This window comes from Mesorhizobium sp. WSM4313, assembly GCF_002294725.1.
Lineage (GTDB): Bacteria > Pseudomonadota > Alphaproteobacteria > Rhizobiales > Rhizobiaceae > Mesorhizobium.
This window is the reverse complement of the sequence record NZ_NSFT01000004.1, coordinates 55,231-170,573: the sequence shown is the minus strand read 5'-3', so window position 1 is coordinate 170,573 and position 115,343 is coordinate 55,231. Positions and strand designations below refer to the sequence as shown.

Genomic DNA, 115,343 nt, shown 5'->3' with positions numbered 1-115,343 from the left:
AAACGTGCCGTTCGGGGCCGGAGTCATCACATGACCGTCCTTGACCAGGAAGATGTTAGAGGTCCCGGTCTCGGCGACATTGCCCAGCATGTCGAGCACCAAAGCGTTGTCGAAGCCGCGGTTCTTGGCCTCCAGAATGGCACGGCCATTGTTGGGGTAGAGGCAGCCGGCCTTGGCGTTGGTGGGCATGGTCTCGATGGTCGGGCGCCGGAACGGCGAAACGCCGATCGAAAAGCCGGATGGCGGGATCATCGGCGATTCATAGAGGCAGAGGCAGAACCGCGTCGAGGCCGGATCGGCCGGCACGCCCATATAGCCGCCATGCTCGGCCCAATACATCGGCCTTATATAGACCGCCGTCTTGCCGTCGAATTTCTTCAAACCGTCCCAAGTCAGGCCGACGATCTCTTCCGTCGTCATCGAAGGCTTCAGGCCAAGCGCGATCGCGGAGGCGTTGACGCGAGCGGAGTGCAGCTCGAGATCGGGCGCGACGCCCTCGAACCAGCGGCCGCCGTCAAAGACGCTGGTGCCGAGCCACATGGCGTGGCTGCGCGGCCCGAGAATGGCGACGTTGCCCTCGTACCAGTCGCCGTCCACATAGGTCCAAGTCGCGGTTTGCGCCGCCGCCGCCAGTGTCATGGTCGCCGTCCAATTGAGTGATTTCAGTCCGCCATAGGACGATGCTTTGACGGTTGGCGTCAATTGACATCGGGAAAAATCGTTGGGGCCAGAGGCACTTGGCCGCAATCAATGCTTGCGCGGCAAGCCTGCGCGCCGCAAAACTTGGGACATGCATCATGCTGCCTATGTCTTCGACGCCTATGGCACGTTGTTCGACGTGCATGCCGCCGTGCGCCGTCATGCCGGCGAGATCGGCCCGGACGGCCAGCTTCTCTCCGAAATCTGGCGCGCCAAGCAGCTCGAATATTCCTGGGTGCGGACATTGATGGGGGGTGCGTACGCCGACTTCTGGCAACTGACCGAGCAGGCGCTGGATTTCGCTTTGTGCAAAGTGCCCTCGGCCGATCCGGCGCTGCGGACGAAATTGCTCGAAGCCTACTGGCGGCTCGACTGCTATCCGGAAGTGCCTGCCGTGCTGAAGGCGCTCAAAGCGTCGGGCGCGAAGCTTGCGATCCTCTCCAACGGCTCGCCGGAAATGCTCGACGCGGCGGTCAAATCCGCGGCGCTCGATCAGATCCTCGACGACGTGTTTTCGGTCGACCAGGTCAAACGCTTCAAGACCGACCCGTCGGTGTACGACATGGTGGTCACCGGCTGGCGGCTTTACCCCGGCGCGGTCTCGTTCCAGTCGTCGAACCGCTGGGACATCGCCGGCGCGACGAGATTCGGTTTTCGCACGGTCTGGATCAACCGGACCAACCAGCCGGACGAGTATCGCGACCTCCCGCCGGGGCTGATCTTGCCTTCGCTCGAAGGTCTCCTGGCGGAGGTCTGACGCCGCTGTTGCTCCAGGGCAACAGCTGTGGCGCGGTCACAGCTTCGCCTTTTTCTGTCCACCCTCAGGCCAGAATTGGAACCGCCTATCGCCGCCGACTGTTATGAATGCCGCCGCGACGTGCCCGCGGGTTCATGTTTTCTTGCGAATTAAGACCTAGAAAAGGCAACCATGTCAGACGCTTCCTTCCGCATCAGCCGCCGTGGCTTCCTCAATTTCACAGCCCTCGGCGCTGCCTCGGCCGCCGTGTCCGCCTGCACCACCACCGGTCCTGCACCAGCCCCCGTCCAGCCGCCGCCGCCCGCCTATGTCGAGCCGCCGCTCGGCGATTACGAGACGATGTATGGCGCGATGTCGGACAATGGCTTCGACCTGCCGGCCATCCCGGTCAACAAGATCGATCACAGATTCTTGCGCCAGATCGTCCCCGATCCGACCGGACAGCGTCCGGGCACCATCGTCGTCGATACCACCGGTCACTTCCTCTATCTGGTGCGCGAGGGCGGCCAGGCGATCCGCTACGGCGTCGGCCTCGGCCGCGCCGGCTTTGAATGGTCGGGCGACGCGGTCGTGCAGTGGAAGCAGAAATGGCCGAAATGGACGCCGCCGGACGAGATGGTGGCCCGCCAGCCGGAACTGACGCAATTCAGCGCCAAGAATGGCGGCATGCCCGGCGGCCTGAAGAACCCCCTCGGGGCGCGCGCGCTCTATCTCTTCCAGGGCAACCAGGACACGCTCTACCGCTTGCACGGCTCGCCCGAATGGTGGTCGATCGGCAAGTCGGTGTCGTCGGGCTGCGTGCGTCTGATCAACCAGGACATCATCGACCTCTACGACCGCGTGCCGACCAAGACCCCGGTCATCGTGACGGCCAATATCGGCGCGCCTGAAGAGGACATGCCGGAGCGCAAGGCGATCCCGATCGACAATGGCGTGCCGACGGGCTCGATCCTGCTCGGCCCGGTGAAGCGGCTCACCAACGAGATTTTCTAAGACCCCAATCGGTCAGCGGTGCTCGGCCAAAATGGCGGCCAGCACCGCGACGCCGCGTCGCAATGCCTCCGCCTCGAGCCCGGCGTAGCCCAGGATGAAGCCGGCCGTTTCCGGCCTAGGCCTGCTCGGATCATAAAGGGGCGACACAGGATAGAGGCCGATGCCGGCAGCGCGCGCCGCGGCGATGATCGCCGGTTCGCGTCCGGCATCGATGCCGTTCATCCAGGCGACGACATGCAGGCCGGTATCGGCTCCGGCGACAGTGACCCGCGGCCCGAGATGGTCAGTCAAAGCCTTCAGCAGGACCTGTCTGCGCTCGGCGTTCTTCCTGCGGATGCTGCGCACGTGGCGTTCGTAGGCGCCGCTCGCCAGCAGCTCGGCCAACACGTCCTGCTCCAGCATCGGAGCATGCCGGTCGGTCAGGCGCTTGGCCTCGCCGACTGCCCGGCGAAGGCTCGGGGGAACGACGAGATAGCCGAGCCTCAAGGTCGGCGAGAGCGTCTTGGACAGCGTGCCGACATAGATGACCGAGTCCGCGTCCAGCGCCTGCAGCGGCGGAATGGGGCTGATGTCGTGACGGTATTCGCCGTCATAATCGTCTTCCACAATATAGGCCCTCGTGCCGGCGGCCCAGGCCAGCAGCGAACGCCGCCGCGTCGCCGAAAGCACGCCGCCGAGCGGAAACTGATGCGAGGGCGTCACATAGGCGAGACGGGCCGGCGGCAGCTTTTCCGTCCGTAGCCCATCGGCATCGACAGGAACGGGCACGGCAATGCCTCCCGCCGCCACGAAGGCGTGGCGTGCCAGCAGATAGCCCGGGTTCTCGATCACAAAGGGGTCACCGGGGTCGAGCAGCAGTCGCGCGCAGAGGTCGAGCCCCTGCTGCGAGCCGTTGACGATGACGATCTGGTCCGGCGTGCGATTAATGCCGCGAGCCCGCCAGAGATAAGCCTGAAGCGCATTACGCAGACCGGAAGAGCCCTGCGGGTCGCCATAGCGCAGCCGCGCGGCGCGGTTGACGATTGCCTTATTCGACGCCCGCCGCCAAGCCAGCACGGGAAAGTCCGCTCCGGACAGGTCGCCATAGCGAAAATCCGCAATCTTGGCCGGCTGCGCCAACGCCGTCGGAGGCAGGGTCAGCAACCGTCGCGCGAATGCCGACAGGTGCCGTGGCGAAGCGGCCGCGACGGGCGCTTCTCCCGACGCCTTCTCCAGCCCCGGAGCAACGATCGCGCGCGCCCCTTGCCGGATGATCAGATAGCCCTCGGCATCGAGCTGGCTGTAGGCCGCGGTCACCGTGGTCCGCGACGCGCCCCATTCGGCGGCAAAGGCCCGCGTCGACGGCAAGCGATCGCCGGGCCTGTAGGCGCCGCTGTGGATCCGCGTCTTGATGGCCGCGATGATGCGGCGTGCGACGCCGTCCTGCTCCAACTGGACCACCAAAAACCTTCAAAACTGGATGTTCCAAGCAAGCCAGCTTTCCGGCATCTTCCTGTGCAACGCAAGGAGTTTCATCATGTACATCCCGCCTGCCTTCCGCGACGACGATCAAGAGAGCCTAATGGCTACGATCCGCGCGGCGCGTCTGGCGACGCTGATCACCGCCACGGCGGAAGGTCCGCTGGCTACGCATCTGCCGCTTTTGCTCGACGAGAACGAGGGTGAGCATGGGGTGATCTACGGGCACGTCGCAAAGGCAAACCCGCAGTGGCGCGTGCCGCTGGTGGGCGACGGCCTGGCGATGTTCATGGGGCCGGACGCCTATGTGACGCCCGCCTGGTATCAGACCAAGCACGAGACCGGAAAGGTCGTCCCGACCTGGAACTATGTCGCCGTCCATGCCCATGGTCCTGTCGAATTCTTCGAGGATGCCGACAGGCTGCTCGAGGTCGTGACCCGCCTGACCAACCTGCATGAAGGCGAGCGCGCCGCGCCCTGGGCGGTGTCGGACGCGCCGGCGGATTTCATTCAATCGCAACTGAAGGGCATTGTCGGCCTGCGCATGCCGGTTACAAAGCTCGAAGGCAAGCGCAAGATGAGCCAGAACCGCAACGCCGCCGATCGCGCCGGTGTCGTGTCCGGCCTCTCATCCAGCGACCGGCCGTCGGACCGCGAGGTCGCGCCACTCATCCCGGTTTGAAACGCAATCCCCTAGCGAGCCCGTCATGCCGGACCTGACCCCATTCGCCCTGTATCTCGCCGCGGCCTTCCTGCTTGCTATCACGCCAGGGCCGGGCATCTTCTATGTCGCGGCGCGCACGCTGGCCGGAGGACGCGCGGAAGGCTTCGCTTCGAGTTTCGGGACCGGGCTGGGCGGCATGGTCCATGTGCTTGCCGGCAGCCTTGGCGTTTCGGCAATCGTGCTTGCGAGCGCGGAACTGTTCACGGCGCTGAAGCTGATCGGCGCCGTCTACCTCGTCTGGCTCGGCTTCCGCACCTTTCAGTCCGCGCGCCGCGAGGCAAAGACGATGCTGGAAGGCGGGACGCCGACGCCTGCCGTCGGCGCCGGCCGAGCGTTTCGCGAAGGCGTGCTGGTCGAGGCCTTGAATCCGAAGACGGCGGCCTTCTTTCTAGCCTTCATTCCGCAATTCGTGAACCTCAGCGCCGGCCATGTCGCCCTGCAGTTCATGACCCTCGGCTTCGTGTCGGTAACGCTCAATACGCTTGCCGATGTCCTAGTCGCATTCGTGGCGAGCCGTATCCGACACGGTGCGGCCGGGCGCAACAATGTGATACGCCGCCTGCGCGAGGCGTCAGGCGGCGCAATGATCGCGCTCGGCATCGGCCTGGCCATCGCCAAGCGCCCTGCCCTCTGATTGCCAAGATCAGGCGCTGTGTCGCTCGCCGACATCCGGACGCGACGGAATATCCAACGGCTGCCTCCCGTCAGGTGCAGACCCACTCGCGGATCTTGCACTCCTTGCTCTCGCCTCCGCACTGGGCTGTCGCCTTCTCCTCGGCTTCGCGGCGGGTCGCGGCTGATGCTGCACTCCAGAACGGCGTCGCCTCGCCACGGCTCTTGCCTACCGAAAGCGCCGCGCAGTGCTCATAGGGAAAGCCGGTGCCGTCATCATCGTCCCAATGGCGATGGTTGCGGAACACCTCGACCACCCGGCAGCCCTTGCCATCTGCATTCTCGCAATGCTTGAGCGCAATGTCTTCCGCCTCTTGCCGCTTGTCGGCGCCCCAGAAAAAGCCGTGACGGCCGTCGCCCGGCGAGTAGGCGATCGCGCCCCAGATGCCCTTTTCCTCGCCGGTCTGCGCCGGCGGTGACGGGGCGATCAGGTCAGCCGCGTTGCTCGCAATCGTAAGCCCGGCGAGCGCCGCAAGCAGCGGGATCGAAAGGCGGGGATTGATCAGCATCTTCGTGCTCCAGTTGCAGCTATTCAGCAATCGACTGTCATGCCCGGCTCTAGCCGCCCATGCGCGCGACCGAGACGACGATGCAAGTGTTGCCGGTTGGGACCAGCAGCGCCTGGCCGGCATTGTCGGCCAGGTTGAAAAGCATCGTGTTCGAAAGATTGTCCGCCAGCAGGCTGCCCTTCGGGAGCGTTCCGGCGACTTCCTGGCAAGAGCGCGGGAATGGCGCCACGCGCATGAAGCCACCCTCGCAGCTCTGGCCGACAGGCGAGGCAAAAACGACGCCCGCGGCCTGCGTCTTGTAGTCCGGCAGGTTGTAGCTCATCCCGGCGACGGCCTGCACGGCATGGGTGTCGGGTGAGGTTTTGTCCCATTGCGTCTGGATCGCATAGGTCGACCCGGCAGTCAGAGCCTGTCCCATCGCGGCAAAGAGATTGGCGCAGGTGCGGACGCCTGCCTGCGCGACATGCGCCTGAAACGGATTCTTGTTTGCCGAGGCGTCGACCGGCGCGGGCACGGCTTCCGCCGGCTTGCCCTGCATGGGCGCCTGCGCCTGCGCGGAGGCCGTGCCAGCGACGAATGTCCCAAGCGCGGGATAGAGACGGAACGACAAGACCACCGCCGCCGCGACCAAGACCGCGAACGCGCCGAGCAACGCCGTGTTTCGCGCCAGGCGCCAGCCTGGCGAACGCTGTGGCGGTGGACTTGCCGGCGGCTCCGGCAGCGCGACCGGCTGCGTCAGGATTCTGTCCTCGATGGATTGGCGTGTCATCTCGAAGTCTTTCTAGTTGATGGCCGACAGCGCGGTCTTGAGTCCCTTGAACGGGGCATCAAGGTTGACGGTCGTCCCCGACGGCAGGGAATAGGAAACCTGGACCGTGGTCTCTTTGCTGATCTGCTCGCGAAGCACCGGGCCGACGGGCACATAGCCGACGCAAACCGACGCATCGCAGCCCTGCAGTTGAACGTCGACCGGCTGTTTGCGGCCGGCAAGTCTCAGTGAAAGCTTGCTGCCCTTACCTGCCGCGCTCGGAGTCCGCAATATCATGAAGGGTTTGCCTTTCTCGTCGGCCGCGAGCGACCAGCTGAAGACCAACGCCTGGCTTTGATCGATGAAAGATTGGCCGATGTTGCAGACCTTCTTCCTGGCCTGCAGGTTCTCGTCGCAGATCAGCGTCCAGTTCTCGAACGGACGAGTGGTGCGCTGATAGTCGCCAAGCTTCACGCCCGCGGGCACCGCGACGTCGGAAGGCTTTATCCGATAGGCGGGCTGGGCCGCCTCCTGCCCGGCCGCGCGCGGGCCGGGCAGGAGCAGGCAAACCATGCAAAGTGCCACGGCAGAGACGGCTCGCCCGACCGTGGACGGGCTCCTTGCCTGAGCATGATCATTCGCAGAACCGCTACGCACTTTTCGTGATCACGCTCTAGTTCAGGGTAAAGCTGACACCCGCGCCGACACCCCAGTGCCCGCCCGCCGTCGTGCCCGAAACGTTCGCTCTCGCCCGGCCGTCCTCGCTGGTGTAACCGGCGCCGAACGCCACGGCGCCTTCGCCGCGCCAGTAGCCGCCGCCGGCCGCCACGCTCAACTTGCCCGGACGGTCGTCGTAGCGCAGCGAGGCGGCCGCAAGGCCGATCGCGGCGGCCTGGCGCGCCTCGCCCCGAGCCTCGCCCATATCCATGTTGAGCTGGCTGAGCTTGGAGTCGGTGTAGGCATTGGCCTGCTGCAGCGTGGTTGCCGCCACCTGGTTGGTATAGGCCTTGGAGTTGTCGAACGTTGTCGCCAGCCCAAGATTGAGTTGCTGCACGTTGACCGCATCGGTGTTGGCGACGCCGGGGCCGACATTGTGGATGACGACAGGCGCATTCACGTCGCCGCCGACAAGCGTGAGCGAATTGGACTTGGTGCCGTCCGGGTTCTTGTCATACTGGACGGCGAATTCATTCAGATTGCCGACACTTCCCTGCACTGCTTCGACAGCCTGGTTGGTCGCATAGAGCTGGCTGCCATTGATGGCGTCGGTGGAGGAGGCACTGATCCGCCCCGCCGCCACATTGGTAACGGTGCGCTCGTTGCCGACGCTGCCGACGCTCACCGTGCTTGTCGGAGCGGTTCCGGCGAAGGTGTAGTTGACGCCGTTGATCGTCGTGCCGGTGGTGGCGACTGCGGCGGCGGTGGTCGAGCCGGCGCCGAGCGCGACGCTGCCCGGCTCATTGGCCGTGGCGCCGGCGCCGAGCGCCATGGACTGGGCGCCGTTGGCGGTCGAGTTGGTGCCGAAGGCGATGCTGTCGGCCTGGTTGGAGGTCGCGTTCTGGCCGATTGCGATGCCGCCCGGCGCCGTCTGCTGGACGATGGCGCCGTTGCCCATGCCGATGCCGTTGTCGCCGTTGACGGTGGTGCGCGGGCCGATCGCGACCGACTCGGCGCCGACCGCCAGCGAGTCCGGCGCGGTCGAATTGGCGTGGAAGTACATGGTCCCCGTTACCGCGAAGGAGCTCAGCGCGCCCTTCAACTGGCGAAGCGTGACCGCATCCTGGTCCTGCGTGCCGTCGGCCACGTTGATGATCTGGCGATAAGCGGTGGAGGTTCCCACCGAGACGGCGCCGAGCAGGCTCATATCCGCGGTGTTGTAGGGAATGAGGCCGGTGCCGGAGAGGATCGATCCCGACGCGGGCGCGACGGCGCGATCCGAAACCGAGCCGGAGCCCAGCGCCACGCCGTCGGCGATGGTGACCGCGGTGCCGCGGCCGAGAGCCAGCGAATTGGCGGCGGATGCGGTCGCCTGATAGCCGAGCGCCGAGGAGCCAACCCCTTGCGCGAAGGCGTCGGTAATCGGCAGCGTGGTGTCGTTGGTGCGCACGTAGCGGATGCCGTCGCCATTGGCGTCCGTGTATGCAGTCGAGGTGTCGCCGGCAAAATTGTTGATCGTGTTGCCGAGCGTGGTGATATCGGCGGTGTTGGCGGCGATATCGGTCGTATTCTGCGTCACCTGCTGGTTGGTCGCGAAGAGCTGCGAGCCGTTGACCGCATCGGTCGAGGAGTTGCTCAACTGCCCGGCCGCGACGTTCTGGATCTGGCGCTCCGCGCCCACCGAACCGACCGAGAACGCGCCGGCCGGCGTTCCGCCGGCGAAGGTGTAGTTGACGCCGCCGATCGTCGTGCCGCCGACATTGGTCGTGGTTCCGGACACCGAATTCAGGCCGATCGCCACGTCGCCGGCATTGTTGGCGACGGCATTCGGGCCAATCGCGACCGAATCCGTCCCCAGAGCCTGGGAGTCGGCAAGCGTCGAATTGGCATGGAAATACTTGATGCCGCCGCCGGTATTGATGTTGTTGATCGTGTTGCCGAGAGTGGTGATGTCGGCGGTGTTGGCCGCGATATCTGTGGTGTTCTGCGTTACCTGCTGGTTGGTCGCGAAGAGCTGCGAGCCGTTGACCGCGTCGGTCGAGGAGTTGCTCAACCGCCCGGCCGCGACGTTCTGGATCTGACGCTCCGCGCCCACCGAGCCGACCGAGAATGCGCCCGCCGGGGTTCCCCCGGCGAAGGCGTAGTTCACACCGCCGATCGTCGTGCCGCCGACAACCGTCGTGGTGCCGGATACGGAGTTCAGGCCGATTGCCACGTCGCCGGCGTTGTTGGCCACGGCATTGGGGCCAATCGCGACCGAATCCGTCCCCAGAGCCTGGGAGTCGGGCAGCGTCGAATTGGCGTGGAAATACTTGATGCCGGCACCGGTGTTGATGTTGGTGATCGTATTCCCGATGTTGGCGATATCGGTCGTGTTCTGCGTCACCTGCTGATTGGTGGCGAAAAGCTGCGAACCGTTGATGGCGTCGGTCGAGGCGTTGCTGAGCCGGCCCGCGGCGAGATTGGTGAGGGTCCGCTCCGCGCCCGGCGCGCCGATGCTGACGGTCGAGGTCGGCGTCGTGCCGGCGAAGGCGTAGGTCGTGGTGCCGATCGTCGTGCCGCTGGTGCCGACTGCTGCGGCGGTTACCGAGCCGGAGCCGAGCGCCACGTCGCCGGAGCTTGCCGCCGCAGTAGCGCCGTCGCCCAGGGCGACATTGCCGGCGAGACCGGCGGCGCCCGCGGTAGAGCCGTTGCCCAGCGCCACGGAGCCTTGCCCGATCGCCTTGTTGCTGTTGCCGATGGCAACGGCGCCGTTGGCCATATTGGCGGCGGTAGCGGTCGCCGTGCCGTCGCTGTTGGCGATGTTATTGGCGCCGCCGGTGAAGGCGCCGGTACCGCTGGCGTAGCTCGGATCGCCGATGGCCACCGCGCCGTCGCCATAGGCGGTGTTGCCGGCGCCGATGGCCACGGCCTTGCCGCCATCGGTAGTCGCGCCCGTTCCGATGGCGATGGAGTCGGCGGAGAGCGCAGCGGACTGCAGACCGACCGCGACGGCGTTGGCTGCAGTCGCCTGGCTCTCGCGTCCCATCGCAAGGGCGTCGCCCGCAGATGCCGTCACGTCCGTGCCGATGCCGATGGCGTTGTCTCCACTGGCGCTCGTTGCAAAAGTGCTCGAGCCGACATAGACGGCGCCTATCCCGGACGCCCTCGTCCCTGCGCCGAGAGAGATGGAGTTCACGGCGCTGCTTTGGGCGCCGCGGCCGAGCGCGGTACTGTTGAGTCCAGTGGCGCGGGTGTCACGTCCGACGGCGGTGGAATTGTCGGCGCTGGCTACGGTCCCGATGCCGAGTGCCACGGACTGTGCGCCAGCCGCGTTGGCGCTCACGCCGGCAGCAAGCGAATTGTCTCCCGTCGCATTCGCTCCGGACCCAAACGAGGACGCGTTTTGGCCGCTGGCAACGGCGGTGTTGCCAACCGCCGTGCTGGCGGAGCCGCTCGCAATTGAAGTAGCACCCATGGCCGTGGCGAAAGCGCCCGAAGAGAGCGAATTGGTGCCGATCGCGATGCTGTTGGGCAGGGCCGTATTGGCCTGAACGCCCGCCTGCGCTCCCAAGCCGAGCGCGATAGACTGGTTGCCCCAGGCGCTGGCTGTGTTGCCCATAGCCGTGGCGCTCGTTCCCGTTGCCTTGGTCAGGATGCCTATGGCAACGGTGTTTTGCTGAGACGCCGTCACATCGGTGCCAAGAGCGATGGCGCCCTGCGCAGTAGCGCCCGCTCCCGCAAGAGTGCGCCCGCCGATATTGATGGAGTTGATCTGTGTAGCGACCGACTGGAAGCCGATCGCGATGGCATTCTGGTTGCTTGCGGTGGCGGAAGTACCTTGAGCAAAGGCATCTATTCCCGACGCAACAGATGAATTGCCAATCGCGGTACTGCGCAGCCCGGTGGCTTGGGTCCCCCAGCCGCCGGCGAAGGAGGTGGCGCCGCTGGCCAAGGAACTGACGCCGACGGCTGTGGCGTTGCCACCCGAAGCAACGGAGAAGGTTCCCAGGGCGCTGGCACCCGCGGCGGTTGCACTGGAGCTGACGCCGATCGCTACCGTATTGACGTTGTTCGAAATTGTGCCGGAGCCCAGCGCCACCGCGCCGCCGGGGCCGGTGGCCGACGCGGTTCGGCCGATAGCGACAGAGTATTGCGCTGTCGATTGAGCCTGGAAGCCGAGCGCTATGGCCCAGTTGAGGCTGGCGGTTGAGCCATTTCCGATCGCTATGGTCTCGGGAGCGGTCGCGGACCCGCCGCCAGCGGCATATTGCGCTTGCGCCGGCGCCGCGAACAGGAACAAAGCGGCGGCCGATGCAATATACCCAAGGCTTGCGCCGACGCCGAGCTTGCCGAGCCCACGTCCCTTGCGTCGCATGCCGAGCACGCGATGCGCGTTGCGCAGCGTCGCCATCAGGCGGCGGCGCAGCGAACGGCTCTCGGGAGCGACGGAGACCCAGTTTCCAGCAAATCGGGCCGACCCGCGCTGAGCGATACGTTCTTGCCTGAAGTTCATTGCGAGAATGCCTCCTTTGGTGGGTCGCGCTCGATAACGGCAGGTTCCGCCGACCCTGCCGCCAAAGCGTGTCTGCTCGAAAATGGAACGATCACATCGGCGCCGCGCGCGAGCAGCGCATGGCCCTGTTTTTCACCGATCGCCTCGACGCGATCGAGCGTGTTTTCAAGCCAGGCGTCACCCGCCTCGGGCACAGCCTGGAGCGCCGCGGCAACCCGCTCGGTTGGGATCAGCCGCTCGAGATAGGAGCGCACCGCCGCCAGATGGACGGCAGGTGTGTCATGCGCGTGAACGACGGTCGTGAGGCCGTAAAGATAATGGGCCAGCAGCATGTCCTGCTTGGCCAGGGGCACGCCATCTCCATAGCGCTTCTCAAGCGTCCGCGATGCCGACTCCAGCCAGTAACCGATCTCCTCGGAAAGGCTCCGGCGAACCGCCGTGTCGTCGCTCATGTCCCCTCGGCCAGCTTAGAATCCGAATACCGGATTTGCTGCAGAAAGACAGGTTTTCCGGGGCTCGTATTCCAACAAATTGCTGTTTATCTGAAAATATACCGTAGATCTTCCATGGGTTAACGCAAAATTACTTTAGTAATACCTTTTATAAGCCGATCCATAGATAACTGCGCGGGAATTAGCCCTGCCTGCCGGCCCCCGATTGAACCAGCCTCTCTCGCACCTGCATTGGCGTTACGTCGCGGTATTTCTTCATCGTGGTGGTGAGATGGCTCTGGCTCGAGAAGCCGCTCAGATAGGCGATGTCCGTGATCGACATGCGCCTGTCGGCCAGCAGCTTCTCGGCAAAGTCAAGGCGAAGGGCAAGAACATATTGATGCGGCGTCACGCCGAACGTCTTGGAGAAAGCACGGGCGAAATGGTAAGGCGACAGCCCGCACACAGCGGCCATTTCGGCGAGCGAAAGCTTGCGCGAAAAGTTTTCGCTTAGGAATTGCGCCACGAGGCGAGCGTGGCCGAGCGACAGCCCACCTTTCGCGTTCAGCAGCGGCCGCCTTTCAGGAGGAATTTCCGAATACCAAGCTTGCAGATCGTCATCGCGCCGCAACTTGGACTCCTGATGCTCAGCCCTCCGCAGTCTTGGCCCAACCTTAGCGGGCGCTTTCGGTTCCCTGGCCACAATAATTCGTGATCGCACGTGCTGTCGGCGCTATCCAGTTTGCCCCCCGGCAACAGCACGTCAAAGGCCATGATTTGGCGCGTCCGGTATTTCATGAAATTGCGGTTCTGCTGGGAAAAGTTCCCTTGCGAAAAGTTTTAGCTGCCGCTGATGCGGCTTACCCGTCGGCAGGTAAGATTTGATCGTCGCGAGGTAACGAGGGCAGCTTTCCGGGGCGGCGCATTTCCGCGACGGATTCGCGCGACGGCAAGCGGGTTTCGCCCGACGTCGAAGCTTACAGGCGTGATTCGCGTCGCGCTCCGCGCGGTACCGTCTCTTTGCTTCAGCGGCCTCGCGCCAGGCTTCCCAAAATTCCGCGCACGATAGCGCGGCCGACGGACGAGCCGACCGAGCGCACCACCGACTTGATGGCGGCTTCGGCCACGGTCTGGCGGTTGGAAGACCGCCGGTTGCCTGTCCCCAGGACATCGTCGAAGCCCGGAATGGTCCAGCGCGAACCGCCGCTGTTCTGCTGTTGTGCCTGAGCCTCGGCGTCCTGCGCCTCCTTGGCCTTTTTCTGCAGCATTTCGAAGGCCGATTCGCGATCGATGGCCTCGTCGTACTGGCCGGCGACCGGGCTCTCGGCGATGATCTTGCGGCGCTCTTCGGGCGTGATCGGGCCGAGCCGCGATGACGGCGGCCGGATCAGCGTGCGCTGGACCATGGCCGGCACGCCCTTGTCCTCCAGCATCGAGACCAGCGCCTCGCCGGTGGCAAGCTGGGTGATGGCGGTGGCGCAGTCGAAATCGGGATTGGGCCGGAAGGTTTCGGCGGCCGAGCGCACCGCCTGCTGCTCGCGCGGCGTATAGGCGCGCAGCGCATGCTGGACGCGGTTGCCGAGCTGGGCCAGCACCTTTTCCGGAATGTCCAGCGGGTTCTGGGTGACGAAATAGACGCCGACGCCCTTGGAGCGGATCAGCCGCACTACCTGCTCGACGCGGTCGATCAGCACCTTCGGCGCGTCTTCGAACAGAAGATGCGCCTCGTCGAAGAAGAACACCAGCTTTGGCCGGTCGAGATCACCGACCTCGGGTAATTCCTCGAACAGCTCCGACATCAGCCAAAGCAGGAAGGTGGCGTAGAGCCTGGGGTTCATCATCAGCTTGTCGGCGGCCAGAACGCTGATCGCGCCGCGGCCGTCGCGCGTGGTGCGCATGATGTCGGCGATGCGCAGCGCCGGCTCGCCGAAGAAGTTCGCCGCGCCTTGGCTCTCCAGCACCAGCAGCGTGCGCTGGATGGCGCCGACCGAAGGCTTAGTGACATTGCCGTAGCGCGCGCTGAGTTCGTCGGCGCGCTCGGCGATGTTGGCGAGCAGCGCCTGCAGGTCCTTGAGATCGAGCAGCAGCAGGCCTTCCTCGTCGGCGATGCGGAAGGCGATGTTCATGACGCCTTCCTGAGCTTCCGTGAGGTTCATCAGCCGCGACAAAAGCAGCGGGCCCATCTCCGAAATGGTGGCGCGGATCGGATGGCCCTGCTCGCCGAACAGATCCCAGAAGATGACAGGGAATTCCTGGAATTGATAAGGATCGAGCTTCACCTGCTCGGCGCGCTTGACCAGGAAATCCTTGGCCTCGCCCATCATGGATATGCCGGAAAGGTCGCCCTTGATATCGGCGCAGAAGACAGGCACGCCGGCGTTGGAAAAGCCCTCGGCCAGGACCTGCAGGCTGACGGTCTTGCCGGTGCCCGTGGCCCCGGTAACGAGGCCGTGGCGGTTGCCGTAGCGCAGCAGCAGCTCTTCGGCGCGCTGATAGGAATCGTCGGGCTTGCGGCTGGCGCCGATGAAGATACTGGTCTCGTCAACCATGTCCGGTCTCCGCAATCTGTTCCGCTCAAAGGCCTCTCCCGAGGTATAGTAACGCCGGTCGCATGCGGCAATGCCCAGTCTCGATTTTGGGGAGCAGCGAATTTGGCCTTTGGCGCTTGCGGATTCGGTGCATGTTTGGCAATCGATTGGCTGGCCGAGAGAACCCGGCCGGATGATGCATTGTGATATCCGGTTCCTGACCTTAGATTGGCTTGACCGGCTGATGCGGCCGAGAAGCGAGGAGAGCGATGGGCGCCGGCGCCTTGACCAGGGATGTCGACCTTCCGAACCCGGACGCCAAGCGTTGGCGGGCGCTGGCGGAAAAGGCGCTTGCCGGCGGTTCTTTCGAGGAAAAGCTCGTCTCCCACACCGATGACGGCATCCGCATCGAGCCGCTCAGCCAACGCTCGACGACCGCCGAGCCGTTGCCGCGTACAAATCCGACCGCGCCCTGGATCGTCAGTCAGCGCGTCGACGACCCGGATGTCGCCCGGGCCAGCGCGCAAGCCCTGGAAGACATCGCCCAAGGTGCCACTGGCCTGTCGCTTGTCTTCGAAGGTGCGCCGAATGCCTTCGGCTACGGCTTGCCGCGCACCGCGGAGGCGCTGGAAAGGGTGCTCGACGGCGTGCCGCTCAACCGCGTTCAGGTGCGCATCGACGCGCACCCCTGGAGTCGCGCCGTGGCCGACTGGCTGCTGGCTTTCCTGAGCCGCCGCCGCTCCGATCCGGCCAAGCTCAACCTTTCCTTCGGCATCGACCCGGCAGCGATCTTCGCCGGAACCGGGCGGCTGCGCACCTCGATCGAGGCGCTGCAGGAATCGATGCCGCAGTCGCTGGCGCATTTCTTCTCGATGGGCGTGCCGGGCGTGCTGCTCGAGGCCGACGGCCGCGTCTTCCACAATGCCGGCGCCACCGAGGCGCAGGAGCTTGGCACGATGATGGCATCGGTCGTGTCCTATCTCAGAATGTTCGAGAAGGCGCGCCAGCCGCTGGTCTATGCGGCGCCCTATATCGGCTTCGCGCTCAGCGTGGACCAGGACCAGTTCCTGTCGATGGCCAAGGTGCGGGCGTTGCGCAAGCTCTGGGCGCGCGTCCAGGAAGCCTGCTCGATCCCGGCCTCGACCGCCAGCATCCATGCCGAGACCTCCTATCGCATGATGACGATGGCCGACCCGGAGACCAACATCTTGCGTACGGCGATCGCGGCCTTCGCGGCGGCAACCGGCGGCGCAGATTCGATCTCGATCCTGCCGCATACCATCACGCATGGGCTGCCGGCCGGCTTTGCCCGCCGCGTCGCCCGCAACGCGCAGCTGATCATGGCCGAGGAAAGCCACATCGGCCGTGTCGCCGATCCGGCCTGCGGCTCCGGTTCGGTCGAGGCGCTGACCAACGATCTCTGCGCCGCGGCCTGGGAAGAATTCCAGCGCATCGAGGCCGAGGGCGGCGTGCTCGCCAGCCTGCAGCAGGGCTATATCCAGAACCGAGTGCAGACGGCCGCCGCCAAGCGCAACGGCGCCTACCGATCGGGCGAGCGCGGCATTGTCGGCACGACGCTTTACCGCGCGCCGGTGGAGCGTCCGGTCGAGACGCTGCCGCGGGAACGGCGTCCGGCCCTGACCGAAGGCGTGGCGACCTGCGAGCCGCTGTTTCCGGTGCGCATCGATCAGTCGATCGGAGCCGGATCATGATCCCGGATTTCAGCCAGATCGGCTGGTCGGAGCCGCGTCGCGCGCCGGTCGAGCTCAGAGGTCAGCGGATGACGCCGGAAGGCATCGCCGTGAAGCATGTTTACGGCCAAGGCGATCTCAAGGGTCTTGCCAATCTCGACACCTTTCCCGGCCTGCCGCCCTTCATGCGCGGCCCCTACCCGACCATGTATGTTCAGCAGCCCTGGACGATCCGGCAATATGCCGGCTTCTCGACAGCCGAGGAATCCAACGCCTTCTACCGGCGCAACCTTGCGGCCGGCCAGAAAGGCTTGTCGGTCGCCTTCGATCTCGCCACGCATCGCGGCTATGACAGCGACCATCCGCGCGTCGCCGGCGATGTCGGCATGGCGGGCGTGGCGATCGATTCCATCCTCGACATGCGGCAGCTGTTCGACGGCATTCCGCTCAACGAGATGACGGTGTCGATGACGATGAACGGCGCCGTGCTGCCGATCATGGCGCTGTACATCGTGGCGGCGGAGGAACAGGGCGTCGCCCAGAACGATCTCGCCGGGACCATTCAGAACGATATTCTGAAGGAGTTCATGGTCCGCAACACCTACATCTATCCGCCGAAACCTTCGATGCGGATCGTGTCGGACATCTTCGCCTACACCTCCAGGCATATGCCGAAGTTCAACTCGATCTCGATCTCCGGCTACCATATGCAGGAAGCCGGCGCGACGGCCGATCTGGAGCTTGCCTACACCATCGCCGACGGCATCGAATATGCCCGCGCCGGCGTCGCCGCCGGCCTCGACATCGACCGTTTCGCGCCGCGCCTGTCCTTCTTCTGGGCGATCGGCATGAACTTCTTCATGGAGATCGCCAAGCTCAGGGCCGCAAGGCTGCTGTGGTCGAGCCTGATGAAGAAGAATTTTGCGCCGAAGGACGAGCGCTCGCTGTCGCTGCGCACCCATTGCCAAACCTCGGGCTGGTCGCTGACGGCGCAGGATCCCTACAACAACATCACCCGCACGATGATCGAGGCGATGGCGGCGACGCAGGGGCACACCCAGTCGCTGCACACCAATTCCTTCGACGAAGCAATGGCGCTGCCGACCGACCATTCGGCGCGGATCGCGCGCAACACGCAGCTCATCCTGCAGAAGGAATCCGGCACCACGCGCATGATCGATCCTTGGGGCGGCTCGGCCTATGTCGAGCGGCTGACGCATGATCTGGCGGAGCGCGCGCTCGCCCATATCGAGGAGGTGGAAAGCCTCGGCGGCATGGCGGCGGCGATCGAGAAAGGCATCCCGAAGCTGCGCATCGAGGAGGCGGCGGCGCGCACGCAGGCGCGCATCGATTCCGGCGAACAGGTGCTGGTCGGCGTCAACGCGCACCGGCCGCAGACGGATATCGAAGTGGATGTGCTGAAGATCGACAATGCCGAGGTGAAGGCCAGGCAATTGGCGAAGCTGCAGCGGCTGAAAGGCACACGCGACGTCGCGGCGCTGGAGGATGCGCTGGCGGCGCTGACCCGTGCCGCCGAGGGCGACGAGAACCTGCTCGAATTCGCGATCCGCGCGGCGCGCGCCAACGCTACCGTCGGCGAGATTTCGCTGGCGCTGGAAAAGGTATTCGGCCGCCACACGGCGGCGGTGCAGACGATCTTCGGCGTCTATCGCGAGGCGCTCGGCGACAACCCGGGGCTTGAGCGGCTGCAGGAGAAGATCGAAGCGTTCGAAAAGAAATCCGGCGGCAAACCGCGCATCCTGGTCGCCAAGATGGGCCAGGACGGCCATGACCGCGGCCAGAAGGTGATCGCCAGCGCATTCGCCGATCTGGGCTTCGACGTGACCGTCGGGCCGATGTTCCAGACGCCGGACGAGATCGCGAAGCTCGCGGTGCAGCACGATGTCGACATTATCGGCGCCTCCTCCTTAGCCGCCGGGCACCTGACGCTGATCCCAGAACTCAAGGATGCGCTGAAGAAACTCGGCCATGGCGACATGCTGATCGTCGCCGGCGGCGTCATCCCGCCGCAAGACTACGACGCGGTGCTGGCGGCGGGCGCGGCGGAGATCTTCCCGCCGGGAACCGTCATCCCGGAAGCGGCCAACCGGCTGATGGATCGGTTGCTGGCCGATCAGTGAGGGCTTGCTGATTTGGCCAAAAGGTTGTTCTATGGAAATAGATGCAACCATGGCGCGATGATGTTCTGACAGTCGTCCAGAGGCTTGAGGACGGATCGGGGGCCTTGCTACTGCCACGCGAAATGCTTGACAGCTTGAGCCTCCAAGGTCGGCGATGAGCTCCAGATCGCCGAAACCGACGACGGCGTCATTCTAAGGCCAATCCGCCACACAACTACAAACGGGAAATGAACGCTGCTCGCGATGTCACGGACAAATACGAAGCTGGATTGCAGCAGCTGGCAATTAGGCTTGGCTGCTAGTTCTCGACCTTGTCCGAGAGCTTGACGATTTCCCATTCCTTGCCGTTGACGGTCACGATCTCGCCGATCTTCTTGCCGAACAGAGCCACGGCCATCGGCGAGACATGGGAAATGCTGCCCTTCGACGGATTGGCCTCGTCCTCGCCGACGATGCGCCAATGCACCTTCTTGCCGTCGTCGCCTTCCAGCGTCACGCCCATGCCGAAGCGCACCACGTCGCTGCCCGGCTCCGGCACGGAAAGCTCCGCGCTTTCGCGCCGCGCGGTCCAGTAGCGCAGGTCGCGCGATACGACAGCGAGGCGCTCGCGGTCGCCGCGCCTTTCAGCCTTGGCCATCAGGTCGCGCAGCTCGGCGAGATTGTCCTCGATCATCGCCAGGCCGCGCTCCGTCACCAGGTTGCGGTGCGTGCTGACCGGCCGTTCGCCGACGCCGGCAATGGCGTTCTCGCTGTCTTCTTCGCGCGTGAAAGCTCTGCTCATGGGGTGAACTTAGGCTTGGCGAGGCGACTGCACAAGCGGTTTGCCGATGAGCCCGCCTTGGCACGATTCCTGCGACAGACAGGGCGAAACGCCAGGACCTGTGCCGATGTTGAACAGACGAACGCTGCTTGCCCGGACCGCCGGCTTCGCCATTGCCGGCGTCTTTGCCGGCAAGGCATCGGCCAAGTCGCTGCCGGGCATCGAGATGGCCGCGATGCGCGGCTCGATCAACGCCACGGAGATCGGCGTGCAGCCGGGCGCGGTCGACGACCAGAGCAAGGTTTTTGCCAGGATGCTGGCCGAGGCCAGCGACCGCGACCAGCCGGTATTCCTGCCGCCGGGCAGCTATCTCGTCTCAAACCTGAAGCTGCCCGCGCGCGTGCGCCTGTCGGGCGTGCCAGGCGCGACGCGCATCGTCTATGGCGGCAACGGCCATCTGATGATGGCCGAACAAGCCGAGCATATCGAGCTCAGCGGGCTGGTGCTCGACGGCGCCAACCGCTGGCTAGCCGACTACACTAAGGGGCTGCTCGACCTGCGCCGTGTCGCCCATCTCGTCATCGACAATTGCCAGGTGACCGGCAGCGGCAAGAACGGGCTGGCGCTCGAGCATGCCGTCGGTCGCGTCGGTCGCTCGGATATTTCGGGTGCTGCAGATGCCGGCATCTATTCAGTCGAGGCCGGCGGGCTGGAGATTTCGGGTAACACCGTTTCCGATTGCGCCAATGGCGGCATTCTGGTGCATCGCTGGCTGGCTGCGGAAGACAGCACCATCGTCAGCGGCAACCGCGTCCAGAGGATCGGCGCGCGCAGCGGCGGCACCGGGCAGAACGGCAACGGCATCAATGCCTTCCGCGCCGACAACGTCATCATCTCCGGCAACGTCGTCTCCGACTGTGCTTTCACCGCGGTCCGCGCCAACAGCTCAAGCAATTTGCAGATCACCGGCAACACCTGCTCGCGCTCGGGCGAAACCGGGATCTATTCGGAATTCTCCTTCGAAGGCGCAATCATCAGCAACAATCTGGTCGACGGCGCCGCCAACGGCATCTCGATCGTCAATTTCAACGAAGGCGGGCGGATGGCCGTCTGCTCGAACAATATCGTGCGCAACCTCTCGACCATCGGCCCCTACACCGCCGATCCGCCCGGCTTCGGCGTCGGCATCAGCGCCGAGGCCGACACAACGGTGTCCGGCAACGTCGTCGAGAACGCGCCGCTCTATGGCATGCAGCTCGGCTGGGGTCCTTATCTGCGCAATGTCGTGGCGACAGGCAACATCATCCGCAAGGCGGGCACCGGCATCGTCGTTTCGGTCGTCGAAGGTTCCGGCAGCGCCGTGATCTCGGACAATGTCATCGACGGCGCGAAAAACGGCGCCATTGTTGGCCAGCGCTGGGCCGATCCAGTGACCGGGGACCTCACGCAGTCAACCGATACCGGCTACGCGCATCTTACCGTGGAGCGCAACAAGGTGAGTTAGGCCACGGCCACGATGATATGCGCCTGGATCTTGGCGGCAATTTCGCCGCTACCATGTCTGTCGGCTATTGCGGCTTCGGCGTAGTCAGTTGCCGACTCCAATCTTCCGGCCTCCCTGGCCTCGATCTCATTGCGAAGCACGGTGCCCTGACAGTAGGCGATGGCGGGAACGCGTGGCGAGGATGCGCGGCTCTGCTCGGCCCTGGTGTCGATCGTCACATCGGAGAATCCCGCGGCTTCGAGGTCGCTGCGGATCAGGTCCTTGTCGTGGTAACCATGCGGCGTGCGCGCCAGGAAGCGCGGCGGATCATGCGGAAATATCCTGGCGAGAGCATTCGTCACGTCATCGGCGAATATATTCTCCTCGATGCGATCCCAGACGCTGAAGAGGAAATGTCCGCCGGGCTTCAGCATACGCTTTGCCTCGCGGTAGGCAGCGGAACGGTCGGGAAAGAACATCGCGCCGAACTGACAACAGATGAGGTCGAAGGCCGCATCCTCGAAAGGCAGCTTCAGGGCATCCGCCTGGCGCCAGGTAATGCGGCTGTCGGGCCCCTGGCGAAAAGCCGCATAATCGAGCATCGGCTGGTTGAGGTCGGTTACGATGTAGCTGGCACCAGGAGAGAGTTTCGGCGCCAAGGCACGGGTGACGGCTCCGGTGCCCGCGGCGGTCTCCAAAATGGCCAAGGGTGAGAAAGACGCCGCACGTTGCGCGGCCTCCGCGGCATAGGCCTCGAAAATCAGCGGCACCATATGGCGATCGTAATTTTCCGGGATTGACCCGGCAAACACCTTGTCCGCTTCCAGCATAGCCAGCGCCCAGCATCGATTGATGGTGAGGGAGACTAGCACATAATTTTCTGTCTTGGGTTCACGCGCGCGGCAGATGCGCGTCAGTAAGCCGATGCGCTAGTTGAGCGCCGCTGTCGGCCGCAGCAAGCCGACCTTGGCGCCGACGCGACTTTCGACCGGAGGATGGGCAAGCTCGGTGAGCTTTGCCGCAACCGCTTCATCACCGTTCAGCAGCTTCGCCAGCACGGCGGCGATCATCACCTCCGCCGCTCTGCCGGCCCCGTCATCGCATTTCAAGGCGATGCCGAGGCCAAGCTCTGGCAATGCCGCGCAATAGACGCCTTCGGCGCCGGTCTTGACGAAGATGCGACCGGGTGCCGCCTGCATCAGCGCGACGTCGGCCCTGCCGGTGCCCGCGACCAGGAACGGCTCGGCCATGCAGGCCGAAAGCAGCCGCTTCGCCGCCTTGGCGCGCTCGGGCACAAAGCCGCTGCCCGTCGCCATGCGGGCAAAGCCCTGAGCAAAATTGTTCAACGGCACGGCGTAGGTCGGGATCGAGCAGCCGTCGATGCCGCAATGGTCGACGTCATGCGCCGCTCCCGTCACGGACTGCATGGCGTCGCGGACCATCTCCTGCAAAGCGTGGCCGGCTTTGACATAGCCAGCGTGGGAAATGCCGGCATGCACGCAGGTGCACAGGAAGCCGGAATGCTTGCCGGAGCAGTTGTTGTGCAAAGCGTTGGGCATGTTGCCGGCGCGGGCGAGCGCAATGGTGGCGTCGTGGCTCGAGGGCCAGTGCGCACCGCATTCCAGCGCCGTCCTGTCGAGGCCTGCCCTGGCGAGCATCGCGTTGGCCAATTCGACATGGGCCGGCTCACCCGAATGCGAGGCGCAGGCCAGCGCCAGCTCGCGGTTGCCGAAGCCGTAGGCATCGGCGGCACCCGATTCGACCAGCGGCAATGCCTGGATTGCTTTCACCGCCGAGCGCGGGAACACCGGGCGGTCCGTATCGCCGATCTCCCAGACGGCCTTGCCGTCGGCGTCGAAGACGGAGACCGCGCCGCGGTGGGCGCTTTCGACCACCTCGCCGCGCGTGACTTCGACCAGAACCGGATTTGTCATGTTGCCTCCCGCACGCGCCGCCCAAGGAGGGCGCGCTTTGATGCGGGCCGCTTCTACCTGATCCGGTCGAGGATGGAAACGTAGTTGGCGACCGCCGCGCCACCCATGTTGAAGATGCCGCCGAGTTTTGCGCCCGGCACCTGGATGCCGCCGGCTTCGCCGGTGAGCTGCATGGCTGTCAGCACATGCATCGAGACACCGGTAGCGCCGATCGGGTGACCCTTGGCCTTCAGGCCGCCGGACGGGTTGACCGGCAGCCGACCGTCCTTTGCCGTCGTGCCATCCAGCGCCAGCCTGGCGCCCTCGCCTGGCTTGGCGAGCCCCATCGCTTCGTATTCGATCAGCTCGGCGATGGTGAAGCAGTCATGCGTCTCGACGAAGGAGAGGTCGTCGAGCGTCACGCCGGCCTTCTTCAGCGCCTGCTCCCAGGCGCGCTCGCAACCCTCGAAGGAGAGGATGTCGCGCTTCGACATCGGCAGGAAGTCCTGGACATGTTCGTTGGCGCGGAAAGTTACGGCGCGGCGCATCTTCAGCGCCGTCGCCGTGTCGGTGAGAACGAGCGCCGCGGCGCCGTCGGAGACCAGCGAGCAATCGGTGCGCTTCAGCGGACCGGCGACGAACGGGTTCTTCTCGCTTTCCTGGCGGCAGAACTCGTAGCCGAAATCCTTGCGCATCTGGGCGTAGGGATTGTCGACGCCATTCTTGTGGTTCTTGGCGGCGATCATGGCCAGCGCGTCCGATTGGTCGCCATAGCGCTGGAAATAGGCCTGCGCGATCTTGCCGAAGACGCCCGCGAAGCCTGCCGGCGTGTCGCCATCTTCCGGCAGGTAGGAGGCCTTGAGCAGGTTCTTGCCGATTTCGGGTCCGGGCGTGGTCGTCATCTGCTCGGCGCCGACCACCAGCACGATGCGAGCGGCGTTGGCGTCGATGGAGCGGATGCCTTGACGGACGGCGGCCGAGCCAGTGGCGCAGGCGTTCTCGACGCGCGTCGCCGGCTTGAAGCGCAGCCGGTCATCGGCTTGGAGCACGAGGCTCGCGGTGAAATCCTGCGGCGAGAAGCCGGCGTTGAAATGGCCAAGCACGATCTCGTCGACATCGTCCGGACCGATGCCGGCGTGGTCGAGCGCTTCGACGGCGACCTTGGTGATCAGGCCCTCCAGCGTCTCGCCTTCGAGCTTGCCAAAGCGCGAATGCGCCCAGCCGACGATGCATGCGGTCATGGCAGCCTCCATTTGCGCCGCAGCCTAGCACGATCGCGCGCGGCTCGTGATTCAATATTGTTCAATAGTGAACCGTTTTCCAGCCCCAGGCATGGGCCAGATCGAAATGAAAGGTTGATCTCACGTCGATTTTTTATTGATTGATCCGTCAATAAAAAATAATCTAACCGCAGAACCGGATTCCAAAATGCCGAAAATCGGAATGGAGCCAGTGCGCCGCAAGGCGCTGATCGACGCGACGATCTCGGCGATCGGCGAGCGCGGGTCGTTGGACGTGACGATGTCGGAGATCGCCGGCCGCGCCGGCGTGTCGTCGGCGCTGGCGCATCACTATTTCGGAGCGAAGGACGAACTGCTCTTCGCCACAATGCGGCACATCCTCGCCGAGCTCAACACCGACACAAGACGCGCGTTCGGCCTCGCCGCCACGCCGCGCCAGCGCGTCTCGGCCGTCGTCGCCGTCAGCTTTTCCGACGATCAGTTCCAGCCACAGATCATCGCCGCCTGGCTCGCCTTCTATGTAGAGGCGCAGAAATCGACTGAGCTGCGGCGGCTGCTGCGCATCTATGCGCGCCGGCTCAATTCGAACCTGATGAGCGGGCTGACCGGCATCCTGCCTCGGACCGAGGCCGACCGTGTGGCGGAAGCGACCGCGGCACTGATCGACGGGCTCTACATCCGCCGCGCGCTGAAAGACGGCGTGCCCGACGCGCAGACCGCGATCGCGCTCGTGGAAGACTATCTCGAAACCAAGCTCAACGGACGGAGCCTGCCTTGACCACCCGGCGACCCAATTTCCTGATCGTCATGGTCGATCAGCTCAACGGCACGTTCTTTCCGGACGGCCCGGCGGACTTCCTGCACGCGCCGCACCTGAAGGCGCTTGCCGCGCGCTCGGCGCGCTTCGCCAACAATTACACCGCCTCGCCGCTCTGCGCGCCTGGCCGCGCTTCGTTCATGAGCGGGCAATTGCCATCGCGCACCGGGGTCTATGACAACGCCGCCGAGTTCACGTCTTCCATTCCGACCTTCGCCCACCATCTGCGCGCCGCCGACTATTATACCTGCCTGTCCGGCAAGATGCACTTCGTCGGGCCCGACCAGTTGCACGGTTTCGAGGAGCGGCTGACCACCGACATCTATCCCGCCGATTTCGGTTGGACGCCGGACTACCGCAAGCCCGGCGAGCGGATCGACTGGTGGTATCACAATCTGGGTTCGGTCACCGGTGCCGGCGTCGCCGAGATCACCAACCAAATGGAGTATGACGACGAGGTCGTGTTCCTGGCCACGCAAAAACTCTACCAGCTGTCGCGCGAGCAGGACGATGCGGGTCACCGTCCCTGGTGCCTTACCGTTTCGCTGTCGCATCCGCACGACCCCTATGTGGCGCGCAAGCAATATTGGGATCTCTACGAGAACTGCCAGGCGCTCGATCCTGAAACCCCGTTCATCCCGCATGACGAGCAGGATACGCATTCGCAACGGCTCTACCGGGCCAGCGACTATCAAGCCTTCGAGATCACGCCGGAACAGGTGCGCCGTTCGCGGCGCGGCTATTTCGCCAACATCTCCTATGTCGACGACAAGCTGGGCGAGATTCTGGACGTCCTCAAGCGTACCCGCATGCTCGACGACACCACTGTCCTGTTCTGTTCGGACCACGGCGACATGCTGGGCGAACGCGGCCTGTGGTTCAAGATGAGCTTCTTCGAGGGATCTGCCCGCGTGCCGCTGATGATTGCCGGCAAGGGCGTTCCGGCCGGGCCGATCAAGACACCAGTTTCCAATCTCGACGTGACGCCGACGCTCTGCGACCTCGCCGGCATAGACATCGCCGCAATCGCGCCGTGGACCGACGGCCAGTCGCTGCTGCCGCTGCTCGACGGCAGGGCGCGAAGCGGGCCGGTGCTGATGGAGTATGCGGCCGAAGGCTCCTACGCGCCGCTGGTCGCGATGCGCGACGGGAAATACAAATTCGTCCATTGCGAGCTCGACGCGCCGCAACTGTTCGATCTCGATACCGATCCGCTCGAGCGTGACAACCTCGCCGAGGATCCGGCGAACGCAGGCCTGGTGGCGATGTTCATGGACAAGGTCAGGGCCCGCTGGGACATGGCTGCCTTCGACGCCGCCGTGCGCGAAAGCCAGGCGCGCCGCTGGGTCGTCTATCCGGCGCTGCGCAACGGCGCCTACTACCCGTGGGATTTCCAGCCGCTGCAGAAGGCGTCGGAACGCTACATGCGCAACCACATGAACCTCGACAATCTCGAAGAGAGCAAACGCTATCCGAGAGGCGAATAATGGCTGACGTTCTCGTTCCCACACTCGACCATCTGAAACAGGCCTATGCCGTCACCTCGACGGCCACGCAGGTGACGCCGCTGCTGGAGTCGGCGGCGCTCGCAAAAGAGACAGGTGCAGCGCGGATCTTCGTCAAGCCGGAGTCGCTGCAATGGGCCGGCTCCTTCAAGGTGCGCGGCGCCTATTGGCGGTTGAACCGGCTTTCGCCGGATGAAGCGAAAAAGGGGGTCGTCGCCTATTCCTCCGGCAATTTCGCGCAAGGGCTGGCGGCGGCCGGCCAGGCGCTGGGCATTCCCGTCACCATCGTCATGCCGATCGACGCGCCCGCCGCCAAGCGCGACGCGACCGCCGGTTATGGCGCGCGCGTGGTGCTGACCGACCATGGCGAGCGCGCCCGCGAGGAAGTTGCGGCTGCAAAGGCGCGCGAGATCGCCGAGAGCGAGCACCTCACCTTGCTGCATCCCTTCGACGATCCTGAGATCGTGGCCGGCCAGGCCGGCGCGGGGCTTGAAGCGCTCGACCAGCTGGCAATGAAGAAGGCGCAGGCCGACCTGGTGTTCTGCTCGGTCGGCGGCGGCGGACTGATCGGCGGTGTTTCGCTGGCCTTCCACTATCTGTCGCCCAAGACCGAGATCATCGCCGTCGAGCCGGAAGGTTTCAACGGCATGGGCTCGTCGCTGGCGCATGGCGCGATCGAGACCATGCCGATCGGGCCGAAATCGATCTGCGACGGGCTGATGGCGCGCAAGCCCGGCGACGCGCCCTTCGCGGCGGTGAGCGCTGCCGGGGTGCGCGGTGTCACCGTCGACGACGCCTCGGTGCGGCGGGCGATGAAGATCGCGTTCGAGCGGATGAAGCTGGTGCTCGAACCTTCGGGCGCGGCATCGCTCGCGGCGCTGCTCGGCGGCAAGGTGGATGTGAAGGACAAGACCGTCCTTGTGGTTGCAACCGGCGGCAATGTCTCGCTCGCCGACTTTATGGCGCACATGAACAATGCTTGAAGCGGATTTCGTCATCATCGGCTCCGGCTCCGCCGGCTCGGCCATGGCCTACCGGCTGTCGGAAGACGGCAAGCATTCAGTGATCGTCATCGAGTTCGGCGGCACCGATATGGGGCCGCTGATCCAGATGCCATCGGCGCTATCGATCCCGCTCAATATGAGCCTCTACGACTGGGGGTTCGCCAGCGAGCCCGAGCCGCATCTCGGCGGGCGCGTGCTTGCCACCCCGCGCGGCAAGGTGATCGGCGGCTCGTCCTCGATCAACGGCATGGTCTATGTGCGCGGACATGCGCATGACTTCGACCACTGGGCCGAACAGGGCGCCGCAGGCTGGGCGTTTGCCGACGTGCTTCCGTATTTCAAGCGCATGGAGGATTGCGACGGCGGCGAGGATGGCTGGCGCGGCAAAGGCGGGCCACTGCATGTGCAGCGCGGCACTCGGAAAAATCCGCTCTACGGCGCCTTCGTTGAGGCGGGCCGCCAGGCCGGGTTCGAGCTGACCGACGACTATAACGGCTCCAAGCAGGAAGGTTTCGGGCCGATGGAACAGACCATTCTGGGCGGCCGCCGCTGGTCGGCGGCGAACGCCTATCTCAAGCCGGCTCTCAGACGCGGAAATGTCAGGCTGCTCAAGGGTTTCGCCCGGCGCGTGGTAATCGAGAATCAACGCGCGATCGGCGTCGAGATCGAAGCTGACAAAAAGATTCAGGTCGTTAAGGCGCGCCGTGAGGTGATCGTCGCGGCGTCGTCGATCAATTCGCCGAAGATCCTGATGCTGTCAGGCATCGGCCCGGGTGCGCATCTCCAGGAAAACGGCATCCAGGTGGTTGCCGACCGGCCGGGCGTCGGCGCCAATCTGCAGGACCACCTGGAGCTTTATATCCAGCAGGAATCGACCAAGCCGATCACGCTGAACTCGGTGCTCAATCCCTTCTCCAAGGCGCTGATCGGCGCGCAATGGCTGTTCTTCAAGACCGGCCTTGGCGCCACCAATCATTTCGAGGCGGCAGCCTTCGTGCGTTCGCAGGCCGGCATCGACTATCCCGATATCCAGTACCACTTCATCCCGGCGGCCGTGCGCTATGACGGCAAGTCGGCGGCGAAGTCGCACGGCTTCCAGGCGCATGTCGGCCCGATGCGCTCGAAGTCCCGCGGCTCGGTGAGCTTGCGCTCGCCCGATCCGAAGGCCAAGCCGGTGATCCGCTTCAACTATATGTCGCATCCGGACGACTGGAGCGAGTTCCGCCACTGCATCCGGCTTACGCGCGAGATTTTCGGCCAGAAAGCCTTCGACGGCTTTCGCGGCAAGGAGATTTCACCGGGCAGCCATGTGCAGTCGGACGACGAGCTCGACGCCTTCATCCGCGACCATGCCGAGAGCGCCTACCATCCTTGCGGCACCTGCAGGATGGGCCGCGCCGACGACCTGACCAGTGTCGTCGATCCGGAATGCCGGGTGATCGGCGTCGAGGGGCTGCGCGTCGCCGACTCCTCGATCTTCCCGCGGGTGACCAACGGCAACCTCAACGCGCCCTCGATCATGACCGGCGAGAAGGCGTCCGACCACATCCTTGGCCGAACGCCGCTGGCGCCATCCAACCAGGAACCGTGGATCAATCCGCGCTGGCAGGTGGCGGACCGATAGGGCATTGTCGGGCAGACCGCCCGATCGGCCAACAGTTCTGGAGAAAGCCATGCGCGCCCAACCGACGGCATCGCACTACGTCAACGGCCGCTACATCGAGGACGAAGGCGGTGCGCCGCTGCCGGTGATCTATCCGGCGACGGGCGAGACCATCGCAACGCTGCATTCAGCGACGCCGAACGTTCTGGAGCTCGCCATCGAAGCCGCCCGGGCCGCGCAGCCGGCCTGGGCACGGTTGAAGCCTGTCGAACGCGGCCGCATCCTGCGCCGCGCAGCTGACATCCTGCGCGCACGCAATGCCGATCTGGCCCGCATCGAGACGCTGGACACCGGCAAGGCTATCCAGGAGACGCTGGTGGCCGACGCCCCTTCGGCAGCCGACTGCCTGGAATATTTCGCCGGAGCGGTCGCCGCCTTCAATGGCGAGATGATCGATCTCGGCGGACCCTTCGCCTACACGCGACGCGAGCCGCTCGGCGTTTGCGTCGGCATCGGCGCCTGGAACTATCCGATCCAGATCGCCGGCTGGAAGTCGGCGCCGGCCTTGGCCATGGGCAATGCCATGGTGTTCAAGCCGTCGGAGAACACACCGCTTTCGGCGCTGGCGCTGGCCGAGATCTATTCAGAGGCCGGCCTGCCCGACGGGCTGTTCAATGTCGTGCAAGGCTATGGCGATGTCGGCGCCGGTCTTGTCGGCCACGACGTCGTGGCAAAAGTTTCGGTGACCGGCTCGGTGCCGACCGGCCGCAAGGTGCTGTCGCTTGCCGGCTCGAAGATGAAGCACGCGACGATGGAGCTCGGCGGCAAGTCGCCGCTGATCGTCTTCGACGACGCCGATCTCGAGAACGCCATCGGCGGCGCCATGCTCGGCAACTTCTACTCTACCGGCCAGATCTGCTCGAACGGCACGCGCGTCTTCGTGCAGAAGGGCCTGCACGACCGCTTCGTCGAGCGGCTTGTCGAGCGCACCAAGAAAATCCGCATCGGCGACCCGCTCGATCCGGAAACGCAGATGGGTCCGCTGGTTAGCAAGGCGCAGCAGGACAAGGTCGTGTCCTATATCGAAGCCGGCAAGCAGGATGGCGCCAGCCTAGCCTGCGGCGGCAATTTGCCGTCACTGCAGGGTTTCGAAGGCGGTTTTTTCATCGAGCCTACGGTGTTCACCAATGTCGCCGACACCATGCGGATCGCGCGCGAGGAGATTTTCGGACCGGTGATGAGCGTGCTCAAATTCGGCAGCGAGGACGAGGTGATCGAGCGCGCCAACGATACCGAATTCGGTCTGGCGGCGGGCGTGTTCACGCGCGACCTGCCGCGCGCGCATCGCGTCATCGCCGAGCTGCAGGCCGGCACCTGCTGGATCAACGCCTACAATCTCACGCCGGTGGAAATGCCTTTCGGCGGCGTCAAGCAGTCCGGGATCGGCCGCGAGAATTCGCTGGCCGCGCTGGCGCATTATTCGCAGCTGAAGGCGGTTTATGTCGAGACGGGGGACGTGGCAGCGCCCTACTGAGACTTCTCCGTCGTTCCGTCCAGATACTGCGTCAGCGCACAGACTAGGTGGTAGAAGATGCTGGCCGGCACGTCGGTCGCCAGCGAACGGCCACGCTCGTCGATGCGGTCGATCCACAGGCCGAGCGGCGCCGGATCTATGTGCCAGCGGAACAGGCGGCCGACGCGCGCCTCGATCTCGGGCTTGAGGTCCGGTCCGCCCGAGCCGTCCAGCGCGATCGCCGCTTTGATCGCCTCGGCCTGCGGCCAGCTTCGCGAGACCGTGTCGAGCGGCAGTCCCTGGCGCGAGACGGCGCCATAGGCGAGGCCGGTGGCGCGGTTGAGGCCGTTGGCAACGGCCGAGGCATAGAGCTTGCGCGCGAAAGCGGTGAGTTCGCCCTGGCCGCTGCGAGCGGCGAAATCGACCAGCAGCGAGGCCCATTCGAAGTGATGGCCAGGCTCGGTCCAGCTCCGCTTCTCGCCCGCCGCCGGCTTCCAGCCGTCGTCGAAATATTCACCCAGTGTCCAGCTTTCGGCATCGAAGAAATGGCTGCGGAAAAGATCGATGATGCGTGCCGCGCGGCGCAGATAGGCGCGCTCGCCCGTCGCCTTGTGCCAGGCGAGGAAGGCCTCGAGCAGATGCATGTGCGGATTGGAGCGCCGTTCCTCCGCGCCGTCGGAGGTTTCCAGAAAGCCGGTCAGGCGGGCATCCTCCAGATGCGCGTCGAGGAAGGCGAATGTCTCCTCTGCGAGCCGCAACGCGTCGGGATGGCCCGACATATGGGCGTGAGCGAGCGCCAGAAGCACGCAGGAATGGTCGTAGGCATCCTCGACCGGATCGGCGACCGAGCCGTCGATGTTGAGCGTGCGCACCCAGCCGCCGCGATCGGTGCGGCCCTGCCCCGCCATGAAGTCGATGCCGTGCGCGATCAGCCGGTCGGCCGGGCCGTCCCAGCCGCGCTCCTTGGCGACCGCGAAAGCATAGACCTGACGCGCCTGGGTGCGCATGCGCTTGGGTTTCATCAGCGGCGCGGCGTCGAAGCCCAGCGCCTCGTGGAAGCCGCCATGGCGTTCGTCGACGCCGAGCGTCGACCATAGCGGCAGCGTCTCCTCGAACAGCCAGTGGCGCACGCGGCGCCGCCAGGCGCCGCTCTCGATGACGCGGTCATGCGCCGGCGTGAACCTTGTTTCGAGCCGGCCGGATTTCTCCAGTTGCTCGACGATCTTCTTGACGTGCTGGCTGTGGCTGACCGGCGCGACGAACGTCGCATCGGCCGTGGAGACGATCGCCACGTCCTTCATGCCGATGGCCGACAGCAGCCGACTCTCGCTGCGGATATAGGAATTCTCGCAATCGATGGCGACGACGTCTCCAACGATGACGTTGCCGCCCTTGTCGGACGGGCCGACATCGAGCAGCGACTGCCAGGAGCCGAGATCGTTCCAGCGGAAGCCGGCGGGCACCATGGCGATATCTTTCGCCTGCTCCATGATGGCGTAGTCGATCGAGGTCGACGGGATCGCGGAATAAAGGTCCAGCGGCATATAGAGGCCGGACAGATCGCTGGTCGCAGCCTTGTAGGCGGCTTCCGTCGTCCGCCAGATTTTCGGTTCATGGGCCGCGAAGGCGTCGCGCATGGCGCCGGCGCGGAACAGGAAGATGCCGGTGTTCCAGTAGAAGCTGCCGGCGTCGACATAGGCCTGCGCGGTGGCAAGATCGGGCTTCTCGACGAAGCGCGAGACGTCGAAGACACCGTCCTGGCCTGCCCCGACCTCGATATAGCCATAGCCGGTCTCGGGCTGTGTCGGTTTCAGGCCGAACACCACGAGCCGGCCGGCATTTGCCGCGGCAGCGCCCGCCTCGATGCTTTGCCAGAACTGGCCAGGCGTCGAGATCTCATGATCGGACGGCACCACCAGAACCAATTCGTCGCCATAGTCGGAGAGCGTGCGCAGGCTGGCCAGCGCCACGGCGGCGGCCGTGTTGCGGCCCGTCGGCTCGAACAGCGGTCCGCCGCCGGCCAGATCGATGCCGGCAAGGTCGGCATGGACGCGGTCGGCGTGACGCTCCGAGGCGATCAGGAAAATCGGCGTCTCGCCTTGCGTGCGCGCCGCCAGCCGGCGCACGGTCTTGGCCAGCATCGAGCCATCGCCGGAGAAGTCGTGGAACTGCTTGGGGTTATCCTCGCGCGATAGCGGCCACAGCCGCGACCCGACGCCGCCGCTCATGACGAAACTGACGATGCGCTGGCTCATGAACGACCCTGTCAAAAGTCCGGCTCCATGGGTCGGACTTACGACAAAAGCCTTTAAGCCCACCTTTACCCGACAGCCAAATCCTATGCCACTCGGGCAAGCTCCGCGAAAGAAAGGAAATGCGACAGAAGGACTGCCATTGCCGCTTGCAGGATCGGAAAGCGGCAGCTATAAGCCCGCGGTCTGGTCACGGAGTGTAGCGCAGTCTGGTAGCGCACCTCGTTCGGGACGAGGGGGTCGCAGGTTCAAATCCTGCCACTCCGACCAGAAAAAACAAGCACTTGGCCTTTCCCGAAATCGCCATCCGTCTGAAATCCGGACTGCCGTCAATCGTCGCCGTAGCTCTCCGGCAGATGGCGCCGGAGTTCCATCGCGTCGTGGAGAACGCGGCCAATTCCGATGACCTCAAGCGTCATCCGGTAGAGCAGGAAATGGCGTGGTCGCAGAACAATGCCGTGTTCGGTCCGTGCTCGATCCCGACTATAGCGCAAGTGATAGCTGCGGATATTGTTTCCCAGGTCCGCGCGGGCGATGCTGCCCACCCGTTCGGGATCGGCAGCAATGTCGCGCAGCGCCGCAATCAGCAACCCTTCGTAACGGACACGCGCGATCTCGCCGAAATTGACTTCCGTGTAGGCGAGTATTTGAACGATGTCTTCCTTCGCGGCTGCTGAAAGCCGGTACAGGACCATGGCGTTACAAGCCTGATTTTTTCGCGCGTAAGCTTGCCTGCCGCCCCAGGCCATTCATAAATTTTTCGAGACTGTCTCCAGCAATATCCTCGAAACGGCCTTGCTCGATGTCGTGGAAACCGATGCTGGCTGCCTCCCGGAGCGCAGCCAGCTTTGCCGACTCCCTCGCCTCGCGCTGCTCGATCAGCCGCAAGCCGTCACGCAATACCTCGCTGGCGTTCTGATAACGCCCGGTTTTCACCAGCCGATCGATCACCTCTTCGAGGTGTTCCGTCAGGACAACATTGCGGGTCGGCATCGCGGTATCAGCTCCAATTCAACAGGCATGATATAGGGGGATAGCATATTATGCCAATCCCGTCGCTCGAACGATGTCTGATCTTCGAAAACAGAATCGTGCGACAACGCTCGACAACGGTTTCTCACTTTGGCCTAATGGCAACCCGCCATGCTCCTGGATGCGCGGGACCGCAGGACGGCGAACCAGGGTTGAGAGTATGAAGTTCACGCCGACGGCCATTCTACCGACAATTGCGGTCCTCTTGTTCGCGGCGGACTGCTCATCGACCACCGCGTCGATCAGCCCGGCGAACTACGACAAAATGAACTGCCCCGAGCTCAACAATGCGGTCGGCGACACCGCGACCGATATTTCACGCACCGCAATCGCTCGCGGCAAGGTCGCCAACACCAGCGTGCCGACATGGCTGCTCGGCGGCGAGCGCGTGAAGACGGCGATCGCCAATCGCGAAACCGCGCGGATCGAACGGCTGCAGCAACAGCAGCAGGTGATCGTCGCGACGCGGAACCGGAGGTGCCCGTCCTCGCCGTGAGGCGAGCGAGGTCAAGCTTGCCCCGGCTTCAAGCGCTCATGCGGAACCGTGCCGTATCGATCGCGGCGTTCATCAGCGTCTGGGTGTAGGCTTCGCGCGGATTGTCGAAGATTTCTTGCGTCGGCCCTTCCTCGACAATCTTTCCCTGCTTCATGACGATGATGTAGTCGGCCATGGCGCGGACCACCGCGAGGTCGTGGCTGATGAAGAGGTAGGACAGCTCATGGTCGGCCTGCAGCTTGCGCAAAAGCTCGACGATCTGCTTCTGCACGGAACGGTCGAGCGCCGAGGTCGGCTCGTCGAGCACCACCACTTTCGGCTTCAGGATCATGGCGCGGGCAATGGCGATGCGCTGGCGCTGGCCGCCGGAGAATTCGTGCGGGTAGCGGTTGCGTGCGTTGGGGTCGAGGCCGACCTCGCGCAATGCCTCGACGGCGCGCTGGTCGCGCTGCTTGCCGGTCAGCGAGGGCTCATGCACCAAAAGGCCCTCGGTGATCACCTGGCCGACGGTCATGCGCGGCGACAACGAGCCGAACGGATCCTGGAACACGAGCTGCAATTCGCGCCTGAGCGGCCGCATCGCCTGGCGGTCCGCGTCCGAAATGTCGCGGTCGCCAAAGCGGATCACGCCGTCGCTGGGCAAGAGCCTGAGCAGCGCGCGGCCCAGCGTCGACTTGCCTGAACCGGACTCGCCGACGATGCCGATCGTCTGGTTGCGCTTCAGCCGGATCGAGATCCTGTCCACCGCGCGCAGCATCAGCGGCTCGCCGCCAAGGAAGCCGCCGCCGATCTTGAAGACGACTTCGACATTGCGGCCTTCGAGCAGCACCGGCGCACTGGCGGGCGGCGCCACCTTGGTGCCCGTCGGCTCGGCCGCGAGCAGCATCTTGGTGTAGGCATGCTGCGGATTGGCGAAGAGCGCTTCCGCATCGCCCTCCTCCACCACCTCGCCCAGGCGCATGACATAGACGCGGTCGGCGAAGCGGCGCACGATGCCGAGGTCGTGGGTGATGAAGACGATGGCCATGCCGAGCTTGCGCTGCAGTTCGGCAAGCAGCATCAGAATCTGCGCCTGGATGGTGACGTCGAGAGCCGTCGTCGGTTCGTCGGCGATGAGGATGTCCGGATCGTTGGCCAAGGCCATGGCGATCATGACGCGCTGGCGCTGGCCGCCCGACATCTCGTGCGGATAGGATTTCATCCGCCGTTCGGGATCGGGAATATGCACCAGCCTGAGCAATTTCAGCGCCTCTTCCCGCGCGGCCGCCGCGGAAAGCCCGCGATGCCGGCGGATCGGCTCGATCAGCTGGTTGCCGATTGTGTAGAGCGGGTCGAGCGAGGTCATCGGCTCCTGGAAGATCATGCTGATCTTGCGGCCGCGCACCTGGTTCAGCTCGCTCTTTGACATCGTCAGGAGATTGCGGCCGCGGTAGTCGACCTGACCGGTCGCCTCGCCATTGGAGGAAAGCAGGCTCATCGCCGCCATCATCGTCTGGCTTTTGCCGGAGCCGGATTCGCCGACGACGGCGACCGTCTCGCCGGCGTTGACCTTGATGTTGATGCCCTTCACGGCCTCGACCGCGCCGTCGAGGGTCTGGAAGCGGACGCGCAGGTCCTTGACGCTGAGGATCGTTTCGGAACCAGTCATCTCAGCGGTCCTTGGGATCGAGCGCGTCGCGCAGGCCGTCGCCGACGAAATTCAGGGCAAACAGCGTCGAGACGAGGAAGAAGGCCGGGAACAAAAGCAGCCAGTTGGCGTAGCCGATGTTCTTGGCGCCGACCGAAATCAGCACGCCCCAGCTGGTCATCGGCTCCTGCACGCCTAGACCGAGGAAGGACAGGAAGCTCTCCAGGATGATGACCTGCGGCACCAAGAGCGTCATGTAGATGACCACCGGGCCAAGCAGGTTGGGGATGACATGGCGCAACAGGATGCCGCGCTGGCCGACGCCCATGGCCTCCGCCGCCTGGACATATTCCTGCCTGCGGATCGACAGCGCCTGGCCGCGCACGATGCGCGCCATGTCGAGCCACAACACAGCGCCGACGGCCAGGAACATCAGCACGAAGTTGCGGCCGAAAAACACCACCAGCATGATGACGAAGAAGATGAAGGGCAGCGAATAGAGCACGTCGACGATGCGCATCATCACCTCGTCGACCTTGCCGCCCGAAAAGCCCGCGGTCGCGCCGTAGATGACGCCGATGACGCCGGCGACGACGCCGGCGAGCAGGCCGATGGCCAAAGAGATGCGTCCGGCCATCAGCGTGCGCGAAAGCAGGTCGCGGCCGGTGTTGTCGGTGCCGAAGAAGAAATATTGCTGCTTCACGGCCGAGCTCATCGTCACCTCGAGGCCGTCGGGCGACTTGTTCTCGATCCTGGTGTTGTCGAAGGCGTCGGAGCGGTCGAGATAGCGGATGTTGCGGTCGTCGATCGGCTTGGTCGAGGTGACGGTGACGATGACGCGATTGCCGTCCTGGTGCCATTCCTTGATGTCGGCGCGCATGCGCTTGATGGCGTCGCCCAGCGCACCCTGGATCATGTCGGGTTTCGGATAGGCCGAAAAGCTCGGCGGCATGCGCACATAGTCGCCATAGATGGTGGTGTAAGCATGCGGCACGACCCACGGACCGCAAATGCTGATGACGGCGATGAAGGCCAGGTAATAGAGGCTGAGCATCGCGGCCCGGTTGCGTTTGAGCCGCGCCCAGGCGTTGCCCCAGAGCGAGCGGCCGACAATCGGCTCGGGCACGACGACGGCGAGGTCAGTCATAGCGCACCCTCGGATCGACGACCGCATAGAGCAAGTCGACGATCAGGTTGAAGACGATGGTGAAGAGCGCGATCACCACCACGGTTCCCATGACAAGCGTGTAGTCCCGGTTGAGGGCGGCATCGACGAAGTAGCGGCCGACCCCGGGGATGGAGAAGATGGTTTCGACGATGATCGAGCCAGTCAACAGCGCCGCCGCCGCCGGACCAGTGAAGGAGACGATCGGCAGCACGGCGCCGCGCAGCGCGTGCTTGACCACCACCGACCAGTCGGACAGGCCGAGCGCGCGGGCGGTGCGGATATGGTGCGAACGCAGGCTCTCGATCATGGAGCCGCGCATCAGGCGGGCAACGATGGCGATCTGCGGAAGAGCCAGCGTCAGCACCGGACCGACCTTGTTGATCAAGGCGCCGTCGCCCCAGCCGCCGATCGGCAGCAGCTTCCAGGACAACCCGAAGACGAGCTGGATCACCGGCGCGGTGACGAAGGTGGGGATGGTGCTGCCGGCAGTGGCCAAAGCGATTACCGAATAATCGCCTATTTTGTTCTGGTTGAGCGCGGCGATGGTGCCGAGGATCGAGCCCAACAGCAGCGCCAGCACCAGTGCCGAGCTGCCGATCTGTACCGAGATCGGCAGGCCCTTGGCGAAGAGTTCGGTGACGGTGAAATCCGGCAAATTGTAGCTTGGGCCGAAACTGCCGCGCAAAAGATTGCCGAGATAGTGGACATATTGCAGCCAGAGCGGATCGTTGAGGCCGAACTGGGCTTCGAGATTGGCCCTGATCTCGGGGCTCAAGCCCCGCTCCTGGTTGAACGGGCCGCCTGGCGCGACGCGGATCAGGAAAAACGCCACCGTCACGATGACGAACAGCGTCGGGATGGCGGTCAACAGCCGCCGGAAGACATAACGCAGCATCGGCGCCCCGCTTCAGCCAGGGCGACAGGCTCTCCAGTCGAAGATCCGTGGCGCGCCGGCATCTCTGATCTTCGCACCGGGCAGCCCGAAAATCCAATCCGACTTTCGGCCCGGCACGACGACAGACCGCGACCGCCGCTCCCAAAAAGAGAGCGGCGGCACGGCCAAGGTTTCTTGTCAGTCCTTGGAGATGAAGCGGGACGGATGAATGTCCATCACATTGTCGTCGAAGCCATGCAGCTTCGAGGAAACGATGTCGTGGTAGCTGTAGTAGAGAAGCGGGATCTCGCCGACGTCGTCGACCAGGATGCGCTCGGCTGCGGCGAGGTCCTTCATGCGCTCCTCGGGCTTGCCGCCTGCGGCGGCCGCCTTGTCCATGGCGGCTTCATAGGCAGGGCTGTTGTAGTTCGAGTAGTTGTTGCCGCTCGCCTTGCGCGAGATGCCGAGGAAGGTCTCGGGATCCTTGTAGTCGGCGATCCAAGCGGCACGGGCGACGTCGTAGTTGCCCTTCTGCTCGAGGAAGCTGTAATGGGTCTTGGTGTCGGTGTTGAGCAGCGTCACCTCGACGCCGAGCGGCTTCAGCTGTTCCTGGATGGCCACCGCCGTGTTCTTATGGTTCTCCGAGGTGTTGTAGCGGATCTCCATCTTCAACGGATGCTCGGGTGTATAGCCTAGCTTTTCCAGGATCTTCTTGGCCGCATCCTCGCGGTCGATCTGCGGCATGTCGGCGTATTTGGCCAGTGCCGGCGTGTAGCCCTCGATACCCGGAGGCACCATCGAATATCCAGGCAGCATCGAGTTCTGCCAGACCTTCTCGGCGAGGAAGTCGCGGTCGATCGCCATCGAGATGGCGTTGCGCAACTCGACATTGTCCCAAGGCGCCTTGTCGGTCTTGACCGCGTAATAATAAGTGCCGAGATACGGCCCGACACGGACCTGGTCGCCGAATTTGGTTTTGAGATCGGCGAGCTGCTCGGTCGGCAGGTCGCCATAGCTGTCGAGCTCGCCTGCCTCGAAACGTTTCATCGCCGACGAGCGATCCTCGGTCGGGATATAGTTGACCACGTCGAGCTTGACGCTCGCGGCGTCCCAGAACTTCGGGTTCTTGACCAATTTCATATGGTCGTTGGGAACCCACTCCGCCAGCGTATAGGCGCCATTGGAGACCAGCTTGCCCGGCTTGATCCAGTCGGCGCCGAGCTTGTCCATGGAAGCCTTGTTGACCGGATAGGTCGCCTGGTGGGTCAGCATCTCCAGGAAGTAGGGGGTCGGAGCCTTCAGCGTGACTTCAAGCGTGTTGGCGTCGATCGCCTTCACGCCCATATCCTCGGCCTTGCCTTTCTTGGTATTGAAGTCCTCGGCGCCCTTCACCGGATAGAGCATCGAGGCGTATTCTGCAGCGGTCGCCGGATCTTCCAGTCGATGGAACGAATAGACGAAGTCGTCCGCCGTCACCGGGGTGCCGTCCGACCAGAGGCCGTCCTTGCGCAGCTTGAAGGTGTAGACGGTGCCGTCATCCGACACCGTCCAGCTTTCGGCGGCGCCCGGAATGAGATTGGTCTTCTGATCATGCATGACGAGGCCCTGGAACAGGTCGCGTATGATATCGGCTTCGTAGACAGTCGACGTCTTGTGCGGATCGACCGTCTCCGCCTCGGCGGCGGCGCCGCGGTTGTAGACGGTTTCGGCGAAGGCAGGCGTGTAGAATGTGCCTGTGGCCAAGGACAATGTGGTGGCGAACACCGTCGCCTTCAGCATATCTTTCAGCATGAAGTTTCTCCCTGTCGGCGCAGCCCCTCAGCCGCGCCTTCTTAAGTTTTGACACCTCAGAACCGTTGAAACGGCCCCGTTTCAGGCGTGCCGCCGGTTCCTTCCGGCGGCTGGTGGCAGGAGACTAGACAGAGCGAAATCTTATTTCAACCATTGCCTGCTTGACGCAAAGTGAGCGCCATAACGCTAAAACAGCGAAACCTAAAGCTTAGAGCTTGCTTTCAACTTGCCACACCTGCCGGTTGTTCCAGCTGTTTTCTGTTTTTGCAGGCGGCCTTTGGCATTCTCCGCGCCATGCTGAAGAACCGAAAATTGCTTGTTCCGTGGTGTCGTTTCCGGGCTGACGCCACGGGCACGTCGGCAATCGAATTTGCCATGCTGGCGCCGGTCTTCATCCTGCTTCTGCTCGGCATGGTTGCATATGGGATTTATTTCGGCGCCAGCCATTCGGTGCAGCAGATCGCCGCCGACGCGGCGCGCACCGCGATTGCCGGCCTCAACCAGACCGAGCGGCAGGCGCTGGTTACCGATTTCATCACTCACGATGTCTCGGGCTATCCGTTCGTCGACGCCAACAAGCTGACCGTCAATGCGCAGGACAGCGCCGTCGACGGCAGCCAGTTCGTCGTCTCGGTCACCTACGATGCGCGCAACCTGCCGATCTGGAACCTGTTCCGGACCCTGCCGCTGCCGGGCACGACGATCCAACGTCAATCGACGATCCGCGTCGGAGGTATATGATGCCCATCAAGGGGGGGCTAGAGCGGTTCATCGTTTCCCGAAAAGGCCAAACCGCTCCATCTGTTTACAGTGACGCAATTCCGGACGGAAGGCTACGGCGAGCTCGCCGAACTCAACCGCCTCGCACTTTTCCTGGAATTGCTTTCATGGCGGCGACGCGACGCCTGCTCGCCGACCGGAGCGCGAATTTCGCCGTCATGACCGCGCTGTGCACGCCGGTAGCGCTGGCGCTGACCGCCTTCGCGATCGACGAAGGTTCCCTTTACAACGAGCGCCGCGCCGCGCAGTCGATCGTCGACCTTGCCGCCATCACCGCGGCCTCGAACATCACCAACGCTCAGCAGGCGGTGCTGACCGCGCTCAGCGACAACGGCATCACCTCGGTCGCCGTCCAGCAACAGGGCGCGACCGTGGCGCCGACCGCCAGCAAGGCCGTCGTCCAGGTCGTGCCGGGGCGCTACACGGGCGTCAGCACCATTGCCGCCGGCAGCCGGTTCGAGGCGGGCAAGCTGCCCTACAATGCGGTCCAGGTTACGCTCAAGAAGCAGGGTACGCTTTATTTCGCCGGCTCGATCATGGCGCCGCCCACTCTCGGCACGACCGCTATCGCCAGCGCGCAGCCGCAAGCGGCTTTTTCGGTCGGCTCGCGGCTCGCCAGTCTCAATGGCGGCATTCTCAACGCGCTTCTCGGCGGCCTTCTCGGCGGCAACATCTCGCTCAGCGTGATGGATTACAATTCACTGGTGTCGGCCGATGTCGACGTACTCTCCTTCACAGATGCGCTGGCGACGCAACTGCATCTGACCGGCGTTTCCTACAACGACGTGCTCGCCTCCAAAGCAACGATCGGCCAGATCGCCACGGCAATGGCCAATGTGCCGGGGCTCGACCGCACAGCCAAACTCGCTCTGCAGACCATGGCCTCCAGCGCCACCAATACGGTCAGGATTCCGCTCAGCACCCTCATCGATCTCGGCTCCGTCGGCGATCTCGGCATCGGGCAAAAGCCGGCCGGCCTTAACGTGACAGCCAGCGCGCTCAGCATGCTCACCGCGGCTGCCGCTCTGGCCAATGGCACGAATCAGGTCGCGGTCAATCTCGGCGCCACCATACCGGGGCTGGCATCGACGACGCTTGCGATCGCCATCGGCGAGCCGATGCAGAACTCGGCCTGGCTGGCGGTGGGCGAGGCAGGCACCGTGGTGCGCACGGCGCAGACCCGCATCAAGCTCAATGCCAGCGTGACACTCGGCAATTCCAATCTCGGCGGCGGCACCAGTCTTGTCGCCGTCCACCTGCCGCTCAACGTCGAAGTCGCCTATGCCGAAGCGAAGCTGACCGACATCACTTGCCCGACGGGTCCCTCCAGCATCAAGGTTTCGATCGCCGCGCAGCCGGGCGTGGTCTCAGCCCATCTCGCCAACAGCAATGGCAGCGGCTTCGCGGATTTCACCAAGCCGCAGTCCTTCTCCGACGCCGATATCGCGGACCTGAAGCTGTTGCTCGTCCCGCTGCTGCAGGTGACAGGCTCGTCGGCCTTCTCGGTCACCAACATGGCGCCGACCACTTTGACCTACAACGCCACCGACATCGCCAACAAGGCGATCAAGACGGTGTCGACGAAGAACCTGACGCAGTCGCTGACGACATCGCTGATCAATAACCTGTCGCTCTCGGTCAACGCGCTGGGGCTCGGCCTCGACGTGACCGCCCTGCTCGGCACGGTGAAGCCGGCGGTGACGACACTGCTCAACGGCGTGACCGCGCCGGTGGACGACCTCGTCTACAACGTGCTTGGAGCCCTGGGCGTCCATGCCGGCGAGGCCGATGTGCGCGTGACCGGCGCGACCTGCGGGCGTTCTGTGCTGGTGCAGTAGCCCAGTCAGCCAATCCTGCCGACGAAACTGCCCAGAGGCGGCAGCGCCAGCACGCTGTCCTCGACAACACCGGTAAGAACGCCGGCGGCGTCAACGTCAAATGCCGCTATCTCGGCCTCGCCGATCTCGGTGGGCAGCGCCCAGCCTGTTGCCTCGGTCGAGAAATTGAAAACGCAAAGCAGCCTTTCGCCATCACACTCACGGAGGAAAGCAAGCACATCGCCCTCGGCCTCGACAAAGCGGATCGAGCCGGCAATCAATGTCGGATGGCTCTTGCGCAAGGCAAGGATCGAGCGATAGGCGGCAAGCACCGACCGCTCCTCGCCATTCTGGACGTCGACCGCCCGGGCGTGATGCGCCTGCGGCACCGGCAGCCAGGGCTTGGCCGTGGAGAAGCCGGCATTGTCCGCCTCCGCCTGCCAGACCATCGGGGTGCGGCAGCCGTCCCTGCCCTTCACGCCCGGCCAGAAGCGGATGCCGACGGGATCGCGCAGATCCTCATAGGCTAGCTCCGCCTCCTCGAGGCCGAGTTCCTCGCCCTGATAGAGGCAGATCGAGCCGCGCAGGCAGGCAAGCAGCGCGATCGAGAACTTCGCCACCGCGTCCGGGTTCTCGCCTTGCCGCGTCCAGCGGCTGACATGGCGCACGACGTCATGGTTGGAAAAGGCCCAGCAGACCCAGCCGTCCGGGGCAGTCGTCTCGAACGCCTCCACGCAGCCGCGCACATGGGCGGCGGAAAATTGGGGGCTGAGCAAGTCGAAGGTGTAGCACATCTGCAATTTGTCGCCGCCGGACACATAGGCGGCGAGCGTCTGCAGGGAACGCTCCTCGTCGCCCACCTCGCCGACCGCGGCGCGGTCTGGATATTCGTCGAGCAGCGCGCGGAAACGTTTCAAGAAGTCGAGGTTTTCGGGCCGCGTCTTGTCGAAAAGATGCTCCTGGAAGGCGTAGGTGCTTGTGGCGCCATTGGTGCCGGCGACACTTGCGGCCAAGGGCGGGTTGTCGCGCAGCCAGCGGTCGTGGACATAGTAGTTGACCGTGTCCAGCCGGAAACCGTCGACGCCGCGTTCCAGCCAGAAGCGCACGGTGTCCAAAAGCGCGTCCTGAACGTCCGGATTGTGGAAGTTCAGATCCGGCTGAGCGGCGAGGAAATTGTGCATGTAGTATTGCCGGCGGGTGGCGTCCCATTCCCAGGCCGGCCCGCCGAACAGCGATTGCCAGTTGTTGGGCGCGCTGCCATCCGGCCTGGCGTCAGCCCAGACGTACCAGTCCGCCTTGGCATTGTCGCGGCTGGCGCGGCTCTCGACGAACCATTCATGCTTGTCGGAAGAATGCGAGATCACCTGGTCGATGATGAGTTTCAGGCCGAGCCGGTGAGCCTCGGCGACCAGCGCGTCGAAATCTTCCAATGTGCCGAACATCGGATCGACGTCGCGATAGTCGGATACATCGTAGCCCATGTCGGCCATCGGCGACTTGAAGAAGGGCGAGAGCCAGACGGCATCGACGCCGAGCGACGCGACATGGGCGAGCCGCGCGGTGATGCCCTTGAGGTCGCCGCTGCCGTCGCCGGTCGTGTCCTGAAAGGAGCGCGGATAGACCTGATAGATGACGCAGCCGCGCCACCATTCGCTCCCTTGCCCGGAATTTTCGGCAGCCATCACAAGCCCTTCCCGTTGCGCGATTGAGCGGCACGCCGCTCGATCATGAAATTGACGCTGCGGCCGGGCAGCGGCCGCGCAAGATCGACCGGCTGCGCCTCGATCGCCGGGCCCCACTCGTAGCCGTCCCGGACCGGCAAGGTGAAGACGCATTGGCGGCGGTCGCCATTGACCATGACGGCAAGGCGACTGCCTCCGCTATCGCCGAGCATCATGACAAGGCGATGTCGATCGCGATCGTTCCACTCCGTCTCGCCGAGCGGCGCGCCCGTCTCCGTCAGCCACTCGGCATCCGGAATGGCCGAAGCATCAGCCGGCTTTCCGGTCAGGAAATGCGTGTCCGACAGCGCGGGAAAGGCACGACGCATCGCAGAGAGCGATGAGGCATATCGCTCCAACGCCTGATCGCGGCCGGCCCAGTCGAGCCAGGTAATGGCATTGTCCTGCGCATAGGCGTTGTTGTTGCCTTTTTGCGTGCGGCCGAACTCGTCGCCGGCGGTCAGCATGATGGTGCCGCGCGAGGCGAAAAGTGTCGCCAGCAGCGCGCGCTGGTCGTCGAAGCGCGCCTTGGCAATCGCCGCGTCGTCCGTCTCGCCCTCGGCGCCGTTGTTCCATGACAAATTGTCGTTGTGGCCGTCGTGATTGTGCTCGCCGTTGGCGTCGTTGTGCTTGCGCTCATAGGCGACGATGTCGGCCAGCGTCATGCCGTCATGTGCAGCGATGAAATTGACCGCACGGCTCGCCGGTTGGCCTTCCCTGCCGAAGACATCGGAGGAACCTGCAAGCCTTGTGGCCAAGACGCCTACCGCGTCGGCATCGCCGCGCCAGAAGCGCCTGACATCATCGCGATAACGATCGTTCCATTCCAGATATGGCGGCCGGAAATTTCCGAGCTGGTAGCCGCTCGGACCGATATCCCAAGGCTCGGCGATCAGCACGCGGTCGCAGAGCACGGGATCGCCGGCAATGGCCCGAAGCAGCGGCGCTTCCGGATCGAAGGCGCCGTCGACGCGGCCGAGCACCGGCGCCAGATCGAAGCGGAAGCCGTCGACACCGGCGAAGCGGACGAAGTGGCGCAGCGTGTCGAGCACCATCTCGCGCACAACCGGATGGTCGCAGGCGACGGTGTTGCCGGTGCCGGTGTCGTTGACCAGCCTGCCGTCCGCCTGGTGCCGGTAGTAGCCTATCGCATCCAGTCCGCGCAGCGACAAAGTCGGCCCGAGCCGGTCGCTTTCGCCGGTGTGGTTGAAGACGAGATCGAGGATGGTGCCGATGCCGGCCTGGCGCAGAGCGGCGACGGTGTCGCGCAGTTCCTTGAGACCGCCGGGCGCGAGGCGCGGATCGGGCACCATGAAAGTGACGGGATTGTAGCCCCAGGCGTTGCTCAGCCCCAATGGCGGCAGATGCCGCTCGTCGATCGACGCGGTGACCGGCATCAATTCGACGGCCGACACACCGAGACGCTTCAGGTGCTCGACGATGGCCGGATGGGCGAGCGCCGCGATGGTGCCGCGCTGGGTTTCCGGCACGTCCAGATGCAGCTTGGTGAAGGAGCGGACATTGAGCTCGTAGATCAGCCCGCCAGGCCGGAACAGCGGCGGCTGGGGCGGCACCGGTTTGGGCAGCGAACGCGCGATCGCCTTCGGCATCAGCGGAGCGGTGTCGGCGCCTTCGTTGCGTTTGGCGGCAAGCCGCCAATGATATTGGTATGGACGATCGACCTCGACGGCATAGGGGTCGGCGAGAAGCTTGTTCGGATCGAACCACAGGCCGCGCTCCGGAGCATAGTCGCCGTCGGCGCGGAAGCCGTAACGCGCGCCGTCGCCAAGGCCGGAGACAAGGAGCGCGTGCACGCCGTCGCCTTCCGGGTTGAGCTCCAGCCGGTCGATCTCGCGCGCACCGCTGTCGTCGAAAAGCGAGACCCACAGGCGTCTCGCGGATGAGGACCAGGCGGCGAAGCGGATGCCTTCGGGGGTGATGGTGGCGCCGAAGGTCATGCGAGCGCCTCCCCTTCTCCCCTTGTGGGAGAAGGTGGATCGGCGCGCAGCGCCGAGACGGATGAGGGGTGTTGGAAGAAATGAGGCGCCGGCGATGCGAGCGCCGGTTTGCGCCAAGCTGGAGCACCCCTCATCCGTCGCCTTCGGCGACACCTTCTCCCACAAGGGGAGAAGGGGGAGTCGCGCCACGCCACCCTCAAGTAATCACGCTCGGCTTGTTGCGGCCAGTGTGGCTCTTGATGCCGGCGATGTCGTCGGCGGCGGCGATCAAATCGGCGAGCGCTTCTTGCGTGTCGAGGTCGTGCCTTGCCTTGTCCGGCTCGTAGCGCTCGATATAGAGGCGCAGCGTCGCCCCTGACGTGCCGGTGCCGGAGAGGCGAAGCACGACGCGCGAGCCGCCCTCGAACAGGATCCGGATGCCCTGATGCTCGCTCACCGAGCCGTCGACCGGATCGCGATAGGCAAAATCGTCGGCCTTGGCGATCTTCAGGCCGCGCACGGTCGTGCCGGGCAGCGAGCCGAGCTTGGCGCGTAGCTCGTCGACCAGCGCGTTGGCGCGATCGCTCTCGACCTCCTCGTAGTCGTGGCGCGAATAGTAGTTGCGGCCGTAAGTCTCCCAATGCTTGGTGACGATGTCCTTGCAGCTCTCGCCGCGCGCAGCGAGGATGTTGAGCCACAGAAGCACGGCCCACAGCCCATCCTTCTCGCGCACATGGTTGGAGCCGGTGCCGGCGCTTTCCTCGCCGCAGATGGTCGCCATGCCGGCATCGAGCAGATTGCCGAAGAACTTCCAACCGGTCGGCGTCTCATAGATGCCGATGCCGAGCTTTTCGGCGACGCGGTCGGCGGCGCCGCTGGTCGGCATCGAGCGGGCAATGCCTTTCAGACCGTCCTTGTAGCCCGGCGCCAGTTTGGCATTGGCGGCAAGCATCGCCACCGAATCCGACGGCGTGACGAAGATGCCTCTGCCGATGATCAGGTTGCGGTCGCCGTCGCCGTCGGAAGCCGCGCCGAAATCCGGCGCGTCGGGCCCCATCATCTCGTCATAGAGGTGCTTTGCGTGCACCAGGTTCGGGTCCGGGTGGTGGCCTCCGAAATCGGGCAGCGGCTTGAAGTTGCGGCAGGTGCCGTCCGGCGCGCCGAGCCGGCGTTCGAGGATCTCCTTGGCATAGGGGCCGGTTACCGCATGCATGGCGTCGAAGCGCATGCGGAAGCCCGACTTGAAGAGCTTCCTCAGCGCGTCGAAGTCGAACAGGCTTTCCATCAGTTCGGCATAGTCCTTGACCGGATCGCAGATCTCGACCGTCATGTCGCCGGCCTTGACGGTGCCGATGGTGTCGATGTCGATGGCGCCGATATCGGCGATCTTGAAGCTCTTGATCTCCTTCGACTTGGCAAAGATCGCGTCGGTGATCTTTTCCGGCGCCGGGCCGCCATTGCCGGCATTGTACTTGATGCCGAAATCCTCGTGCGGGCCGCCCGGATTGTGGCTGGCCGACAGGATGATGCCGCCGAAGGTCTTGTATTTGCGGATGATGTTGGAGGCAGCCGGCGTCGACAGAATCCCGCCCTGCCCGACCATCACCTTGCCGAAGCCGTTGCCGGCGGCGATCGCGATCGCCTTCTGGATGACCTCGCGATTGTAGAAGCGACCGTCGCCGCCGATCACCAGCGTCTTGCCCCGAAAACCGTCCAGCGCATCGAAGATCGACTGGATGAAGTTCTCGGCGTAGTGCTCTTGCTGGAACACCGGCACCTTTTTCCGCAGGCCGGAGGTGCCTGGCTTCTGGTCGGTATAGGGTTTGGTGGGGACGGTTTTGATCATGCCTCAGGCAGCCCTTTTTGAAAGCAGCAAGCGATAGAGTTCGACGTATTTTTCGGCGCTCTTGTCCCAGGAGACATCGGCCTTCATGCCCTGGCGCTGGATCGAGGCCCAGGTCGCGGGCCGCGCATGCTGCTCGACCAGCCGCTGGATGGCATGGAGCATCGCGGCACCATTGTTGGGCGCGAACTGGAAGCCGGTGGCGACGCCGGCCGACAAGGCGGCCTCGTTGGCATCGATGATGGTGTCGGCCAGACCGCCTGTCCTGGCGACGACCGGCACGCAGCCATAGCGCAGGCCATAGAGCTGGGTGAGGCCGCAGGGCTCGAAGCGGGACGGAATGATGATGGCGTCGCAGCCGCCTTGCATGACGTGCGAAAGCTCTTCGTCGTAACCGACGATGACGCCGACGCGGCCGCGATGGCGGGCGGCGGCGGCAAGCAGCGTGCCTTCGAGGCCGGCGTCGCCGGAGCCGAGGATCGCCAGCCGCGCGCCGGCGGCGACGATGCCGTCGACGACCGCGGCCAGGATGTCCATGCCCTTCTGCCAGGTCAGCCGGCTGATGACGCAGACGATCGGGCTGCCATCCGCTTCCAGGCCGAAGCGCTCTTCGACCGCCTTGCGGTTCTTGCCTCGCGCCGCAAGCGTCTCGGCCGAATAATTGGCGACCAGATGCTTGTCGGTCTGCGGGTTCCAGATGTCGACGTCGATGCCGTTGACGATGCCGTAGAGATCGGTCGAGCGCATGTTGATCAGCCCGTCGAGACCCATGCCGAATTCGGGCAAGCGGATTTCCTGCGCATAGGTCGGGCTGACCGTAGTGATGGCCCAGGCGGCTTGCAGGCCGGCCTTGAGAAAGCCGACGCCGCCATAATATTCGATGCCGTCGAGCTGCATCGCCACGCTCGGCAGGCCGAGCTCGCCGAAGATGCCGGCGCCGAACTGACCCTGGAAGGCAAGGTTGTGCACGGTGATCAGCGACGGCACGCCGACCGCCTTGCCGTAGCGCATATAGGCAAGCGTCATCGCCGACTGCCAGTCATGGGCATGCACGATGTCGGGCTGGTAACCGGAGATTGCGCCGCCGGCAATGTCGCCGCCGGCCTGGCTGAGCGCGGCGAAGCGGCGCCAGTTGTCCGGCCAGTCGGCGCCGGAGGCGGTGCCGTAAGGGCCGCCCTGGCGATCGAAGAGATGCGGCGCGTCCAAAACGAAGAGATCGAGATCGCCGATCTTGACGGCATGGATCGAAGCCTTACCGCCCTGCAGCAGCGGATATTGGTAGACCGCCTTCTTCTTGGCGAAGGCCGCCATCACCACGGGATAGCCCGGAACCAGCGTGCGCATCGCCACGCCCTTGCCGGCAAGCGCGATCGGCAAGGCGCCGGCGACGTCGGCAAGCCCGCCGGTCTTGATCAGCGGGAAGATTTCGGGCGTGACCGACAGAACCTGCATGCGCTCCACATTCCGATCTCAAGATGACAGGTCAAAGTGACAACCTGTTGATCCAGTCGTCAGCTTGTTGATCGACCCGTCAGCTTGCTGATCGACCTTGCCAGGTTGACAGCCGATCAACCTCATCAGGCTGACAGCTTGCTGATCGACCCTAAGTGGTCGACAACTTGTTGATCATGTCCTGCGTGATCAGGCAGATGCCCTTCTCCGATACGCGAAAACGCTTGGCGTCGAGCGCCGGGTCCTCGCCGACAACCAGTCCTTCCGGGATGTGGACGCCGTGATCGATGACGACGCGCTTGAGGCTCGCGTTGCGGCCGACCTGGACGTCGGGCAGCATCACCACTTCCTCGAGCTTGGAATAGGAATTGATGCGCGCGCCGGTGAAGATCAGGCTGCGGCGCAGCGAGGCGCCGGAAACGATGCAGTCGCCGGAGACCAGCGAGGAGATCGCCTCGCCGCGGCGGCCGTCCTCGTCATGCACGAACTTTGCCGGCGGCTTCAACTCGGCATAGGTCCAGATCGGCCAATCGCGGTCGTAGAGGTCGAGCTCGGGCGTGATATCGGTGAGGTCGATATTGGCTTCCCAATAGGCGTCCACCGTTCCGACGTCGCGCCAATAGGGTTCGGCCTCGTGCGAGGAACGCACGCAGGATTTTGCGAAGCGGTGGGCGATCGCCTTGCCGTGCTGGACGATGTAAGGGATGATGTCCTTGCCGAAGTCCCGGCTGGAGCCGGGCTCGGCGGCGTCGCGGCGCAGCTGCTCCATCAGGAACTTGGTCTTGAAGACATAGATGCCCATCGACGCCAAAGCGAATTCCGGCTTGTCCGGAATGCCGGGCGGATCGGCCGGCTTTTCGACGAAAGCGATGATGTTGTCCTTCTTGTCGACATGCATGACGCCGAAGCCGGTCGCCTCCATGCGCGGCACTTCCAGACAGCCCACTGTGACGTCGGCGCCGGCGTCGACATGCTGGCGCAGCATCAGCTCGTAATCCATCTTGTAGATGTGGTCGCCGGCGAGGATGACCATGTATTCGGGGCCATAGGCCTCGATGATGTCGATGTTCTGGTAGACGGCGTCGGCCGTGCCTTCATACCACTGCGTTTCCGAGACGCGCTGCGATGCAGGCAGGATGTCGAAGCTTTCGTTTCGCTCGGGCCGCAGGAAGTTCCAGCCGCGCTGCAGGTGGCGGATCAGCGAGTGCGCCTTGTACTGGGTGGCGACGCCGAGGCGGCGGATGCCGGAGTTGAGCGCATTGGAGAGGGCGAAATCGATGATGCGCGTCTTGCCGCCGAAATAGACCGCCGGCTTGGCGCGCCGGTCGGTCAGCTCCCTGAGGCGGCTGCCGCGGCCGCCGGCCAGCACATAGGCCATGGCATCGCGTGCCAGCGGCTGGGTTCTTCTGATCTCTGCCATTCTGTTACCCTCCCAAACAAGCTGCCCGGACTGTTGCAAGAGCAGGATGAGACATCATCTGCTTCAATCCGTGACGAATTCCAGCATGATCGTCGACAGCGGCGGCAAAAGCATCGTCGCCGATACGCCGCCTCCTTCCCCGCTTGCCTCGACCATGCCGCTATTGCCCATGCCGGAGCCGCCATAGACCTCGGCGTCGGTATTCATGATCTCGCGCCATTTTCCCGCCTTCGGCAGAGGCACGCGATAGTTCTCGCGCGGCACCGGCGTGAAATTGGAGATGACAGCTATCGAATTGCCGTCCGGCGCGCTGCGCAGCCAGGCGAAGACCGAATTGTCGCGGTCGTCGACGATCAGCCAGGAGAAGCCCTCCGGCTCGCAGTCGCGCGCATGCAGCGCCGGACGCGAACGATAGAGGTAGTTCAAATCCCGGACCGTCTGCCAGACGCCGCGGTGCGGCGCGAATTCCAGCAGGTCCCAGTCGAGCGCGCGTTCCTCGCTCCACTCGCGCCGCTGGGCGAATTCCTGGCCCATGAACAAGAGCTTCTTGCCGGGATAGCCCCACATGAAGGCGTAATAGGCGCGCAGCGTGGCGAACTTCTGCCAGTCGTCGCCTGCCATCTTGTGGAGCAGCGTGCCTTTGCCGTGCACGACCTCGTCATGCGAAAGCGGCAGCACGAAATTTTCCGAGAAGGCGTAGACCAGGCCGAAGGTGATGTCGTTGTGATGGTGCTTGCGGAAGATCGGCTCCTTGGAGAGATACTCCAGCGTGTCGTGCATGAAGCCCATGTTCCATTTGAAGCCGAAGCCGAGGCCGCCTTCATGCACGGGACGCGACACTTTCGGCCATGAGGTCGATTCCTCGGCGATCGTCATCACGCCGGGGTGGTGGCCGTAGACCTCCTTGTTCATCTTCTGCAGGAAGCTGACGGCCTGCAGGTTCTCGCGCCCGCCCTTCTCGTTGGGGATCCACTCGCCGGCCTTGCGCGAATAATCGAGGTAGAGCATCGAGGCGACCGCGTCGACGCGCAAGCCGTCGACATGGTATTTCTCGGTCCAGAACAGCGCGTTGTTGACCAGGAATGACACTACCTCGCGGCGGCCGAAATTGTAGATGGCCGTGTTCCAGTCGGGATGGAAGCCCTGGCGCGGGTCGGCATGCTCGTAGAGCGCCGTGCCGTCGAATTTCACCAGCCCGTGCTCGTCGACCGGGAAATGCGCCGGCACCCAGTCGAGGATGACGCCAACGCCGGCGCGATGCGCGCCATCGACGAAACGGGCGAAGCCGTCGGGGTCGCCGAAGCGGGCTGTCGGCGCATAAAGCCCGGTGGTCTGGTAGCCCCAGGATGGGTCATAGGGGTGCTCCGAGATCGGCAGGAACTCGATATGGGTGAAGCCAGTGTCGACCACGTAGGGGATCAGCCGCGCGGCGAGTTCGTCCCAGGAGAGGAACGTGCCGTCGTCGCGGCGCTGCCAGGAGCCGGCATGGACCTCGTAGATCGAGATCGCCTCGCGCCGGGGATCGGCTTTCTGCCAATAATTGCGATGCGCCTCGTCGCCCCATTGATGCGCTATGGGCGGCGCCGTCACCGAGGCGGTCGCCGGGCGCAATTCCGATTCGAAGGCGAACGGGTCGGCCTTCAGCGGCAGGCGCACGCCGTCGGGCCCGATGATCTCGAACTTGTAGGGCTTGCCCGCGCCGATATCGGGAATGAACAATTCCCAGATGCCCGTGTCCTTACGGTCGCGCATCGTGTGCCGGCGACCATCCCAGTCGTTGAAGGCACCGACCACGGAGACGCGCCGCGCATTGGGCGCCCAGACGGCGAAATGCACGCCGGTGGCGCCCTCATGTTCGACGATGTGGGCGCCGAGCTTGTCGAACAGCCGTAAGTGCGAACCCTCGGCCATGTAATAGTCGTCCATCGGACCGAGCACCGGGCCGAAGGAATAGGGATCGGTCAGCCACCAATCGCCGCCGGCATTCCTGGCGTGATAGCGCAGCGGCTGGCGCTTGCGGATCGAGACCTTGCCCTCGAAGAAGCCGGCATCGTCGCTGCGGGAAAGCTCGCCGACCTCCTTGCCGGTCAGCGTGTAGGCGGTGACGAATTCGGCATTGGGCACGAAGCAGCGGGCAATGAAGCCCTTGCCGGCTTCATGCACGCCCAGGACCGCGAAGGGATCGCCGTGCGTTCCGGCGACAATCGCCGCGACATCGCCGGCTGGCGCCAGTCCGTCCGGCCCGCTTGTCGCAGCGGTCGCGCGCGGCTTCCTCATCAAACGGTCGCCCTCCCCGGGCACCTTGTTCTGGCGCATGCCTCGCTCCGGCATGCGCCGTTCTTTGTCTTGGTGCATGTCGTGGTCCCAAAACCGCTACGCACTTTTGGGCGACATGCATCTGGCCACATTCTTTGTGGCTCATGCAATCATATCAGACGGGCACGTTCCAGATGTCTTTCGCATATTGGCGGATTGTGCGATCGGACGAGAACCAGCCGACGCGGGCGACGTTGCGGATGGCGCGCGCGTACCAGTCGGGGCTGTTGCGCCACACGGCGTCGACCTCGCGCTGGCAGGCGGCGTAGGAATCGAAGTCGGCCGCCACCATGAACCAGTCGCTTTGGTAGAGCCCGTTCATCAGGTCGCGATAGCGGTCGGGATCGTCGGGTGAGAAGACGCCGGAGGAAATGGCCGATACCGCCTGCGACAGCTCGGACGAGGTCTCGATCACGCCGCGCGGATTGTAGCCATTGTTGCGCCGCTCGGCGACCTCCGCGGTGGTGAGGCCGAAGATGAATATGTTGTCGTCGCCGACATGTTCCTTGATCTCGACATTGGCGCCGTCGAGCGTGCCGATGGTCAAGGCGCCGTTCAGCGCGAACTTCATGTTGCCGGTGCCCGAAGCTTCCATGCCGGCGGTCGAAATCTGCTCGGAGAGATCGGCGGCCGGCATCAGCACCTCGGCCAGGCTGACATTGTAGTTCGGCACGAACACCACCTTCAGCAGGCCGCGCACCGACGGATCGCCATTGATGACTTTCGCGACGTCGTTGGCCAGCTTGATGATCAGCTTGGCGTTGTGATAGCTGGGCGCCGCCTTGCCGCCGAAGATCTTGACGCGCGGCATCCAGTCCCGTTCCGGATGCGAGCGGATCTGATCGTACAGCGCGATCGCTTCCAGTATGTTGAGCAGCTGGCGCTTGTATTCGTGGATGCGCTTGACCTGGATGTCGAACAGCGCCGACGGATCGATCCTGATGCCGAGCCGGTCGGCGACGAGATTGGCGAGCCGCGCCTTGTTCTGCCGCTTCACACCGGCGAATTTCTCACGGAAAGCCGCGTCATCGGCCAGCGGATCGAGATCCTTGATTGCCTCGATGTCGTCCATGAAGCGGTCGCCGATCGCCTCGCGGGCAAGCGAGGTCAGGCCGGGATTGCACTGGATCAGCCAGCGCCTGGGCGTGATGCCGTTGGTCTTGTTGTTGATGCGATCGGGATAGAGCTTGTGGAGATCGGCGAACACCGTCTCCTTCATCAGCTCGGTGTGCAGCGCCGAGACGCCGTTGATCGAATGCGAGCCGACAAAGGCCAGATTGCCCATGCGCACGCGGCGGTCGCCATTTTCCTGGATCAGCGAGATGCGGGCGATCTGATCGCCCGAGAACTGGTTGGTGGCGCGGGCCTCGAGCAGCACCTGCGCATTGATGGCGTAGACGATCTGCATGTGGCGCGGCAGCAGACGCTCGAACAGCGGCACCGGCCAGCTTTCAAGCGCCTCGGGCAACAGCGTGTGGTTGGTGTAGCCGAAGGTGCGCTTGGTGATGTCCCAGGCCTGGTCGAAGTCCATGCCGTGGACGTCCATCAGGAGCCGCATCAGCTCCGGCACGGCGACCGCGGGATGAGTGTCGTTCAAGTGGATCGCCGCCTTGTCGGGCAGCGATTTCAGGTCGCCATACTGGCTCAAATGCCGCTGCACGATGTCCTGCAGCGAGGCGGTGGAGAAGAAATATTCCTGCCGCAGCCTCAGCTCCTGGCCGGCCATGTGGGAATCGGCAGGATAAAGCACGCGCGACAGCGCGTCGGCCTTGTTGCTCTCGGCCAGCGCGCCGATGTGGTCGCCCGCATTGAACTTGTCGAGCAGGATCGGGTCGATCGGCATGCCGGACCAGAGTCTCAGCGTGTTGACGCGCCTGGCGCGCCAGCCGGCCACCGGCGTGTCATAGGCGACGGCCAACACATGCTCGGTCGGCTTCCAGACGTGGCGTTCGAGCCGGCCATCCTTCGAGGTGATCGCTTCCACCGAGCCGCCGAAGCCGACCTCGAAGGAACGCTCGCGCCGTTCGAACTCCCAGGGATTGCCGTGATCGAGCCAGGTCTCCGGCAGCTCGACCTGCCAGCCGCCGTGGATTTCCTGGCGGAACATGCCGTTGGCGTAGCGGATGCCGTAGCCATGGGCGGGGATGTCGACGGTCGCCATGCTTTCCATGAAGCAGGCGGCGAGACGGCCGAGGCCGCCATTGCCGAGTGCCGCGTCCGGCTCGAGCCCCGCGATCAGGTCGAGGTCGACGCCGAGCGAGGACAGCGCCTCGCGCATGTTCTCCATCAGGCCGAGATTGGAGAAGGCGTCGCGCATCAGGCGCCCGATCAGGAATTCGAGCGAAAGGTAATAGACGCGCTTTTCCTGCTGGTCGTAAGCCTCCTTGGTCGCCTGCATCCATTGATCGACGATGCGGTCGCGCACCACCTTGATCGAAGCGGTCAGCCAGTCATAGGGCGTGGCGACGGTTGTGTCCTTGCCGACCCGGTATTTGAGCGACATCAAGACTTCTTCGGCGAGCGTCTTGGGGTCGGGATTGTCGAGAACAGGGACTTCGATCGTCATGGCGGATGTCATGCTGCCTCTCGTTCAACTGGCCTGATCATAGCGGCTTTCACCGTTCCTCCCAGCCCATCTTAGTGCGTTGCAGCATAGGTTCAATCGATTTACTCAACCGACCCATCAGCCCGCCTGCGGCAACAGGGACATGTCGTGGGGATCAAGCCGCCAGCGCGTCCTCCGGCGGCTTCTTGGCGCCGGTCATCAGCGCCACCGCATCCGACATGGAAATCTGCTTAGGATCGACGACGCAGAGACGCCTTCCAAGCCGGTGGATGTGGATGCGGTCCGCCACCTCGAAGACATGCGGCATGTTGTGCGAGATCAAAACGATCGGCAGGCCGCGCTTCTTGACGTCCAGGATCAGCTCAAGCACGCGGCGGCTTTCCTTCACGCCAAGGGCGGCCGTCGGCTCGTCCATGATCACCACTTTCGAGCCGAAGGCGGCAGCACGCGCCACCGCCACGCCCTGGCGCTGGCCGCCCGAAAGCGTCTCCACCGCCTGGCTGATGTTCTGGATGGTCATCAGGCCGAGCTCCGTGAGCTTGTCGCGAGCACGCTTCTCCATCGCCGGACGGTCGAGCATGCGCAGCCAACTGCCAAGCGGACCTGGCTTGCGGATCTCGCGGCCGAGAAACATGTTGTCGGCGATCGACAGCGCCGGCGACAGGGCGAGGTTCTGGTAGACGGTTTCGATGCCGGCTTCCCGGGCCTCCATCGGCGACTTGAAGGCAACTGGCTTGCCCTCAAGCCGGATTTCGCCTTCGTCGGGCACCGCCGCGCCGGAGATCGCCTTGATCAGCGATGATTTGCCCGCGCCGTTGTCGCCGATGACTGCGAGGATTTCGCCCGGATAGAGGTCGAAATCGGCATTGTCGAGGGCGGTAACGCGGCCATAGCGCTTGATCAGGCCGCGCGCTGTGAGAATGGGCTCCTGGGTCATGACTATGCCGAAACCTTTCTGATCCATTGATCGATCGCCACGGCGCCGATGATCAGCACGCCGGTGAGCAGCACCTTCCATTGCGGATCGGCGCCCAGCATGTTGAGGCCCATCGAGACGACGCCGACGATCATGGCGCCGAACAGCGTGCCGAGGATCGAGCCGCGCCCGCCGAACAGCGAGATGCCGCCGATCACCGTCGCGGTGATGGCCTGCAGATTGTAGTCGGTGACAGCGGCCGACGGCGAGACCGAGCCGTTGCGGCCGATCGAGACCCAAGCCGCGAAAGCGGCGATCAGCCCGGCAAGGGCATAGACCATCATCAGCACCTTCTTGGTCTGAATGCCCGACAGTTTCGCAGCTTCCTGATCGTCGCCGACGGCGTAGACATGGCGGCCCCATGCGGTGTGGTTGAGGACATACCACAGCAGGATCACCAGCAGGACCATGGCAATGACGCCAAGCGTCAGCACGGCAGAGCCGACCCTGAAGCTCACCGCGAACAGATGCAGCAGCGGCGCCTGGACGTCGACGTCGGTGTCGCGGATCGTCTCATTGGCCGAATAGATGAAATTCGTGGCCATGACGATGTTCCAGGTGCCGAGCGTGACGATGAAGGGCGGCAGCTTCATGTAGGCGACCAGGAGGCCATTGAGCAGTCCGCAGGCGCCGCCGGCGGCAAGCCCAATCGCCACGGCGAGTATGGCCGGCATGCCATAGGTCACGGCGCAATTGCCCATGATCACCGCCGAAATCACCATGATGACGCCGATCGAGAGATCGATGCCAGCGGTCAGGATGACCAATGTCTGCGCGGCACCGAGAATGCCGACGATGGCGATCTGCTGCAGGATCAGCGTCAGCGTGTAGGACGAAAAGAAACGTCCGCCGATGGCGATGCCGAAGATGATGACCGACAGAACCAGCACGATCAGCGGCACCGCCGCCGGCGTGGAGTGCAGGAAGTGCTGGGCGCGCTTGACGGCCGATTTGTGCTCGTCGAAGGCGGCGACGCTGGTGTCGCTTCCCGTAAGTACTTTCTCGAATTCCTGTATCTGAGACATATGTCCTCCCGTCTGCATACGGCCTCTCATTGCCGCACACGCCGTCGACGCCTATTCCGGTCTTGTCGCCAGGATTGTCGCGCTTTGACGAAAGCGCATCGTCCACCCGATGCGGCCGGGGATCAAGCCCCCAGCCGCACGGTTCGTGGACCTCTCAGAGCATCAGCCCCAGCACTTGGCCAGGCCTTCCTTGGTGTCGATCGACTTGACGCCATTGGCCGGCTTGTCGGTGACAAGGTTGACGCCGGTGTCGAAGAAGTTCTTGCCTTCGGTCGGCTTGGGCTTGGTGCCGTCCTTGGCGAAGGCGGCGATCGCCTCGATGCCGAGCGCCGCCATCTGCAGCGGATATTGCTGCGAGGTGGCGCCGATGACGCCTTCGGTGACCGACTTCACGCCCGGGCAGCCACCGTCGACCGAGACGATCAGCACCTGCTTCTCGAGGCCGACGGCCTTGAGCGCCTGATAGGCGCCGACAGCGGCCGGCTCGTTGATGGTGTGGATGACGTTGATGGTGTTGTCCTTCTGCAGAAGGTTCTCCATCGCCTTGCGGCCGCCCTCTTCGTTGCCGTTCGTCACGTCATGGCCGACGATGCGCGGATCGGTTTCGTCTCCGATCTTGTTGGGGTCCTTCACGTCGATGCCGTAGCCCATCATGAAGCCCTGGTCGCGCAGGACGTCGACGGTCGGCTGCGAGGGGGTCAGGTCGAGGAAGCCGATCTTGGCGTCCTTGGCCTTGTCGCCGAGCGTAGCGGCGGCCCAGGCGCCGATCAGCTTGCCGGCTTCGAGATTGTCCGTTGCGAAAGTGGCGTCGGCGGCGTCGATCGGATCGAGCGGCGTGTCGAGAGCGATCACCAGCAGGCCGGCGTCACGCGCCTTCTTCACCGTCGGCACGATGCCCTTGGTATCGGAAGCCGTGATCAGGATACCCTTGGCGCCGTCGGCGATGCAGCTTTCGATCGCCGCGACCTGGCTCTCGCTGTCGCCGTCGATCTTGCCGGCATAGGTCTTGAGGTCAACGCCGAGTTCCTTGGCCTTGGCGGTCGCACCCTCCTTCATCTTGACGAAGAAGGGATTGGTGTCGGTCTTGGTGATGAGGCAGGCGCCGACGCCCGCGGCCGACGCGGACGAGGCGAACGCGAGCAGGCCCAGCCCGGCCGCCGCGAATACGGTGGATTTCAGCAGCGATTTCTTGGTCACGATTTCCTCCCAGTGGAACCATTCCGGACGCCAGCCAACCCGGCGCCTCAAACGCATCCAACCATTTCTCCCAGCGTGGACGCCAGATCAAAAGACACCAGTCCGCAACGGCTGTCAATAATTAAATCACTCTTATTTATTATTGACAGCCTTGCGCTGTTCACCCATTCTGAACGAAAAGCATCGAGGGGAACCAGACGGGAGGAAACAGGGTGGAGACCGGCATTGCGAGGCACGGTTCGCCCGAGGCTTTGGAGAGCCGGCTGCACCGCGGCACCAACCAGAGCGGCATGCGCGACCACAATGAGCGGCTCGTGCTGTCCCTGGTGCGCCAGCATGGCAGCCTGGCCAAATCCGACATTGCGCGCATGACCGGGCTGTCGGCCCAGACGGTGTCGGTGATCATGCGCGAGCTCGAGGAAGACAAGCTGCTTGTGCGCCAGGCGCCGCTGCGCGGCAAGATCGGCCAGCCTTCGATTCCGATGGCGCTCAATCCGGAAGGCGCTTTTTTCATCGGCCTCAAGATCGGCAGGCGCTCGGCCGAGCTCGTGCTGATCGACTTCCTCGGCAATGTGCGCGCCATGCTGCAGCATTCCTACCGCTATCCCGCACCGCGCGAGACCGTCGAATTCGTCACCGCCGGCATCAAGACGATGCGCGGCGAACTGACGCCGGCGCAGGACAAGCGCATTGCCGGGCTCGGCATCGCCATGCCGTTCGAGCTATGGAACTGGGCAGATACCGCCGGCGCGCCGCGCGAGATCATGGACGAATGGCGCCATCGCGACATCCGCGCCGACATCCAGGGGCAGTGCGAGTTCCCGGTTTACCTGCAGAACGATGCGACTTCGGCTTGCGGCGCGGAGCTCGTCTTCGGACGAGCGGGCGCAGCGCGCGATTTCGTCTATTTCTACATCGGCGCCTTCGCCGGCGGCGGCATCGTGCTCAATGGCCGCCTCTACAGCGGGCCGAACGGCAACGCCGGCGCGCTGGGCTCGATGCCGGTGCCCGGGCCGGACGGCAAGCCGACGCAGCTCATCGACGTCGCCTCGATCGCAATGCTAGAAAAGGCGCTCTCGGCCAAGGGCATCGACGGCTCCTATCTGTGGACCTCGCCGCAGGAATGGGGCGAGATCGGCGCCGATCTCGACGAGTGGATCGCCAGCGCATCGCGGGCGCTGGCCTATGCCATTGTCGCTGCCTCGTCGGTCATCGATTTCGAAGCGGCGGTTATCGACGGCTGGATGCCGCTCGATGTGCGGCGCCGGCTGGTCGATGCCGTTACGGAAGCGATCGCCCGTGTCGATGCCGAAGGACTGAAACTGCCTGTCGTGCGCGAGGGAACGGTCGGCATTCACGCACGCGCCATGGGCGGCGCCAGCCTGCCGCTCTCCGAGCGCTTCCTGATCGGGCCTCACACGCCCGGAGGCGCCTGACATGCTGATCGGCATCCCGTCGCTGCTCGGGCCCCAGTTCCTGGCGACGCTCAGGGCAATGGGCCATGGCGACGAGATCGCGATCGTCGACGGCAATTATCCGGCCGAGGAACAGGCGCGGCGGCTGATTCGCGCCGACGGCCACCACGTTATAGCCGTCCTCGACGCCGTGCTCAGTGTGCTGCCGGTGGACGAGGCTGTGCCGGAGGCATTGTTTCGTGCCTCGGTGAAGGGCGACCCGGCGCTGGCCGACGCCGTGCATCATGAGATGGAATCGGTTTGCGCCAGGCGTGCGCCGGGCCACAAGGTGGTTGCTCTGGCCGGGCCCGACTTCTATGCACGCGTCAAGGCGGCGCACGCCATCGTTGCGACCAGCGAACCCAGGCTCTTTGCCAACATCATCATTCGCAAGGGCGTGATCCATCCGCCGGAGACCAAGACGACATGATCCTTTGCTGTGGCGAAGCCCTGATCGACATGCTGCCGCGCACCACGACGCAAGGCGAAGCGGCCTTCGCGCCCTATGTCGGCGGCGCGGTGTTCAACTCGGCGATCGCGCTCGGCCGGCTCGGCGCTCCGGCCGGCTTCTTCTCCGGCCTCTCCTCCGACCTGTTCGGCGGCCAGTTCCGCGAGGCGCTCGGCGCAAGCAAGGTGAGCTCCACCTATGCGCACACCTCGCCGCGTCCGACGACACTCGCCTTCGTGCGGCTCACCAACGGCCAGGCGACCTACACCTTTTATGACGAGAACACCGCCGGGCGCATGCTGACCATCGAGGACCTGCCGAAGCTCGGGCCCGAGATCGAGGCGATGCTGTTCGGCGCCATCAGCCTGATCTCCGAGCCGGCGGGATCGGCCTATGAGGAATTCATGCGGCGCGAGCACCGGAGTCGGGTGATGATGCTCGACCCCAACATCCGGCCGAATTTCATCCCCGACAAGGCGAAGCATCTGAGGCGTATCCGCGAGATGATGGCGATGGCCGACATCGTTAAACTGTCCGACGAGGATCTCAAATGGTTCGACGAGGCCGGCTCGCATGAGGATGTGGTGCGCAACTGGCTGGAGCGCGGGCCGAAGCTGATCGTCGTCACCCATGGCAGCGAAGGCGCCGTCGGCTACAGCAAGGCGCACAAGGTCACCGTCATGCCGCAGAAAGTGAAGGTCATCGACACGGTCGGCGCAGGCGACACCTTCAACGCCGGCATTCTGGCCTCCCTGCACGAGCAGGGCCTGCTCACCAAAGCGGCGATCGGCGACCTGCCGGAAGATGCGATCCGGCAGGCGCTGGAGCTCGGCGCCAAGGCGGCGGCGGTGACGGTTTCGCGGGCCGGCGCCAACCCGCCCTGGCGGCACGAAATCGCCTGATCCAGCGTGGGAGCGGACGCGAAACCGCCCTTCGCGGCCGATCACTTTATGTTTCCCACCGGTGGAACGACGCGATGGGAGGGGCCGGAAAACGCCTCTCGCGGCTCGGATTTCGGGGTTTTTAGGCATTGCGCCGGCAAAATCGGCAACAGGCTGCGACACCTGAGCAATTTGCGCCGGCCGCCACCGGCTTTCTCAGCCGGTTCAAGTCTGTTACCAGCGGGCCGGTTTTACAGGCAGTTTCGAGGGCGACATGCAGTTCATCGATCTTGGCGCGCAGCGCGAACGTATCCGCGACCGGCTGAAGGCCGCGATCGACCACGTCGTCGAAGACGGCCGTTATATCCTCGGGCCGCAGGTCACGGAATTCGAGAACAAGCTTGCCGCCTATATCGGCGTCAAGCATGTGGTCGCCTGCGCCAACGGCACCGACGCGCTGCTCCTGCCGCTGTTTGCCGCCGGCATCGGCCCGGGCGATGCCGTGTTCGTGCCGAGCTTCACCTTCGCAGCCACCGCCGAGGTGGTGGCGCTCGCCAAGGCCGAGCCGGTCTTCGTCGACGTCGACCGCGACACCTATAACATCGACATCGCCAGCCTCGAGGCGGCGATCGAGATGATCAAAAAGGAAGGTAGGCTGAAGCCGAAGGCGATCATCCCGGTCGACCTGTTCGGGCTCTCCGCGAACTACGAGGCGATCATGGCGATCGCCAAGCGCGAGAACCTGTTGGTGATCGAGGACGCTGCGCAGTCGATGGGCGGTTCCGCCGACGGCACCATGTGCGGCGCCTTCGGCCATGTCGGCTCGACCAGCTTTTATCCGGCGAAGCCGCTTGGCTGCTACGGCGATGGCGGCGCGATGTTCACCAATGATGCTGCGCTGGCCGACAAGCTGCGTTCCTTCGCCTTCCACGGCAAGGGCGAGACGCAATATGACAATGTCCGCGTCGGCATCAATTCGCGCCTCGACACGCTGCAGGCGGCGATCCTGATTGAAAAGCTCGCCATCCTCGAGGACGAGATGGTGGCCAGGCAAGTGGTCGCGGACCGCTATGCCAAGGGCCTTGGCGACATCGTCAAGGCCTCACGCAATCTCGGCCACGGCCGCTCCGCCTGGGCGCAGTACGCCATCGAGACGCCGAAGCGCGACGGGCTCAAGGCCCATCTCGGCGAAAAGGGCATCCCGTCGGTGATCTATTACGTGAAGCCGCTGCACGAGCAGGTCGCCTACAAGCACTTTCCGCGGACACCGACCGGCCTTGCCGTCTCGGAGGAATTGCCGAAGCAGATTCTCTGCCTGCCGATGCATGCCTATTTGAGCGAAGCCGACCAGGATCGGATTATCGAGACGATCAGGAATTACATCGGCTCGAACTCGGCGCATGTCGCGGCGGCGTAGGCCTGAAAGGCCGGCGCGAGACAGCCTTTAAGCCGATTATGCGCCCTTCCCCGTCGCGATGAAATGCGGGTTGGCGAAATCGCTGTCGCTGGCCTGGTTACGCTTGCCGTAGATCAGCGGCTCGCCGTCTAGTGTCCGCGTCATGCCACCAGCGGCGCGCAGCACTGCGTCGCCGGCGGCCGTGTCCCATTCCATGGTGCGGCCGAAGCGCGGATAGACGTCGGCTTCCGCCGCGGCGAGCAGGCAGAATTTCAATGACGAGCCGATCGAAACGATCTCCGCGGCGCCGAGATCGCGGATGAATTCCTCGGTTTCCGGCGTGTTGTGCGAGCGGCTTGCCACGACCGCGAGCGGCGTGCCCCCTGCCCGCACCGTGATCGGCCGGCGGCCGGCGATGCGATAGTCGGCATCGACCTCCAGCGCCTCGGCCTTGCCGGGTCGCCCGGAGAAAAAGCGTCCCGTGCACGGCGCGAAAACGACGCCGACTTCCGGAACGCCATGGCGGATCAGCGCGATGTTGACGGTGAAATCGGTGCGGCGGTTGACGAATTCCTTGGTGCCGTCGAGCGGATCGATCAGGAAGAAGGCGCCGTCGAGATCGGGCGTTGCAATTCCCGCTGCGACCTCCTCCTCGGCCACGCAGGGGATGTCCGGACAGGCGGCGCGCAGGCCGGCCAGGATGATCTTCTCGCTTTCGCGGTCGGCTTCCGTTACCGGCGAAGAATCGGCCTTGCTGTCGACGGCGCAGCCTTCGTGGAAGACGCGCATCACCACGCGCCCGGCCTCGAGCGCCAGGCGCTCGAAGACGCCGAGCATCGCCTCGTCAGATACCGCCGCCATTGTCATACTGCTCCTCGGCAATGTCGCGCTCGGTCAGCCAGTGTTCCAAGGCTTCCGCCATCTCCTGCGGGCTCCTGCCCAGAGTCTTCAGGTGTATTTCCGGGTTCTCCGGCGCCTCATAGGGGGAATCGACGCCGGTGAAATTCTTGATCTCGCCGCTCAAGGCGCGCGCGTAGAGACCCTTTGGATCGCGGCGGGCGCATTCCTCGAACGGGGTGTCGACGAACACCTCGACGAACTCGCCCTCGGCCATCAGCTCGCGCGCCATGCGCCGTTCGGCGCTGAAGGGCGAGATGAAGGAGACGATGACGATCAAGCCGGCATCGGCCATCAGCTTGGCCACCTCGGCGACGCGGCGGATGTTTTCCACACGATCGGCGTCGGTGAAGCCTAGATCGCGGTTGAGGCCATGGCGGACATTGTCGCCGTCGAGGATGTAGGTGTGGCGGCCGGACGCGAACAGCTTCTTCTCGAACAAATTGGCGATGGTCGACTTGCCTGAGCCGGAGAGCCCGGTGAACCAGAACACGGCCGGGCGCTGGTTCTTCAGGTCGGAGCGGCCGCGCTTGCCGACGTCGAGCGACTGCCAGTGGATGTTTTCGGCACGGCGCAGCGAATGCAGGATCATACCGGCGCCGACGGTGGCGTTGGTGATGCGGTCGATCAGGATGAAAGCGCCGGTGGTGCGATTTTCGGCGAAGGGATCGAAAGCGATCGGCGCGCGCGTCGACAGGTTGCAGACGCCGACCTCGTTGATGTCGAGCGACTTCGCCGCCTCGTGCGCGAAATCGTTGACGTTGACCCGGTATTTCAGGTCAGTGACAGTCGCGCTCACCTGGTCGGTTTCGGTGCGCAGGATGTAGGAGCGGCCAGGCAGCAGCGCCTGCTCGTCGAACCAGACGATGTTGGCGGCGAACTGGTCGGCGACCTGCGGACGCGCGGCCGGCGACACCAGCAAGTTGCCGCGCGATACCTCCACTTCGTCCTCGAGGACGAGCGTGATTGCCTGGCCAGCGACCGCCTGCTCGAGGTCGCCGCCTTGCGCGACGATGCGCTTGACCCGGGACGCCTTGCCGGATTTCGCGACGACGACCTCGTCTCCTTCAGAGACGGTGCCCGAGGCGATGGTGCCGGCAAAGCCGCGGAAATCGAGGTTCGGACGGTTCACATACTGGACGGGGAAGCGAAACGGCAGCTCGACGGCGGCCTCGTCGACAGACACGGTTTCCAGATGCTCGATCAGCGACGGCCCGGAATACCAGGGCGTGCGCTCCGAGCGGCTGGTGACGTTGTCGCCAAAGCGCGCCGACATCGGGATCGGCGCGACGCTCATGAAGCCCAGTTCCTTGGCGAATTCGCCGTAGTCGGCGACGATCCGGTCGAACACCGTCTTGTCGAAGCCGACGAGGTCGATCTTGTTGACCGCAAGCACGATATGCCGGATGCCGAGCAGCGAGGCGATGATGGAGTGACGCCGGGTCTGGCGAAGCACGCCCTGGCGCGCGTCGATCAGCACGATCGCGAGATCGGCGGTAGAGGCGCCCGTCGCCATGTTGCGCGTGTACTGCTCGTGGCCGGGCGTGTCGGCGACGATGAACTTGCGCTTCGGCGTGGCGAAGAAGCGATAGGCGACATCGATGGTGATGCCTTGCTCGCGCTCAGCCTCCAGCCCGTCGACCAGCAGCGCGAAGTCGATGTCGTCGCCGGTGGTGCCGTGCTTGCGCGAATCCTTTTCGAGCGCGGCGAGCTGGTCCTCGAATATCTGCTTGGTGTCGGAGAGCAGCCGGCCGATCAGCGTCGACTTGCCGTCGTCGACCGAGCCGCAGGTGAGGAAGCGCAGCAGCGACTTCTTCTCCTGCGCGGCCATGTAGTCGCGGATCGAATCGGTCGGGGCGAGGCTCTTGGCCATCATGTGGCGCATTATCAGAAATACCCTTCGCGCTTCTTCTTTTCCATGGAGCCGGCCTCGTCGCGGTCGATAAGGCGGCCCTGGCGCTCGGAGGTGCGTGCGGTCAGCATCTCGCCGACGATGGCTTCCAGCGTGTCGGCATCCGACTCGATCGCGCCGGTCAGCGGATAGCAGCCCAGCGTGCGGAAGCGCACCAGGCGGTTCTCGACCGCCTCGCCGGGATGCAGTTGCATGCGGTCGTCATCCTTCATGATGAGCATGCCGTCGCGCTCGACCACCGGCCGCTCTTTGGCGAAATAGAGCGGCACGATCGGGATGTTCTCCTGCAGGATGTACTGCCAGATATCGAGCTCAGTCCAGTTGGACAGCGGAAAGACCCGGATCGATTCGCCCGGCGCGATGCGGGTGTTGAAGATCTTCCACATTTCCGGCCGCTGGTTCTTCGGGTCCCACGCATGCTGGGCGTTGCGGAAGGAAAAGATGCGCTCCTTGGCGCGCGACTTCTCCTCGTCGCGACGGGCGCCGCCGAACGCCGCGTCGAAGCCATATTTGTCGAGCGCCTGGCGCAGCGCCACCGTCTTCATGACATGGGTGTGGGTGTTGGAACCATGGTCGAAGGGATTGATGCCGTCGCGCACGCCGTCCTCGTTGACGTGGACCAAAAGGTCGAAGCCTAGCTTCTGCGCCATCTGATCGCGAAAGGCGATCATCTCGCGGAACTTCCAGGTGGTGTCGACATGCAGGAACGGGAAAGGCGGCTTGGCCGGATAAAAGGCCTTCATCGCCAGATGCATCAGCACGGAAGAATCCTTGCCGACCGAATAGAGCATCACCGGCTTGGAGAAAGACGCCGCGACCTCGCGGAAGATGTGGATGGATTCGGCCTCGAGCCGCTGCAGATGCGTGAGCGCGATATTCATGGAGCGTCGAGCGTTCTCTCGTGCCGTGGAGCGGAAATCTTGCATCGCAGGGGCAATCCGATGCCGCCCAGGCGCAGATTTCACTTCGGACAAACTGTTTCGTGCGGGCGTTCTAACAGATCGGCGCCGCCCATAACAATGCAAGACGCGCACGGCGCGCGGTGATTGGAGAACGAATTTTCCAAGCAAGGCCGGCAAAGCGGAAAATCCTGCCGGAGCCATCGAAAACGCCGAGCGGGGAAAAGCCGTGGTGCCCAGACAGCTCCCCGATCCTCGCCAGACCAGGGGATTTCTGTCGCCACATTGTCGACCGCACTATCGCGGATCGGCGCCAGCCGCTATATGGGCTCGGGGTACGGGCAAGGCGCGGCAAACGGAGACCGGCGAGGCGGCCTTTGGCTGGCTCCATGGATCCGGGCGCAACCTGGAAATTGCGAAGCAAGCATTTGAACCCGTCTACAACGCTCCGGCGCCATCTCACGCCCGCACAGATCAACATCTATTTCTCGATCGTCTGCTTTTTTTCGCCGCCGGTGCTTGGATCGCTGGTCAGCATCGCCTTCAATGCCGGTGGCGTGTGGTCGGCGATGCTGGTGGCCGCGAAGCGGCGACGCTTGAATATCGACCGGCCGATGCTCGCCGTCACGGCGGCGATCTATGCCTATTGCGCGGCGATGGTTCTCGCTTCGATCGTCAACGGCACGCTGGCTGCCGATTTGCGGTTCTTCCTGCCGTTGATCACCTTCCTGCTTTTCCCCCTCTCCTATTCGACGTGGAGCATCACCGAGAAGACCGCGCTGGCACGCATCGCCATTCTGGCCAGCACCGCGGCCTGCTTCGGCGCGCTGGCGATGGCCGTGTTCCAGTCTCACCGGCTCGGTGTGAGGGCGGAGGGCGGTGCCGGCAATCCAATCGTTTTCGCTACCGTCACATGCCTTGCCGCCATGACATGCCTTGCCGGCGCGCTGTCAGGCATCGAGAAACGATGGAAGCTGCTGGTCCTGGCAGCGATAGCCGGAGCGATGGCGATCGTCTATTCGGGATCGCGCATGATCTGGGTGGCGGTGCCGATTGCCGGCATCGTCGTGCTTCTCATCAACCGCCGCCGGTTCACCGGCGCCAGCGTGGCGCGCTTCGTGGCGATCGGCGTCGTGGTCGCCCTTGTGATTGCCGCCATCGGCTCTCGCGTCATCCTGGACCGGGCCGATTTCCTGGTCAGCGACTGGGATGCGCTGAATGCCAATGGCGACCATTCGACCGCGCTCGGCTTGCGCGTAGCGATGTGGGAAATCGGTTTTGCCGCGTTTCGCGAGATGCCGATTTTCGGCCACGGCATCTCGGCAAGCCGGGCGCTGATGAAGCACGGCTTGCAGGACCAGTTCGGCCTACAGCAGGGTTTCAGCCATTTCCACAACGGCTTCCTGACGGCGCTGGTCGAGGCCGGCCTGCTGGGGGCATTGGCCCTGGCGTCGATCTTCGTCGTTGCCGCACGGAACGCGGCACGGATGCTGCGCCGCAGCGCCGATCCGGTGGAGAGGTTCGGCGCGACGATGATCCTGGTCGCCGTCATCACCTATCTCACCGGCGGAATGGCCGGAATCCTGGTCGGCCACGATATCCTCGACGCGACGCTAATGGTGTTCCTGATCTCGGGGACCTACCTCGCTTCCGGACGGACGATAGAACCGACCGGAAAAAGCGCGCCCACCATGGCGCCGGGCCCCAGCCCGCAACCATGAAGGTCCTGGTCACCGGCGCGACGGGCTTCATTGGACGCCGGATCGTCAGCCGGTTGGGCGAGGCCGGATTCGACATACGGATCGCATCGCGCCTGCCGCAGCGGGTTGCAGGCGAGGACGATGCCGTCGCGCTGCCCGGTACCGATGCACCGCAGGAAGCCTTTCTGACCCTTATGCGTGACGTGACGCATGTCGTCCACTGCGCGGCGCTCAATAATGACCGCAGCGCCGGCGCGGCCGACTTGCGAGCCGTCAACGCGACGCTGACCGGACGGCTAGCCCAGGCCGCCGCCACGCGCATCGACGGGCGCTTCGTCTATCTCTCCTCGATTCGCGCCGCGGTGGGCGCAGGTTTCAGCGGCATCATCGACGAGGCCACGCCCCCTGCTCCGCAATGCGCCTACGGGCGCTCCAAGCGCGAAGGCGAGATCGCAATGCTGGAGGCTTTTGCAACGGCCGGACGCGCCGGCGCGACGGCGCTGCGGTTGGCGCCGGTCTATGGCGAAGGCATGAAGGGAAATCTGCGCGGGCTGATGCGGTTGGCCGCCACCGGCCTGCCGCTGCCGACAGCCGCTCTGACGGCGGTTCGTTCGCTCGTCTCGCATGACGCCGTGGCCGGCGCCGTGATGCATCTTTTGAGCCGTCCCACGGCGCCGCTCCCAATTTATGTGCTGGGCGATGCTTCGCCGGTTGCGGTGTCCGAAATCGTTACCGCGTTCCGGCGCGGATATGGCCGGCCAGCCCGGCTTCTTCCCGTGCCGCCCTGGCCGTTCCGAATGCTGGCCACGCTCAGCGGCAGACGGGCCGCTTGGCAAGCTCTGGTGGCGACGCAGGTCTGCGATTCGTCGTTGCTTGCGTCGGAAGGCTGGGAACGGGAGGCCGACACACTCGGCCGGCTTGAAGAACTGGCGCGACAGAGGAGCCGTTCGCCGCTTCCGTGAGCGGTGAACCGCTCTATGTGCGGAAGAACGTGCCCAGCAATATCTTGAGGTCCAGGCCGGTCGAGGCGGCCTTGACGTAGGCCGCATCGGTTTCCGCGCAAAGTCTTGGATCGGACATGTCGATGCCCTTGACCTGCGCCAGCCCTGTGATGCCTGGAAGTGCTGCCAGCACGCCCAGTTCCTTGCGCCGTTCGATCAGTTCCGCCTGCGTCGGCAGGCATGGACGAGGGCCGACAAGGCTCATCTCACCCTTCAGCACGTTCCAGAGCTGCGGCAGCTCGTCGATCTTGGTTGCGCGCAGAACCTTGCCGACCGCGGTGACCGAACCGGACGGCGCCTCGTGGGTGGGCAAGGAAGGGGTTTCCCGATACATGGTGCGCAGCTTGTGGCAGGCGAAGAGGGCTCCTCCCCGGCCGACGCGGATCTGCGAGAAGATGGCGGGGCCGGTCGACGTCGCCCGGATCGCCAGCATCGCGACAAGCAGGACCGGCGACGCCAGCGCCAGCATCGGAACGGCGACCGCCAGGTCGAGCGCGCGCTTTGCCGTCATGGCTCAGATCCGGCGCCAGAGGAAAGCGACATAGAGCCCGACCGTGCCCATGAATGTCTGCCGGTAGACACCGCTTTTGCCGAGCAGGCCGAAGCGCCTGAAGATATTGCCCTTGCGTGCCCTGATGAACAGGCGAAGGCAAAGCGCTGCATCGCGCGCGATGAGGTCGCGGTTGACGGCTAGGCCGCGCAGATTGGTGTCCGTCCAGGTGGCGAACTGGCCCTTGAACAGACGGCCCAGCCTTGAAAACCTCGCTTTCCATGAAACGTTGGCGCCGACGAGGTTTGCCGCGTGCTGGCGGTATCTGACCAGCGGCCGCGGCTCGTAGCGGACTTTGCCGCCGGCGGCGGTGACGATGAGATAGGCCCACCAGTCATGGCTGACGAATTCGGTTCTGGCCGACGCTTTCGCCAGAAGGTCGCGCGCCTTGCGGTTGAAGAGCATGGTGTTGCCGCCGGCGATGCTTTGCACCAGCGCGTTGCGGAAGGACGGCGGGCGGCGAAAGAGCGGCGAGTAGCCGGCCGGAGCGCCGGCCTCAGAGATAGTCGCCGTGCGCGAGCAGAACAGGAGCGGCGTTTCCATGTCCTCTCCCTCCATCCAGCGGATGGCGGCCTCCAGCCGATCCGGCTCCCAGACATCGTCCTGGTCGCAAAAGGCGTAGCAGTCGGCATCGATGCGCGGCTCGAGGATCATGGAGCGGAAATTGGCGGCGAAGCCCCTTCGCGGACCCTGCAAAAGTGTCAGCGACCCCTTGGTCCAGCGGGATCGCCACGCCTCGACGATCGCGGCCGTGGCGTCCGACGAGCCGTCGTCGGAGACCCAGAGATCGACGAGCGGCCAGGATTGCGTAGCCAAGGATTCCAACTGTTCGCCGATATAGGCCGCGCCATCCTTCGTGCCCATGAGAACGGCCACGCGCTGATCTTTTCTGGTCACGGCTTTGGAATCACTTGCCCGCGAGGTGCTTGAAAGGTTTTCAATAGCTAATTGCGGGCCCGCGGCAAAGTTTTAACCGACCTGCCCGGCCGCTTTCGGCACCGCCTCTTCGCGCACGCCGCCCATGTCTTCTTCCGCCCGATAGAGCCCGGCCAGGATGGCAAGTGCCGCGGCCTTGTCGCGAGCTTGCATCGCGGCCGCCAGCGCCGGCAGGGCCGCCTCGATCCTCGGCCATTCGACGACGCCGGTCCTGAGGCCGAAGATCTTGGCGGTGTCGAGCTTGACCACCTCCTCGTTCTCGGCGTGCAGCGTCTCGTGCAGCTTCTCGCCGGGCCTGATGCCGGTGAAGCGGATCGGAATATCGGTATAGGGACTTTTGCCCGCCATGCGGATCATGGTTTCGGCGACTTCGAGGATCGGCACCGGCTCGCCCATGTCGAGCATGTAGATGGCGTAGTCGTCCTTGCCCTGGCGCTGCTCGGCATCGGCGGCCGACATAATGACGAGGTCGACGGCCTCGGCCATGGTCATGAAATAGCGGGTCATGCGCCGGTCGGTGATGGTGACCGGCCCGCCGGCCTCGATCTGCGCCTGGAAGACGGTCGCCACCGAGCCGTTGGAGCCGAAGACGTTGCCGAAGCGCACGGCGATGAATTTCGTGCCCGAATGACGCAGATCAACGGGGCCGGCATGGCCGTTCGCCGCGCCGGCACGCGGTGGCGGCGAGGCCGCCTGGGCCTCATGCAGCGAGGACACGATCTGTTCGGCCGCACGCTTGGTGACGCCCAGCACCGAGGTCGGGTCGACGGCCTTGTCGCTGGAAATCAGCAGGAACTGCGGCACCCCGCATTCGGCGGCGATTTCGGCGCAGGCGAGCGTGCCGAAGACATTGGTCTCGATCGCCGCTTCCCAATTCTCCTCGAGCAGCGGCACATGCTTCAGCGCCGCGGCATGAAAGATAATCGCGGGTTTGAACTCGCTGACGAGGCGCGTCATGTGAGGCCGGTCGGCGACGTCGACGATGCGGCTGGTCAGCCGGTCGCGGTCGGCGTCGTCGGTCTGCTGATCGAGCTGGAAAATGCCGAATTCGGAATTGTCGGCCACCAGCACCGCCTCGGCGCCCAGCTCCAGCGCGCGCTTGACGAGCACCCGGCCGATGGAGCCGGCGCCGCCGGTGACCATCACGCGCTTGCCGCCGACGAAGGCGCCGATGCGCGTGGTATCGGTGGCGACCGCCGAACGGCGCATGATGGTTTCCATCTCGACGGCATCCAGAACCAGCTTGCCGCCCTGCCCCAGTTCCGACAGGCCGGCAAACTGGACGACGGCGATGCCGCTGTGGCGGGCGACGCGCACCAGCTCGGCATAGTCTTCGATCTCGCGCTCGACCCCCTGGCCGAAGATCAGGAGGTCGAGGCTTTGCGTGCCTTTGACATAGTCTTCCAGCACCTCGACCAGGCGCGGTCGCAGCGCCACGACCGGAACGCCCTGGATCCGCGTGCCGAGCGGCGCGGCGCTCTCGGTGGCCATGATGCCGGCGATGGCGTATTCGGCGGGCTGAGCCGTGCGGGTGAAGCGCACGATCAGATCCGCCTCGCCCAGCCGGCCGATGAACAGCGCCTGCTTGGTCGAGGCATCGCCGGCGGCGCGGCGCAGGATGCGCCAGCTCGCGCCGTCGCGCAGGAAGCGATAATAGAGCCTGGGCGCGGAGATAATAGTGAAGGAGACCAGGAAGAAGACGATGAACTGGCGCTCGTTGAGGCCGGCGACCGGCTGGAAAAAGAAGCGGAAGGCAAGCGAGGCCAGATAGAGCACCACCGTCAGGCTGCCGCAGCCCTTGAGGATGTTGAAGAAGTCGGGCGTGGAGGCAAAGCGCCAGACGGTGTTGTAGAGGCCGCTGGATCGGAACAGCAGATGGGCGATGAGCACGATGAGCGCCCAGCAGGCCAGCCCGCCGACGGAGAACGCGTCGAAGGAAAGCCGCGACTGCGACAGGATGAGACTAAGCGCCACTGCGACCAGGACCATGACGAGATCCTGGACCATGATAATGGCGCGCCGCATCCTCGGTCGGAGTTCCGATACGGCTTCTACGTATGCGGTCATTGGGCAGTACTGACTCCAGGCGCGGTGATACTATCAGAACGGCCGCGGACAAAACACCGCCCACCGCCACTCCAGATTGCAATTCCCCGACCCGTCACCCGGTTACCGCCTTAGCGCGGAGAGGGCGGGAGGGCTAGAGGTTTTTTGGGCAATATTCGATTGTGCGAATGATTTGACTTGAAGCCGGAATAACTCAGGCTGGATTGCCAGTCGTTCAGAGAAACTGTCAGATACCCAACAGGGAAAGCTAATAAATGTCACGATGTGACGATCGGGCTTCCATCATTGGCTTCAGCGAGCTCGGCGAGCGGCCGAGTGGAGCCGCTGACGGCGGTGCCGATCAGGTCTGCGGAAGCGGTTTCGCCAATCCCTAGGCTCACAGCGTCCCACAAAATGACGCCAGCCTGTCGCGACCGAGCCGGAATCTCAACAGTCGTGCCTGGTGGTTCCGGCTTTCCGCTGTTTCCGCGATGCAAGTATTCTTAACTGAGTCATGTCAGAATCATCTGAATTTCCGGATGTTTGCCGGCGAACACGCCGGAACGAACAAGACACGCCGTCGAGTTGTTGATGACGAAGCCGAATGCCGTTCCGATGAATGACCTCAAGCGTCTGTACCAGCGCTATGAGGTTGAAATCGCGCGCGAAGTAGCAAGCACGCTGCGGTCCGGATGGTGGCTCAATGGCGCGGCAGGAAAGCGATTCGCAGCGAACTTTGCGACGTTTGCAGGAGCCTCGGATTGCATCCTCGTCGCAAACGGAACGGACGCCCTTGAACTCGCCTTACGCTCTATCGTCGGGCTTGGCGATGCGCATGGACGCGAGGTGATCGTGGCGGCGAATGCCGGGGGATATGCCAGTTGCGCGTGCTGGCACAACGACCTCATTCCACACTACGTCGACATCGAGCCAGCCAGCCAACTTGCAAGCGTCCAATCGGTGTTGGAAGCGGTGAGTACCGACACGGCTGCGATTGTCGCTACCCATCTTTACGGCGGCGTGGTCGATGTTCCCGCTATCCGGGCAGGACTTGCCGATGCCGGCATGTCGCACATACCGATCATCGAGGATTGTGCCCAGGCACATGGTGCTCGCATCAGGGGTCAAACGGCTGGATCACTTGGGGATATCGCCACTTTCAGCTTCTATCCGACCAAAAACCTCGGCGCGATGGGTGACGGTGGCGCAGTCCTCACCTCCAACCCAAGACTGGCGGACCGCGTTCGTCAGCTTCATCAGTATGGCTGGCGCTCCAAATACCATGTGGCCCTGCCGGGAGGGCGCAACTCTCGCATGGATGAGGTCCAGGCCGCGATTTTGGATGTGCTGCTTCCGGACTTGAACAGCCGCAACGAACAACGCCGGGCCATCCTTGGCCGATTTAAGGCTGTTACAGGACGCCGGCTCAAATTCCTAGACGGCGGCAACGGCGCCGTCGCACACCTGGCGGTTCTGCTGTGTGACGACCGGGACGCATTCCGCACCTTCATGAAGGAGCGCGGCGTCGATACCGATGTCCACTATCCTGTGCTCGATTGCGACCAGGTTGGTTGGGCTGCCCTGCCCATGAAAGGGACCGAAAATCTTGCGATCTCCAGGGCAAGCATCAGTCGTCTCTGTTCCGTTCCGTGCTACCCGGACATGACGAATGATGAGGTCGAGCAAGTGTGCGGGGCCCTGGGCGAATGGGAGGCAATGTGACTGCGCGCTCTCTTGTTTTTCCCATTTACCGCAATGAGCCGAACATCCCTTCCCTGTTGCAGGCCGTCGCCAAATTCGACGCCATGTATGAGGGCGACATCGAGTTTGTCTTCGTCATCGATGGATCGCCCGACCAGTCGGGCGGCCTGCTGGTCATGGCTTTGAAGGACGCCAGCTACAGGTACAAGATCATCTTCCACAGCCGGAATTTTGGCTCCTTCACGGCCATTCGGACGGGGCTTGAGCACGCATCCGGCAAACATGTGGCCGCGATGGCGGCCGACCTGCAGGAGCCGCCCGAGCTCATTGTCGAATTCTTTTCGATGCTGGAAAAGGACGCGGCCGACGTTGTGTTTGGCCGCAGAACCGGCCGCGACGATCCCCTTCTGACACGTTTCCTGTCCCGAGCCTTCTGGAGCGTTTACCGCAGGCTGATCTTGCCCAGCATGCCGAGCGGCGGGGTCGATATATTTGCCTGCAACCGCCAGGCGCTCGATGCGATCCTGTCAATCGAGGAGCCAAACAGCTCGCTTGTGGTTCAGCTGTTCTGGGTCGGGTTCAGGCGGGAGTTCGTGCCTTACCGGCGGCGCGAGCGGGAGCATGGGAAGAGCGCCTGGGGTATTGGGCGCCGCCTCAGATATATGATGGATTCGATCTTCTCGTTTTCCGATTTTCCGATCGTTTTCATACTCTGGGTAGGCATTGCGGGCTGCGTGCTCAGTCTTGTGTTTGCCGTGATCACCGTCGTCGCCCGCTTGCTGGGCAAGATCGATCCGGCCGGATACACGACCCTAGTGCTGCTGATCGTGGGCTTTGGATCAGCGATCCTCGCGGTGCAAGGCATCCTTGGCTGTTATCTTTGGCGGGCGGTTGAAAATACCAAATCGCGCCCATTGCGGATAATAAGCCGCATTGTTGACGGGACGTCCGCATGAACGACAAACCATTTTTTGTTCATGACCGCGGGATCTGCGAAAGCACGCGCGTCGGCAATGGCACGCGCATATGGGCGTTTGCCCATGTCCTCCCAGGCGCCGTGATCGGCGCGAACTGCAACATCTGCGATCATGTCTTCATCGAAAATGACGTGAGCGTCGGCGATGACGTCACGATAAAAAGCGGCGTTCAGCTATGGGACGGCGTCCGGCTGGGCAATCGCGTGTTCGTCGGCCCGAATGCGACCTTCACCAACGACCGCTTCCCGCGTTCGAAGCACTATCCGGAGCAGTTTCTCCAGACGATCGTCGAGGACGGCGCGTCGATCGGTGCCAACGCAACGATCCTGCCGGGCATAACGATTGGCCGCCAGGCGATGATCGGCGCCGGCGCCGTGGTGACCAAGAACGTGCCGGCCAACGCCGTGGTCGTTGGAAACCCGGCCATCATCGTCGGCTATCAGACCGGCCCGCAGGTCGAGCCTGTGATGACGCAAGTGGCCCCCGGCGTTGCAGGCGACAGGATGGCGCTGGGCGTCGGCGGATGCGAGCTCTGGCGGCTGCCGCATTTCAGCGACCTTCGCGGCGAACTGGCCCCGCTCGAGTTCGGACACAACCTGCCTTTCAAGCCCTTGCGCTCGTTTCTGGTTTACGGCGTCCGTTCCGACAAGGTCAGGGGCGAGCATGCGCACCGCCAGTGCCAGCAATTCCTGATTGCCACCCATGGCCGCCTGTCGGTGGTCGTCGATGACGGTCACGACAGAAAGGAAGTGTCGCTGGCAGACCCTTCGGTCGGGCTCTATCTGCCGCCCGGGGTGTGGGGCATCCAGTACAAGTTCCAGCCGGACACGGTCTTGCTCGTCATGGCCTCGCATCCATATGACGCAAGCGATTATATCAGGGACTATTCGGATTTCCTCGCGACGGTCGGGCCGGATGGCCGCTGACCGGATAGGCTCGGACGCGCTTCGTTTTCTTGCGGCGGGAGGACTGAACACCGCGCTGACGAGCGCCGTCTACTTTGCCGGCCTGACGATCCTGTCGTCGGGCATTTCCTACACGATTGCCTGGCTGGCAGGCCTCGCATTCGTGATGGTGTTCTATCCGGATCGTGTCTTTCCCGGCGGGCGCACCGGCTTGACGGACCGGCTGGCGGTCGGCGGCTCGGTCGCCGCGGTGTTTGTGGCAGGCTTGGTAAGCCTTCATCTTCTCGAGCGAGCGCTGCAAAGCCGAGCGGCGGCGTTCTTTGCAACGCTTGTCGTCACGACGATGCTCAATTTCCTGGTTTCTCGATGGATACTGCGCAGACGATACTGACACGCCCCTCCTCGATCCGGGCGGCGGTCTCGGTGGCGTAATCAACTATCTGGGCGATCGATTCGCAAGAAGCGCCGCCAACTTCCTCGGTTCATATTTTATGCCAACGAATGGAAGCTCGAAGATCTCCCTCTGCTCTCCCATCCGACCGATCTTCTCTTCTGCAAGCTTTACGGATCGTTCGATAGCCAGCGCAAGGGAATCGGGTGTCACCTGGTCAAGAGCTACAAAATTGTCACTCCGGTTGAAAATTTTTTTCGCATCGTAATTATTCGAGATCGTGGTCAGGCCGGAATAGGCCATCTCCAAAGGCGGATAGCTAGGGTGTGGCGAAATCATTAGGGAAATGCCGACACTCGACCGGCTCAGATATCCGGCATACTCCTCAAGGCTGACTTTTCCGGGAACGGATCCATTTTGAATTGGCCAAATCCTGCTCGCATCAAAATTCTCCCCCAAGAAGACGACTTGCCACTTACTCGCTTCAATCGGGTTCCTTTGCTGCCACAGCGATAGCCCATCTACAACTATCTCAAAGCAATTTCTGGCTGCGGTCGGTCTGCCGTAACAAAGGATGATCCTCTCTTTTGGCAATGGCCTTACACCGCGCTTGATCGTCTCATTCATGCGAAACGGGACAACCATTTGGTCGGTACGTCCAAATCTCTGGCTCATGTAAGTGGAGAGCTCTTCCGAATTAACCAGCCAAGCCACCTTATCGTCAAAGCCATATGTCGATTCCGCAATCGCCCAACGCGAAGACCATTGGATGAAGTTCGATTCATAGTCTTGGATGAAATACACAGCTTTGGAGCGCGACCCAAACGCCTTCTCCTGGAATTGCCCGATCGACGCGCGCAGATATTCGGACCACCACGCGGTTGAGATGTACACATCGTCTCTGCGCACATCCATGCGGCGGGTGCGGTTGAATGCCTCGAAAATGACTGGCTGACCGTCGCTTGAATTCAGTGCATATCCTTGAAAATTACGAAGGTGATGTGGCTCGACAGGAGAGTCGAGGACAACAATTCTCTTGTCGAAGTCGGATAGCTGGGCAGACAGTTCGTCGAACGTCTTCAGGGCTGTCGAGATACCACCAAAAACCCATAGAGGGTCTATCGTCGGCAGGAGTAAGTTGATTCTCGGCCTGGGATTGTTTGATTTTGCCAACCTCAAGGGACGGAGTTCGGCGTATTCTCTGCCCATTGAAAGATCTGACCGCCCAGGTTCTTCGAAAAGAGGCAGGTAAACCTTTTCCAGGATTCGTGAATCCTCAGGCTTTTCAACGGTGAGTATCCCTCGTGACCGAAGGTCCGCGCTGTTTTGGACTTTGAGCCAGTGAAACCCGGCGCATTCGGCGAAATGGAGGTAACTTCGCTCGATCGCATGCGCCAATGTGCCATCGACCTGACCGGCCTCGATCGGGAAATCGTCGAACGTCAAGCCCAGATCGAGGAGCGGCTTTAAGGCTGCGGACCTGCCCCAGAACATCGATCCGGATGGAAATTCCAAAAGGCTATCCTTACTGAGACTCCAATGAACTTTCGCCAGAAGAGCTTGCGCGGCTTGGAAATCGAACCCCCAGTTGAGCATTCCGCGTATCGGGTAGAAGTGCTGAGGATACACAGCGCCCAGATTCTGATCGGCGGAAAACAAGGCCAAAATCGATCTCACCACCTCCTTTGAGCCAATCAGATTCTGAAGCAGGTATTCTCGCCAGCCTCCGAGCGACGACAAGTGCGGAGACTTCTTCGTATGCAAATGGAGGAATATCTCATGCCTGTCGTATACGTCGCGGAATCCAACAATTTTTGGCGCAATGTCTCGACCTTTATTCGCGAAAACGCGTACTTCTACATCACTTATTCCGTTATCCGAGCAGATACCCAATATTATTTTCTTTTTAGTTTCATCCGACGTTGAAACATAAAGGTAAAATCTCTGCTCGATATTTTTCAAATACGAAATTATTTCTTGAAAAACATCCGTATAGAACGCATGGACAATCACCGCTATGTTGTCCTGCAAGGCAACGTCTGCCGTGTTCGGAAAGGGTATCCGAAGCGCTACGTCGTCTTCAGGGAGGGGGCGCCGCGCATTCGTCGCGCCCTCCTTGTTAAAAAATGCAAAAGCTGAGCTGAGAGTGGGATTTTTGATCCGAAAAAAGAGACGTCTCTTCGCAAGGAAACGAAACGTCCTCACCCCGGCAGACTGCAGCCCTTCGGTCTTGAGGATGTGGATGCCGCGGGTGACCATTGGGAGCGCCCTGCGCATTTTGCCCCTTCTTACTGGATGACGGTTTTGGGGAATCGCTCGTGGGTTACGTCCTCCACCACGGCATGAGAGCCGTCAAGTCCTGCTGGCATACAGCAGATGCCGAGCGCGCCCAAACCGGTCCCGCGCTGGAGGCTGGGCAGGTCGGGTGATCTATACCGCGAAGCGTCAGGATAAGGCAGCTCTTTGTCAGCCTATCAAGATGTGGCGCTGGAAGTTCCCTATTGATCGGCCAAAAATATGACGGCCATCAGCTGCGCACCGATCCGAAGCTGACGCTGAGACAGCGCTCCGCCGTTTCACGTTCATTTCGACAGGTGCCGTCATTCCGGTTTGCCTGTTGCTGCGCACATTGGTCGCGGGCGCTTCGCCGGCAGCCTGGCTTCCTATTCCGACACAAATGATCTATTCGCTGCCGGCTGAACGTCGATGAGGAATCCATTGGTTCGACCTGCCGAAACCAGAACAAGAACCCAGGATGCGCTGCATGACATTGTTGAAGCGCTCGAAAAGTATCACCTTGCGACGACGTTCGGGTGGCAGGACGTAGCCCAGCGCTACCGCAGATCGCGTGTCGGGGCTTTTTGGCTCACGATCAACATGGGCGTGCTTATCGGCGCCTTGGGGCTGATATTCGGAAACCTGTTCAGGTCTCCAATGCAGGACTATCTCCCGTTCATCTGCAGCGGCGTAATTATTTGGGGCTTCATCTCATCCTGTCTCAATGAAGGCTGCACAAGCTTCATCAGCTCAGAGGGAATTATTCTTCAAGTTCGCATGCCGTTGTTCACACATTTATTGAGAACGATGTGGCGTAATATGATCATATTCGGCCACAATGTTGTAATCTTTCCGATTTTGATTTTAATTTTAGGGCGCGGCTTCCCCCCTTACGCCATGCTTTCGATCCTTGGATTCCTTCTGGTCTCTCTAAACTTGCTCTGGATGATGCTTGTTCTAGGAATAATCTGCGCTAGATACCGTGATATCACTCAGGTTCTGCAAAATTTTCTGCAGGTACTTTTTTATATCACGCCCATCATGTGGCAGATCAAAACCCTTCCGCAGGGCGCGTCTCGTTATCTATTTGATCTCAACCCATTTTATCATTTGGTGACGATCGTGCGCGAGCCATTGCTCGGTGAGGCGCCGGCACCGCTGAGTTGGGGCGTGGTTGTTGCCATGATGGCATTTGGTTGGGTATTTGCGATCTGGTTTTTTGGTCGCTATCGTCGACGCATTGCCTACTGGCTTTAAAAAATGTCCCACGTCCATCTCGACAACGTCTCTGTAGCGTTTCCCGTTTACAACGCAGCGAGCCGCTCGTTCAAAAATCGCGTCCTGAGCGTTGCAACGGGCGGAGCCATCGAGCGCCTTCACGACGGGAATATCGTCGTGAAGGGGCTTGAGAATATCAATCTCGAGATCAGAGAAGGAGAGCGGGTCGGCCTGATAGGACACAATGGTTCGGGCAAGACAACGCTGCTACGTGTTCTATCCGGAATTTACGCACCTACTTCCGGTATTGCCGTTATCGACGGTGAGTGCGTGTCCCTGATCAACATCAGTCTTGGCATAGATCCCGAGGCGACCGGCCGAGAGAACATTCGCTTGCGAGCCGCGATGATGGGATTCACGCCGGCTGAACTGCGCGAAAGGCTCGACGAAATTACCGAGTTCTCGGGACTTGGGGATTTTTTGGACATGCCTTTCCGCACATACTCATCCGGTATGCAACTGAGATTGGCGTTCGCGACATCAACGTCGATCCGACCGGAAATCCTCATTATGGATGAGTGGCTTTCAACCGGTGACGAAGATTTCAAGGAACGCGCTAATAGACGCCTGCACGAGATTGTGAGTTCGACAAAGATTCTGGTTCTGGCGAGTCACTCTAGAGAACTGTTGCTGCAAAATTGCAACCGCATCGTTTGGCTGGAGCACGGGCACGTGCGGGCGGATGGGCCAGCACGGGATGTAGCAGCTCAATATTTCGGTGGTTAGTTAGTGATTTAGCGAAAAGATATGGACCAAACCATGAGCGCCTCCACAAATGCGAGTTTAGATTTCGGGCACAGAGTGACTGGACTGATTTACCATGAATTTCTGAGAAATATGCAGGAGCACGTGAAGCCAAAGAGCTATTTCGAGATCGGAACTCTACATGGCATCACCCTTGCGAATGCGAAATGCGCATCGATCGCTGTTGATCCTGTTTTTCGAATTCAAACAGACATTGTGGGTGAAAAACCGGTATGCCACCTGTACCAGCAGACGAGCGACGAGTTCTTTGCCAAACACAGCCTATCCGAGATTTTTGGCGAGCCTGTCGACTTTGCTTTCTTGGATGGAATGCATCTCTTTGAGTTCCTGTTAAGAGACTTTATAAATACTGAAAAATACTGCAAAAAAAATTCAATCATCGCGCTTCATGACTGCCTTCCTTTGGACAATTACATGACGCTGAGGTCGCAAGACGATCCTCTCTGGTTAAATACAAAGTACACAGGTTATTGGACGGGCGACGTCTGGAAAATCGTCCCGGTGCTGAAGAAATTTCGGCCAGACCTGGCAATTACGATCTTGGATTGCGTTGGTACAGGCTTGGTGCTCGTAACCAATCTCGATCCAAACAGCACTATCCTTGCCGATAATTGCCAAGCGCTCATCGAGGAGCACGCATACGATTTTGATGCTGATCGGCTTGATGCGTACTGGAACAGCGTGACCATAACGCCCGCGGAAAGCCTTTTGGACAGCACGTCGTTAGCCGCGAAGTTTCGACTCTAGATCGATGCCAAGCCGGCCCCGGAATTCGGCGGACTCTTGATGGCACAGGATCGTTCGCCGAATGCTGAGATTGGGAAAACGTTGGTTTCGTTTAGCCCTGGGCACGATGAACCGACGGGGAGTAATCCAGATTTACCAAATCCCGTACGCGGACATTGGAGGCGTGCCGTACCCGTTTCAACGCGTTGCTTGTCACCGGAGATCTCCGACCACGGTGAGAACCACCCTTTTTATCCACGCAGACGCTGGAAATCCTCGCCACTCAGCGCCCGCAATCTTTCAACCAGTTGGTTAGCTGCGCACAATCAGGTTTATATCGATTCGTGAGGGGCTCAATGTTCTCGATTGGCAACTTATTGGCGCGGCTTATGATGGCACAACCAGAAGCAGCCACAATGCAATCCAACAGCCTGCAATCGGATGCAAAACGAATTTTCATCAGCGGCACCGGTCGGGCTGGCACAACCTACCTCGTCCAACTTTTGACAAAACTCGGACTTGATACAGGAACATGGACCGATGACGAATACTGCCCAAATGCACGCGCTGGCTTAGAAAGACACATATTCGACCTAGATGCACCTAGAATAGTCAAAAGTCCTTTTCTCTGCGAGCAGGTCGATGCGGTTCTCGCCGCCGGCGTGGCCATCGATCACGTCATTATACCAATCAGGCGACTAGAGGACGCTGCAGCGAGCCGGATTCTTGTCGAGCAAGCTAACCCTGGGGAGAATGTCAAAGGTGGCTTGTGGGAGACCGAGACCGCCGAAGGCCAGGTCGATGTTCTACGAAGAAAACTGACTAGTCTAATAGAGGCTTTGGTTCGGCACGATATACCGATGACGCTCATCTCTTTTCCGAGAAGCGCCACAGATGCCTCTTATCTGTATAGAAAGCTCTCGCCGCTGATTCCAAATGTGGAAGAGGCTTTCTTCCATCGCGTTTTTGTTGAAGTGGCGAAGCCAGAGTTAATACACGATTTTTCCGCAGCCAACGCAATAGGCAGCCGCGAATTGAGAGATGGCAAGGGTACGGAACCATCTATCCTTCCTGGAGAATTTCAATGATCTGGCCGTTTAGTCGAACGAGAACGGACCCGAAGTCGAAATTGATGTTTCAAGATCTTACTTATCGCGACCCCCTGGAACTCACCCGAGTTGACCTTGGTGATCTCGAAACGTCGGCGAACAGCGTGTGGGTTGAGCGGGAAGCAGGTCCGTATCCGGCTCCGCACACCGTTCCCGCCTTCTATGACCGCACGCCTGGTGGCATCACCAACATGACGTTCGGCATGCCAGCGGTCAGGCCAGCAGTTTTCATCGCAACCTTAGATGACGTTCTTCTGACAGGCACCCGCGGGCTTGTAACAAGCGACGGTCGATACTGCTTCGACGAGAATTTTCCGACGCTGGACATTCAAGAGATGGAGACGTCAAGGCTCGGGCAGCCGGAATTCCATCTCAACCAATGGATGGGCTTCTCCTCCACGGATCGAGCCGGTGTCTATCAACTCGTCGAAGAAAAGCCCATCATTGAAATAGACGAACCTGTTGCCCTGCTATCTTCAGCCGAAGGACCGAATTTCGGGGCCTTCATCTATCGGATGTTGCCGAAGGTAGCCGCTTTGGCCCGCATGGACAAAAGCATAAAGATTTTGGCACCGCTATATCATGAAACGTTCCGGCAGTTTCTTATCGCGGCCGGGATAGACGATTCTCGTATTATTCCGCATTGGTTAGTCGACCACTGGTATCGCCTAAAGCGCGTCTATGTGCCAAGCATACGGAATCGCGATGTATGGTTCGATGATGAGACGATCGGTCTTTTTGATGGTATGCGGATGCGACATGGCTGTCGGCGCAGCGACCGCAAAGTTTATCTTTCTCGGAAAGCGATCGAAGGCCATCCGCGCAAAATGGTGAATGAGCCCGAGTTGATCGATGCGCTTATCGCGCGAGGGTTCGAAGTCATCCTGCCGGAACAGATGACTGCAATAGACCAAATAGGAATATTCTCGTCTGCTGAGACGATTGTTTCCGCTGCTGGTTCAGCAATCTACAACGCTGCTTTTTGTTATCCAGGAACCCGTTTTATCGATATAGAAAGCGAGCCTCATTGGATTAATGGTCACGTTCGGATATTCGCCTCGCGAGGGCTAAACTATGGCGTATACGAAGGCTTAGCCCTCGATACCAGCGGTAAACCGCATGTGCCTTTTAACGTAGACGTGCCCGGGCTGATAAGTAGGTTGGATACTTTCTAACCAACGGCCGACGACAAAGAGCTACATAACCGACCACAAATTTAACAGATCAGAGGCGGACAAGCTCTTCAATAATTTCAGAGAGATTTCTTCTCGGGCGCCAGCCAAGGGTATCGGCGATCAATTTGCAGGATAGCACATTCGATCGAACATCCACATAACGAGATGGCCGGTATGAGGTATCTATCTTCCTCGAAGACACACGCTCAACAAGAGATATAACTTCATTTATACTTGTTCCAACGCCAGTACCAACGTTAAAAATCTTGTTGTGCGCAAGAGTATTATTCACACTCATGGTGATTGATTCAGCAAGGTCTTCGACGTGAAAATAATCTCTGACGACGGAGCCATCCCCCCAGATTTCCAGTTTGGATCCTGTCATTGCCGCATGCACCGCATTCTTAACAAATCCCACCCGTCCGACATCCTGATCTACGCCGACGGGATTACCGGGACGTAGGATCGTCCATGGGATATCCAATTCGTTCAGCGCCGTTTGCAACATGATCTCGACCATAAGCTTACCAGCACCATAGAAGCTTATCGGTTTGGTCGGATGATGCTCATCGATCATCGTTCCGGCTTGTTGCCCATAGACGGTTCCGCCAGACGACACGAAGACAACGTGCCTGATCGATGACGAGGGTACGACCTCAAGAAAGCGCGCATAAGGCAGCAGATTGTGCACGACCTCGGATTCAGCCCGATTGGCAAATGATCCTGGACTCGACTGGCTAACCAGCAATATGACTGTCGACACGCCCGCCAGATGGTCGCGGTAGGACACGGGATTTTCAAACTCGACAGGTATTGCGGATGCGTCTTCCAAATTTACCTTATGGCAGAATTTCTTATAAGTAACTTCGCTAGAATCGAGTAGTTTTACAAGGTGCCTGCCGATAAAGCCAGTACTCCCGAATATTGCAATAGTCATGAGTTCGGAGACCCCGCCAGAGTAATACTCCTCCCTAAAACATCGAGCTTAGTTACATACGCCTTCATATCAAAACGCTGATTGGCGACCCGTTCCATCGCCGCTTTTTTCCTGTCCATCCACAATTGGTCAGATGCCATTCTGATGAAAACATCCGCGGCGGCCGATGCGTCCAGGTAGGGCACCACGAGTTGCTTTGCGTCCGCATCGTTCGACATGATCTCAGCCATGCCGCTACCGTTCTCAAAGCAAACTAGAGGTAAACCGCGAGAAACGGCTTCAATGCTGACGTTAGGTAGCGGATCGAGTCGCGAACTTAAAAAAAACGCGTCGGCACTTGCATATGCCCAGTCGAGATCAGGAACCGCCTCAAGAAATTCGACAATTTCGGTCACGCCGGAGCGAGCTACCTGCTCGTTTAAAAATTCCTTCAACTCGTACCCACTGCCATGCACACTGCCGATCCAAACGAATCTCAGTTTGATCTTGGGGGCCTTTCTCTTCGCGGTCGCGGCCGCAGATACAAACAAATCCACTCCTTTTCGCCATTCGAGTGTGCCTACACCGATTACGACAAAATCGGCACCACTACGAAATTCTGCTAGGGCACTCACGCCCCTTTTAGGGGCGTGCTTGGTGTGCGGCACTTCCGATCTCCCTTGTGCTATGATGTGCGACGGCCGCATCTTGAGTGACGGGAATTTTTCAAAAGAGGACCGGCGTACGACCTCTGCTGGGAAAACAAGCTCGGACAAATTTTGCATCGTTTTGGCGATCTCCCGCATGTGGATGGCGAAGGTCGCGAACTCGTGCACCAACCCTATTACAGGAACTCCAAGCTTAAAAAACTCGTTTGCAAGAGGAAAAGTTATTATACTATTGGCCAAAATGTAATCTGGCCTAAACCGCGAAAGAGCTGATTTCGCAATAGATTGAAACTGCGCCTCGTCGTTGTGACTTATGCCATCAAAAGAGATAACAATATCGAATTCATCGGTGAATTTATCAGCTAGATCCCCGGACGAAAGTGATACAACGACTATATTGTAATCAAAATTCCTCTTGAGGTAACGACCGATGTTCCAGCCGAGTATCGGAGCACCGGTTCTGGACAATTCGTGCACCAGAAGCAGAATCGTACGCTTTGTCTGATCAAGAGCGACTTCAGCGGTCTCAAATTCCTCCGTTTGTGGCCGGCCTAGTCGTCCTTCCTGGACGCCATGAGTAACAAAATGTGACAACAGGTTGCGCCCACTCGACGCGACATCTGGATAGCGGCTGCCGTAAAAGCTCGGGTCGAACTTTTTGGAGGGCCTGAGCCCCAATTTTTCGCCAACTGATACATAGTGAGTAATAAGGTCTCCTGGTGGCCCTCTTTCACCAAGTTGAGCAAGATAGTACCCGTCGTCGAAAATCCCGCTTTGGCGAACGATCCTTGTGTGTTTCCACAAAGAAATTCGCTTTCGGAGAAGGTTCACGATTTCATTCACTGGTGCCCCCAATATCGGATGTTCGCTTCGCGAAGCACTACTCGACATTACACTTCGTCAACCTGGTAGAAGCCGCCGGACCACAGCTTCCGCCGACCTTTGCCATTCCGGTATCTCCCTGAATGTGGATGCGAACTTTTCGGTCAAAAGCCGCGAATTTTGCGGGCGCCGTGTCTTGGTCGGATAGTCGCTCGTCGCGATATCGCGCACTTTCGCGTGCGGGCCACCAAACGCCCGGCTTGTGTCGAGGATGTGACGGGCAAAGCCGCTCCAGTTGGTGTCGCCCTCGCCCGCCAGGTGATAGATGCCGAAGGCGGCGAAATTGCTGTCGTCGACCAGCTTCGGCGCCGCATGCAGGATCGCTTCGGCGATGTCGAGCGCCGATGTCGGATTGCCCCATTGGTCGGCGACGACCGATATCTCGTCGCGGTCTGCGGCCAGCCGCAGCATGGTCTTGACGAAGTTCCTGCCGAAGGGGCTGTAAACCCAAGCGGTGCGCAGGATAAGGTGGCGCGGGTTGGCCGCGGCGACCGCCTCTTCGCCGGCGAGCTTGGAGGCGCCGTAGACGCCGAGCGGGGCGGTCGGGTCGGTCTCGACATAGGCGCTGTCCTTGGCGCCGTCGAAGACATAGTCGGTCGACAGATGGATGACGGGGACGCCGAGCCTTGCCGCGGCTTGCGCCACTTTGCCGGCGCCGGTTGCGTTCACCGCGAAGGCCAGGTCCTTCTCGTCCTCGGCCTGGTCGACAGCGGTGTAGGCAGCGGCGGACACGATGAGGTCGGGCCTTGCCGCTTCAAGGGCCGCGAGCACCGTGTCGGGTCGCGCAAGGTCGAGCGCCGGGCGGCCGACGGCGACGACTTCGACATCGTCGCGGCCCCGCGCCGCCTCGACCAGGCTTGCGGCGACCTGGCCTTCGCGTCCGGTGACGGCAAGCCTCACGTCGTTACCTTCCTGCTCTCGGCCGCGTCCCCCGCCGGGCCGCTTTCGGTCTTTGCAGTGCCGATCGGGGCGTTGCCGATCAACGCATTCTCGGCTGGGGCGTTCTCGACCGGGCGCGCCGCAGCCCGGCCCAGCCGCGCGCCGTCGTAGCGCTGCTCGCGGATCGGCCCCCACCACCATTTGTTGTCGAGATACCAGTCGACGGTCCTCGCCAGGCCGCTGTCGAAATTCTCCTTGGGCGTCCAGCCTAGCTCGCGCGCGATCTTGGAGGCGTCGATCGCATAGCGGCGGTCGTGGCCGGGGCGGTCGGTGACGAAGGCGATCAGCTCGCGATGGCGCTTGCCGCCGGCGCGCGGGCGCCTGAGGTCGAGAAGATCGCAGATCGCCTCGACGACGCCGAGATTGGTGCGCTCGGAATTGCCGCCGACATTGTAGCTCTCGCCCGGCCGCCCCCTGGTCGCCACCAGCTCCAGGGCGCGCGCGTGGTCCTCGACGAACAGCCAGTCGCGCACATTGGCACCGGCGCCGTAGACGGGCAGCGGCTTCTCGTCGAGCGCGTTGAGGATGACCAGAGGGATCAGCTTTTCCGGGAAATGGTAGGGGCCGTAATTGTTCGAGCAGTTGGAAAGCACCACCGGCAGGCCGTAGGTCTCGTGCCAGGCCCGCACCAGATGGTCGGAGGCTGCCTTGGAGGCCGAATAGGGCGAGGACGGCGCATAGGGCGTTTCCTCCACGAACATGCCGCCGTCGAAAGGCAGGTCGCCGAACACCTCGTCGGTCGAGACATGGTGGAAGCGGAAGCCCGCCTTGCGCTCGTCGGACAGGCCGCGCCAGTATTCCAGCGCCGCATTCAGGATGCGGTAGGTGCCGACGATGTTGGTCTCGATAAAGGCGCCTGGACCGTCGATCGAGCGGTCGACATGGCTCTCGGCGGCGAGGTTCATGACGATGTCGATGTCGTCGCGGCGCAGGATCTCCAGCACCGCGCGCTCGTCGCAGATGTCGGCGTGCTCGAAGCGGTAATTACGCGCGTTCTCGATCGGCCTTAGCGAGGCGAGGTTGCCGGCATAGGTGAGCTTGTCGAGATTGGTGACGCGGTAGGCCGGATTGGCGCATAGATGCCGGCACACAGCCGAGCCGATGAAGCCGGCGCCGCCGGTGACCAGGAAATTCATGCCGCCGTCCCTCCTCACGCGAACACCTCCGCCGCGCCCAGCAGCGGCGCGTTGCGGTCCTTGTCCGAAAGCTGGAAGCCGCCCGCGATGTCCGGCCATGCGATGCCGATCGCCGGGTCGTCGAAGCGGATCGAGCGGTCATGTTCGGGCGAGTAGGTGTCGGTCACCTTATAGAGCACCTCGGTATGCGGCACGAGCGTGACGAAGCCATGCGCGAAGCCTTTCGGCACCAGGACCTGGTTGCCCTTGTCGGCCGATATCTCCAGCGCTTCCCATTTGCCGAAAGTGGGCGAAGAACGGCGGATGTCGACCGCGACATCGAGCACGCTGCCGCGGATGACGCGCAGCAGCTTGGCTTGCGCGCGCGGCGGCAGCTGGTAATGCAGGCCGCGCAGCACGCCGGCCGCGGCGGAATAGGAGTGATTGTCCTGCACGAAAACGAGATCGATGCCGGCTTCGGCGAAGCGCTCGGCATTCCAGGTCTCGCTGAAAAAGCCGCGCGCATCGCCATGCCGCTTCGGCACGATCTCCAGCACGCCGTCGAGGCCGAGCCGCCTGACCTCAAGCACCGCGCTCCTCCATCAGATCGGCCACCCGCCGGCGCAGATAGGCGGCATATTCGTTCTTGCCGAGCCGCGCGGCGCGATCCAGCACCTTGTCGGCGCTGATCCAACGCTGCTCCAGCGCAATCTCCTCCGGACACGCGATCTTGATGCCCTGGCGATGCTCGATCGTGCGCACGAAAGACGATGCCTCGAGCAGGCTGTCATGCGTGCCGGTGTCCAGCCAGGCATAGCCGCGGCCGAGGCGGTGGACATGCAACTCGCCACGCTCGAGATAGACATTGTTGACCGCGGTGATCTCGAGCTCGCCGCGCGCCGAAGGGCGGATCGTCGAGGCGATATCGACTACCTTGTTGTCGTAGAAATAAAGACCGGTGACGGCCCAGTTGGACTTCGGCTTTTGCGGCTTCTCCTCGATCGTCAGAGCCTTGCCGGTGGCCTTGTCGAAGGAGACCACGCCATAGCGCTCGGGATCGTCGACATAATAGGCGAAGACCGATGCGCCGCCATCGCGCGTCGCCGCCTCGCGGCAGAGCTGCGACAGGCCGCCGCCGAAATAGATGTTGTCGCCGAGAATCATCGACACGCTGTCCTTGCCGATGAAGTCGCGGCCGATGATGAAGGCCTCGGCGAGGCCGTTGGGCTGCGCCTGCACGGCATAGGACAATTCCAGCCCGAATTCGGAACCGTCGCCCAGCAACGCCTGGAAGACCGGCAAGTCGCGCGGAGTTGAAATGACCAGAATCTGGCGAATTCCCGCGAGCATCAGCACGCTCAGCGGGTAATAGATCATCGGCTTGTCGTAGATCGGCAGTATTTGCTTAGAAACCGCTAATGTTAGCGGATAAAGACGTGTTCCGCTGCCACCCGCAAGGATAATTCCTTTCAACAAGCTCTCCTTGAACTACCGCGGCCCCCGCCTCGACGCCAAGTTGCCCGTGCTTAGTTTTCGGGCGCTGGCTTGTCAATGTCGGCTTTGACTGCTTCCCGACGTTACTTCATCGCTTTCTATCATCTGACAGGAGGCGGTTTCGAGCGAAATCCGACAGCGCCATGAAAAAGGGCCGGCGGGCGCTTGTCGCCCGCCGGCCCTTTTCTCGTCGATTGTTCTCAGCCGCGCTTGAGCAATGTCCACACGGCCGGCACCAGGCTGGCGGCCAAAGCCACCTTGATCAGGTCGCCGACGATGAAAGGCAGGACGCCGAACTGCCAGGACTTTTCCGGCCCGATCAGCGTGGCCAGCCAGGCAAAGCCCATGGCCATCATGACGACCTCCGCCGTCAGCATGGCGCCGAACAGCTTGAACGGGTCGCGGTCCCAGCCGCGGTCGGCGGCCCAGCCGGCGATCGTCGCCATGACCACGAAGCCGGCGAGATAGCCGCCCGTCGAGCCCAGCATATAGACAATGCCGATGCCTTTTTCCGGCGTGCCCTGGAAGACCGGCAGACCAAAAGCGCCCTCGGCGAGGTAGAGAAGGAGCGTCGCGACGGCAAGGCGCAGGCCGAATGCCGAGGCGATCAACAGCACGGCCAGCGTCTGCAGCGAGATGTCGACCGGGCCGAGCACCACTTTGGTCTTGGCCGAAAGCGTCAGCAGCAGGGTTCCGGCGAGCGCCAGGAAGAGCTGGGTCGCCAGCCGGGCAACACCCCGATCCGGCAGGGTGAGAGAAACAAGCGGGCGCATCGTGGTTGCAGTTGCCATGGTCTTCCCCATTCTGGCTGATTTGCCGGGTGGCTGATTAGCTGGCTCTTAAAGCGCATCGCGCAGAAACGCATTCAGGCGACGCGCTTTAAAAATTGTCTTGATGCATGTCGTTCTCCCAAAAACCGCTGCGCAGTTTTGGGCGACATCCATTGATTTTCCTATATTGGCTTCCGTATCGGACGGCAATCACTTTGCCGCATCGCAACGGAGCCCGCAGGCATGGCCCTTGAATTCGACACCAGCTTCGATCCCGCCTACGGCCGGGCGGTTCCGGTTGCGCCGGATGTGCTGCGCATCACCGCAAGAAATCCGGGTCCTTTCACCTTCCACGGCACCAACAGCTATCTCGTCGGCAGCGACACGCTGGCGGTGATCGATCCGGGGCCGGAAGACGACGCCCATCTCGAAACACTGCTCAAGGCGATCGGCGGCCGACCGGTCAGCCACATCTTCGTCAGCCACACCCATCGCGACCATTCGCCTTTGGCGGCGCGACTGAAGGAGCGCACCGGCGCGGCAACGCTTGCCGAAGGCCCGCATCGGCCGGCGCGCCCCTTGCGCATCGGCGAGGTCAATCCGCTCGACGCCAGCGCCGATCTCGCCTTCGTTCCCGATGTCGTGCTGGCCGACAATGCGCTGACTGAGGGCAACGGCTGGGCCATCCGAACCGTGCTGACGCCCGGCCACACCGCCAACCACGCCGTGTTTGCCCTCGAGGGAACCGGAACGCTGTTTTCAGCCGACCATGTCATGGCCTGGTCGACCTCGATCGTCGCGCCGCCGGACGGCGCCATGGTCGACTATATGAGCTCCCTCGACAAGCTTTTGACGCGCGACGATCGCTTGCTTTTGCCTGGCCACGGCGGACCTGTGGCCGCGCCCCAAAGCTTCATGCGCGGCCTGAAGACGCATCGCAAGATGCGCGAAAGGGCGATCCTGGAGCGCATCCGCGCCGGAGACCGGACGATCGCGGAAATGGTCGCGGCGATCTATTGCGACACCGACCCGCGGCTATACGGCGCCGCCGGTCTTTCGGTGCTTGCCCATCTCGAGGATCTGGTTGCACGCGGCCTCGTGGCCACAGAAGGCGATCCGGCGATCGACGGCATTTTCAGCCCCGCCGCGTGATCACTCAGCCGGCGCCGCGCCGACCTGCCCGGCGACTTGCTGGTCCAGCTCGCCAAGGAAATCGGTGATGCGGGCGGCGTTGTCGCCAAGGTCGTAGCGGCCGTAGCGCGAGGCCGAGCGCATGTCGACGATGAGCTGCTCGCCGTCGTCGGTGATGCGGATGGCGACGTCGGCCGGCAGTCCGAGCACGAAGCCCTTTGCCAGCGCGTTGATCGTCGCCTGGCTTTGCCCGTTGATGTCGGGATAAGGCGCCGTCAACTGCCAGTCGCGGCGGTCGAGCACGGTTTCGACAGCGTCGACGACGGTTTCGAAAGGCAGATTGTAGCTGCGCCCGCTGACCAGCGGATAGGCCTCGGCCTGCAGGGCCTGCTCGCCCGGGGTCGGCGGCGACAGCTCGTTCATGTCGGCGGTGCGGTCGCTGGTGTCCAACGCGGGCGGATCGTCGAGATCGGTCGAGATGTCGCGCAGCGGCGGATAGATCGTCGCCCAGTAGACGGCGACGCCGTAGGGTGCCAGCACCAGCAGCGCCAGCAGCGCGCCGATGGAGAGATCGCGGCCGCCGCGATCGCCGAAGCTCCAGACCCTGGCCAAGCCGAGACCGGCCAGCAACAGGGCAAGCGCAGCCAGCAGCGCCACGAGCGCCAGGACCCACAGGAAAGGCGGCGTCTCGACGAGACCCAGCCTGTAAGCGGCAACGGCGGTGAGCAAAAGGACCAGAGAGAATGCCCCGATCCGCCGCGACCAGCCGGCCGCCCTTGACGTCTGCCGTTCAGGAATAGATGCCATTCTCTGCCGTATCGCCCCAACCCGGCCGAGAGTTAGCGGTTTTTGGCGCCGGCTTGAAGCCGAAAGATCGAACATTTTTCGTCAATCCGTCGGCAGGCGGTAATCCTTGAACTGGGCACGCAAACTGGTCTTCTGGATCTTGCCGGTGGCGGTGTGCGGAATTTCGCCGACGAAGGCGACGTCGTCGGGCATCCACCACTTCGCCACCTTGCCGCTCATGAAGGCGAGGATGTCGGTCTTGGTCGGCTCCTTGCCGGGCTTGCGCACGACGACGAGCAAAGGCCGCTCGCCCCATTTGGAATGCGGGATGCCGATGGCCGCCGCCTCCGCCACGTCCGGATGGCCGACGGCAAGGTTCTCGAGATCGATGGTCGATATCCACTCGCCGCCGGACTTGATGACGTCCTTGGCGCGATCGGTGATCTGCATATAGCCGCTGGCGTCGATATGGGCGACGTCGCCGGTGTCGAACCAGCCGTCGGCGTCGAACTGCTCGGCGCCGGCGCCGGCATAATAGGCTCGGGCCACCGCGGGGCCGCGCACCTTGAGATGTCCGAAGGTCTTGCCGTCCCAGGGCAGCGCGTTGTTGTCGTCGTCCGTCACTTTCATCTCGACGCCGAAGGGGGGAAAACCCTGCTTGCCTTGGACATCGAGCCGCGCCTCGCCGGTCAGCGCCTCATATTGCGGCTTCAAGGTGCAGAGGGTGCCCAGCGGCGACATCTCGGTCATGCCCCAGGCATGCACCACCTGCACGCCGTAATTGTCCTGGAACTTGGCGGTTATGGCGCGCGGACAGGACGCCCCGCCGATGACGACCTTCTTCAGATAAGGCAGCTCCTTTCCCGTCTCCTCCAGATATTGCAGCAGCATCATCCAGACGGTGGGCACGGCGGCGCTGAACGTCACCTTTTCGGTGTCGAGCAGCTCATAGATCGAGGCGCCGTCCATCTTGCAGCCCGGCATCACCAGCTTGGCGCCGATCATCGGCCCGCTCTGGCCGAGCCCCCAGGCATTGGCGTGAAACATCGGCACGACCGGCAGGATCACGTCTCGGGTGGACATGCCCATGGCGTCGGGCATGGCGGCCATCATAGCGTGAAGGACATTGGAGCGGTGGCTGTAGAGAACGCCCTTCGGGTCGCCCGTCGTGCCCGACGTGTAGCACATGCCGGCGGCGGTATTCTCGTCGAACGTCTTCCAGGTGAAGGCGCCGTCGGCTTCGGCCAGCCATTCCTCGTAAGCGACGGCGTTCGGCAGCGACGTTTGCGGCATATGCGCCAGGTCGGTCAGCACGATAACCCGTCGCAGCGATCGGACCGCGCCGGCGATCTTTTCCAGGATCGGCACGAAGGTCAGGTCGACGAAGATCGCCTTGTCCTCGGCGTTGTTCATGATCCAGGCGATCTGCTCAGGAAAAAGCCTCGGGTTGAGCGTGTGATAGATCGCGCCGATGCCCATGATGCCGTACCAGGCCTCGATATGGCGGGCGGTGTTCCAGGCAAGGGTCGCGATGCGGTCGCCGAGCCTGAAGCCGTCACGCTCCAGCCGTTGCGCCACCTTGAGCGAACGGTGATGGATTTCGGCATAGCTGGTGCGCACGATCGGGCCTTCGATCGAACGCGACACGACCTCCCGGCTGCCGTGCTGGCGTTCCGCATGGTCGAGCAGCTTATGGCAAAGCAGCGGCCATTCCTGCATCAATCCAAGCATCAATTCCTCCCTTTGCGCATTCGCGTCATTTGTTTCACGCATTGTGAAACGAACCGGCGGTTTGTCCAGCCGCCATAAGTCGAAGCCAGTGGATGGATCGAAGGACCGGGAAAACCGCCATAATCCGGCCATCGTCGCCGTTAAGCTTCGTTAACGGGCTGGGTGAGATTGGCGAATGGAGAGATTCGCATGGACGCGCAGCTCGACGAAAAAGCCCTCGAAAGCACGCTTGCCGAAAGTCTGGACGATCTGACGCCGGACATCAAAACCGTTTCCGAAGATGAATTTGCCGAAGTCGTCGGCGGTGCGCTGGAGGCCGTCGGCGGAACGCTGCTGTTCAAGATGCGCGTTGAAAACGGCGCCGAGGGCGAGCATGTCGCCGCGGCCTGCATCGGCAACGCCGACAATCGTCAGTTCCTGCTGCTCACGCTGCCGACCACCGGCGGCGCGCTGAAGGTCGAGACGGCGGCGAGAAGCACCAATCCGGTCGCGGGCATTGCCGCCGCCTATGCCGGCCTCATGGACGCCTTCAAGACGGCCGCCTGACGACCGGAAGCAGACGTTCAATGAATGGTGATGACGCCAAGCGTGACGCGCGCTTGCGCGACCCGCCTGCCCGACACATGTAAGTCTCCCCTGAGAACGTTTCACCGTTTCGCGGAAACAACGAAACGCTCTCTCTTTGTTTGACGCAATTCCGGACGGAAAACCGCTTCGCACTTTTTCTAGAATTGCTCCAGGAGACCATTCATGGACAAGCTTGCCAATCCAGCCCCCGGCTTCCAGCGCAACCCGGACAAGGTGATCACCGTCGAACCTTATCGCGGCACCGTCACGGTCCGCGCCGGCGATAGGATCATCGCCACATCGACTGCGGCAAAGGTTCTCTCGGAGCCACCTTACCCGGCCGTCTTCTACATCCCGTTCGACGATATCGATTTCGGCAAGCTCACCCCGACCGACCATTCGACACATTGCCCATACAAGGGCGATGCCAGCTACTGGAGCGTCCAGCCGGCCGGCGAAGCCGGCGAGAACGCGATGTGGGCTTATGAGCATCCGTTCGACGAAATGGTCGAGATCCGCAATCACGGCGCGTTCTACACGAACAAGGTGACGGTCGAAGCCACGCCGGACTGAGCCGTAAAGGGAGGGGCGCTTAGGTCGATCTCGGAATGATGTGGCCGCCAAAATTCAGCGGTCGCCACCCTCGCACCACGCTCTCAATCGGTGGTGCCGTCATTGCCGACGCCCTCGGCATCGTCGAGGCGCACGAAGGTCATGCCCTTCTGCTTCAAGGCCAGCAAGCCCTGAACCACGCCCTCGCCGGCGGCATGGGTCGGCTGGTTGATGTGGGCGATGATGACATCGCCGTCCTTGGCGGCGCCGATGCGGCGCGCCGTTTCCTTCGCGCCGAGCAGCGAACCGCCGTCGCCATTGACCGAGAAGCCTGCGATCTTGAAGCCCAGCCTGCGGATCATGGCGATCGCCGAGGGACTGTATTCGGCGGTGGCGCCGCGAAACCATTTTGCCGCAGGGCCGCCCGCGCCGGCCAGGGCGGCGGCGCCGGATTCAACCTCGGCCTGCACGGCGTCCGGGCTGCCGGCGCTGCGGATGCCGAAGATCTTCCGCGGCGTATCGACCGCCGGAACGTGGCGGCCGCCGTGATTTTCCAGCTCGAACAGGTCGGGATGCGCCCGCATGATCTCGACGGCCTCGGCATTGCGCTTCAGCCAGATGCCGGTAACGAAGATCGTCGCCGGTATCCTGTTGTCGACAAGCGCCGAAAGTATCCTCGTGTCAGTCGTTCCGCCGCAGGCATCGAGCGTCAAGGCGACGCGACCGCCGCCTTCAACGCCCTGCGGCTTCAGATGCAGCGTCGGTTCGAGCAGCGTCGCGGCATTGCCCGCCGACGCCGCGAACAGCGCCATCGCGCAAAGGGAGTTTCGAAGCAGACCCATCATTCATTCCACATCGGCAGGCTCGGCATCATCCTTTGCGCCGCGCCAAAAACTTGTCTCTAGAAGACCGGCATCTAGGCGAAAATCGGGACGGCAAACAGCGTAAAAACAGCAATCGCGAAAATTTGCTTTCGCTTATACCGCTGCTTCCAGAGGCATCTCGGTTCGGGCCAGCAACCGGAGCGCTGCCTCGACGACCGCGTCGACCTCCAGACGCCAAACGCAGCATGCCTTGTTGGGGTCGGGCCGTTCGCACAGGTCGCCACCGACGCAGTCACAAGGCATGGACGGGCATACCGCGACGCTCGGCGCGCCGACTGGCCCCCAGTGGATCGGGCTCTGCAGGCCGAACAGGCCGACGACGGGAGTGCCGACTGCGGCAGCCATGTGCATGGGGCCGCTGTCGTTGCCGAGAAACAGCCGCGCCTGCTTGAACAGCGCCGGCAACGTTTCGAGCGGGAGCGCTCCGACCAGGTTGACGATCGGCGTCTTCGCAGTCGCCAGAATCTTCTCGGCCACCTCGTTCTCGTCCGGGCCGCCGACCAGGGCGATGTCGAGACCGGTTTCGGCCGCTATCCGATCGATTGCGGCGGCAAAGCGCTCGGGCTGCCAGCGGCGCCCAGGGAAGCTTGCTCCGGCGTGCACCGCGACAAAGGCGTTCGGCCGAAGGTGCAGCTTGTCCAGCAGTGCCAAGGCTTTCGTCGTCTCGAACGGCAGCGGCCGGAAGGCGGGAGCCCGCGCGCGCAAGTCCACGCCAAGTGCCTCCAGCGGCGAAAGATAACGATAGAGAAAGTGCTGCTCGCCATACCCGAACGGCTTGGCCTTCACATTGGCAGGTTGGCGCGCAAACCAACCCAGGGGCCTTTCGGACGGGTGATATCCCACGCGAACCCGTGCGCCGACCAGCCCCAAGATGAACCGCGACGTCTTGGTGTCGGTGATGTCGATGGCCATGTCGAAATGGTAGCGGCGCAACCTAAAGAGCGTGAGAACAAGTTCCTGCAGGCGTAGCAGCGGCGTGCCGCGCATATGGGAACGGCGGAAGGTCACAACCTCCGAGGCGATGCCGTTGGCGGTGAGGAGACCGCCGAACCGGGCGTCGCAGAGGAAGACGATGCGTGCGTCGGGATATTCGAGCTGCAGGTTCTTCGCCAGCGCGGAGGCAAGAACGAGATCGCCAATGTGCTTCGTCTGCAAGATCAGGATCGAGCGGACCGCGGAGATAGCCCGCGACATCAGTGTCTGAGCTCCGGACAGACCGGAGTTCGCGAAGCTGGATTGAGATGTCGACATGTGGAACCATCACGCGCATTTTCACGTGATCTTATACAAGACGACACGGTCGCGGACCATCGGACTCTCGCGCGCGGATAGAGCGTTTCACCGTTTCTCGGAAACCGCGGAGAATGCGCTATTTCGTCGTCTTTGACGCAATTCCGGACGGAAGGCTAAGGCGAAGTCCCAGGACCTGACCGTTTCACACTTTTTCCTGGCTTGCGCAAAGCGGGGGACGCGGCCGGCGGGCGGTCCGCAATTCCAGCAAATGTCAGACCGCGGCTTCCAGGACCATCTCGGTGCGCGCCAGGAGTTCCAGCGCCGCGTCCACCACCGGATCGACTTCCAGGCGCCAGACGCAGCATGCCTTGCTCGGGTCGGTCCGGCGGCACAGGTCGCCCCCGATGCAGTCGCAAGGCATCGATGGCCGCAACGAAATGCTGGGCACGCCGACCGGCGCCCAAAGGACCGGGTTGGTCAGGCCGAACAGGCCGACGACCGGCGTTCCGGCCGCTGCTGCCATATGCATCGGTCCGCTTTCGTTGCCGAGAAACAGCCGCGCCTCCCTGAGCAGCGCCAGCAGCATTTCCAGCCGCAGCGTGCCCGCCAGGTTGACGACGGGCGTCTTCGCCGCGGCCATGATCCTGTCGGTCGCCTCAACCTCGTCCGGACCGCCGACCAGGACCACGCGCAGGCCGGTTTCGCGGACGATTCTGTCGATTGTCTCGGCAAAGCGTTCCGGCTGCCACCGCCGCCCCGCGAAGCTTGCTCCGGCATGGACCGCAACAAAAGCGTTTGGCTGGATCTGGTGCCTGGCGAGCAAGGCCAGGACGCGCGTCGTCTCGAAGGGCAGCGGCCGGATGGCCGGCGCCCTGACGCGCAGATCGATGCCCAGCGCCTCCAGCGGAGACAAATAACGGTAGAGATAGTGCTTCTTGCCGAATCCGAACGGCTTCATCCTGACATTGGCGGGTTGACGCTCGTGCCAGCGCAAAGGCCGCTCGGTCGGAAAATAGCCGACCCTGACCGGAGCGTTGACCAGTCCGGAAATGATCCGCGAGGTCTTGGAATCTGTGATGTCGACGGTCATATCGAAGCGGTGCCGCCGCAATGTGCGCACCATGCGGAAGAGCTCGCGCCCTCGTTCGAGCGGCGAGCCACGCATCTTGGCACGGCTGAAGGGGACGACCTCGGAAGCTATGCCATGGGCAGTCAGGAAGCCGGCGAAATGCGCTTCGCAGAGAAACACGATCCTGACGCCCGGATATTGAAGCTGCAGGTTCTTCGCCAAGGCCGAGGCAAGCACGATGTCGCCGATGAACTTGGTCTGCAGGATCAGGATCGACCGGTAAACGGATGGGGAAATCTGCAACATGGGTTTTCCGACACCAACAAATTCGGTGCCGGAAAGTCGCTTGAAACGATGTCGAGATTCAGGGCCGTCACGCGCACGTTCGCGTGACATTGCATACAAAACCGTAAGGTGTCGGGACGTCAGACGCGTTTTGCCGCGCCCTTCGCCGCCGCCACTGCCGCCTGCGCGGCGGCCAGCCTGGCGATCGGCACGCGGTAGGGCGAGCACGACACATAATCGAGGCCGACCTCCTCGCAGAAACGGATCGAGGCCGGATCGCCGCCATGCTCGCCGCAGATGCCGAGCTTGATGCCCGGCCGCGTCGCCTTGCCCTTTTCGGCCGCGATCCGCACCAGCTCGCCGACGCCGTCAATGTCGAGCGACACGAACGGATCCTGTTCGATGATGCCCTTCTGCCGGTAGGTTTCCAGGAAGGACGCCGCATCGTCGCGCGAGATGCCGAACGTGGTCTGCGTCAGATCGTTGGTTCCGAATGAGAAGAATTCGGCCGCTTCGGCAATGACATGCGCCCGGATCGCCGCACGCGGTAGTTCGATCATCGTGCCGGTCAGATAGTCGATCTTTGTGCCAGTCTCCTGCATGACGCTTTGCGCGACCGCATCGATGCGCGCCTTGACGTATTGCAGCTCCTTCACCAGGCCGACCAGCGGTACCATGATCTCCGGCACGACCAGCGCGCCGGCCTTGTGGCCGGCCTCGACCGCCGCCTCGAAGATGGCGCGCGCCTGCATCTCGGCGATCTCGGGATAGGAGACGGCGAGCCGGCAGCCGCGATGGCCGAGCATCGGGTTGAATTCGTGCAGCGCCTCCGTGCGCTGCCTCAGCTTGTCGGCCGACACGTTCATTGCAGAGGCGACCTCGGCGAGCTCGGCCTCGGTCTTCGGCAGGAATTCGTGCAGCGGCGGGTCGAGCAGGCGGATCGTCACCGGCAGGCCGGCCATGATCTCGAACAGCTCGAGAAAGTCCGAGCGCTGCATGGGCAAGAGCTTGTCCAGGGCCGCACGCCTGTCCTTCTCGGTGTCGGCCAAGATCATCTCGCGCATGGCGACGATACGGTCGCCATCGAAGAACATGTGCTCGGTGCGGCAAAGCCCGATGCCTTCGGCGCCGAAAGAGCGCGCCATGCGGGCATCGAGCGGCGTTTCGGCGTTGGTGCGCACCTTCATGCGGCGCGCGGCGTCGGCCCATTCCATGATAGCGGCGAAATCGCCCGACAGCTCCGGCTGCAGCATGGCGACCGCCCCTTTGAGCACCTGGCCGTTGCCGCCATCGATGGTGATGATGTCGCCTTTGCGGAAAGTCTGGCCCATCGAGAGCAGCGTGCCGGCCTTGTAGTCGACACGCAGCGAGCCGGCGCCGGACACGCAGGGCTTGCCCATGCCGCGTGCCACCACCGCGGCGTGGCTGGTCATGCCGCCGCGCGTGGTGAGGATGCCTTCGGCGGCATGCATGCCGTGGATGTCCTCCGGGCTGGTTTCGATGCGCACCAGGATTACCTTGCGGCCTTGCGCCCTGGCGTCCTCGGCATCGCTGGAGGAAAAAACGATCTCGCCGGTGGCGGCGCCGGGCGACGCCGGCAGGCCCGTGCCTATGACATCGCGCGCGGCATTCGGGTCGATGGTCGGATGGAGCAGTTGATCGAGCGAGGCCGGATCGATGCGGGCGACCGCCTCCTCCCTGGTGATCAGCCCATCCTTCGCCATCTCGACAGCAATCTTCAGCGCAGCCTTGGCGGTGCGCTTGCCGGAGCGGGTCTGCAACATCCACAATTTGCCGCGCTCGATGGTGAATTCGAGATCCTGCATGTCGCGGTAGTGCTTTTCCAGCCGGTCGGAGATGTCGACGAAAGCCTGGAAGGCGTCAGGCATAAGCTTCTGCAGCGACGGCTTGTCGGAGCCGGCGGCGATGCGCGCCGCCTCGGTGATGTTCTGTGGCGTGCGGATGCCGGCCACCACATCCTCGCCTTGGGCATTGACCAGGAATTCGCCGTAGAGCTGCCTCTCGCCGGTCGAGGGATTGCGCGTGAAGGCGACGCCGGTCGCGGACGTGTCGCCCATATTGCCGAACACCATGGCCTGGACGTTGACCGCCGTGCCCCAGCTTTCCGGGATGTCGTGCAGGCGCCGGTAGGTGATGGCGCGGTTGTTCATCCAGCTCGAGAACACGGCGCCGATCGCCCCCCAGAGCTGCTCCTGCGGATCTTGCGGGAACGGCTTGCCGAGCTCTTCCTCGACCTTGGCCTTGTAGAGCGAAATCACGCCTTGCCATTCCTGGGCCGTCAGGCCGGTGTCGAGCTCATGGCCGAGGCTCGCCTTCTGGTCCTCGAGGATCTCCTCGAACACTTCGTGGTCCAGGCCCATGACCACGTCGGAATACATCTGGATGAAGCGGCGGTAGCTGTCATAGGCGAAACGCGCATCGCCGGAATCGGCGGCCAAAGCCTCGACCGTCTCGTCGTTGAGGCCGAGATTGAGCACCGTATCCATCATGCCGGGCATCGAGGCGCGAGCACCGGAGCGCACGGAGACCAGAAGCAGCTTCGACGGGTCGCCGAAGCGGCGGCCGGTAATCCGGCCGATATGGTCGAGAGCGGAGACGACATCCGTCTCGAGCCCGCCGGGATAGGTACGGCCGTTGGCGTAATAGGCGTTGCAGACCTCCGTGGTGATGGTGAAACCGGGCGGCACCGGCAGCCCGAGGCTGCACATCTCGGCCAGATTGGCACCCTTGCCGCCGAGAAGGTTGCGGTCGCCGGCACGGCCCTCGGCGGCGCCGTCGCCGAAGGTGTAAACCCACTTGGTCATGCTTGCCCTCCAGTTCGTGGGAGATAGAAACATCCGGATGATGGCCGTTTCCCGCCTTCCCCGCTCCGAGCGATAGGATGCTGCACTGCGAAAGGCAAGGCACCGGCAAGCAACCACTGCGGCTACAATCGATTAAGCAAAAGCTGCGTCAAAAAGACTTGCTGGAGGGAAACGACCGATATAGAACATAACAGGAACGCAGTGGAGTAGCGTGATGAAACTCAATGGAAAACTCGACTATCTTGAACTGCCTGCGACGGGCGGCACGCTGGACAGCGTCAAATCTTTCTACAGCGCCGCCTTTTCATGGTCGTTCACCGACTACGGCCCGACCTATTCCGCCTTTGCCGAAGGCCTCGACGGCGGCTTCCAGGCGGATGCCGGCGAGGCGCCGGCCAAGCCGCTTCCGGTGCTTTATTCCGAGAGCCTCGAGGAAACGCTGGATGCGGTGGAGAGCGCCGGCGGCACCATCGTCAAGCCGATTTTCGCCTTTCCCGGCGGCAGGCGATTCCATTTCACCGATCCGGCCGGCAACGAACTGGCCGTTTGGGGACATTAGAGCGCTTCACCGTTTTACTGAAGCGGTAAACCGCTCTAACTCTTTGATTTTACGCAATTCCGGACGGAAAACCGTTCACACTTTTCCTGAATTGCTCCAGGAAAGACGCGGATTTCGAGTTGTTTTTGCTGTTGACAGCCGGAGGGCAGCCGGGCTCATTCCATTGAGCGGCGGCAATCTTCCAACAGCAAAGCAGACTGATGAAATTCGGCTCAAGCGGGGTTCGGGGTTTGGCTTCCGAATTGGTTGGAAGGCCAAGCGGACTTTATACCGAGGGTTTCGCCCGGCGCTTGCGGTCGACCGGATTTCAGCAAGGCAAGGTCTTCGTCGGGCGCGATTTGCGCGACAGCAGTCCAACGATTGCCGAAGACTGCATGGCGGCATTGGCCGCGGCCGGCTTCCAGCCGGTCGATTGCGGTCCCATCCCCACGCCCGCGCTCGCCTTTTATGCCCGCCTGGACGGCGCCGCGGCGCTTATGGTGACCGGGTCGCATATTCCCGCCGACCGCAACGGCATCAAGTTCTATGGGCCGAGGGGCGAGATCGACAAGGCGGACGAGGCCGCCATCACCCGTCACGTCGCGGAACTGTCGGATCGATATCCCTGGCCTCCGGCCCATGCGAACCGGCAAGCCGGCCATGAACAGGCGCTCGCGGCCTTTCGAGATCGTGTCGATGGCATTCTGCCTCCTGGCGCCCTTTCCGGAATGAGGCTCGGCGTCTATCAGCACAGCACGGTTGCGGCGGAGCTGCTGGTCGAGGTCCTGCGGTCCTACGGCGCCGAGGTGATCCCCGTCGGGAAAACGGAAACCTTCGTGCCCGTCGACACGGAGGCCGTCGACCAGGAAACGATGGCGAGGGTGAAAGGCTGGGTGCGCGAATTCGAATTCGACGCAGTGCTCTCGGCCGACGCCGATGCCGATCGTCCGCTTGTCATCGACGACAGTGGCGAGCTGTTCCGCGGCGACCTGATCGGGCTGGCCACGGCGCTGTTCCTCAAGGCCGACATTGTAGTGACGCCGATCACCTCCAATTCAGGCATCTCCGAGGCTGTCGGATTCGGCGTCAGGAGAACGAAGGTCGGATCCCCTTTCGTCATAGAGGAAATGGACGCCGCGCGGCAGGCAGGCGGCATTATCGTCGGCTTCGAAGCCAATGGCGGGGTTCTTCTGGGGTCGGACTGCGTGGTGAACGGCAAGGTCTTGTCGGCGCTGCCGACACGGGATTCATTTTTGCCGATCCTGGCGGTGCTGGGCACGATGGCATCGTCCGGAAAATCGCTTTCCGGCCTGCGCGAAACCTGGAGCCTTCCGGTCTGCGCCAGCGAACGGCTTGAGAACTTCCCTGTCGAGAAATCGCGCGGCTTGATGCGAAAGCTCGCCGACCGCGATGCTTTGCAACGCTTCCTTGCCCCCTTCGGCAGCGTCTTGGACGTCGATGAGACCGACGGTCTCAGGGCACGGATGACCAGTGGCGAGATCATCCATCTGCGGCCTTCCGGCAACGCTCCCGAATTTCGGTGCTATGCCGAGGCCGCCAGCCATGACAGGGCGAGCGAGATTGTGGCAATGGTGCTCGAACGAGCGCGCGACACCACACTGGCAGATGAATCAGAAGCCGTATAACGAAGATGGAGCCGACGATCGCCGCAGGCTTGGGGCGCGGCCCGCTCTACAATAACGGGGACACGTGCCCCACCTCTCGCCCGAACCCTGAGAGCATCGATGACAAGAACGGCGTTGATAACCGGCATTACGGGGCAGGATGGCGCCTATCTGGCCCAGCTCCTGCTTTCGAAGGGTTACCGAGTCCACGGGCTGGCGCGGCGGTCGAGCACAGCCGACGTCAACACCATGCGCCTGAAATGGCTGGGGATCGAAAACGATGTGCGGATCGTGGACGGCAACCTGACGGACCTGTCGGGTCTTAGCCGAACCATGCGCGACGTAAGGCCGGACGAGATCTACAACCTGGCCGCACAGTCTTTCGTCAGATCCTCGTGGCAGCAGCCGATCCTGACAGGCAACGTCACCGGTATCGGCGTCACCAATGTTCTCGAGGCGCTGCGTCTCGAGAACCCCGAGGCGCGTTTCTACCAGGCGTCGTCGTCGGAGATGTACGGCCTTATCCAGGAGCCGGTGCAGTCGGAGACCACGCCTTTCCATCCCCGCTCTCCCTATGCGGTGGCGAAGGTCTATGGTCACTGGATCACCGTCAATTATCGCGAGAGCTTCGGCCTGCACGCTTCGAGCGGCATCCTGTTCAATCACGAATCGCCGCTTCGCGGCATCGAATTCGTGACACGCAAAGTCACGGACGCCGTCGCGCGCATCAAGAAGGGCCTGGCAAGGGAACTGCGCCTGGGCAACATCGACGCCAAACGCGACTGGGGCCACTCCAGGGACTATGTCCGCGCCATGTGGCTGATGCTGCAGCAGGATCAGCCAGACGACTATGTGGTCGCCACCGGCAGGACGACGACGGTGCGCGATATGTGCAGGATCGCGTTCGAGCATGTCGGGCTGGAGATGGATGACCATCTTGTCATCGATCCCGACCTGTTCAGGCCGGCGGAAGTCGAAATCCTTCGCGGCAATCCGGCCAAGGCAAAGGCGAAGCTCGGATGGGAAGCGACGATCTCCCTGGAGGATATGATCCGCGAAATGGTGGACGCCGATCTGGCGCGCCACTCGGCTGCCAGGAATTGAAAGGAAGCTCTTGCATCCACGGGTTGATGACTTGACGCACAGTCTTCCGCCACGCATCCGCATGCGGACAATTCGTCGTGGTCCGTGAGGCCGGCATGCGCGTTTTGATAACCGGCGCCAACGGTTTCGTCGGGCCCTATGTGGGCGACGCGCTGCGCAGGATTTGCGGCCGCGAAATTGCCATTGCCGCGACCTCCAAGGATGGTGGTCCGCATCCTGCTTTCGGCCAGGTCGAAGAACTGGACGTGACCGATCCGGCCGCCGTCCATGATTCCATTGCCCGTCACCAGCCCACCCATGTCATTCACATGGCGGCGGTCGCGGCCTTGGGTGCCGCCCAGGCCGATCCCCGCAACACATGGCGCATTCATGTGGACGGCGCGCTCAACGTGGCTCATGCCATCCTCGACAAGGCACCGGACTGCTGGCTGGTTCATGTCGGATCGGGCCTGGTCTATGGCGAAAGCGCCAAGACCGGACGCCCGCTCGACGAAGGCACGCTGCTTGCTCCGATCGACGACTACGCCGTGACCAAGGCCGCGGCCGACCTCGCGCTCGGCGCGCTTTCGCGCCAGGGATTGAAGTGTGTTCGAATGCGCCCCTTCAACCATACGGGCCCGGGCCAGACCGAGGCATTTGCCGTGCCGGCCTTCGCCATGCAGATCGCCCGGATCGAAGTGGGCCTGGCTCCGCCGGTGATCCGCGTCGGCAACCTCGATGCGAGGCGCGATTTCCTGGATGCGCGCGACATCGCCAACGCCTATGCGCGCGCGGTTCTGAAGAGCCGCGATCTTGCGCCGAACGCCATTTTCAACCTCGCGTCCGGCCTCTCCTGGCGGATGGGAGACATCCTCGATCGGCTGCTGGCCCGCAGCAGCGTCAAGATCGTCACGGAGCAGGATCCGCTGCGGCTGCGGCCAAGCGATCTGCCATGCATCGTCGGCGATGCCACCCGTGCCCGGACCCTGCTCGGCTGGGCGCCCGAGCATTCTTTCGAGGATACGCTTGCGGCCGTGCTGGAGGATTGCCGCGCGCGCGTGGCCCAGGCCTAGGCAAGGATGCATCGCCTGCTTCCCTAAACGCGGAGCTGAGCCGCTCCCGCGCCCGCACCGCCCGAAGCTGGCGCGCGGCGTGTGCGGCTTACGATCCACCGCCGGGCGATCGGCGACGAACTGGCCGGAAATGGCGGCCCCGCGTCACTGCCGATTTTAGTTGATCTCCCGGCATTGAGCTTTGCGTCGCCTCGTCCTATAAGGCCGCGCGCAGCGCGGCATGCCCGCCTGCTGGGGCGTCGCCAAGTGGTAAGGCATCGGTTTTTGGTACCGACATTCCCAGGTTCGAATCCTGGCGCCCCAGCCAACCTCCACATCAACGCCAAGCTCGAACGGACGATCGGCCAAGGCGTTTGAAGCATCGCGTGGTTTGACCGGAAAGCCGGTCGGACATCAGGCGCCTTGAATGGCGATTGCGGTGGTGAGCAAGATCAGGCTCAGCATCGCCAGTGTCGCGCGGATAACGTGCGATAGTTCCCAGCGGTTGCGCAGCGCCGTCCACTCCTGCGCTGGTGGGAGCGGAGCTTCGTCGCTGCCTTCAGTCGCGAAGAAGCGCTTGGCCGGCGCGTTCAATTCCACGTCTTGCAGCCAGTGCTTGTTGACCGGCTGGGTTGTGAACCAGAAGACAAACTGCATGGCGAGGAGCGCGATCAAGGCGCCGGCGATCAGCCAGACATGGAGCGCACCGCTCGACGTCAGCATCAGCGCAAAAGTCGCGAGGATCCCACCGATCTCCGCGATGCCGCCTCCAATCGTGAAACCCGGGTAGTAGATGCGTTGGACAACGAAATACTCTTGCCTGCCGAGTCGCAACTTGCCCGGCAGCTCCAGCGCGTGGGCGAGTGCCATGGCCATCGCACCGGCCACAAGGACGACGGTCAGGACCTCCAGAAAGACATACATCGGATCGGCCTCTCACTCCAGCTCGAGCGCTTGTGCGGGAGCAACCTCGTCAAGACCGAACGTGATCCTGCCTACCGGGTTCCCATCGGCGTACGCTCCAATTCGGCTGGGCGGCGCGCTGTATGGGCCGTGAGCTGGGCGAAACACCGCGATCGTTTCGACGCCAACCATCGGCCTAAACCTTTTCCGCCGACAGGCGTTGTTCGTTCCAGACGGACCGACAAACACCGTTCGGAGAGGTTTCAACCGATGTATTTCATGGCACTGGCCACCGATTATGATGGCACGCTGGCGCATGATGGCCTTGTCGCGGCCAGCACGATCTTGACACTGGAGAAGCTGAAGAAGTCCGGGCGCAAGCTGATCCTGGTCACAGGGCGGGAACTGCCCGATCTCAAGGAGGTGTTTCCCGAACTTTCCCTGTTCGACAAGGTGGTCGCCGAAAACGGCGCGCTGGTCTACACGCCGGCCAGCGAGGAAGAGCGCACGATCGCCCCCTCGCCTTCCGCGGATCTTGTCGACAGGCTCAAAAAGCGCGGCGTGAAGCCGCTGTCCGTCGGCCGCTCGATCGTCGCCACCTGGGAGCCGCACCAAGCCACCGTGCTCGACGTCATCAAGCAGCTTGGGCTGGAGCTGGAGATCATCTTCAACAAGGGCGCGGTTATGATCCTGCCTTCCGGCATCAACAAGGCGACCGGGTTGGCGGCAGCGCTCGACGACCTGAAGCTGTCGCCGCACAATGTCGTGGCCGTCGGCGACGCCGAAAACGACCACGCCTTCCTCAGGGCTTCGGGCTGCAGCGTCGCGGTGGCCAATGCGCTGCCCGCCGTCAAGGAAACCGCCGACCTCGTCACCAAGGAAACGCGCGGCAAGGGCGTCGAGGAGCTGATCCGCAGGCTGGTCAAGCACGATCATCTGCTGGCTAAAAAACGCTTGCGCGGCGTGCTGCTCGGGACCTCACGCGGCAAGGACATCTACTTGTCGCCGATGGAAACGGTGCTGATCGCCGGCAGCTCGGGCATAGGCAAATCGACCTTGGCCACGGCGCTCACCGAGCGGCTGGTCGAAAAGGGTCTGCAATTCTGCATTTTCGACCCCGAGGGCGACTATGACGGACTGAAAGGCGCGGTGCCGCTCGGCAACGGCTCGACCGCGCCGAACAAGGAACAGTTGCTGGAATTGATCGAGAAACCGCAGACCAATATCGTGGTCAACGGCCTGGCGCTGAAGGTCGATGAGAGGCCCGATTTCTTCGCTGAATTGCTGCCGGGCCTCGGCAATGTCCGCTATCGCACGGCAAGGCCGCACTGGCTGATCATCGACGAGGCGCATCATTTGATGCCCAAGCGACGCGGGGATACGCGATCCGTGCTTTCGATCGAGCTGCCCGGCACGGTGCTGATCACTGTCCATCCGGAAGCGATCTCGACCGATGCTCTCGGCCTGGTGACGGCGGTGATTGCGCTTGGGCCCAAGGCGAAGGGCGTGATCAAGACCTTCTGCAAGGAGACGGGGCTCCAGGCTCCAAAAAGCATTCCGTTGCCCAAGGGCAACCGGGTGCTGTTCTGGCGGCCGCACGACGGCAAGAAGCCGTTCACGGTAAAGGCAATCGAGCCCGATCAGTCGCTGAAGCGCCACAGCCGCAAATATGCCGAGGGCGAGCTCGACGAGGCAGGCAGCTTCTACTTCACCGGTCCGAGGAAGGCGATGAACCTCAGGGCCCACAATCTCATCATCTTCGCGCAGATGGCGGAAGGCATCGACGACAAGACATGGGAATACCATCTGCGCGCCGGCGACTATTCCAAATGGTTCCGCCAACAGATCAGGGACAAGGACCTCGCCCGAGAAACGGCTGAGGCGGAGAAGAACAAGGCATTATCGGCCGACGAGAGCCGCAAGCTGGTGATCGACGCCGTGCGGAGGCGCTACACGGCGCCTGCTACGGCTGCGGAGACGTAGAGCAGGTCGCTCTTGCTCTCGACGAGGAATTCCTGACGAATGCCATCGTTGCTCTCACGCCAGCGCGCAATTTGTTCTTGTTTTGTTCATAGAATTCAGCTAGCTTTCTTAGCAATCACAAAGGTGGGGGATGTTGATGGCGCAGATACTCGAATCATCGGTAAGGCGCTAGTGCTTTGGCATGAGCTTGCTCGATGCCCACAAGGACGTCCTCTCCGCACTGGAGTGGAAAAGCTATTCGGTAAGGCGCTCTGATAAAGAGCCCTTACGCGCATTCGTGCTAAGAGCATTAGAGATGAGAGACTGCTCTATCGTGCATGCGAGCGACGCGAGCCGAGCCCCCTTCTACATCGTTTTCGACACGCCAGCCGGCGAGCGACATGGCATCCTCGTATATGTTTTTTTTGCAAATGCGAAACTTATTACAAATCGGCCTGCCGACGAGCATCGATTTCAGGTCAAGTACGGCGGAAATCTCAAAGGCGTGCTTGAAGTTGCGATCGATTCCAGCAGACTTGTCACAACATTGTTCGTCGGCATTGACCTGAAGGAAGAGCTTTTTGTAGCCGCCGATCCGGTGATGAACACCCCAGCGCCGATGTCGCGCTCGATCGAGTTCAAGCATGAGCATGTGGAGTTAATTCGGCTGCAGGGCTGGGCTGTTTGGGAGCGCGATAGGCGACCTGGAAAGTCAAAGGATCGCCCCACAGCCGAACTTGAGGATTACGGAACTGAGGTTCTGGTTGGAGGCAAGCAAGATCGGCTGCTTGACTTGGTTGCTTTGGAGCGGATTGCTTATCGGCTAGACCCAGGCGAGCGCCACCTAATAGCGGACAAGCTCAAGGCACTTAGACCGGCTAAGGCTGTTTCACACCCCATCCTCGAAGAATTTGGGATCGCGTCAGACGCCCTCTTTGACCTTATTGAGGGCGCTAGCCGTCTGAAAATGGCGGTCCGCGGATGGGTCGCTGAGGAGCACCTTGCAGCTACCCTCGGTAAGCTCAAGGGTGTTTCCGAATGTATTCGCCTTGAAGCTGACGGCCAGCCGGACATTTCACTCAGATGGAAGGGTGGCGCGCCGATCTTGATCGAATGTAAGAACACACTTCGCTCGACCTATTCAGATGGTCAGCCGAAGGTCGACTTTCAGAAGACCCGCGCCTCGAAAGGTGATCCATGCTCTCGTTACTATCGGCCTGAGGACTTTCCGGTCCTGGCAGCATGCCTTCACGCGGTGACGGAGAATTGGGAATTCCGTTTCGCGCTCACGACAGATCTGGAGGCGCACAAAACCTGTGTCGGTCGAATAGCAAACATGATCGGGGTAGCAGAGCCGATCTTCTCAGCCAGCGCCGAGAAAGTTTTCGAATTGCACTATGCGAGAACTGCGTGAGGTGAACATGAAGCTCAAAGCTATTTCCTTGTTCACTGGCATTGGTGGTCTCGATTTCGGATTTGAGGCGGCAGGATTTGAGACACGGGTCGCGCTCGATTTTGACGAGACGGCTTGTGCAACTCTAAGATTGAATCGGAACTGGCCTGTCCTTGAAGGCCCTATCGCCGCGATTTCGTCCGAGACCATCTTAGCGACTGCCGGTCTTAAGCCCGGTGAGGCAGATATTCTGATCGGGGGACCTCCTTGCCAGCCGTTCAGCAAGTCTGGCTATTGGGCTCGGGGCGATTCTCGACGGCTCTCCGATCCCCGCGCTAACACTCTGGTCGAGTACCTTCGGGTACTTCGCGAAACATGCCCCAAAACATTCCTTCTAGAGAATGTTCCCGGCCTAGCGTATCGGGGTAAGAGCGAAGGGATCGAGACTCTGCAAGCTGGGATCGAAGAGATCAATCGCGATCTCGGAACCCGCTACGCGCTGGAGTGTCGAGCCCTAAATGCGGTGGACTATGGCGTGCCACAGCTCAGGGAACGCGTCTTTATTGTCGGTTCAAGGGAAGGGCGGAGCTTCCGATTTCCATCGCCAACGCACTTCCGATCGGGCAGCGTCGAAGCTCTCGCCGGAAAGGACCGACACCGCACCGCTTGGGATGCGTTTGCTGATCTCGATTCCATCAAGGATAAGTCAGCGCTGAGAGTCAAAGGCAAATGGGCCGATTTACTGCCTTCAATCCCTGAAGGGCAGAATTATCTTTGGCACACCGACCGTGGCGGTGGTACCGCGCTTTTTGGATGGCGCCGACGCTATTGGAACTTCCTCTTGAAACTTGCAAAGGACAAACCATCATGGACCATTCAAGCGCAACCAGGTCCAGCTACCGGACCTTTCCATTGGGAAAATAGGCGTCTCTCAAAGGAGGAGCTTTGCCGACTCCAGACATTCCCGGATGGGCTTCGCTTCAATTGCAACTATGCGGAAATTCAAAAGATGGTCGGCAATGCCGTGCCATCCGCGCTCGCTGAAAGTTTGGCTCGAGAGGTGGCTGCGCAGTTCTTTGGCATCAATGGAACCCTCGGAATGTCAACGTTGGCGCCTTCTGCACAGGAGGCTTTTCCGCCCCCTGAAAGAAGGCTGCCAGTGGCGAAAAAATTTCTCCATTTAGCCCATAGTGATTCAGCACATCCCGGTACCGGTCTCGGGCGAGGCGCCGTCTACAGAGAGCGCGAAGCTGCTTAGGACAGGAGTTCAAGCAACCTTCCTCGCAGGGATTCCTCGTGCCTTGTCTCGCATTCCCATATCGTCGCGGAGCGCCAGCCCAGTTCGCGAAGGCGCATGTCAATTTCTTGATCTCGCATTGCGTTACGTTCCAGCTTAGGAAGCCAATATTCGAGGCGTGATTTTGGCTTACGCGCAAGGCGGCATCCCGCATGCTGATGCCAAAAGCAGCCGTGAACGAAGATGGCTGTCCTACGCCTCGGAAGAACAATGTCGGGCGAACCCGGCAAATCGTGGCGGTGCAGACGGAAGCGATAGCCGAGTGCGTGTAGAAGCTTTCGAACCCGGATTTCCGGTCTTGTGTTCTTCTTCGTTATCAAGCGCATGTGGGCGCTGCGCGCTTCAGGCGAAAGACGATCTCCCATGACGCAAAATACTCGATGCGGGTGAAAGTGGCTACCTAAGGAGCTATGTCTGCACGATTTTGCGACGTGCAGTTTAGTGGGGTCAAACCCAATACTGATCTGGTTCAGCTCGCCTCGCGCATCGCTTCGGCAGCCTGCAGATCGACCGAGACCAGCTGGCTGACGCCCTGCTCGGCCATGGTAACGCCGAACAGCCGGTCCATGCGCGCCATGGTGATGGGATTGTGGGTGATGATGACGAAGCGCGTCTCGGTGGTCTTCGACATCTCGTCCATCAAATTGCAGAAGCGCTCGACATTGTGGTCGTCGAGCGGCGCGTCGACCTCGTCGAGCACGCAGATCGGCGCGGGGTTGGTGAGGAACACCGCGAAGATCAGCGACATCGCAGTCAGCGCCTGCTCGCCGCCGGAAAGCAGCGTCATGGTCTGCGGCTTCTTGCCGGGCGGGCGGGCGAGGATTTCCAGTCCCGCCTCCAGCGGATCCTCCGACTCGATCAACTGCAGCTCGGCCGTGCCGCCGCCGAAGAGATGCGAGAAGAGCCGCTGGAAATGGCCGTTGACCACCTCGAAGGCCGACAGCAGCCGCTCGCGGCCCTCGCGGTTGAGGCTCTGGATCGCCTGGCGCAGCTTGCGGATCGCCTCGATGATGTCCTCGCGCTCGGAAACGATGGTTTCCAGCCTGTCGGACAGTTCCTTCTGCTCCTCCTCGGCGCGCAGGTTCACGGCGCCGAGCCGCTCGCGCTCGATCTTCAGCCGGTCGAGCTGGCGTTCGATCTCGGCCATGTCGGGCATCGGATCGTCGCCTTCGAGGCCGGTATGCTTGATGACCAGATGTGGCGGCGTGTTCAGCGCCTCCTGGATGCGCGCCTCGACCTCGGCGCGGCGTTCATCCGCCGCGGTCAGCCGCTCCTCGGCGCGAACGCGGGTTTCACGCGATTCGGCGAGCGACTGAATGGCAGCGGTGGCCGCCTTGTCGAGCTCCGCCTGCTTGTTTTCCGCCTCCTGCAGGCGGTCGCCGGCAGCCTTGCGCAGCGCCTCGGCCTCGGAAAGCTGCGTCAGCAGGGCGCGGCGCTTGGCGTCGATCTCGTCGGGCGCATCGGCCAGCCGCTCGCGCTCGGCTTCGGCTTCTGCCTTGCGCTCGCCGAGGGCGGCGATCTGTGTCGAGGCATTTTCGGCGCGCTCCAGCCAGTTCCTGCGCTCGGCACCGATGGCATCCAGCCGGCGAATACGCGCCTCGGCCTCGCGCCGCAGCCCTTCATGCACTGCGCGCGCATCGGCAAGCGTGGCGCGGTCGCGCGAGACGTTGGCGGAAGCCTGTTCGAGCTGAAGCTGCAGGTCGCCGAGATCGGGCGCGTCCTTCAGCATCTCCTCGGCTTCGAGGAAGGCGGCCTGCGTCTCCTCATGGCTATCAACGATGCGAGCGCGTGCCTCTTCTAGCGCGGCGCGCCGGCTCAACAGCTCGCCGCCAGCCTTCTCGGCCTCGGCCAGCGCGTTACGCGCGGCATCCAGCGCATGCTGGGCATCGCGGCCGGCCTGGCGCGCATTGCGCTCGGCCTCACTTGCCAGGCGCATCGCCTGCTCGGCGCGAGCCAGCGCTTCCTCGGCCTCGCGCACGACGCGCGTCGCCTGCACGGCTTCGGCGTCGAGCTCGGCCAGGCGGTTCTTCTGCGCCAGCCGCTGCGCGGCGGCGGTCGGGGCATCGGCGCTCGCGGTCAAGCCGTCCCAGCGCCAGAGCGCGCCGTCGCGGCTGACCAGCCGCTGGCCGGGCGAAAGCTGCGCCTGAATACGACGGCCGTCGGCGCCGTCGACGATGCCGACCTGCGCCAGACGGCGCGCAAGCTGCGCCGGCGCGCGCACGACGCTGGCAAGGCTCTTCACGCCTTCAGGCAGCGCCGCATCGCCGGGCTGCACCGCGCTTTCGCCCCAATGCACCGGGGCGCTGCGGTCGAGCGGGACGTCGAGATCCTCGCCGAGGGCTGCGCCAAGCGCGGTTTCATAGCCGCGCTCGACATTGATCTGCTCCAGCACGGACGGAAAGAGATCGCCGCTGGCGGCATTGAGGATCTTGGCCAGCGTGCGCGCTTCGGTCTCGATGCGCGCCAGTTCTGCCCTGGCGTCCTGCAGCGGCGGGCGAGCCGCGCTTTCGGCGGCGCGAGCCTCGGCGACGGCTTGCTCGGCGGCAATGGCGCCGGCCTCGCTCTCTTCCAGCCGAGCCAGCGCGTCCTCGACCAGCAGGCGCTTCTCGGCCGGATCGGGCAGGCCGGAAATCCGCGCGACGATATCGGAAAGCTCGCGATCCACCTCGGCAAGCTGGCGCGCGAAGCGGTCGCGGCGCTCGGCGGTCTCGCGCAAGCTACGCTCGATCTGGTGGCGCGAGGCAGCCGCCTCGGCGCGCTCGGCGGTCAGCGCGGCAAGTTTTGCCTCGCTTTGCGAGAGCGTCGCGCCGGCCTGCTCGAAGGCGGCGCGCGTGGTCGCCTCGCGCTCGGCAGCACCTGCATTTTCCGAGTTGAGCTCGGCTTCCTCGGTGCGCAGGCGCTCGAGGATGTCGGCATTGTCGCGCACCATCCGCTCCTCGCGGGCGATGTCGGCGTCGAGCTGCTGCAGCCGGCGTTCGAGCTCGGTCTGGCGCGCACGGATGCGGCCGGCCTCTTCCTCGATCTGGGTCTTGGCGATCGACAGGCGCTGGAAGGCGGCGGCGGCGGCGGCTTCGGCGTCGCGCAGATCGGGCAGCCGGTGCGCGGCGATGCCCTGCTCCCTGGCCGCCGCCATCTGGGCGGCGGCGCGGTCGCCGACCAGCGTGGTGGCGACGGCAAGCGCTGAACGCGCCTCGCCTTCCTGCGCCTTGGCCAGCGTCCAGCGCAGATGCAAGAGCGTTGCCTCGGCCTTGCGGATATCGGCCGACAGGTTCTTGAAGCGCGAGGCCTGGCGCGCCTGGCGCTTCAGGCTCTCGATCTGGCCTTCCAGCTCGCCGACGACGTCGTCCAGCCGCTCGAGATTCTGCTCGGCACCCTTCAGTCTGAGCTCGGCTTCATGACGGCGCGTGTGCAGGCCGGAAATGCCTGCCGCCTCTTCGAGCAGCGCGCGACGGGCCTGGGGCTTGGCCTGGATCAGCTCGCCGATGCGGCCCTGCCCGACCATCGAGGGCGAGCGCGCGCCGGTCGATTGGTCGGCGAACAGAAGCTGCACGTCCTTGGCGCGCGCTTCCTTGCCGTTGATGCGGTAG

General features: G+C 62.9%; 93 protein-coding genes and 2 tRNA genes (2 of these 95 only partly in view). 42 read left to right on the top strand and 53 right to left on the bottom strand.

Annotated features, from left to right (window positions below; all coding sequences use genetic code 11):
- Positions 1-639, bottom strand: the 5' portion of a protein-coding gene (locus CK219_RS11375; protein WP_095767170.1) for a branched-chain amino acid aminotransferase. Its footprint begins 240 nt before the window's first position; the window shows 639 of its 879 coding nt (coding positions 1-639); the start codon lies at positions 637-639; the stop codon falls past the left edge of the window.
- Between the two features lie 151 nt (positions 640-790).
- On the opposite strand from CK219_RS11375, the gene CK219_RS11370 reads away from it, so the two are divergent.
- Entirely contained in the window at positions 791-1,456 is a 666-nt protein-coding gene (locus CK219_RS11370) for a haloacid dehalogenase type II (protein ID WP_095766865.1), read from the top strand.
- A gap of 171 nt (positions 1,457-1,627) precedes the next feature.
- A complete protein-coding gene (locus CK219_RS11365) occupies positions 1,628-2,449 on the top strand; it encodes a L,D-transpeptidase (RefSeq protein WP_095766864.1) in 822 nt (273 codons plus the stop codon).
- Between the two features lie 12 nt (positions 2,450-2,461).
- On the opposite strand, the gene CK219_RS11360 is transcribed toward CK219_RS11365, so the two are convergent.
- Positions 2,462-3,889, bottom strand: a complete 1,428-nt coding sequence (locus CK219_RS11360) for a PLP-dependent aminotransferase family protein (protein ID WP_095767169.1) — start codon at positions 3,887-3,889, stop codon at positions 2,462-2,464.
- A gap of 76 nt (positions 3,890-3,965) precedes the next feature.
- Between CK219_RS11360 and CK219_RS11355 the strand changes: the two genes are divergently transcribed.
- Together CK219_RS11355 and CK219_RS11350 are read left to right on the top strand one after the other, a co-directional pair.
- Entirely contained in the window at positions 3,966-4,589 is a 624-nt protein-coding gene (locus CK219_RS11355) for an FMN-binding negative transcriptional regulator (protein WP_095767168.1), read from the top strand.
- 25 nt (positions 4,590-4,614) lie between these two features.
- The gene (locus tag CK219_RS11350) at positions 4,615-5,265 is read left to right on the top strand and encodes a LysE family translocator (protein WP_095766863.1); all 651 of its coding nucleotides are present in this window, start codon (positions 4,615-4,617) and stop codon (positions 5,263-5,265) included.
- Positions 5,266-5,335: 70 nt separating this feature from the next.
- Here CK219_RS11350 and CK219_RS11345 read toward each other — a convergent pair whose 3' ends face one another.
- From CK219_RS11345 to CK219_RS11315, 7 genes are all read right to left on the bottom strand, one after another.
- Positions 5,336-5,812 carry a DUF4189 domain-containing protein gene (locus CK219_RS11345; protein ID WP_095766862.1) on the bottom strand — a complete coding sequence of 159 codons (477 nt, stop codon included), beginning with the start codon at positions 5,810-5,812 and terminating at the stop codon, positions 5,336-5,338.
- Between the two features lie 49 nt (positions 5,813-5,861).
- A complete protein-coding gene (locus CK219_RS11340; RefSeq protein ID WP_095766861.1) occupies positions 5,862-6,581 on the bottom strand; it encodes a hypothetical protein in 720 nt (239 codons plus the stop codon).
- A gap of 12 nt (positions 6,582-6,593) precedes the next feature.
- Positions 6,594-7,133 (bottom strand): invasion associated locus B family protein, encoded by a 540-nt coding sequence (locus CK219_RS11335; protein WP_095766860.1) that lies wholly within the window; start codon positions 7,131-7,133, stop codon positions 6,594-6,596.
- Between the two features lie 100 nt (positions 7,134-7,233).
- Positions 7,234-11,712, bottom strand: a complete 4,479-nt coding sequence (locus tag CK219_RS11330; protein ID WP_095766859.1) for a YadA-like family protein — start codon at positions 11,710-11,712, stop codon at positions 7,234-7,236.
- Positions 11,709-12,164: a hypothetical protein gene (locus CK219_RS11325; RefSeq protein WP_095766858.1), complete on the bottom strand. Its 456-nt coding sequence runs from the start codon at positions 12,162-12,164 to the stop codon at positions 11,709-11,711. Before CK219_RS11325 ends, CK219_RS11330 begins: the two co-directional genes overlap by 4 nt.
- A 181-nt stretch (positions 12,165-12,345) precedes the next feature.
- Positions 12,346-12,774, bottom strand: coding sequence for an AraC family transcriptional regulator (locus CK219_RS11320; protein WP_224545686.1), 429 nt, complete (start codon positions 12,772-12,774; stop codon positions 12,346-12,348).
- A 394-nt stretch (positions 12,775-13,168) separates the two neighbouring features.
- On the bottom strand, positions 13,169-14,692 hold the full coding sequence (locus CK219_RS11315; protein WP_095766856.1) for a helicase HerA-like C-terminal domain-containing protein: 1,524 nt from the start codon (positions 14,690-14,692) through the stop codon (positions 13,169-13,171).
- 248 nt (positions 14,693-14,940) lie between these two features.
- On the opposite strand from CK219_RS11315, the gene CK219_RS11310 reads away from it, so the two are divergent.
- Both CK219_RS11310 and scpA read left to right on the top strand, forming a co-directional pair.
- Positions 14,941-16,383 carry a methylmalonyl-CoA mutase subunit beta gene (locus CK219_RS11310; RefSeq protein ID WP_095766855.1) on the top strand — a complete coding sequence of 481 codons (1,443 nt, stop codon included), beginning with the start codon at positions 14,941-14,943 and terminating at the stop codon, positions 16,381-16,383.
- Positions 16,380-18,503, top strand: a complete 2,124-nt coding sequence (gene scpA / locus CK219_RS11305) for a methylmalonyl-CoA mutase (protein WP_095766854.1) — start codon at positions 16,380-16,382, stop codon at positions 18,501-18,503. The genes CK219_RS11310 and scpA overlap by 4 nt, the downstream gene beginning before the upstream one ends.
- A gap of 298 nt (positions 18,504-18,801) precedes the next feature.
- Here scpA and greA read toward each other — a convergent pair whose 3' ends face one another.
- Positions 18,802-19,284, bottom strand: a complete 483-nt coding sequence (greA, locus tag CK219_RS11300; RefSeq protein WP_095766853.1) for a transcription elongation factor GreA — start codon at positions 19,282-19,284, stop codon at positions 18,802-18,804.
- Between the two features lie 106 nt (positions 19,285-19,390).
- Here greA and CK219_RS11295 point away from each other — a divergent pair, with 106 nt between their 5' ends.
- Positions 19,391-20,767: a TIGR03808 family TAT-translocated repetitive protein gene (locus CK219_RS11295; protein ID WP_095767167.1), complete on the top strand. Its 1,377-nt coding sequence runs from the start codon at positions 19,391-19,393 to the stop codon at positions 20,765-20,767.
- On the opposite strand, the gene CK219_RS11290 is transcribed toward CK219_RS11295, so the two are convergent.
- The 3 genes from CK219_RS11290 to CK219_RS11280 form a co-directional block, all read right to left on the bottom strand.
- Positions 20,764-21,576, bottom strand: a complete 813-nt coding sequence (locus CK219_RS11290) for a class I SAM-dependent methyltransferase (protein ID WP_095766852.1) — start codon at positions 21,574-21,576, stop codon at positions 20,764-20,766. The two genes, CK219_RS11295 and CK219_RS11290, sit on opposite strands and share 4 nt — an antisense overlap.
- Positions 21,577-21,675: 99 nt before the next feature.
- Positions 21,676-22,680: an asparaginase gene (locus tag CK219_RS11285; protein ID WP_095766851.1), complete on the bottom strand. Its 1,005-nt coding sequence runs from the start codon at positions 22,678-22,680 to the stop codon at positions 21,676-21,678.
- A 53-nt stretch (positions 22,681-22,733) separates the two neighbouring features.
- Positions 22,734-23,900, bottom strand: a complete 1,167-nt coding sequence (locus tag CK219_RS11280) for an acetyl-CoA acetyltransferase (RefSeq protein ID WP_095767166.1) — start codon at positions 23,898-23,900, stop codon at positions 22,734-22,736.
- Positions 23,901-24,087: 187 nt separating this feature from the next.
- Between CK219_RS11280 and betI the strand changes: the two genes are divergently transcribed.
- The 5 genes from betI to betB are packed head-to-tail and all read left to right on the top strand — an operon-like array spanning position 24,088 to position 30,363.
- Positions 24,088-24,678 (top strand): transcriptional regulator BetI, encoded by a 591-nt coding sequence (gene betI, locus CK219_RS11275; protein WP_095766850.1) that lies wholly within the window; start codon positions 24,088-24,090, stop codon positions 24,676-24,678.
- Complete coding sequence (betC, locus tag CK219_RS11270) at positions 24,675-26,204, top strand: choline-sulfatase (RefSeq protein WP_095766849.1); 1,530 nt, start codon at positions 24,675-24,677, stop codon at positions 26,202-26,204. The genes betI and betC overlap by 4 nt, the downstream gene beginning before the upstream one ends.
- Positions 26,204-27,205: a threonine/serine dehydratase gene (locus CK219_RS11265; protein WP_095766848.1), complete on the top strand. Its 1,002-nt coding sequence runs from the start codon at positions 26,204-26,206 to the stop codon at positions 27,203-27,205. The genes betC and CK219_RS11265 overlap by 1 nt, the downstream gene beginning before the upstream one ends.
- Positions 27,198-28,850, top strand: a complete 1,653-nt coding sequence (betA, locus tag CK219_RS11260) for a choline dehydrogenase (RefSeq protein WP_095766847.1) — start codon at positions 27,198-27,200, stop codon at positions 28,848-28,850. The genes CK219_RS11265 and betA overlap by 8 nt, the downstream gene beginning before the upstream one ends.
- A 49-nt stretch (positions 28,851-28,899) precedes the next feature.
- On the top strand, positions 28,900-30,363 hold the full coding sequence (gene betB, locus CK219_RS11255; RefSeq protein ID WP_095766846.1) for a betaine-aldehyde dehydrogenase: 1,464 nt from the start codon (positions 28,900-28,902) through the stop codon (positions 30,361-30,363).
- On the opposite strand, the gene CK219_RS11250 is transcribed toward betB, so the two are convergent.
- Entirely contained in the window at positions 30,357-32,597 is a 2,241-nt protein-coding gene (locus tag CK219_RS11250) for an AGE family epimerase/isomerase (RefSeq protein ID WP_095766845.1), read from the bottom strand. The genes betB and CK219_RS11250 overlap by 7 nt on opposite strands.
- A gap of 190 nt (positions 32,598-32,787) precedes the next feature.
- On the opposite strand from CK219_RS11250, the gene CK219_RS11245 reads away from it, so the two are divergent.
- Positions 32,788-32,864, top strand: a tRNA-Pro gene (locus tag CK219_RS11245).
- A 59-nt stretch (positions 32,865-32,923) separates the two neighbouring features.
- On the opposite strand, the gene CK219_RS11240 is transcribed toward CK219_RS11245, so the two are convergent.
- On the bottom strand, positions 32,924-33,289 hold the full coding sequence (locus CK219_RS11240; RefSeq protein ID WP_095766844.1) for a type II toxin-antitoxin system RelE/ParE family toxin: 366 nt from the start codon (positions 33,287-33,289) through the stop codon (positions 32,924-32,926).
- A gap of 4 nt (positions 33,290-33,293) precedes the next feature.
- A complete protein-coding gene (locus CK219_RS11235) occupies positions 33,294-33,587 on the bottom strand; it encodes a type II toxin-antitoxin system ParD family antitoxin (RefSeq protein ID WP_095766843.1) in 294 nt (97 codons plus the stop codon).
- A 199-nt stretch (positions 33,588-33,786) separates the two neighbouring features.
- Between CK219_RS11235 and CK219_RS11230 the strand changes: the two genes are divergently transcribed.
- Complete coding sequence (locus CK219_RS11230; protein ID WP_095766842.1) at positions 33,787-34,122, top strand: hypothetical protein; 336 nt, start codon at positions 33,787-33,789, stop codon at positions 34,120-34,122.
- A 28-nt stretch (positions 34,123-34,150) separates the two neighbouring features.
- Here the strand turns inward: CK219_RS11230 and CK219_RS11225 are convergent, their stop codons facing one another.
- The 4 genes from CK219_RS11225 to CK219_RS11210 form a co-directional block, all read right to left on the bottom strand.
- Positions 34,151-35,770, bottom strand: a complete 1,620-nt coding sequence (locus CK219_RS11225) for an ABC transporter ATP-binding protein (RefSeq protein ID WP_095766841.1) — start codon at positions 35,768-35,770, stop codon at positions 34,151-34,153.
- 1 nt (position 35,771) lies between these two features.
- Complete coding sequence (locus CK219_RS11220; protein WP_095766840.1) at positions 35,772-36,896, bottom strand: ABC transporter permease subunit; 1,125 nt, start codon at positions 36,894-36,896, stop codon at positions 35,772-35,774.
- Positions 36,889-37,812, bottom strand: a complete 924-nt coding sequence (locus CK219_RS11215; RefSeq protein ID WP_095766839.1) for an ABC transporter permease subunit — start codon at positions 37,810-37,812, stop codon at positions 36,889-36,891. The genes CK219_RS11220 and CK219_RS11215 overlap by 8 nt, the downstream gene beginning before the upstream one ends.
- Positions 37,813-37,989: 177 nt before the next feature.
- Positions 37,990-39,582 (bottom strand): peptide ABC transporter substrate-binding protein, encoded by a 1,593-nt coding sequence (locus CK219_RS11210; RefSeq protein ID WP_095766838.1) that lies wholly within the window; start codon positions 39,580-39,582, stop codon positions 37,990-37,992.
- Positions 39,583-39,957: 375 nt separating this feature from the next.
- Here CK219_RS11210 and CK219_RS11205 point away from each other — a divergent pair, with 375 nt between their 5' ends.
- Complete coding sequence (locus CK219_RS11205; protein WP_245340453.1) at positions 39,958-40,323, top strand: TadE/TadG family type IV pilus assembly protein; 366 nt, start codon at positions 39,958-39,960, stop codon at positions 40,321-40,323.
- A 146-nt stretch (positions 40,324-40,469) separates the two neighbouring features.
- A complete protein-coding gene (locus CK219_RS11200) occupies positions 40,470-42,200 on the top strand; it encodes a TadG family pilus assembly protein (RefSeq protein ID WP_095766837.1) in 1,731 nt (576 codons plus the stop codon).
- Positions 42,201-42,205: 5 nt separating this feature from the next.
- Here the strand turns inward: CK219_RS11200 and CK219_RS11195 are convergent, their stop codons facing one another.
- The 10 genes from CK219_RS11195 to CK219_RS11150 all read right to left on the bottom strand — a co-directional run bounded on the left by CK219_RS11195 (position 42,206) and on the right by CK219_RS11150 (position 58,632).
- Positions 42,206-43,861 carry an alpha-glucosidase family protein gene (locus tag CK219_RS11195; RefSeq protein WP_095766836.1) on the bottom strand — a complete coding sequence of 552 codons (1,656 nt, stop codon included), beginning with the start codon at positions 43,859-43,861 and terminating at the stop codon, positions 42,206-42,208.
- Positions 43,861-45,858: a glycogen debranching protein GlgX gene (gene glgX, locus CK219_RS11190; protein WP_095766835.1), complete on the bottom strand. Its 1,998-nt coding sequence runs from the start codon at positions 45,856-45,858 to the stop codon at positions 43,861-43,863. The genes CK219_RS11195 and glgX overlap by 1 nt, the downstream gene beginning before the upstream one ends.
- A gap of 196 nt (positions 45,859-46,054) precedes the next feature.
- On the bottom strand, positions 46,055-47,683 hold the full coding sequence (locus CK219_RS11185) for an alpha-D-glucose phosphate-specific phosphoglucomutase (protein ID WP_095766834.1): 1,629 nt from the start codon (positions 47,681-47,683) through the stop codon (positions 46,055-46,057).
- Between the two features lie 3 nt (positions 47,684-47,686).
- Positions 47,687-49,132, bottom strand: coding sequence for a glycogen synthase GlgA (gene glgA, locus CK219_RS11180; RefSeq protein WP_095766833.1), 1,446 nt, complete (start codon positions 49,130-49,132; stop codon positions 47,687-47,689).
- 151 nt (positions 49,133-49,283) lie between these two features.
- Entirely contained in the window at positions 49,284-50,552 is a 1,269-nt protein-coding gene (gene glgC / locus CK219_RS11175; protein WP_095766832.1) for a glucose-1-phosphate adenylyltransferase, read from the bottom strand.
- A gap of 63 nt (positions 50,553-50,615) precedes the next feature.
- Positions 50,616-52,829: a 1,4-alpha-glucan branching protein GlgB gene (gene glgB / locus CK219_RS11170; protein WP_095767164.1), complete on the bottom strand. Its 2,214-nt coding sequence runs from the start codon at positions 52,827-52,829 to the stop codon at positions 50,616-50,618.
- 154 nt (positions 52,830-52,983) lie between these two features.
- Positions 52,984-55,446, bottom strand: a complete 2,463-nt coding sequence (locus CK219_RS11165) for a glycogen/starch/alpha-glucan phosphorylase (RefSeq protein ID WP_095766831.1) — start codon at positions 55,444-55,446, stop codon at positions 52,984-52,986.
- Positions 55,447-55,588: 142 nt separating this feature from the next.
- Positions 55,589-56,371 (bottom strand): ATP-binding cassette domain-containing protein, encoded by a 783-nt coding sequence (locus CK219_RS11160; RefSeq protein ID WP_176477005.1) that lies wholly within the window; start codon positions 56,369-56,371, stop codon positions 55,589-55,591.
- A gap of 2 nt (positions 56,372-56,373) precedes the next feature.
- A complete protein-coding gene (locus CK219_RS11155; RefSeq protein WP_095766830.1) occupies positions 56,374-57,435 on the bottom strand; it encodes an ABC transporter permease in 1,062 nt (353 codons plus the stop codon).
- Positions 57,436-57,597: 162 nt separating this feature from the next.
- On the bottom strand, positions 57,598-58,632 hold the full coding sequence (locus CK219_RS11150; protein ID WP_095767162.1) for a sugar ABC transporter substrate-binding protein: 1,035 nt from the start codon (positions 58,630-58,632) through the stop codon (positions 57,598-57,600).
- Between the two features lie 212 nt (positions 58,633-58,844).
- Here CK219_RS11150 and CK219_RS11145 point away from each other — a divergent pair, with 212 nt between their 5' ends.
- The 4 genes from CK219_RS11145 (at position 58,845) to CK219_RS11130 (ending at position 62,832) form a co-directional block, all read left to right on the top strand.
- The gene (locus tag CK219_RS11145) at positions 58,845-60,068 is read left to right on the top strand and encodes an ROK family transcriptional regulator (RefSeq protein ID WP_095766829.1); all 1,224 of its coding nucleotides are present in this window, start codon (positions 58,845-58,847) and stop codon (positions 60,066-60,068) included.
- Between the two features lies 1 nt (position 60,069).
- Positions 60,070-60,516 (top strand): RbsD/FucU domain-containing protein, encoded by a 447-nt coding sequence (locus tag CK219_RS11140; protein WP_095766828.1) that lies wholly within the window; start codon positions 60,070-60,072, stop codon positions 60,514-60,516.
- A complete protein-coding gene (locus CK219_RS11135) occupies positions 60,513-61,436 on the top strand; it encodes a carbohydrate kinase (protein WP_095766827.1) in 924 nt (307 codons plus the stop codon). The genes CK219_RS11140 and CK219_RS11135 overlap by 4 nt, the downstream gene beginning before the upstream one ends.
- Before the next feature lie 253 nt (positions 61,437-61,689).
- Positions 61,690-62,832: a DegT/DnrJ/EryC1/StrS aminotransferase family protein gene (locus CK219_RS11130; protein ID WP_095766826.1), complete on the top strand. Its 1,143-nt coding sequence runs from the start codon at positions 61,690-61,692 to the stop codon at positions 62,830-62,832.
- Positions 62,833-62,868: 36 nt separating this feature from the next.
- On the opposite strand, the gene cysQ is transcribed toward CK219_RS11130, so the two are convergent.
- From cysQ to cysD, 3 genes are read right to left on the bottom strand one after another with little or no spacing between them, the layout of a single operon-like run.
- A complete protein-coding gene (gene cysQ / locus CK219_RS11125) occupies positions 62,869-63,648 on the bottom strand; it encodes a 3'(2'),5'-bisphosphate nucleotidase CysQ (RefSeq protein WP_176477004.1) in 780 nt (259 codons plus the stop codon).
- A gap of 7 nt (positions 63,649-63,655) precedes the next feature.
- Positions 63,656-65,593, bottom strand: a complete 1,938-nt coding sequence (cysN, locus tag CK219_RS11120; protein ID WP_176476986.1) for a sulfate adenylyltransferase subunit CysN — start codon at positions 65,591-65,593, stop codon at positions 63,656-63,658.
- Between the two features lie 2 nt (positions 65,594-65,595).
- The gene (gene cysD / locus CK219_RS11115; RefSeq protein ID WP_224707448.1) at positions 65,596-66,501 is read right to left on the bottom strand and encodes a sulfate adenylyltransferase subunit CysD; all 906 of its coding nucleotides are present in this window, start codon (positions 66,499-66,501) and stop codon (positions 65,596-65,598) included.
- A gap of 446 nt (positions 66,502-66,947) precedes the next feature.
- Between cysD and CK219_RS11110 the strand changes: the two genes are divergently transcribed.
- Both CK219_RS11110 and CK219_RS11105 read left to right on the top strand, forming a co-directional pair.
- On the top strand, positions 66,948-68,240 hold the full coding sequence (locus tag CK219_RS11110; RefSeq protein ID WP_095767161.1) for an O-antigen ligase: 1,293 nt from the start codon (positions 66,948-66,950) through the stop codon (positions 68,238-68,240).
- Positions 68,237-69,181, top strand: coding sequence for an NAD-dependent epimerase/dehydratase family protein (locus tag CK219_RS11105; protein WP_095766822.1), 945 nt, complete (start codon positions 68,237-68,239; stop codon positions 69,179-69,181). Before CK219_RS11110 ends, CK219_RS11105 begins: the two co-directional genes overlap by 4 nt.
- Positions 69,182-69,194: 13 nt before the next feature.
- Here the strand turns inward: CK219_RS11105 and CK219_RS11100 are convergent, their stop codons facing one another.
- The 3 genes from CK219_RS11100 to CK219_RS11090 all read right to left on the bottom strand — a co-directional run bounded on the left by CK219_RS11100 (position 69,195) and on the right by CK219_RS11090 (position 72,773).
- On the bottom strand, positions 69,195-69,731 hold the full coding sequence (locus CK219_RS11100) for a sugar transferase (protein WP_095766821.1): 537 nt from the start codon (positions 69,729-69,731) through the stop codon (positions 69,195-69,197).
- 3 nt (positions 69,732-69,734) lie between these two features.
- The gene (locus CK219_RS11095; RefSeq protein ID WP_245340452.1) at positions 69,735-70,646 is read right to left on the bottom strand and encodes a glycosyltransferase family 2 protein; all 912 of its coding nucleotides are present in this window, start codon (positions 70,644-70,646) and stop codon (positions 69,735-69,737) included.
- Positions 70,647-70,739: 93 nt separating this feature from the next.
- Positions 70,740-72,773 carry a nucleoside-diphosphate sugar epimerase/dehydratase gene (locus tag CK219_RS11090; protein WP_176476985.1) on the bottom strand — a complete coding sequence of 678 codons (2,034 nt, stop codon included), beginning with the start codon at positions 72,771-72,773 and terminating at the stop codon, positions 70,740-70,742.
- A 570-nt stretch (positions 72,774-73,343) separates the two neighbouring features.
- On the opposite strand from CK219_RS11090, the gene CK219_RS11085 reads away from it, so the two are divergent.
- The 4 genes from CK219_RS11085 to CK219_RS11070 are packed head-to-tail and all read left to right on the top strand — an operon-like array spanning position 73,344 to position 76,726.
- Positions 73,344-74,474 (top strand): DegT/DnrJ/EryC1/StrS family aminotransferase, encoded by a 1,131-nt coding sequence (locus CK219_RS11085; protein ID WP_141245324.1) that lies wholly within the window; start codon positions 73,344-73,346, stop codon positions 74,472-74,474.
- Positions 74,471-75,409, top strand: coding sequence for a glycosyltransferase family 2 protein (locus tag CK219_RS11080; protein WP_210199999.1), 939 nt, complete (start codon positions 74,471-74,473; stop codon positions 75,407-75,409). The genes CK219_RS11085 and CK219_RS11080 overlap by 4 nt, the downstream gene beginning before the upstream one ends.
- The gene (locus CK219_RS11075; protein WP_095766816.1) at positions 75,406-76,356 is read left to right on the top strand and encodes a WxcM-like domain-containing protein; all 951 of its coding nucleotides are present in this window, start codon (positions 75,406-75,408) and stop codon (positions 76,354-76,356) included. The genes CK219_RS11080 and CK219_RS11075 overlap by 4 nt, the downstream gene beginning before the upstream one ends.
- A complete protein-coding gene (locus CK219_RS11070) occupies positions 76,346-76,726 on the top strand; it encodes a GtrA family protein (protein WP_095766815.1) in 381 nt (126 codons plus the stop codon). The genes CK219_RS11075 and CK219_RS11070 overlap by 11 nt, the downstream gene beginning before the upstream one ends.
- 45 nt (positions 76,727-76,771) lie before the next feature.
- Here CK219_RS11070 and CK219_RS11065 read toward each other — a convergent pair whose 3' ends face one another.
- Positions 76,772-79,003: a rhamnan synthesis F family protein gene (locus CK219_RS11065; RefSeq protein WP_095766814.1), complete on the bottom strand. Its 2,232-nt coding sequence runs from the start codon at positions 79,001-79,003 to the stop codon at positions 76,772-76,774.
- A gap of 441 nt (positions 79,004-79,444) precedes the next feature.
- Here CK219_RS11065 and CK219_RS11060 point away from each other — a divergent pair, with 441 nt between their 5' ends.
- From CK219_RS11060 to CK219_RS11040, 5 genes are all read left to right on the top strand, one after another.
- On the top strand, positions 79,445-80,260 hold the full coding sequence (locus CK219_RS11060) for an ABC transporter permease (RefSeq protein WP_245340451.1): 816 nt from the start codon (positions 79,445-79,447) through the stop codon (positions 80,258-80,260).
- A gap of 3 nt (positions 80,261-80,263) precedes the next feature.
- Positions 80,264-81,007, top strand: coding sequence for an ABC transporter ATP-binding protein (locus CK219_RS11055; RefSeq protein ID WP_095766812.1), 744 nt, complete (start codon positions 80,264-80,266; stop codon positions 81,005-81,007).
- A gap of 33 nt (positions 81,008-81,040) precedes the next feature.
- Entirely contained in the window at positions 81,041-81,793 is a 753-nt protein-coding gene (locus CK219_RS11050) for a class I SAM-dependent methyltransferase (protein WP_141245323.1), read from the top strand.
- A gap of 335 nt (positions 81,794-82,128) precedes the next feature.
- On the top strand, positions 82,129-82,860 hold the full coding sequence (locus CK219_RS11045) for a hypothetical protein (protein ID WP_095766810.1): 732 nt from the start codon (positions 82,129-82,131) through the stop codon (positions 82,858-82,860).
- Positions 82,857-84,056 carry a glycosyltransferase family 61 protein gene (locus CK219_RS11040; RefSeq protein WP_095766809.1) on the top strand — a complete coding sequence of 400 codons (1,200 nt, stop codon included), beginning with the start codon at positions 82,857-82,859 and terminating at the stop codon, positions 84,054-84,056. Before CK219_RS11045 ends, CK219_RS11040 begins: the two co-directional genes overlap by 4 nt.
- A 49-nt stretch (positions 84,057-84,105) precedes the next feature.
- Here CK219_RS11040 and CK219_RS11035 read toward each other — a convergent pair whose 3' ends face one another.
- The 7 genes from CK219_RS11035 to CK219_RS11005 all read right to left on the bottom strand — a co-directional run bounded on the left by CK219_RS11035 (position 84,106) and on the right by CK219_RS11005 (position 90,861).
- Positions 84,106-84,993: an NAD-dependent epimerase/dehydratase family protein gene (locus CK219_RS11035; protein WP_095766808.1), complete on the bottom strand. Its 888-nt coding sequence runs from the start codon at positions 84,991-84,993 to the stop codon at positions 84,106-84,108.
- The gene (locus CK219_RS11030; RefSeq protein ID WP_176476984.1) at positions 84,990-86,483 is read right to left on the bottom strand and encodes a glycosyltransferase family 4 protein; all 1,494 of its coding nucleotides are present in this window, start codon (positions 86,481-86,483) and stop codon (positions 84,990-84,992) included. Before CK219_RS11030 ends, CK219_RS11035 begins: the two co-directional genes overlap by 4 nt.
- Positions 86,484-86,540: 57 nt before the next feature.
- Complete coding sequence (gene rfbD / locus CK219_RS11025; RefSeq protein ID WP_095766806.1) at positions 86,541-87,422, bottom strand: dTDP-4-dehydrorhamnose reductase; 882 nt, start codon at positions 87,420-87,422, stop codon at positions 86,541-86,543.
- Positions 87,419-88,597, bottom strand: a complete 1,179-nt coding sequence (gene rfbB / locus CK219_RS11020) for a dTDP-glucose 4,6-dehydratase (RefSeq protein ID WP_245340469.1) — start codon at positions 88,595-88,597, stop codon at positions 87,419-87,421. Before rfbB ends, rfbD begins: the two co-directional genes overlap by 4 nt.
- 14 nt (positions 88,598-88,611) lie before the next feature.
- Positions 88,612-89,166, bottom strand: coding sequence for a dTDP-4-dehydrorhamnose 3,5-epimerase (gene rfbC / locus CK219_RS11015; RefSeq protein WP_095766805.1), 555 nt, complete (start codon positions 89,164-89,166; stop codon positions 88,612-88,614).
- On the bottom strand, positions 89,159-90,049 hold the full coding sequence (gene rfbA / locus CK219_RS11010) for a glucose-1-phosphate thymidylyltransferase RfbA (protein ID WP_095767160.1): 891 nt from the start codon (positions 90,047-90,049) through the stop codon (positions 89,159-89,161). Before rfbA ends, rfbC begins: the two co-directional genes overlap by 8 nt.
- 221 nt (positions 90,050-90,270) lie before the next feature.
- Positions 90,271-90,861 (bottom strand): biotin transporter BioY, encoded by a 591-nt coding sequence (locus CK219_RS11005; RefSeq protein ID WP_095766804.1) that lies wholly within the window; start codon positions 90,859-90,861, stop codon positions 90,271-90,273.
- A gap of 222 nt (positions 90,862-91,083) precedes the next feature.
- Between CK219_RS11005 and CK219_RS11000 the strand changes: the two genes are divergently transcribed.
- Complete coding sequence (locus tag CK219_RS11000) at positions 91,084-91,992, top strand: MBL fold metallo-hydrolase (protein WP_095766803.1); 909 nt, start codon at positions 91,084-91,086, stop codon at positions 91,990-91,992.
- Here CK219_RS11000 and CK219_RS10995 read toward each other — a convergent pair whose 3' ends face one another.
- Positions 91,993-92,778 (bottom strand): DUF1499 domain-containing protein, encoded by a 786-nt coding sequence (locus CK219_RS10995; protein ID WP_095766802.1) that lies wholly within the window; start codon positions 92,776-92,778, stop codon positions 91,993-91,995.
- 81 nt (positions 92,779-92,859) lie between these two features.
- Entirely contained in the window at positions 92,860-94,488 is a 1,629-nt protein-coding gene (locus CK219_RS10990) for a long-chain-fatty-acid--CoA ligase (protein WP_095767159.1), read from the bottom strand.
- A gap of 189 nt (positions 94,489-94,677) precedes the next feature.
- Between CK219_RS10990 and CK219_RS10985 the strand changes: the two genes are divergently transcribed.
- Positions 94,678-95,034, top strand: a complete 357-nt coding sequence (locus CK219_RS10985) for a hypothetical protein (protein WP_095766801.1) — start codon at positions 94,678-94,680, stop codon at positions 95,032-95,034.
- Between the two features lie 204 nt (positions 95,035-95,238).
- Entirely contained in the window at positions 95,239-95,628 is a 390-nt protein-coding gene (locus CK219_RS10980) for a DUF427 domain-containing protein (protein ID WP_095766800.1), read from the top strand.
- Positions 95,629-95,711: 83 nt separating this feature from the next.
- Here the strand turns inward: CK219_RS10980 and CK219_RS10975 are convergent, their stop codons facing one another.
- The 4 genes from CK219_RS10975 to ppdK all read right to left on the bottom strand — a co-directional run bounded on the left by CK219_RS10975 (position 95,712) and on the right by ppdK (position 101,903).
- Positions 95,712-96,449 carry a polysaccharide deacetylase family protein gene (locus CK219_RS10975; RefSeq protein WP_095766799.1) on the bottom strand — a complete coding sequence of 246 codons (738 nt, stop codon included), beginning with the start codon at positions 96,447-96,449 and terminating at the stop codon, positions 95,712-95,714.
- Between the two features lie 135 nt (positions 96,450-96,584).
- A complete protein-coding gene (locus tag CK219_RS10970) occupies positions 96,585-97,685 on the bottom strand; it encodes a glycosyltransferase family 9 protein (RefSeq protein ID WP_095766798.1) in 1,101 nt (366 codons plus the stop codon).
- Positions 97,686-97,995: 310 nt separating this feature from the next.
- Positions 97,996-99,099, bottom strand: a complete 1,104-nt coding sequence (locus CK219_RS10965) for a glycosyltransferase family 9 protein (RefSeq protein ID WP_095766797.1) — start codon at positions 99,097-99,099, stop codon at positions 97,996-97,998.
- Positions 99,100-99,218: 119 nt separating this feature from the next.
- On the bottom strand, positions 99,219-101,903 hold the full coding sequence (gene ppdK, locus CK219_RS10960) for a pyruvate, phosphate dikinase (RefSeq protein WP_095766796.1): 2,685 nt from the start codon (positions 101,901-101,903) through the stop codon (positions 99,219-99,221).
- Positions 101,904-102,117: 214 nt separating this feature from the next.
- Between ppdK and CK219_RS10955 the strand changes: the two genes are divergently transcribed.
- The 5 genes from CK219_RS10955 to CK219_RS10935 all read left to right on the top strand — a co-directional run bounded on the left by CK219_RS10955 (position 102,118) and on the right by CK219_RS10935 (position 106,529).
- Complete coding sequence (locus CK219_RS10955) at positions 102,118-102,462, top strand: VOC family protein (RefSeq protein WP_095766795.1); 345 nt, start codon at positions 102,118-102,120, stop codon at positions 102,460-102,462.
- A gap of 200 nt (positions 102,463-102,662) precedes the next feature.
- Positions 102,663-104,087: a phosphomannomutase gene (locus CK219_RS10950; RefSeq protein WP_095766794.1), complete on the top strand. Its 1,425-nt coding sequence runs from the start codon at positions 102,663-102,665 to the stop codon at positions 104,085-104,087.
- A gap of 99 nt (positions 104,088-104,186) precedes the next feature.
- The gene (gene gmd / locus CK219_RS10945; RefSeq protein WP_095766793.1) at positions 104,187-105,170 is read left to right on the top strand and encodes a GDP-mannose 4,6-dehydratase; all 984 of its coding nucleotides are present in this window, start codon (positions 104,187-104,189) and stop codon (positions 105,168-105,170) included.
- Between the two features lie 95 nt (positions 105,171-105,265).
- A complete protein-coding gene (locus CK219_RS10940; protein ID WP_095766792.1) occupies positions 105,266-106,222 on the top strand; it encodes an NAD-dependent epimerase/dehydratase family protein in 957 nt (318 codons plus the stop codon).
- 232 nt (positions 106,223-106,454) lie between these two features.
- Positions 106,455-106,529, top strand: a tRNA-Gln gene (locus CK219_RS10935).
- Between the two features lie 86 nt (positions 106,530-106,615).
- On the opposite strand, the gene CK219_RS10930 is transcribed toward CK219_RS10935, so the two are convergent.
- The gene (locus CK219_RS10930; RefSeq protein WP_095766791.1) at positions 106,616-107,125 is read right to left on the bottom strand and encodes a DUF1772 domain-containing protein; all 510 of its coding nucleotides are present in this window, start codon (positions 107,123-107,125) and stop codon (positions 106,616-106,618) included.
- 249 nt (positions 107,126-107,374) lie between these two features.
- Here CK219_RS10930 and CK219_RS10925 point away from each other — a divergent pair, with 249 nt between their 5' ends.
- From CK219_RS10925 to CK219_RS10915, 3 genes are all read left to right on the top strand, one after another.
- Positions 107,375-109,087 (top strand): HAD family hydrolase, encoded by a 1,713-nt coding sequence (locus CK219_RS10925; protein WP_095766790.1) that lies wholly within the window; start codon positions 107,375-107,377, stop codon positions 109,085-109,087.
- Positions 109,088-109,268: 181 nt separating this feature from the next.
- A complete protein-coding gene (locus tag CK219_RS10920; RefSeq protein ID WP_095766789.1) occupies positions 109,269-110,480 on the top strand; it encodes a hypothetical protein in 1,212 nt (403 codons plus the stop codon).
- A 7-nt stretch (positions 110,481-110,487) separates the two neighbouring features.
- Positions 110,488-111,717, top strand: coding sequence for a DNA cytosine methyltransferase (locus CK219_RS10915; protein ID WP_095767158.1), 1,230 nt, complete (start codon positions 110,488-110,490; stop codon positions 111,715-111,717).
- On the opposite strand, the gene vsr is transcribed toward CK219_RS10915, so the two are convergent.
- Positions 111,714-112,121, bottom strand: coding sequence for a DNA mismatch endonuclease Vsr (gene vsr / locus CK219_RS10910; protein ID WP_095766788.1), 408 nt, complete (start codon positions 112,119-112,121; stop codon positions 111,714-111,716). The two genes, CK219_RS10915 and vsr, sit on opposite strands and share 4 nt — an antisense overlap.
- Positions 112,122-112,225: 104 nt before the next feature.
- On the bottom strand, positions 112,226-115,343 hold the 3' portion of the coding sequence (gene smc, locus CK219_RS10905) for a chromosome segregation protein SMC (protein WP_095766787.1). Its footprint extends 341 nt past the window's final position; 3,118 of the gene's 3,459 nt are visible here — the last part of the coding sequence; its start codon lies beyond the right edge, outside the window; it ends in the stop codon at positions 112,226-112,228.

Bases quoted from the DNA above. Each gene is read 5' to 3' on its own strand.
- CK219_RS11370 (WP_095766865.1), top strand. From the start codon at position 791: ATGCATCATGCTGCCTATGTCTTCGACGCCTATGGCACGTTGTTCGAC.
- CK219_RS11365 (WP_095766864.1), top strand. From the start codon at position 1,628: ATGTCAGACGCTTCCTTCCGCATCAGCCGCCGTGGCTTCCTCAATTTC.
- CK219_RS11355 (WP_095767168.1), top strand. From the start codon at position 3,966: ATGTACATCCCGCCTGCCTTCCGCGACGACGATCAAGAGAGCCTAATG.
- CK219_RS11350 (WP_095766863.1), top strand. From the start codon at position 4,615: ATGCCGGACCTGACCCCATTCGCCCTGTATCTCGCCGCGGCCTTCCTG.
- CK219_RS11345 (WP_095766862.1), bottom strand. From the start codon at position 5,812: ATGCTGATCAATCCCCGCCTTTCGATCCCGCTGCTTGCGGCGCTCGCC.
- CK219_RS11340 (WP_095766861.1), bottom strand. From the start codon at position 6,581: ATGACACGCCAATCCATCGAGGACAGAATCCTGACGCAGCCGGTCGCG.
- CK219_RS11335 (WP_095766860.1), bottom strand. From the start codon at position 7,133: ATGGTTTGCCTGCTCCTGCCCGGCCCGCGCGCGGCCGGGCAGGAGGCG.
- CK219_RS11330 (WP_095766859.1), bottom strand. From the start codon at position 11,712: ATGAACTTCAGGCAAGAACGTATCGCTCAGCGCGGGTCGGCCCGATTT.
- CK219_RS11325 (WP_095766858.1), bottom strand. From the start codon at position 12,164: ATGAGCGACGACACGGCGGTTCGCCGGAGCCTTTCCGAGGAGATCGGT.
- CK219_RS11315 (WP_095766856.1), bottom strand. From the start codon at position 14,692: ATGGTTGACGAGACCAGTATCTTCATCGGCGCCAGCCGCAAGCCCGAC.
- CK219_RS11310 (WP_095766855.1), top strand. From the start codon at position 14,941: ATGGGCGCCGGCGCCTTGACCAGGGATGTCGACCTTCCGAACCCGGAC.
- scpA (WP_095766854.1), top strand. From the start codon at position 16,380: ATGATCCCGGATTTCAGCCAGATCGGCTGGTCGGAGCCGCGTCGCGCG.
- greA (WP_095766853.1), bottom strand. From the start codon at position 19,284: ATGAGCAGAGCTTTCACGCGCGAAGAAGACAGCGAGAACGCCATTGCC.
- CK219_RS11295 (WP_095767167.1), top strand. From the start codon at position 19,391: ATGTTGAACAGACGAACGCTGCTTGCCCGGACCGCCGGCTTCGCCATT.
- CK219_RS11290 (WP_095766852.1), bottom strand. From the start codon at position 21,576: ATGCTGGAAGCGGACAAGGTGTTTGCCGGGTCAATCCCGGAAAATTAC.
- CK219_RS11285 (WP_095766851.1), bottom strand. From the start codon at position 22,680: ATGACAAATCCGGTTCTGGTCGAAGTCACGCGCGGCGAGGTGGTCGAA.
- CK219_RS11280 (WP_095767166.1), bottom strand. From the start codon at position 23,900: ATGACCGCATGCATCGTCGGCTGGGCGCATTCGCGCTTTGGCAAGCTC.
- betI (WP_095766850.1), top strand. From the start codon at position 24,088: ATGCCGAAAATCGGAATGGAGCCAGTGCGCCGCAAGGCGCTGATCGAC.
- CK219_RS11265 (WP_095766848.1), top strand. From the start codon at position 26,204: ATGGCTGACGTTCTCGTTCCCACACTCGACCATCTGAAACAGGCCTAT.
- betA (WP_095766847.1), top strand. From the start codon at position 27,198: ATGCTTGAAGCGGATTTCGTCATCATCGGCTCCGGCTCCGCCGGCTCG.
- betB (WP_095766846.1), top strand. From the start codon at position 28,900: ATGCGCGCCCAACCGACGGCATCGCACTACGTCAACGGCCGCTACATC.
- CK219_RS11250 (WP_095766845.1), bottom strand. From the start codon at position 32,597: ATGAGCCAGCGCATCGTCAGTTTCGTCATGAGCGGCGGCGTCGGGTCG.
- CK219_RS11240 (WP_095766844.1), bottom strand. From the start codon at position 33,289: ATGGTCCTGTACCGGCTTTCAGCAGCCGCGAAGGAAGACATCGTTCAA.
- CK219_RS11235 (WP_095766843.1), bottom strand. From the start codon at position 33,587: ATGCCGACCCGCAATGTTGTCCTGACGGAACACCTCGAAGAGGTGATC.
- CK219_RS11230 (WP_095766842.1), top strand. From the start codon at position 33,787: ATGAAGTTCACGCCGACGGCCATTCTACCGACAATTGCGGTCCTCTTG.
- CK219_RS11225 (WP_095766841.1), bottom strand. From the start codon at position 35,770: ATGACTGGTTCCGAAACGATCCTCAGCGTCAAGGACCTGCGCGTCCGC.
- CK219_RS11220 (WP_095766840.1), bottom strand. From the start codon at position 36,896: ATGACTGACCTCGCCGTCGTCGTGCCCGAGCCGATTGTCGGCCGCTCG.
- CK219_RS11215 (WP_095766839.1), bottom strand. From the start codon at position 37,812: ATGCTGCGTTATGTCTTCCGGCGGCTGTTGACCGCCATCCCGACGCTG.
- CK219_RS11210 (WP_095766838.1), bottom strand. From the start codon at position 39,582: ATGCTGAAAGATATGCTGAAGGCGACGGTGTTCGCCACCACATTGTCC.
- CK219_RS11205 (WP_245340453.1), top strand. From the start codon at position 39,958: ATGCTGGCGCCGGTCTTCATCCTGCTTCTGCTCGGCATGGTTGCATAT.
- CK219_RS11200 (WP_095766837.1), top strand. From the start codon at position 40,470: ATGGCGGCGACGCGACGCCTGCTCGCCGACCGGAGCGCGAATTTCGCC.
- CK219_RS11195 (WP_095766836.1), bottom strand. From the start codon at position 43,861: ATGGCTGCCGAAAATTCCGGGCAAGGGAGCGAATGGTGGCGCGGCTGC.
- glgX (WP_095766835.1), bottom strand. From the start codon at position 45,858: ATGACCTTCGGCGCCACCATCACCCCCGAAGGCATCCGCTTCGCCGCC.
- CK219_RS11185 (WP_095766834.1), bottom strand. From the start codon at position 47,683: ATGATCAAAACCGTCCCCACCAAACCCTATACCGACCAGAAGCCAGGC.
- glgA (WP_095766833.1), bottom strand. From the start codon at position 49,132: ATGCAGGTTCTGTCGGTCACGCCCGAAATCTTCCCGCTGATCAAGACC.
- glgC (WP_095766832.1), bottom strand. From the start codon at position 50,552: ATGGCAGAGATCAGAAGAACCCAGCCGCTGGCACGCGATGCCATGGCC.
- glgB (WP_095767164.1), bottom strand. From the start codon at position 52,829: ATGAGGAAGCCGCGCGCGACCGCTGCGACAAGCGGGCCGGACGGACTG.
- CK219_RS11165 (WP_095766831.1), bottom strand. From the start codon at position 55,446: ATGACATCCGCCATGACGATCGAAGTCCCTGTTCTCGACAATCCCGAC.
- CK219_RS11160 (WP_176477005.1), bottom strand. From the start codon at position 56,371: ATGACCCAGGAGCCCATTCTCACAGCGCGCGGCCTGATCAAGCGCTAT.
- CK219_RS11155 (WP_095766830.1), bottom strand. From the start codon at position 57,435: ATGTCTCAGATACAGGAATTCGAGAAAGTACTTACGGGAAGCGACACC.
- CK219_RS11140 (WP_095766828.1), top strand. From the start codon at position 60,070: ATGCTGATCGGCATCCCGTCGCTGCTCGGGCCCCAGTTCCTGGCGACG.
- CK219_RS11135 (WP_095766827.1), top strand. From the start codon at position 60,513: ATGATCCTTTGCTGTGGCGAAGCCCTGATCGACATGCTGCCGCGCACC.
- CK219_RS11130 (WP_095766826.1), top strand. From the start codon at position 61,690: ATGCAGTTCATCGATCTTGGCGCGCAGCGCGAACGTATCCGCGACCGG.
- cysQ (WP_176477004.1), bottom strand. From the start codon at position 63,648: ATGCTCGGCGTCTTCGAGCGCCTGGCGCTCGAGGCCGGGCGCGTGGTG.
- cysN (WP_176476986.1), bottom strand. From the start codon at position 65,593: ATGCGCCACATGATGGCCAAGAGCCTCGCCCCGACCGATTCGATCCGC.
- cysD (WP_224707448.1), bottom strand. From the start codon at position 66,501: ATGAATATCGCGCTCACGCATCTGCAGCGGCTCGAGGCCGAATCCATC.
- CK219_RS11105 (WP_095766822.1), top strand. From the start codon at position 68,237: ATGAAGGTCCTGGTCACCGGCGCGACGGGCTTCATTGGACGCCGGATC.
- CK219_RS11100 (WP_095766821.1), bottom strand. From the start codon at position 69,731: ATGACGGCAAAGCGCGCGCTCGACCTGGCGGTCGCCGTTCCGATGCTG.
- CK219_RS11090 (WP_176476985.1), bottom strand. From the start codon at position 72,773: ATGACCGCATACGTAGAAGCCGTATCGGAACTCCGACCGAGGATGCGG.
- CK219_RS11085 (WP_141245324.1), top strand. From the start codon at position 73,344: ATGACGAAGCCGAATGCCGTTCCGATGAATGACCTCAAGCGTCTGTAC.
- CK219_RS11075 (WP_095766816.1), top strand. From the start codon at position 75,406: ATGAACGACAAACCATTTTTTGTTCATGACCGCGGGATCTGCGAAAGC.
- CK219_RS11070 (WP_095766815.1), top strand. From the start codon at position 76,346: ATGGCCGCTGACCGGATAGGCTCGGACGCGCTTCGTTTTCTTGCGGCG.
- CK219_RS11065 (WP_095766814.1), bottom strand. From the start codon at position 79,003: ATGCGCAGGGCGCTCCCAATGGTCACCCGCGGCATCCACATCCTCAAG.
- CK219_RS11055 (WP_095766812.1), top strand. From the start codon at position 80,264: ATGTCCCACGTCCATCTCGACAACGTCTCTGTAGCGTTTCCCGTTTAC.
- CK219_RS11050 (WP_141245323.1), top strand. From the start codon at position 81,041: ATGAGCGCCTCCACAAATGCGAGTTTAGATTTCGGGCACAGAGTGACT.
- CK219_RS11045 (WP_095766810.1), top strand. From the start codon at position 82,129: ATGTTCTCGATTGGCAACTTATTGGCGCGGCTTATGATGGCACAACCA.
- CK219_RS11040 (WP_095766809.1), top strand. From the start codon at position 82,857: ATGATCTGGCCGTTTAGTCGAACGAGAACGGACCCGAAGTCGAAATTG.
- CK219_RS11035 (WP_095766808.1), bottom strand. From the start codon at position 84,993: ATGACTATTGCAATATTCGGGAGTACTGGCTTTATCGGCAGGCACCTT.
- rfbB (WP_245340469.1), bottom strand. From the start codon at position 88,597: ATGAATTTCCTGGTCACCGGCGGCGCCGGCTTCATCGGCTCGGCTGTG.
- CK219_RS11005 (WP_095766804.1), bottom strand. From the start codon at position 90,861: ATGGCAACTGCAACCACGATGCGCCCGCTTGTTTCTCTCACCCTGCCG.
- CK219_RS11000 (WP_095766803.1), top strand. From the start codon at position 91,084: ATGGCCCTTGAATTCGACACCAGCTTCGATCCCGCCTACGGCCGGGCG.
- CK219_RS10995 (WP_095766802.1), bottom strand. From the start codon at position 92,778: ATGGCATCTATTCCTGAACGGCAGACGTCAAGGGCGGCCGGCTGGTCG.
- CK219_RS10990 (WP_095767159.1), bottom strand. From the start codon at position 94,488: ATGCTTGGATTGATGCAGGAATGGCCGCTGCTTTGCCATAAGCTGCTC.
- CK219_RS10985 (WP_095766801.1), top strand. From the start codon at position 94,678: ATGGACGCGCAGCTCGACGAAAAAGCCCTCGAAAGCACGCTTGCCGAA.
- CK219_RS10980 (WP_095766800.1), top strand. From the start codon at position 95,239: ATGGACAAGCTTGCCAATCCAGCCCCCGGCTTCCAGCGCAACCCGGAC.
- CK219_RS10975 (WP_095766799.1), bottom strand. From the start codon at position 96,449: ATGGGTCTGCTTCGAAACTCCCTTTGCGCGATGGCGCTGTTCGCGGCG.
- CK219_RS10970 (WP_095766798.1), bottom strand. From the start codon at position 97,685: ATGTCGCGGGCTATCTCCGCGGTCCGCTCGATCCTGATCTTGCAGACG.
- CK219_RS10965 (WP_095766797.1), bottom strand. From the start codon at position 99,099: ATGTTGCAGATTTCCCCATCCGTTTACCGGTCGATCCTGATCCTGCAG.
- ppdK (WP_095766796.1), bottom strand. From the start codon at position 101,903: ATGACCAAGTGGGTTTACACCTTCGGCGACGGCGCCGCCGAGGGCCGT.
- CK219_RS10955 (WP_095766795.1), top strand. From the start codon at position 102,118: ATGAAACTCAATGGAAAACTCGACTATCTTGAACTGCCTGCGACGGGC.
- CK219_RS10950 (WP_095766794.1), top strand. From the start codon at position 102,663: ATGAAATTCGGCTCAAGCGGGGTTCGGGGTTTGGCTTCCGAATTGGTT.
- gmd (WP_095766793.1), top strand. From the start codon at position 104,187: ATGACAAGAACGGCGTTGATAACCGGCATTACGGGGCAGGATGGCGCC.
- CK219_RS10940 (WP_095766792.1), top strand. From the start codon at position 105,266: ATGCGCGTTTTGATAACCGGCGCCAACGGTTTCGTCGGGCCCTATGTG.
- CK219_RS10930 (WP_095766791.1), bottom strand. From the start codon at position 107,125: ATGTATGTCTTTCTGGAGGTCCTGACCGTCGTCCTTGTGGCCGGTGCG.
- CK219_RS10925 (WP_095766790.1), top strand. From the start codon at position 107,375: ATGTATTTCATGGCACTGGCCACCGATTATGATGGCACGCTGGCGCAT.
- CK219_RS10920 (WP_095766789.1), top strand. From the start codon at position 109,269: ATGAGCTTGCTCGATGCCCACAAGGACGTCCTCTCCGCACTGGAGTGG.
- CK219_RS10915 (WP_095767158.1), top strand. From the start codon at position 110,488: ATGAAGCTCAAAGCTATTTCCTTGTTCACTGGCATTGGTGGTCTCGAT.
- vsr (WP_095766788.1), bottom strand. From the start codon at position 112,121: ATGGGAGATCGTCTTTCGCCTGAAGCGCGCAGCGCCCACATGCGCTTG.